General features: G+C 70.1%; 96 protein-coding genes, 1 tRNA gene, 1 pseudogene and 1 riboswitch (2 of these 99 cut by a window edge). Of the genes and pseudogenes, 52 read left to right on the top strand and 46 right to left on the bottom strand.

The window, feature by feature from the left end; genetic code table 11:
• The 3 genes from ACO2RJ_RS14380 to grpE form a co-directional block, all read left to right on the top strand.
• On the top strand, nt 1–1476 hold the final stretch of the coding sequence (locus ACO2RJ_RS14380; protein ID WP_423268684.1) for an alpha-2-macroglobulin family protein. Its footprint begins 3741 nt before the window's first position; 1476 of the gene's 5217 nt are visible here — the last part of the coding sequence; its start codon lies off the left edge, out of view; its stop codon occupies nt 1474–1476.
• Entirely contained in the window at nt 1473–3560 is a 2088-nt protein-coding gene (pbpC, locus tag ACO2RJ_RS14375; RefSeq protein WP_423268683.1) for a penicillin-binding protein 1C, read from the top strand. Before ACO2RJ_RS14380 ends, pbpC begins: the two co-directional genes overlap by 4 nt.
• A gap of 97 nt (nt 3561–3657) precedes the next feature.
• The gene (gene grpE / locus ACO2RJ_RS14370) at nt 3658–4356 is read left to right on the top strand and encodes a nucleotide exchange factor GrpE (RefSeq protein ID WP_423268682.1); all 699 of its coding nucleotides are present in this window, start codon (nt 3658–3660) and stop codon (nt 4354–4356) included.
• 176 nt (nt 4357–4532) lie between these two features.
• Here the strand turns inward: grpE and ACO2RJ_RS14365 are convergent, their stop codons facing one another.
• Genes ACO2RJ_RS14365 through ACO2RJ_RS14355 form a run of 3 tightly spaced genes read right to left on the bottom strand, consistent with a single transcriptional unit; the run spans nt 4533 to nt 7760 of the window.
• A complete protein-coding gene (locus ACO2RJ_RS14365; RefSeq protein WP_423268681.1) occupies nt 4533–5525 on the bottom strand; it encodes a M23 family metallopeptidase in 993 nt (330 codons plus the stop codon).
• 34 nt (nt 5526–5559) lie between these two features.
• Nucleotides 5560–6399 (bottom strand): C40 family peptidase, encoded by an 840-nt coding sequence (locus ACO2RJ_RS14360; RefSeq protein WP_423268680.1) that lies wholly within the window; start codon nt 6397–6399, stop codon nt 5560–5562.
• Nucleotides 6396–7760 (bottom strand): leucyl aminopeptidase family protein, encoded by a 1365-nt coding sequence (locus ACO2RJ_RS14355; protein ID WP_423268679.1) that lies wholly within the window; start codon nt 7758–7760, stop codon nt 6396–6398. Before ACO2RJ_RS14355 ends, ACO2RJ_RS14360 begins: the two co-directional genes overlap by 4 nt.
• 144 nt (nt 7761–7904) lie before the next feature.
• Here ACO2RJ_RS14355 and ACO2RJ_RS14350 point away from each other — a divergent pair, with 144 nt between their 5' ends.
• Both ACO2RJ_RS14350 and ACO2RJ_RS14345 read left to right on the top strand, forming a co-directional pair.
• Nucleotides 7905–8921: an NAD(P)H-quinone oxidoreductase gene (locus ACO2RJ_RS14350; protein WP_423268678.1), complete on the top strand. Its 1017-nt coding sequence runs from the start codon at nt 7905–7907 to the stop codon at nt 8919–8921.
• Between the two features lie 95 nt (nt 8922–9016).
• On the top strand, nt 9017–9481 hold the full coding sequence (locus tag ACO2RJ_RS14345; RefSeq protein WP_423268677.1) for a hypothetical protein: 465 nt from the start codon (nt 9017–9019) through the stop codon (nt 9479–9481).
• A gap of 24 nt (nt 9482–9505) precedes the next feature.
• On the opposite strand, the gene dapF is transcribed toward ACO2RJ_RS14345, so the two are convergent.
• A complete protein-coding gene (dapF, locus tag ACO2RJ_RS14340; protein ID WP_423268676.1) occupies nt 9506–10375 on the bottom strand; it encodes a diaminopimelate epimerase in 870 nt (289 codons plus the stop codon).
• Between the two features lie 253 nt (nt 10376–10628).
• Nucleotides 10629–10923, bottom strand: a pseudogene (locus ACO2RJ_RS14335) (GIY-YIG nuclease family protein).
• A 551-nt stretch (nt 10924–11474) separates the two neighbouring features.
• On the opposite strand from ACO2RJ_RS14335, the gene ffh reads away from it, so the two are divergent.
• The 3 genes from ffh to rimM all read left to right on the top strand — a co-directional run bounded on the left by ffh (nt 11475) and on the right by rimM (nt 14080).
• Entirely contained in the window at nt 11475–13013 is a 1539-nt protein-coding gene (ffh, locus tag ACO2RJ_RS14330) for a signal recognition particle protein (protein ID WP_423268675.1), read from the top strand.
• Nucleotides 13014–13157: 144 nt separating this feature from the next.
• Nucleotides 13158–13523 carry a 30S ribosomal protein S16 gene (gene rpsP / locus ACO2RJ_RS14325; RefSeq protein WP_423268674.1) on the top strand — a complete coding sequence of 122 codons (366 nt, stop codon included), beginning with the start codon at nt 13158–13160 and terminating at the stop codon, nt 13521–13523.
• A gap of 11 nt (nt 13524–13534) precedes the next feature.
• Entirely contained in the window at nt 13535–14080 is a 546-nt protein-coding gene (gene rimM, locus ACO2RJ_RS14320) for a ribosome maturation factor RimM (protein ID WP_423268673.1), read from the top strand.
• A 149-nt stretch (nt 14081–14229) separates the two neighbouring features.
• Here rimM and ACO2RJ_RS14315 read toward each other — a convergent pair whose 3' ends face one another.
• The 4 genes from ACO2RJ_RS14315 to ACO2RJ_RS14300 all read right to left on the bottom strand — a co-directional run bounded on the left by ACO2RJ_RS14315 (nt 14230) and on the right by ACO2RJ_RS14300 (nt 25220).
• On the bottom strand, nt 14230–15375 hold the full coding sequence (locus ACO2RJ_RS14315; protein ID WP_423268672.1) for a hypothetical protein: 1146 nt from the start codon (nt 15373–15375) through the stop codon (nt 14230–14232).
• Nucleotides 15376–15390: 15 nt separating this feature from the next.
• Complete coding sequence (locus tag ACO2RJ_RS14310; RefSeq protein ID WP_423268671.1) at nt 15391–16788, bottom strand: aminotransferase class I/II-fold pyridoxal phosphate-dependent enzyme; 1398 nt, start codon at nt 16786–16788, stop codon at nt 15391–15393.
• Entirely contained in the window at nt 16785–24440 is a 7656-nt protein-coding gene (locus tag ACO2RJ_RS14305) for an SDR family NAD(P)-dependent oxidoreductase (RefSeq protein ID WP_423268670.1), read from the bottom strand. The genes ACO2RJ_RS14310 and ACO2RJ_RS14305 overlap by 4 nt, the downstream gene beginning before the upstream one ends.
• 423 nt (nt 24441–24863) lie before the next feature.
• Nucleotides 24864–25220 (bottom strand): hypothetical protein, encoded by a 357-nt coding sequence (locus ACO2RJ_RS14300; protein WP_423268669.1) that lies wholly within the window; start codon nt 25218–25220, stop codon nt 24864–24866.
• Between the two features lie 232 nt (nt 25221–25452).
• Between ACO2RJ_RS14300 and ACO2RJ_RS14295 the strand changes: the two genes are divergently transcribed.
• Nucleotides 25453–26388 (top strand): DMT family transporter, encoded by a 936-nt coding sequence (locus ACO2RJ_RS14295; protein ID WP_423268668.1) that lies wholly within the window; start codon nt 25453–25455, stop codon nt 26386–26388.
• Nucleotides 26389–26406: 18 nt separating this feature from the next.
• Here ACO2RJ_RS14295 and ACO2RJ_RS14290 read toward each other — a convergent pair whose 3' ends face one another.
• From ACO2RJ_RS14290 to ACO2RJ_RS14280, 3 genes are all read right to left on the bottom strand, one after another.
• Nucleotides 26407–28080: a formate--tetrahydrofolate ligase gene (locus ACO2RJ_RS14290; RefSeq protein ID WP_423268667.1), complete on the bottom strand. Its 1674-nt coding sequence runs from the start codon at nt 28078–28080 to the stop codon at nt 26407–26409.
• Between the two features lie 184 nt (nt 28081–28264).
• Complete coding sequence (locus ACO2RJ_RS14285) at nt 28265–28435, bottom strand: hypothetical protein (protein WP_423268666.1); 171 nt, start codon at nt 28433–28435, stop codon at nt 28265–28267.
• A gap of 102 nt (nt 28436–28537) precedes the next feature.
• On the bottom strand, nt 28538–28996 hold the full coding sequence (locus ACO2RJ_RS14280) for a pilus assembly protein N-terminal domain-containing protein (protein WP_423268989.1): 459 nt from the start codon (nt 28994–28996) through the stop codon (nt 28538–28540).
• Between the two features lie 402 nt (nt 28997–29398).
• On the opposite strand from ACO2RJ_RS14280, the gene ACO2RJ_RS14275 reads away from it, so the two are divergent.
• From ACO2RJ_RS14275 to ACO2RJ_RS14235, 9 genes are all read left to right on the top strand, one after another.
• Nucleotides 29399–29575 (top strand): Flp family type IVb pilin, encoded by a 177-nt coding sequence (locus tag ACO2RJ_RS14275; RefSeq protein ID WP_423268665.1) that lies wholly within the window; start codon nt 29399–29401, stop codon nt 29573–29575.
• A 189-nt stretch (nt 29576–29764) separates the two neighbouring features.
• Nucleotides 29765–30265 carry an A24 family peptidase gene (locus ACO2RJ_RS14270; RefSeq protein WP_423268664.1) on the top strand — a complete coding sequence of 167 codons (501 nt, stop codon included), beginning with the start codon at nt 29765–29767 and terminating at the stop codon, nt 30263–30265.
• A 184-nt stretch (nt 30266–30449) separates the two neighbouring features.
• On the top strand, nt 30450–31244 hold the full coding sequence (gene cpaB, locus ACO2RJ_RS14265; RefSeq protein WP_423268663.1) for a Flp pilus assembly protein CpaB: 795 nt from the start codon (nt 30450–30452) through the stop codon (nt 31242–31244).
• A gap of 89 nt (nt 31245–31333) precedes the next feature.
• Nucleotides 31334–32776: a type II and III secretion system protein family protein gene (locus tag ACO2RJ_RS14260; RefSeq protein WP_423268662.1), complete on the top strand. Its 1443-nt coding sequence runs from the start codon at nt 31334–31336 to the stop codon at nt 32774–32776.
• 27 nt (nt 32777–32803) lie between these two features.
• Nucleotides 32804–33526: a CpaD family pilus assembly protein gene (locus ACO2RJ_RS14255; RefSeq protein WP_423268661.1), complete on the top strand. Its 723-nt coding sequence runs from the start codon at nt 32804–32806 to the stop codon at nt 33524–33526.
• Entirely contained in the window at nt 33526–34812 is a 1287-nt protein-coding gene (locus tag ACO2RJ_RS14250) for an AAA family ATPase (RefSeq protein ID WP_423268988.1), read from the top strand. The genes ACO2RJ_RS14255 and ACO2RJ_RS14250 overlap by 1 nt, the downstream gene beginning before the upstream one ends.
• A gap of 23 nt (nt 34813–34835) precedes the next feature.
• Nucleotides 34836–36329, top strand: coding sequence for a CpaF family protein (locus ACO2RJ_RS14245; protein ID WP_423268660.1), 1494 nt, complete (start codon nt 34836–34838; stop codon nt 36327–36329).
• A 17-nt stretch (nt 36330–36346) separates the two neighbouring features.
• The gene (locus ACO2RJ_RS14240) at nt 36347–37321 is read left to right on the top strand and encodes a type II secretion system F family protein (RefSeq protein WP_423268659.1); all 975 of its coding nucleotides are present in this window, start codon (nt 36347–36349) and stop codon (nt 37319–37321) included.
• Between the two features lie 43 nt (nt 37322–37364).
• Nucleotides 37365–38339 (top strand): type II secretion system F family protein, encoded by a 975-nt coding sequence (locus ACO2RJ_RS14235; RefSeq protein WP_423268658.1) that lies wholly within the window; start codon nt 37365–37367, stop codon nt 38337–38339.
• Nucleotides 38340–38361: 22 nt separating this feature from the next.
• Here the strand turns inward: ACO2RJ_RS14235 and ACO2RJ_RS14230 are convergent, their stop codons facing one another.
• Entirely contained in the window at nt 38362–39522 is a 1161-nt protein-coding gene (locus ACO2RJ_RS14230) for an osmoprotectant NAGGN system M42 family peptidase (RefSeq protein ID WP_423268657.1), read from the bottom strand.
• Between the two features lie 229 nt (nt 39523–39751).
• Here ACO2RJ_RS14230 and ACO2RJ_RS14225 point away from each other — a divergent pair, with 229 nt between their 5' ends.
• Nucleotides 39752–39895 carry a hypothetical protein gene (locus tag ACO2RJ_RS14225; protein ID WP_423268656.1) on the top strand — a complete coding sequence of 48 codons (144 nt, stop codon included), beginning with the start codon at nt 39752–39754 and terminating at the stop codon, nt 39893–39895.
• 64 nt (nt 39896–39959) lie between these two features.
• Here the strand turns inward: ACO2RJ_RS14225 and ngg are convergent, their stop codons facing one another.
• The 3 genes from ngg to ACO2RJ_RS14210 form a co-directional block, all read right to left on the bottom strand.
• On the bottom strand, nt 39960–41693 hold the full coding sequence (gene ngg / locus ACO2RJ_RS14220) for an N-acetylglutaminylglutamine synthetase (RefSeq protein WP_423268655.1): 1734 nt from the start codon (nt 41691–41693) through the stop codon (nt 39960–39962).
• Between the two features lie 61 nt (nt 41694–41754).
• Complete coding sequence (locus ACO2RJ_RS14215; protein ID WP_423268654.1) at nt 41755–43527, bottom strand: N-acetylglutaminylglutamine amidotransferase; 1773 nt, start codon at nt 43525–43527, stop codon at nt 41755–41757.
• 99 nt (nt 43528–43626) lie between these two features.
• Nucleotides 43627–44886, bottom strand: a complete 1260-nt coding sequence (locus tag ACO2RJ_RS14210; protein WP_423268653.1) for an MFS transporter — start codon at nt 44884–44886, stop codon at nt 43627–43629.
• A 278-nt stretch (nt 44887–45164) separates the two neighbouring features.
• Here ACO2RJ_RS14210 and mtaB point away from each other — a divergent pair, with 278 nt between their 5' ends.
• From mtaB to ACO2RJ_RS14195, 3 genes are all read left to right on the top strand, one after another.
• On the top strand, nt 45165–46412 hold the full coding sequence (gene mtaB / locus ACO2RJ_RS14205) for a tRNA (N(6)-L-threonylcarbamoyladenosine(37)-C(2))-methylthiotransferase MtaB (protein WP_423268652.1): 1248 nt from the start codon (nt 45165–45167) through the stop codon (nt 46410–46412).
• A 40-nt stretch (nt 46413–46452) separates the two neighbouring features.
• A complete protein-coding gene (ftsY, locus tag ACO2RJ_RS14200) occupies nt 46453–47397 on the top strand; it encodes a signal recognition particle-docking protein FtsY (RefSeq protein WP_423268651.1) in 945 nt (314 codons plus the stop codon).
• Between the two features lie 128 nt (nt 47398–47525).
• A complete protein-coding gene (locus ACO2RJ_RS14195; protein ID WP_423268650.1) occupies nt 47526–51392 on the top strand; it encodes a M10 family metallopeptidase C-terminal domain-containing protein in 3867 nt (1288 codons plus the stop codon).
• Nucleotides 51393–51434: 42 nt separating this feature from the next.
• Here ACO2RJ_RS14195 and ACO2RJ_RS14190 read toward each other — a convergent pair whose 3' ends face one another.
• Nucleotides 51435–52670: an MFS transporter gene (locus ACO2RJ_RS14190; protein WP_423268649.1), complete on the bottom strand. Its 1236-nt coding sequence runs from the start codon at nt 52668–52670 to the stop codon at nt 51435–51437.
• Entirely contained in the window at nt 52667–54835 is a 2169-nt protein-coding gene (locus tag ACO2RJ_RS14185; protein ID WP_423268648.1) for a TonB-dependent siderophore receptor, read from the bottom strand. The genes ACO2RJ_RS14190 and ACO2RJ_RS14185 overlap by 4 nt, the downstream gene beginning before the upstream one ends.
• A gap of 436 nt (nt 54836–55271) precedes the next feature.
• Here ACO2RJ_RS14185 and ACO2RJ_RS14180 point away from each other — a divergent pair, with 436 nt between their 5' ends.
• The 6 genes from ACO2RJ_RS14180 to ACO2RJ_RS14155 all read left to right on the top strand — a co-directional run bounded on the left by ACO2RJ_RS14180 (nt 55272) and on the right by ACO2RJ_RS14155 (nt 61024).
• The gene (locus tag ACO2RJ_RS14180; RefSeq protein ID WP_423268647.1) at nt 55272–55769 is read left to right on the top strand and encodes a DUF3016 domain-containing protein; all 498 of its coding nucleotides are present in this window, start codon (nt 55272–55274) and stop codon (nt 55767–55769) included.
• Nucleotides 55770–55891: 122 nt separating this feature from the next.
• Nucleotides 55892–56866 carry a biotin synthase BioB gene (bioB, locus tag ACO2RJ_RS14175; protein ID WP_423268987.1) on the top strand — a complete coding sequence of 325 codons (975 nt, stop codon included), beginning with the start codon at nt 55892–55894 and terminating at the stop codon, nt 56864–56866.
• Complete coding sequence (locus tag ACO2RJ_RS14170; protein WP_423268646.1) at nt 56863–58005, top strand: 8-amino-7-oxononanoate synthase; 1143 nt, start codon at nt 56863–56865, stop codon at nt 58003–58005. Before bioB ends, ACO2RJ_RS14170 begins: the two co-directional genes overlap by 4 nt.
• An 11-nt stretch (nt 58006–58016) precedes the next feature.
• Nucleotides 58017–58634, top strand: a complete 618-nt coding sequence (gene bioD / locus ACO2RJ_RS14165; RefSeq protein ID WP_423268986.1) for a dethiobiotin synthase — start codon at nt 58017–58019, stop codon at nt 58632–58634.
• Nucleotides 58635–58775: 141 nt separating this feature from the next.
• Nucleotides 58776–60041, top strand: coding sequence for an adenosylmethionine--8-amino-7-oxononanoate transaminase (locus ACO2RJ_RS14160; RefSeq protein ID WP_423268645.1), 1266 nt, complete (start codon nt 58776–58778; stop codon nt 60039–60041).
• Nucleotides 60038–61024: a beta-ketoacyl-ACP synthase III gene (locus ACO2RJ_RS14155; protein ID WP_423268644.1), complete on the top strand. Its 987-nt coding sequence runs from the start codon at nt 60038–60040 to the stop codon at nt 61022–61024. The genes ACO2RJ_RS14160 and ACO2RJ_RS14155 overlap by 4 nt, the downstream gene beginning before the upstream one ends.
• 46 nt (nt 61025–61070) lie before the next feature.
• Here ACO2RJ_RS14155 and ACO2RJ_RS14150 read toward each other — a convergent pair whose 3' ends face one another.
• The 3 genes from ACO2RJ_RS14150 to ACO2RJ_RS14140 all read right to left on the bottom strand — a co-directional run bounded on the left by ACO2RJ_RS14150 (nt 61071) and on the right by ACO2RJ_RS14140 (nt 65032).
• Complete coding sequence (locus ACO2RJ_RS14150; RefSeq protein ID WP_423268643.1) at nt 61071–62102, bottom strand: polysaccharide biosynthesis/export family protein; 1032 nt, start codon at nt 62100–62102, stop codon at nt 61071–61073.
• Between the two features lie 264 nt (nt 62103–62366).
• Nucleotides 62367–63830, bottom strand: a complete 1464-nt coding sequence (locus tag ACO2RJ_RS14145; protein WP_423268642.1) for an LTA synthase family protein — start codon at nt 63828–63830, stop codon at nt 62367–62369.
• Nucleotides 63827–65032: a beta-3-deoxy-D-manno-oct-2-ulosonic acid transferase gene (locus ACO2RJ_RS14140; protein WP_423268641.1), complete on the bottom strand. Its 1206-nt coding sequence runs from the start codon at nt 65030–65032 to the stop codon at nt 63827–63829. The genes ACO2RJ_RS14145 and ACO2RJ_RS14140 overlap by 4 nt, the downstream gene beginning before the upstream one ends.
• Before the next feature lie 562 nt (nt 65033–65594).
• Between ACO2RJ_RS14140 and ACO2RJ_RS14135 the strand changes: the two genes are divergently transcribed.
• From ACO2RJ_RS14135 to ACO2RJ_RS14125, 3 genes are read left to right on the top strand one after another with little or no spacing between them, the layout of a single operon-like run.
• Nucleotides 65595–66914, top strand: coding sequence for a capsule biosynthesis protein (locus ACO2RJ_RS14135; protein ID WP_423268640.1), 1320 nt, complete (start codon nt 65595–65597; stop codon nt 66912–66914).
• Nucleotides 66911–67702, top strand: coding sequence for an SDR family NAD(P)-dependent oxidoreductase (locus ACO2RJ_RS14130; protein ID WP_423268639.1), 792 nt, complete (start codon nt 66911–66913; stop codon nt 67700–67702). The genes ACO2RJ_RS14135 and ACO2RJ_RS14130 overlap by 4 nt, the downstream gene beginning before the upstream one ends.
• Before the next feature lie 16 nt (nt 67703–67718).
• Nucleotides 67719–69398, top strand: coding sequence for a thiamine pyrophosphate-binding protein (locus ACO2RJ_RS14125; RefSeq protein ID WP_423268638.1), 1680 nt, complete (start codon nt 67719–67721; stop codon nt 69396–69398).
• Nucleotides 69399–69581: 183 nt separating this feature from the next.
• On the opposite strand, the gene ACO2RJ_RS14120 is transcribed toward ACO2RJ_RS14125, so the two are convergent.
• The 4 genes from ACO2RJ_RS14120 to ACO2RJ_RS14105 all read right to left on the bottom strand — a co-directional run bounded on the left by ACO2RJ_RS14120 (nt 69582) and on the right by ACO2RJ_RS14105 (nt 73967).
• On the bottom strand, nt 69582–70343 hold the full coding sequence (locus tag ACO2RJ_RS14120; RefSeq protein ID WP_423268637.1) for a pyrimidine 5'-nucleotidase: 762 nt from the start codon (nt 70341–70343) through the stop codon (nt 69582–69584).
• 130 nt (nt 70344–70473) lie between these two features.
• Nucleotides 70474–70713 carry a hypothetical protein gene (locus tag ACO2RJ_RS14115; protein ID WP_423268636.1) on the bottom strand — a complete coding sequence of 80 codons (240 nt, stop codon included), beginning with the start codon at nt 70711–70713 and terminating at the stop codon, nt 70474–70476.
• A 104-nt stretch (nt 70714–70817) separates the two neighbouring features.
• Entirely contained in the window at nt 70818–71714 is an 897-nt protein-coding gene (argB, locus tag ACO2RJ_RS14110) for an acetylglutamate kinase (RefSeq protein ID WP_423268635.1), read from the bottom strand.
• Nucleotides 71715–71807: 93 nt separating this feature from the next.
• Entirely contained in the window at nt 71808–73967 is a 2160-nt protein-coding gene (locus tag ACO2RJ_RS14105) for a putative bifunctional diguanylate cyclase/phosphodiesterase (RefSeq protein ID WP_423268634.1), read from the bottom strand.
• Nucleotides 73968–74172: 205 nt separating this feature from the next.
• Between ACO2RJ_RS14105 and galE the strand changes: the two genes are divergently transcribed.
• On the top strand, nt 74173–75186 hold the full coding sequence (gene galE / locus ACO2RJ_RS14100; RefSeq protein ID WP_423268633.1) for a UDP-glucose 4-epimerase GalE: 1014 nt from the start codon (nt 74173–74175) through the stop codon (nt 75184–75186).
• Nucleotides 75187–75219: 33 nt separating this feature from the next.
• Here galE and ACO2RJ_RS14095 read toward each other — a convergent pair whose 3' ends face one another.
• Nucleotides 75220–75384, bottom strand: a complete 165-nt coding sequence (locus ACO2RJ_RS14095; RefSeq protein ID WP_423268632.1) for a Thivi_2564 family membrane protein — start codon at nt 75382–75384, stop codon at nt 75220–75222.
• 176 nt (nt 75385–75560) lie between these two features.
• Nucleotides 75561–76073 carry a DUF2244 domain-containing protein gene (locus tag ACO2RJ_RS14090; RefSeq protein WP_423268631.1) on the bottom strand — a complete coding sequence of 171 codons (513 nt, stop codon included), beginning with the start codon at nt 76071–76073 and terminating at the stop codon, nt 75561–75563.
• Between the two features lie 20 nt (nt 76074–76093).
• On the opposite strand from ACO2RJ_RS14090, the gene nth reads away from it, so the two are divergent.
• The gene (nth, locus tag ACO2RJ_RS14085; protein WP_423268630.1) at nt 76094–76843 is read left to right on the top strand and encodes an endonuclease III; all 750 of its coding nucleotides are present in this window, start codon (nt 76094–76096) and stop codon (nt 76841–76843) included.
• A gap of 37 nt (nt 76844–76880) precedes the next feature.
• On the opposite strand, the gene ACO2RJ_RS14080 is transcribed toward nth, so the two are convergent.
• Nucleotides 76881–77570, bottom strand: a complete 690-nt coding sequence (locus ACO2RJ_RS14080; RefSeq protein WP_423268629.1) for a fumarylacetoacetate hydrolase family protein — start codon at nt 77568–77570, stop codon at nt 76881–76883.
• Nucleotides 77571–77740: 170 nt separating this feature from the next.
• On the opposite strand from ACO2RJ_RS14080, the gene ACO2RJ_RS14075 reads away from it, so the two are divergent.
• The gene (locus tag ACO2RJ_RS14075) at nt 77741–78496 is read left to right on the top strand and encodes a CoxG family protein (RefSeq protein WP_423268628.1); all 756 of its coding nucleotides are present in this window, start codon (nt 77741–77743) and stop codon (nt 78494–78496) included.
• Nucleotides 78497–78506: 10 nt separating this feature from the next.
• Here the strand turns inward: ACO2RJ_RS14075 and ACO2RJ_RS14070 are convergent, their stop codons facing one another.
• A complete protein-coding gene (locus tag ACO2RJ_RS14070) occupies nt 78507–79388 on the bottom strand; it encodes a MurR/RpiR family transcriptional regulator (RefSeq protein WP_423268627.1) in 882 nt (293 codons plus the stop codon).
• A gap of 177 nt (nt 79389–79565) precedes the next feature.
• Between ACO2RJ_RS14070 and ACO2RJ_RS14065 the strand changes: the two genes are divergently transcribed.
• From ACO2RJ_RS14065 to ACO2RJ_RS14045, 5 genes are all read left to right on the top strand, one after another.
• Nucleotides 79566–81068 (top strand): amino acid permease, encoded by a 1503-nt coding sequence (locus ACO2RJ_RS14065; RefSeq protein WP_423268626.1) that lies wholly within the window; start codon nt 79566–79568, stop codon nt 81066–81068.
• Between the two features lie 144 nt (nt 81069–81212).
• Entirely contained in the window at nt 81213–82580 is a 1368-nt protein-coding gene (locus ACO2RJ_RS14060; protein WP_423268625.1) for a glutamine synthetase family protein, read from the top strand.
• Between the two features lie 93 nt (nt 82581–82673).
• Nucleotides 82674–84059 (top strand): aldehyde dehydrogenase family protein, encoded by a 1386-nt coding sequence (locus ACO2RJ_RS14055; RefSeq protein WP_423268624.1) that lies wholly within the window; start codon nt 82674–82676, stop codon nt 84057–84059.
• Nucleotides 84060–84225: 166 nt separating this feature from the next.
• The gene (locus ACO2RJ_RS14050) at nt 84226–85401 is read left to right on the top strand and encodes an iron-containing alcohol dehydrogenase (RefSeq protein WP_423268623.1); all 1176 of its coding nucleotides are present in this window, start codon (nt 84226–84228) and stop codon (nt 85399–85401) included.
• Nucleotides 85402–85403: 2 nt separating this feature from the next.
• Nucleotides 85404–86282: a type 1 glutamine amidotransferase gene (locus tag ACO2RJ_RS14045; RefSeq protein WP_423268622.1), complete on the top strand. Its 879-nt coding sequence runs from the start codon at nt 85404–85406 to the stop codon at nt 86280–86282.
• A 25-nt stretch (nt 86283–86307) separates the two neighbouring features.
• Here ACO2RJ_RS14045 and ACO2RJ_RS14040 read toward each other — a convergent pair whose 3' ends face one another.
• Nucleotides 86308–86496 (bottom strand): hypothetical protein, encoded by a 189-nt coding sequence (locus ACO2RJ_RS14040; RefSeq protein ID WP_423268621.1) that lies wholly within the window; start codon nt 86494–86496, stop codon nt 86308–86310.
• A gap of 130 nt (nt 86497–86626) precedes the next feature.
• Complete coding sequence (locus tag ACO2RJ_RS14035; RefSeq protein ID WP_423268620.1) at nt 86627–87826, bottom strand: O-succinylhomoserine sulfhydrylase; 1200 nt, start codon at nt 87824–87826, stop codon at nt 86627–86629.
• Nucleotides 87827–87876: 50 nt separating this feature from the next.
• Nucleotides 87877–87956, bottom strand: a riboswitch (SAM riboswitch).
• A 106-nt stretch (nt 87957–88062) separates the two neighbouring features.
• Between ACO2RJ_RS14035 and ACO2RJ_RS14030 the strand changes: the two genes are divergently transcribed.
• Nucleotides 88063–89181 (top strand): 2'-deoxycytidine 5'-triphosphate deaminase, encoded by a 1119-nt coding sequence (locus ACO2RJ_RS14030; protein WP_423268985.1) that lies wholly within the window; start codon nt 88063–88065, stop codon nt 89179–89181.
• 51 nt (nt 89182–89232) lie between these two features.
• Here the strand turns inward: ACO2RJ_RS14030 and ACO2RJ_RS14025 are convergent, their stop codons facing one another.
• Together ACO2RJ_RS14025 and ACO2RJ_RS14020 are read right to left on the bottom strand one after the other, a co-directional pair.
• Nucleotides 89233–89736 (bottom strand): invasion associated locus B family protein, encoded by a 504-nt coding sequence (locus tag ACO2RJ_RS14025; RefSeq protein WP_423268619.1) that lies wholly within the window; start codon nt 89734–89736, stop codon nt 89233–89235.
• A 276-nt stretch (nt 89737–90012) separates the two neighbouring features.
• A complete protein-coding gene (locus tag ACO2RJ_RS14020) occupies nt 90013–90807 on the bottom strand; it encodes an ion transporter (protein WP_423268618.1) in 795 nt (264 codons plus the stop codon).
• Nucleotides 90808–91038: 231 nt separating this feature from the next.
• Between ACO2RJ_RS14020 and ACO2RJ_RS14015 the strand changes: the two genes are divergently transcribed.
• Nucleotides 91039–91128: transfer RNA gene (locus ACO2RJ_RS14015), tRNA-Ser, on the top strand.
• 226 nt (nt 91129–91354) lie between these two features.
• On the opposite strand, the gene ACO2RJ_RS14010 is transcribed toward ACO2RJ_RS14015, so the two are convergent.
• Complete coding sequence (locus ACO2RJ_RS14010; protein ID WP_423268617.1) at nt 91355–92437, bottom strand: Acg family FMN-binding oxidoreductase; 1083 nt, start codon at nt 92435–92437, stop codon at nt 91355–91357.
• Between the two features lie 378 nt (nt 92438–92815).
• On the opposite strand from ACO2RJ_RS14010, the gene ACO2RJ_RS14005 reads away from it, so the two are divergent.
• Entirely contained in the window at nt 92816–93568 is a 753-nt protein-coding gene (locus ACO2RJ_RS14005) for a LuxR family transcriptional regulator (RefSeq protein WP_423268616.1), read from the top strand.
• 12 nt (nt 93569–93580) lie between these two features.
• Here ACO2RJ_RS14005 and ACO2RJ_RS14000 read toward each other — a convergent pair whose 3' ends face one another.
• The 5 genes from ACO2RJ_RS14000 to ACO2RJ_RS13980 form a co-directional block, all read right to left on the bottom strand.
• Nucleotides 93581–94288: an ABC transporter ATP-binding protein gene (locus tag ACO2RJ_RS14000; protein ID WP_423268615.1), complete on the bottom strand. Its 708-nt coding sequence runs from the start codon at nt 94286–94288 to the stop codon at nt 93581–93583.
• Nucleotides 94288–95013: an ABC transporter ATP-binding protein gene (locus tag ACO2RJ_RS13995; RefSeq protein ID WP_423268614.1), complete on the bottom strand. Its 726-nt coding sequence runs from the start codon at nt 95011–95013 to the stop codon at nt 94288–94290. The genes ACO2RJ_RS14000 and ACO2RJ_RS13995 overlap by 1 nt, the downstream gene beginning before the upstream one ends.
• Complete coding sequence (locus ACO2RJ_RS13990) at nt 95010–96152, bottom strand: branched-chain amino acid ABC transporter permease (protein ID WP_423268613.1); 1143 nt, start codon at nt 96150–96152, stop codon at nt 95010–95012. The genes ACO2RJ_RS13995 and ACO2RJ_RS13990 overlap by 4 nt, the downstream gene beginning before the upstream one ends.
• Before the next feature lie 5 nt (nt 96153–96157).
• Nucleotides 96158–97048, bottom strand: a complete 891-nt coding sequence (locus ACO2RJ_RS13985; protein ID WP_423268612.1) for an ABC transporter permease subunit — start codon at nt 97046–97048, stop codon at nt 96158–96160.
• Nucleotides 97049–97161: 113 nt separating this feature from the next.
• Complete coding sequence (locus tag ACO2RJ_RS13980) at nt 97162–98448, bottom strand: ABC transporter substrate-binding protein (RefSeq protein WP_423268611.1); 1287 nt, start codon at nt 98446–98448, stop codon at nt 97162–97164.
• Between the two features lie 245 nt (nt 98449–98693).
• Between ACO2RJ_RS13980 and ACO2RJ_RS13975 the strand changes: the two genes are divergently transcribed.
• The 8 genes from ACO2RJ_RS13975 to ACO2RJ_RS13940 all read left to right on the top strand — a co-directional run bounded on the left by ACO2RJ_RS13975 (nt 98694) and on the right by ACO2RJ_RS13940 (nt 104810).
• Nucleotides 98694–99281 (top strand): HupE/UreJ family protein, encoded by a 588-nt coding sequence (locus tag ACO2RJ_RS13975; protein WP_423268610.1) that lies wholly within the window; start codon nt 98694–98696, stop codon nt 99279–99281.
• 144 nt (nt 99282–99425) lie between these two features.
• Entirely contained in the window at nt 99426–99737 is a 312-nt protein-coding gene (locus tag ACO2RJ_RS13970; protein WP_423268609.1) for an urease subunit gamma, read from the top strand.
• Between the two features lie 47 nt (nt 99738–99784).
• Nucleotides 99785–100300 carry an urease subunit beta gene (gene ureB, locus ACO2RJ_RS13965; RefSeq protein WP_423268608.1) on the top strand — a complete coding sequence of 172 codons (516 nt, stop codon included), beginning with the start codon at nt 99785–99787 and terminating at the stop codon, nt 100298–100300.
• Nucleotides 100301–100334: 34 nt separating this feature from the next.
• Nucleotides 100335–102047 carry an urease subunit alpha gene (ureC, locus tag ACO2RJ_RS13960; RefSeq protein WP_423268607.1) on the top strand — a complete coding sequence of 571 codons (1713 nt, stop codon included), beginning with the start codon at nt 100335–100337 and terminating at the stop codon, nt 102045–102047.
• An 8-nt stretch (nt 102048–102055) separates the two neighbouring features.
• On the top strand, nt 102056–102589 hold the full coding sequence (locus ACO2RJ_RS13955) for a hypothetical protein (RefSeq protein WP_423268606.1): 534 nt from the start codon (nt 102056–102058) through the stop codon (nt 102587–102589).
• Nucleotides 102534–103310, top strand: coding sequence for an urease accessory protein UreF (locus ACO2RJ_RS13950; protein ID WP_423268605.1), 777 nt, complete (start codon nt 102534–102536; stop codon nt 103308–103310). Before ACO2RJ_RS13955 ends, ACO2RJ_RS13950 begins: the two co-directional genes overlap by 56 nt.
• Nucleotides 103311–103339: 29 nt before the next feature.
• Entirely contained in the window at nt 103340–103954 is a 615-nt protein-coding gene (gene ureG, locus ACO2RJ_RS13945) for an urease accessory protein UreG (RefSeq protein WP_423268984.1), read from the top strand.
• A 1-nt stretch (nt 103955) separates the two neighbouring features.
• Nucleotides 103956–104810, top strand: a complete 855-nt coding sequence (locus ACO2RJ_RS13940) for an urease accessory protein UreD (RefSeq protein ID WP_423268604.1) — start codon at nt 103956–103958, stop codon at nt 104808–104810.
• A gap of 22 nt (nt 104811–104832) precedes the next feature.
• On the opposite strand, the gene ACO2RJ_RS13935 is transcribed toward ACO2RJ_RS13940, so the two are convergent.
• The 3 genes from ACO2RJ_RS13935 to ACO2RJ_RS13925 form a co-directional block, all read right to left on the bottom strand.
• The gene (locus tag ACO2RJ_RS13935; RefSeq protein ID WP_423268983.1) at nt 104833–105315 is read right to left on the bottom strand and encodes a recombinase family protein; all 483 of its coding nucleotides are present in this window, start codon (nt 105313–105315) and stop codon (nt 104833–104835) included.
• Nucleotides 105316–105413: 98 nt separating this feature from the next.
• A complete protein-coding gene (locus ACO2RJ_RS13930; protein ID WP_423268603.1) occupies nt 105414–105785 on the bottom strand; it encodes an antibiotic biosynthesis monooxygenase family protein in 372 nt (123 codons plus the stop codon).
• A gap of 17 nt (nt 105786–105802) precedes the next feature.
• Nucleotides 105803–106258, bottom strand: coding sequence for a hypothetical protein (locus ACO2RJ_RS13925; protein ID WP_423268602.1), 456 nt, complete (start codon nt 106256–106258; stop codon nt 105803–105805).
• Between the two features lie 81 nt (nt 106259–106339).
• On the opposite strand from ACO2RJ_RS13925, the gene ACO2RJ_RS13920 reads away from it, so the two are divergent.
• Nucleotides 106340–106810 (top strand): MarR family winged helix-turn-helix transcriptional regulator, encoded by a 471-nt coding sequence (locus ACO2RJ_RS13920; RefSeq protein ID WP_423268601.1) that lies wholly within the window; start codon nt 106340–106342, stop codon nt 106808–106810.
• Nucleotides 106811–107002: 192 nt separating this feature from the next.
• Here ACO2RJ_RS13920 and ACO2RJ_RS13915 read toward each other — a convergent pair whose 3' ends face one another.
• From ACO2RJ_RS13915 to ACO2RJ_RS13905, 3 genes are read right to left on the bottom strand one after another with little or no spacing between them, the layout of a single operon-like run.
• Nucleotides 107003–108307: a c-type cytochrome gene (locus ACO2RJ_RS13915; protein ID WP_423268600.1), complete on the bottom strand. Its 1305-nt coding sequence runs from the start codon at nt 108305–108307 to the stop codon at nt 107003–107005.
• 2 nt (nt 108308–108309) lie between these two features.
• Nucleotides 108310–110583 carry a molybdopterin cofactor-binding domain-containing protein gene (locus ACO2RJ_RS13910; protein WP_423268599.1) on the bottom strand — a complete coding sequence of 758 codons (2274 nt, stop codon included), beginning with the start codon at nt 110581–110583 and terminating at the stop codon, nt 108310–108312.
• Nucleotides 110580–111086 carry a (2Fe-2S)-binding protein gene (locus ACO2RJ_RS13905; protein WP_423268598.1) on the bottom strand — a complete coding sequence of 169 codons (507 nt, stop codon included), beginning with the start codon at nt 111084–111086 and terminating at the stop codon, nt 110580–110582. Before ACO2RJ_RS13905 ends, ACO2RJ_RS13910 begins: the two co-directional genes overlap by 4 nt.
• Before the next feature lie 376 nt (nt 111087–111462).
• Here ACO2RJ_RS13905 and ripB point away from each other — a divergent pair, with 376 nt between their 5' ends.
• Nucleotides 111463–111990: a (R)-specific enoyl-CoA hydratase RipB/Ich gene (gene ripB / locus ACO2RJ_RS13900; protein ID WP_423268597.1), complete on the top strand. Its 528-nt coding sequence runs from the start codon at nt 111463–111465 to the stop codon at nt 111988–111990.
• A gap of 9 nt (nt 111991–111999) precedes the next feature.
• Here the strand turns inward: ripB and ACO2RJ_RS13895 are convergent, their stop codons facing one another.
• Nucleotides 112000–112642, bottom strand: partial view of a 2-hydroxyacid dehydrogenase gene (locus tag ACO2RJ_RS13895; RefSeq protein ID WP_423268596.1) — the 3' portion only. 326 nt of this gene lie beyond the right edge of the window; the window shows 643 of its 969 coding nt (coding positions 327–969); the start codon falls outside the window, past its right edge; the stop codon is at nt 112000–112002.

Here is a 112642-nt window from a genome sequence, read left to right as displayed (position 1 = left end):
GCGAGCGTGACCGTCTCGAACGACATGCTGGTCGACCTCGTGCCCGGAACGGGCTCGGTCGCGCTCAGCGTGAACAAGCCCGGCATGCTCGACGCCGCGACCTTCAAGCTCGCGCTCGACGGCTACCCTTACGCCTGCTCCGAGCAGCTCTCGAGCCAGCTGCTCGCGCTCGTGGTCGGACAGGAGCTCGGCCTTGCAGCCGAGACCGCCGGCGTCACGCCGGAGGATCTCAAGGCCCGCGCCGCCTCGATCGTGGCGCGGGTGCTGTCGCGGCAGGATTCCAACGGCTCGTTCGGCCTGTGGTCGGCGGAAGGCGGCGATCTCTGGCTCGACGCCTATGTGGTCGACGTGCTCGGCCGGGCGCGCGCCGCGGGCTATCCGACGCCCGACCAGGCGTTTTCGACCGCGCTCGACAATTTGCGCAACACGATCGGCCTGAGAAACGACTCGACCGAGAGCGACGTCGCCTACGCCCATTACGTGCTGGCCAAGTCCGGGCGACCGCTGATCGGCGACCTGCGCTACCTCGCCGACGTCAAGATCGAGGAGTTCGCAAGCCCGCTCGCCCGCGCCCAGATCGGGGCGGCGCTCGCCCAGGCGGGCGACTTCGCGCGCGCGTCCAAAGCGTTCGCGGCCGCCGAGATCGAGGCGCCGGACGACGCGGCGCGGACCGATTTCGGCTCCGTTCTGCGCGACCAGGCGGCGATCGTGGCGCTCGCCTCGGAAAGCCGCGCGGGCGTCGCGATCGCGCCCGCCGCGCTTCGCCGCGTCGGCGCCGCCCGGCGCGACCGGTCCTCTCTGACGACGCAGGAGAACGCCTGGCTGCTGCTCGCCGCGCGCGGGCTGAAGGCGCAGAGCGCCGATCTCACGCTCACCGTGGACAGTCAGCCCCGCAAAGGCGCGCTCGACGAGACCTTCTCGCCCGCCCGCCTCGCGGCCGGCCCCTCGACGATCGCCAACGCCGGCCAGACGCCGCTTGAGGCGGTGGTGACCGTCCGCGGATCTCCCGTCACCCCGGAGCCACCGGCGGAGAGCGGTTTCCATCTCGGACGGCGCTATTACACGACCGCCGGCGTCGAGGTCGACGCGTCCAAGGTCGCGCAGAACACGCGCCTGGTGGTCGTGCTGACCGTCACCGAGCCGGAGCCCCGTCCGGGCCGGGTGCTCGTCGTCGACCGGCTGCCGGCGGGCTTCGAGATCGACAATCCGGAGCTCGTGACCAGCGCGAAGCTGCCGGCGCTGTCTATGCTGGGAGACGACCCGCAGGCCGCCCATTCCGAGTTCCGCGACGACCGCTTCGTCGCGGCCTTCGACCGCTCCGCCGACGGCCCGGCGGTTTATTCGGCGGCCTATGTCGTGCGCGCCGTGGCCCCCGGCCGCTACGCCCAGCCGGCGGCGACCGTCGAGGACATGTACCGCGCCGACCGCTTCGCCCGCACCGGCGCCGGCGCGATCGAGGTGACGGCGGCGAAATGAGCGAGGCGGGAGAGCGCGCGCGGCCTGTCTTCGCGCGGCTCGCCGCGTGCGCGCTCCTCGTCGCCCTCGTCGGTGGTTCGGGGGCCGCCATTTCGCTGGAGGGCTATTCCGCGCCCGAGGCCGGGCGCGCCAAGTTGCTGTCCACCCTCGTGAACGACCGCGACGGGCGGCTGCTCCGCCCCTTCGCCGCCGCCGACGGCGCGTGGCGGCTGCCGGTGGCGACCGGCGACGTCGATCCGCGCTTCCTGCGGATGTTGACGGCCTATGAGGACAAGCGCTTCGCCTCCCATCCCGGCGTCGACCCGATCGCCGCGGCGCGCGCGGCCTGGCAGGCCGTCCGGCAGGGCGGGATCGTGTCGGGCGGCTCGACGCTCACCATGCAGGTCGTGCGCCTGCTCAGCCCCGACCGCAGCCGCACGCTCGCCCGCAAATGGCGCGAGGCCGGGGCCGCGCTCGCGCTGGAGCGCAGGGTCGGCAAAGCCGGAATCGTCGACCTCTATCTCCGGCTCGCGCCCTATGGCGGCAATCTCGAGGGCGTGCGCGCCGCGAGCCTCGCCTTCTTCGGCAAGGAGCCGGCCCGGCTGTCGATCGCTGAGGCCGCTTTGCTGGTCGCGATCCCGCAATCGCCCGAGACCCGCCGCCCCGACCGCGACCGCAACGCCGCGAAAGCCGCGCGCGACCGCGTGCTCGACCGGCTGGCCTCGGCCGGGGCGATCTCAGCGGCCGAGGCGACCTACGCGCGCGACGAACCCGTCCCGGACGGCCGCCGCGCCTTCCCCAATTTCGCCGCCCACAATGCGGAGGCGGCGGCCCGGCGCGTCGGGGCCGGCGGCGTCGCGCGGCTCACGCTCAGGCGCGACCTCCAGCGCGCGCTGGAGGATCTGGCGCGCGACCGCGCGCGGGCCCTCGGACCCGGCCTCTCGGTCGCGATCGTCGTCGCCGATCACGCGACCGGCGCGATCGAGGCCTCGGTCGGCTCGGCCGACTATTTCGACGCCACGCGCGCCGGCGCGCTCGACCAGACTCGCGCCGTCCGCTCGCCGGGCTCCGCGTTGAAGCCCTTCATCTACGCGCTCGCCTTCGAGAACGGCGTCGCCGCGCCCGAGACGCTGATGGAGGATCGTCCGGCGCAGTTCGGCGACTACGCGCCCCGAAACTTCGACCAGGGATTCCACGGCACGGTGAGCGCGGCTGAGGCGCTGGCGCTGTCCCTCAACATCCCGGCCGTCGCGCTTCTGGAGGCGGTCGGTCCCGCGCGCTTCGTCGCCCGCCTGCGGTCGGCCGGCGGCGGACTCGCGCTCCCGGCGGGCGAAACGCCCGGCCTCGCCGTCGCGCTCGGCGGCGTCGGGATCCGGCTGCTCGACCTCGCGACGCTCTACGCCGGCCTCGCGCGCGGCGGCGCTGCGGTCCCGCTGACCGATGATCCCGCATCCGTCTCCGGCCCCGAGACGCCCGGCCGCCGGCTGGTCGACGGCGTCGCGGCCGTGCAGGTCGCCCAGGCGCTGCTGAAGAGCCCGCCGCCGGAATCCGCCCTCGGCGGGCGGCTCTCCTTCAAGACCGGCACCTCCTACGGCTACCGCGACGCCTGGGCGGTCGGCTTCGACGGCAAGCGCGTCATCGCGGTCTGGGCCGGCCGGCCGGACGGCGCGTCGAGCTCCGGCCTCGTCGGCCGCGAAGCCGCGGCCCCGATCCTGTTCGACGCCTTCGCGCGGCTGGGCGAGCCGCTCGCGCCGCCGCCGCCGGCGCCGCCCGGCGCCGCGGTCGCCTTCGCCGATCTGCCCGCGCCGCTGCAGCGCTTCCGCCCGTTCGGCGCGCCGCCGCCCGTGCTCGGCGTCCGCGACGTCGCGCCGCTTATGGTCGCGTTTCCGCCGGACGGCGCGCGGGTCGAGGTGGGCCCGGGGGCGGCGCTGGCGCTGAAGGCCGCGGGCGGCGCGCCGCCCTTCCGCTGGCTCGTCGACGGCCGCCCGCTGCCGCCGGAGCGCCGCCGGGAGACGCTGTGGCCCGACGTCGGGCCGGGATTTTCGCGCGTGACCGTGACCGACGGCCGGGGCGCGACGGCCTCCGCGCGGGTGCGCATCGACTGAACGCGCAAGCTCGGACGTTGTGTCGGCTTGATTTTCGCGTGGGCGCGTCTGATATCCGGCCCCCCACCAGATTTTGCATGAGGACGAGACGCCCGCGATGCCGGACCCGACTTCGGACCCCAAGAGCGCTGCGGCGCATGGCTCGGCTGCAGGGGCCGCGAGCCCCGAGACCGACGAGCAGCGCGCCGACGGAACCGTCGAACGTGAGGTCACCGACGCGCCCACGACGGCTTCGAGCGACCGCGTCGCCGAGCTCGAGGCCGCGGTGACGGAGCTGCGCGACCGTTTCCTGCGCGCGCACGCCGAGATGGAGAACCTGCGCCGCCGGACCGAGCGCGAGGTGCAGGACGCCAAGCGTTACGCGGTGTCCTCCTTCGCGCGCGACCTGCTCGGCGTCGCCGACAATCTTCGGCGCGCGCTCGAGGCCGCCGGGGCTGGCGGCCTCGACGACGGCGACGCGGCCGACGCCGCAGGCTCCGACGCGACCGATCCGGTCACCGACCCCGCGCTCGCCGCGCTGATCGAAGGCGTCGAGCTGACGGAGCGGGAGCTCCTCAAGGCGCTCGGCAAGAACGGTGTCGTTAAGCTCGAGCCGAAGGGCCAGCTGTTCGACCCCCACCGTCACGAGGCGGTGTTCGAAGCGCCGGACCCGAGCGTCCCGGCCGGCACCGTGGTGCAGGTGATGCAGGAAGGCTATCTGATCGGCGACCGCATCCTGCGGCCGGCGATGGTCGGGGTCGCCCGCGGCGGCCCAAAGCCCGAGACGACCCCCGGCGGCGTCGACCGCAAGGCCTGACGGACGGCGTCGGGAGCGCCTGACGCCGCGACCGGAAGCCGGCCTCCGCCGTCGTTCCGGGCCTGTCCCGGAACCCATTTCCTCAGCGTTGAATGCCTTGGCGCGGTGGCGGGAATGGATCCCGGGACAGGCCCGGGATGACGGGCGCGGGCGCGCTCGTTCAATCTGCTCCGATCTCATCCCCCGAGTTCGATCGTCTCCTCGCGCGCCTTCGCCGGCGCGCCCGGCCGCAGGATCTCGATTCGTCCGCGGTAGGTCCCGGGCGCCCAGCCCTCGGGCGGCCGCTTGCGGCCGGCGAAGGCGGTCCACTGCGCCTTGGCGTTCGGCGCGGGCGGGATCGCGTTGCGGGCAAGCGTCGCCCCGTCCGGCCCGTACAGCGTGACGACCAGGGAGTCGCCGGTCGCGAGCCCGATCGCCCGGCCGTAGACGACGAGCGCCGGCGACTTTCGACCGGGCCGCTTGGCGGCGATCGCGTCGCTCTCGATCTCGTCGCCCTCGACCGGACCGCTGGAGAAGCCGGCGTTCAGCACGAGCGGCGCTTGAGGCGTCATCGCCGCCGCAGCCTCCGGCGCCCAGGCGCTGCGGGTCGGACCGCAGGCCGCGGACGCGCCGTCGAGCGCGTAAGGGTCGACCGGCTTGCCGTCCTTGCGCAGCGCGAAGTGCAGATGCGGAAACTCCGTCATGCCGGACAGGCCGATGCGGCCGAGCGGCTGGCCCCGCTTGACCTCATCGCCCTTCTTCACCGCGATCGAGCCCTGCGCCATGTGGCAGTACTGGGTGTCCCAGCCGTCGCCATGGCGCAGCAGGACGCCGTTGCCGCACTCGACGTCCTTCACCGCTTCGCGGCCGCCGCCCTTGATCCCTGTGTCCGCCATGCCGTCGCGCGTCCCGACGACGACGCCGTCGGCCGCGGCCTTCACCTCGACGCCGGCGCGCTGCGCCGCCATCGACGGCGCGCGGATGTCGGTCCCGTCGTGTCCGTCATAGGACAGGGCGGTGCAGCGATAGTCGCGCACGCCCTTGCCCGGCCAGTGGTCGAACAGGTTCTGCACCGGACAGGTCAGCCCCGGGGGGCAGGCGACAGGCGCGGAAAGCGAGATGTCGGCGGCCTTGGCCGGCGCGCCGAAGGCGCAGAGCAGGGCGGCGGCGAGGGCGCGCTGTGCGTTCATCGTCCGGGCCTTTCCCGTGGGTGCGAGGCCAAGGCTAGCGCAGGCGGCGCAGGCTCGTCACGGGGTCGCCGGCCGCGAGAATGCGGGCGATCGCGGCGTCGAGCGGCTCCAGCGCGACCGCCATGGCGTGCGCGTTGGCGTGAACCAGCGTTTCGGCGTCGCGCACCAGCGCGACATGCCCCTTCCAGAACATGAGGTCGCCGCGCCGGCGCTCCGCCAGGTCGACCGGCCGCCCGAGCCCCGCTTCCTGCATGTCGGAGTCGCGCGGGGCGGGGATCCCGCAGGCGCCGAGCGCGAGCTGGACCAGCGCCGAGCAATCGAGGCCGAGGCTGGTGCGCCCGCCCCACAGATAGGGCGCGCCGACGAAGCGCTCGGCGACCGCGGCCGGGTCGTCCTCATAGGCGTCGATCGGCGCAAGATGGGTCGCGACGGCGTAGGCGCCGGTGTCGAGCACCGCGAAGCGGCCGTCGAGGTCGACGACGGACAGTCTCGCCCCCATCGACAGCGCGTCGACCGGCGGGACCTTGATCGAGGGCGAGGGAAACAGCAGCGTTCTCAGCGCCGCGACGCGGTGCGTCGCGCCCGGTCCGAGCTCCGCCGACAGCGCCGCGGAGGGCATGTAGCCGACATAGCCGTCGGTCGCGAGCTGGACCCAGGACCACCCCTCCAGCTCGTCATAGACCGTGACCTCCTCACCGTAGAGCGCCTCGGTCTCGAGCGCCGCCGTCGCCTGCGGCGCGCGGCGGAGTCCGGCGTGACCGACGGCCACCCGGCGCCGTTCGCCCTCCACGAAGCGCAGCGCCTCGACCTGGCCCTTCAGCCGGGCCGCCGCGACGTCGGGCCGGGCGGGCGTGAGACGTGGGTCGAGCTTCACCGGCCGTAGCGCTCCTGAAGCAGGGCCGCGATGGCACGCGCGCCCTGCACCTCGCCGCCCTCGGGGCGGCCGGGCTTGGCCGACGGGTTCCAGGCGAAGATGTCGAGATGCGCCCACGCTTTCGCCTTTTCGACGAAACGGCGCAGGAACAAAGCGGCGGTGATCGAGCCCGCAAACGGACCGCCCGAAATGTGGTTCACGTCGGCGATCTTCGACGACAGCAGCTCGTCATAGGAGTTCCACAGCGGCAGGCGCCACAGCGGGTCGTGCTCCGCGGCGGCGTGGCGCAGCAGGTCGGCGGCCAGCCGCTCGTCGTCGGTGTAGAGCGGCGGCAGGTCCGGCCCGAGCGCGACGCGCGCGGCCCCCGTCAGCGTCGCGGCGTCGACGACGATCTCGGGCGCCTCCTCGTCGGCGAGCGCCAGCGCGTCGGCGAGCACGAGGCGCCCCTCCGCGTCGGTATTGCCGATCTCGACATGGAGCCCCTTGCGGCTCGGCAGCACGTCGCCGGGACGGAAGGCGTTGCCCGCGATCGAATTCTCCACCGCCCCGACGATCAGGCGGAGCCGCACGTTGAGCTTCGCGCCCATGATCATGGCGGCGAGCGCGATCATCGAGGCCGCGCCGCCCATGTCCTTCTTCATGAGCAGCATCGCGGCGTCGGGCTTGATGTTGAGGCCGCCGGTGTCGAACGCCACGCCCTTGCCGACCAGCGTCACCTTGGGCGCGTCCGTTTCGCCCCAGACGAGGTCGACGATCCGCGGCGCCCGGGTCGAGGCGCGGCCGACGGCGTGGACCATCGGGAAGTTCTCTTTCAGCAGTTCGTCGCCGACGACCGAGGTGACCGTCGCCCCGTGCAGCTTGCCCAGAAGCCGGATCGCGGTCTCGATCTCCTCCGGGCCGAGATCGTTGGCCGGCGTGTTGACGAGATCGCGGCCGAGCGCGACGGCCTCGACGGTCAGCGCCAGCGCGTCGCGCTCGGCGTCGTCCGGCAGGACGAGACGCACCCCTCCCGGTTCGGCCTTCTTGTAGCGCCGGAACTGGTAGCTTCCGAGAGCGACCGCGAGCGCGGCGAGCCGGGCGTTCTCGACGACCCCGCCGAAGCGGTAGGTCCCCGCCGGCAGCGCCTGGGCGAGCTTGCCCGCCAGAAACGGATTCTTGGCGCGGGCGCCGGCGGCTTCGACGCAGAACACGACGCCGAGCAGGGCGCCGTCCGCGTCGGGCACGAGCAGATGCTTGCCGGGCCCGACCGTGAATCCCGTCGCCTTCGCCCAGGCGGAGGCCGGCTCCGGCGGCGCCTCTCCGGACGCGACGAACCAGATCGGCGTCGAAGGCTCGGCGGCGGCGGCGAAGAACGAGGACATCGGCGTCCCTTCAGGCGAGTGAAGCGGCCGCCCTCATCGCATATTTCGGAAGGGCCCGCGACCCGCGCCGCGCGCCGCCGCTTGCCCTCGGCGCGCCGCCGCGCCAAACCCACGGTCCCCGTCCGACGAAGGCTGAGCGCTGCGATGACCGATCTGCCGAACGAGATGACCTTCATCAGGGCCGAAGGCTCCGGCGGCCCCGAGGTGCTGGCGGCCGCCCGCGGCCCGCTGCCGACGCCGGGCGAAGGCGAGGCGCTGATCGAGGTTGCGGCGGCCGGCGTCAACCGCCCGGACGTGATGCAGCGCCAGGGCATGTATCCCCCGCCGCCCGGCGCGCCCGAGACGCTCGGCATGGAGATCTCGGGCCGGATCGTCGCCCTCGGCAAGGACGCCAAGGGCTTCGTCGTCGGCGACGAGGTCTGCGCGCTGATCGCCGGCGGCGCCTACGCCGAATACGCCGTCGCCCCCACGGCGACCTGCCTGCCCGTGCCGAAAGGGCTGTCGCTGATCGAGGCGGCGGGCGTGCCCGAGACCTTCTTCACGGTCTGGACCAACGTCTTCGAGCGGGCGGGCCTTCGCCAAGGCCAGTCCTTCCTGGTTCACGGCGGCACGTCCGGCATCGGCACGACCGCGATCCAGCTCGCCTGCGCCCGCGGCGCGACGGTCTACGCCACCGCCGGGGGGCCCGAGAAGGTCGCCTTCTGCGAGACGCTCGGCGCCGCGCGGGGCATCGACTACCGGTCGGAGGACTTCCAGGCGGTGCTCAAGGAGGCGACCGGCGGAAAAGGCGTCAACGTCATCCTGGACATGATCGGCGGCGAGTACACGGCCAAGAACATCAAGTCGCTCGCGCCGGAAGGCGTGCTGGTGCAGATCGCCTTCATGCAGGGGCCGAAGGTGCAGATCGACCTCACGCCGATCATGCTGAAGCGCCTCACCCTCACGGGCTCCACGTTGCGCTCCCGCCCGGTCGCCGAGAAGGCCCGGATCGCCGAGGCGCTGACCCGCGAGGTCTGGCCGCTGATCGAGGCAGGCAAGGTCAAGCCGATCGTCCACGCCACCTTCCCGCTGGAGAAGGCCGCCGACGCCCACCGGCTGATGGAGGGGAGCTCCCACATGGGCAAGATCATCCTCACGACAGCAAAGGCGCCGCCGCGCTGACAGGTTGTGGGCTACGTAGTTCTCCCGATTATCTTGCGTTTTCGGCGGGTCTATCCTTCGGTTCGAGCGGTCCGGCGAACCACGGGGTCCACCCGATGAAACGGCTTTTATGGGCGTTAGGGGCCGTCTGCCTGTTCGCCGCTCCGGCGGCGGCGCAGACCAAGGAGCAGCGCTACCAGGGCACGTTCTTCGTGACCGCGGCGAGCGACGACTGCGCCACGGACCGGACGGCTTCGGTCGGCGACAACGGCGTTTTCACCTTCCGCACCGAAACGCAGAAGCAGGCGTTTTCGATCTTCGAGCCGCGCAGCGGCGGCAGCGTCGTCCCCTCGACGAACAAGCGGTTCGGCAAGTCCGGAAACTACCGCATGACGTGGATCGGCGGCGGCGCGATCGCCAAGGAATCGACCGGCGCCTATTCGGCCTTCGCGACCAAGCCCGCGGCTTTCGCGCCGGGCACGGAGACGGTCGTCGTCAACGGCCGGTTGACGAACTACCAGGGGACCGCCGGCTGCACGATCTCGTTCGAGGCGTCCGGGCTGCGACGTCCGGGATACTGATCGAGGATCGGCGGGCCGGAGCGCTCACGCGGCGTCCGAAAACATCTCCGCGCCGAGCCGGCCTTCGTTCTCCCAGGCGACCGGGCCCGTCATCAGGATGTGGTCGTCGTCCCGCCAGACGATCCGAAGCGGGCCGCCGGGCAATGTGACGACGACGTCGCGGCCGGTGCGGCGGGTGCGGGCCGCCGAGACCGCCGCGGCGCAGGCGGCGGTGCCGCAAGCGAGCGTGAGGCCGGCGCCGCGCTCCCACACCTTCAGGGTGATCGCCTCCTTCGACGTCACCTTGGCGAGCGAGATGTTGGCGCGCTCCGGGAAGATCGGGTGGTTCTCCAGCATCGGTCCGGCCCGCCGCAGGTCCACGACGGCAAGGTCGTCGACCCAGAAGATCGCGTGCGGGTTGCCGACATTGACGACCGACGGCGAGTGGATCAGCGGCGCGTCGATCGGCCCGAGCTGAAGCTCGATCGCGCGGGTGTCGGCGAACTCCTCCTCGAGCGGGATGTCGGCCCAGCCGAATTTCGGCGTGCCCATGTCAACCGTCACCTGGTCAGGTTCCTCGCCGGCCGAGCAGGCGAGCAGGCCGGCCGCGGTCTCCAGCATGAGCTCGCGCGCGCCGCTCTCGCGCATCAGCCACGCCGCCACGCAGCGCGTGCCGTTGCCGCAGGCCGAGACCTCGGAGCCGTCGGAGTTGAGGATGCGCATGAAGGCCGCCGTCCCCGGCGCCTTCGCATCGTGCACCGCCATCAACTGATCGAAAAACGTCTCGCTCCGCCGCGCCAGCGCCCGCGCGTCGTCCGGCGTCACGCGGGTCTGCGTGCCGCGCAGGTCGACGATCAGGATCTCGTTGCCGAGCCCGTTCATCTTGAGGAAGGGACGGTCGATGAGGGCGGACATGGGTTTCGCCGGGTTGGAGCCAGCCTCTACATAGGCCGAGCTTTGAAGTCGCGCGAGAGCCTCCATGACAGGCGTCACGGTCCGGCCCTCGACATGATCCGTCCTACCGCCAACGAGGAGCGCCATCGTACCGGAGCAACGCTCGTCATGGTCCGGCTTGCCCGGACCATCCATGCCGGGCTGGAGCTCTGCGCCCGAGTTGGGTCCTCCGGTCGAGCCGGAGGACGACGAGTTTTATCCTGACCCTCAAGTTCTACGGCGACGCGACGCTGTCGTAGAGATCGTCCCAATGCGGGTTGGTCGCCTCGATCAGTTCGATCTTCCAGGCGCGCAGCCAGGTCTTGAGGCTTTTCGCGCCTTATGGCGCTCTCGGCCGTGGCGTGCTGCTCGAACCAGACGAGCCGGTGCACGCCGTACGTCCTGGTGAAGCCGCCCACGACGTCTTCGCGATGCTCCCAGACCCGCCGGACGAGATCGCCCGTCATGCCGACATAGAGCGTGCCGTTGCGGCGGCTTGCGAGGATGTAGACGTAGAACGCCCTCGACATGATCCGTCCTGCCGCGAGACGAGGATCGCCATCTTACCAGACCAAAGCTCGTCATGGTCCGGCTCGACCGGACCATCCATGCCGGCGTGGAGCTCGCCGCCCGAGATGGGTCCTTCGGTCGAGCCGGAGGACGACGAGCTTTATTTTGGTCGAATGTAGCCTTACGGCGAAGCCCTGCATTCGCAAGCCGCGACCGCAACTTTCGGGCTCGTCATGGTCCGGCTTGACCGGACCATCCATGCCGATCCAGGGCTCGACGCCCGAGATGGGTCCTCCGGTCGAGCCGGAGGACGACGCCCGGCTCTGAAGCGGCGCGCGAAGGTTCGAAACTCCGGAAAACCGTCGCGACGTTGACCTTTCCGCCTGCGCCCTGTACCTCACCCATCATCTGACACGGTCAGAACCCAAGCGAAGCCGCCCGTTCCAGTGAGTTCGGGGGGTCAACGTCCGCCGACGCGTCGCGTCCGCGGGCGTGTTTTGCGTTGGGGCTGACGGCTCGTTTGTCCACATTCCTGTCCGAGGGCAGCGGACGGAAAGGACCCAAGGCAGGCATGTTCGACGCTCTGCAAGACCGCCTGAGCGGCATTCTCGACCGGCTGACCCGGCGCGGCGCCCTCACCGAGGCCGACGTCGCCGAGGCGATGCGCGAGGTGCGCCGCGCGCTGCTCGAGGCCGACGTCGCGCTCGAGGTCGCCCGCGACTTCATCGACAAGGTGAAGGCCCGCGCGGTCGGGGTCGACGTCGTGAAGTCGGTCACGCCCGGCCAGATGGTCGTCAAGATCGTCCATGACGAGCTGGTCGCGATGCTGGGCTCCGACGCCCAGCCGATCAGTCTGGCGGCCGCCGCCCCGGTGCCGATCCTGATGGTCGGCCTTCAGGGCTCGGGCAAGACGACCTCGACCGCCAAGATCGCGCGGCGGCTGGCGACCCGTGACAAGCGCAAGGTCCTGATGGCCTCGCTCGACACCCGCCGTCCGGCGGCGATGGAGCAGCTCGCGACGCTTGGCGTCCAGACCGGCGTGCCGACGCTGCCGATCGTGCCCGGCCAGTCCGCCCTGCAGATCGCCAAGCGCGCGATGGAGGCGGGACGGCTCGGCGGCTACGACGTCGTCATCCTCGACACCGCCGGCCGCACCACGCTCGACGAAGCCCTGATGGCCGAGGTCGCGGAGGTCAAGCGCGCGACCAATCCGCATGAGGTGCTGCTGGTCGCGGACGCCCTGACCGGCCAGGACGCCGTCGTCACCGCGCGCGCCTTCGACGAAGCGCTCGGCGTCACCGGCATCGTGCTGACCCGCGTCGACGGCGACGGCCGCGGCGGCGCCGCGCTGTCGATGCGCGCGGTCACGGGCAAGCCGATCAAGCTCGTCGGCGTCGGCGAGAAGTTCGACGCGCTCGACGAGTTCGACCCCCACCGCATCGCGAACCGCATTCTCGGCATGGGCGACGTCGTCGCGCTGGTCGAGAAGGCCGCGGCCTCGATCGACGCCGAGCAGGCCGCGCGTTCCGCCGAGCGTATGCGCAAAGGTCAGTTCGACCTGAACGACCTGAAGGACCAGCTCAGCCAGATGCAGAAGCTCGGCGGCATGTCGGGCGTGATGTCGTTGATGCCGGGCGTCGCCAATCTGAAGAAGCAGATGGCCGGCGCCAATCTCGACGAGGGCATGTTCAAGCGCCAGGCCGCGATCATCGACTCGATGACGAAGGCCGAGCGCAAGAACCCCGACCTGCTCAAGGCCAGCCGGAAGAAGCGGGTGGCCGCGGGCTCGGGCGTCAAGGTCGAGGACGTCAACAAGCTGCTCAAGATGCACCGCCAGATGGCGGACATGATGAAGATGATGGGCAAGGCCGGAAAGTCCGGCCGCGGCCCGCTGGCGGGGCTGGGCGCAGCGCTTGGCTTCGGCGGCGGGCAGCCGCAGATCCCGCCGGAAGCGCTCGAAGACCTCAAGAAGGGGAAGATGCCGCAAGGCCTGCCGCCGGGCTTTCCCGGCGCGGGCGGCGGCCTGCCTCCGGGCTTCCCCGGCATGGGCGGGGGTCCAAAACTGCCGGGCCTCGGCGGCGGCTTCCCCGGCCTCGGAAAGAAGAAATGAGCGCTTGAGCCTCCGCCGTCATGGTCCGGCTTGACCGGACCATCCAGCCCGCGCGCCGCGCTCGACGCCGACGATGGGTCCTCCGGTCAAGCCGGAGGACGACGCAGTTTTTGAAACGTAGACGTTGTTGAAGGAAGAAAAGAAATGTCCCTGAAGATCCGTCTCGCCCGCGGCGGCGCCAAGAAGCGTCCGTTCTACCGCATCGTCATCGCCGACTCGCGCTATCCCCGCGACGGCCGCTTCATCGAGCGCGTGGGCTCGTTCGACCCGCTGCTCGCGCGGGACCACGCCGACCGCGTCAAGCTCGATCTCGAGAAGATCAAGGAGTGGCTCGCCAAGGGCGCGACCCCGACCGACCGCGTCCACCGCTTCCTCGACGCCGCCGGCCTGATGAAGCGCGACGCGCGCAACAACCCGAAGAAGGCCGAGCCCGGCAAGAAGGCGCAGGAGCGCGCCGAGGCCGCCAAGGCCGCCGCGGCGAAGGCCGAGGGCGGCGAAGCCGCGGCCTGAGGCACGATCGCGTGCCGAGCCCCCTCGTCCAGATCGGCGTCATCGGCGCCGCGCATGGCGTGAAGGGCGAGGTGCGCGCCAAGGCCTTCACCCAAGACCCGGCGGCGCTCGGCCGCTATGCGCCGCTCAGCGACGCGACCGGCCAGCGCCTGTTCAAGGTCGCGTCGCTGCGGCCGCTGAAGGGCGACATGGTGGTGCTGCGCCTTGCGGGCGTCGACACCCGCGAGGCGGCGGAGGCGCTGAACGGCGTCGGCCTGTTCGCGCCGCGCGCCGCCTTGCCGGCGCCGGCCGACGAGGACGAGTTCTACCACGCCGATCTGATCGGCCTCCGCGCCGAGACGGAGGATGGATCGGCCGTCGGCGAGATCGTCGCGGTGCAGAACTTCGGCGCCGACGATTTGCTTGAAATCCGCCTCGCCGGCGCGCGGCGCACCGTGCTGCTGCCCTTCACGGCCGCGGTCGTTCCGACGGTGGACGTAGCCGGCGGGCGGGTGGTGATCGCCCCGCCGGAGGGCGCGCTCGAGGAGCCGTCCGAGGCGGAGCCGGACGCGGATTGAGCGGGAGATCCTCGACCGTCATCCTGGGCTTGTCCCAGGATCCATTTCCGCCGCCGTCGCCAGTCTTGCAGACGCGGTGGAAATGGGTTCCGGGACGAGCCCGGAACGACGGCGGGGCTGGTGACGTGTCCGCGGATGTAATCTCGCGGCTAAAGCTCTTTCTCGTAGAGGCGCCAGACCTTGGTGCGCTCGGCGGGAAGGCTGCGCACCAGATTGATCACGGCGCGATTCTCTTCGAGCATCCAGCTCACCTCGATCCGCTCGACGCCGACCTTCTTCGCCTTGGTCACAGCGTCCGCGAGCAGGGCGGCGGCGGCCATCGCCCCCACGCGCGTGCCGCGCCAGGCCCTGCGGACCCCTATGACGGGCACGCGGACGCGCTTGACGCCCGTCACCTTGAGCCGCCACAGCAGCTTCACCCAGCCGAAGGGCAGCAGCTTGCCGCCGAGGTCGTGGATCACCTCGTTGAAGTCCGGCACCATCGAGAGCACGGCGATCGGCTCGCCGCGCCAGTCGGCGATCATCGTCCACTCGCGCGGCAGGATCGGCTGCGCGAGCTCGGCGACGAAACGGGCCTCCTCCGGCGTCACGGGCACGGCGCCCCAGTTCGCCGACCAGCCGTCATTGTAGACGTCGTTGATCTCGAGCACCGCGGCGGGGCCTTCGGCGTGGCGCAGCGTAAGCTCCCCGCCCCGGCGCCATTTCGCGCGGGCGGCGGCGACCCGCTCCGGCAGGCGGCTGGTGGCGACCGCGCCTTCATAGCCGACGATGTCCTTCACGCCGCGGAAGCCGAGCCGCTCGAGCTGACGCGCATAGAAGGGCGGGGCGTAGTTGGTGTGGGTCGTCGACGGCGTCTCGTAGCCCTCGACCAGCAGGCCGCACTCGTGATTGACCGACGCGCTGTAGGGGCCGCCGATCCTGGTCAGCCCGCGCTCGCGCAGGAAGCCTGAAGCGGCGTCAAACAGCGCGTCCCACACGGCGTCGTCGTCGATCGCCTCCAGAAAGCCGAAATGGCCCGCGCCGTCGGCGTGGGCCGCGAGATGGGCGTGGTGCTTGACGGCGTAGATGCGCCCGACCGGCCGGCCGTCGCGGAACGCGATCCATGAGCAGCCGTCATTGTCGCGCGCGAACGGCGTGTTCCGCGGCGTCATGACGAGCTTGGTCTCCTTGAGGAGAGACGGCGTGTAGTTCGGCTCGCCCGCCTGCGCGACCAGGCCGACGCTCCAGAACAGCTCGGCGTCGCGCTTTGAGGCGACGGGGCGGACTTCGAGGCCGCCCGCGGCGGCTCTGGGCATCGGGGGCAAAGCCGATCAGGCCGGGCGCGTCGCTTTGGCCAGCGCCGCGGCCATCTTGATGCCGAAGCCCGCCTTGGCGAGACCGGCGTGCTCTTCCGCCGTCGCGGCCACGGCCGCATCGATCTGATCGTGGGTGTGTTCGCTGGTGATGAAGAACCTCAGCCGCGCCGAGCGTTCCGGAACGGCGGGATGCACGATCGGCAGCGCGTTCACCCCGCGCTCCAGCAGGCGGTTGGCGAGATGCACCGCCCGCAGGCTGTCCCCGACCATGACGGGCACGATCGCGGTTCCCGTTGCGTCGCCCACGTCGAGCCCCGCCTCCTTGGCCTTCACGACGAAGCGCTCCCCATTCGAACGGAGCTTCGCCACGCGCTCAGGCTCGCGCTCCAGAAGATCAAAGCACGCGATCGCGGCGGCCGCCACGGGCGCCGGCATGCCGACGCTGTACACGAAGCCAGGCGCGGTGAATTTCAGATATTCGACGAGCGAGGCCGAGCCCGCGATGAAGCCGCCGCAGCCCGACAGCGTCTTCGACAGCGTGCCCATCCAGATGTCGACGTCGCGGGGATCGACGCCGCACTCCTCGGCGAGCCCCTTGCCGGTCTTGCCCAGCACGCCGAGCGAATGCGCCTCGTCGACCATCAGCCAGAAACCGTAGCGGTCGCGCATGGAGACGAGGCGGGCGAGATCGGGGAAGTCCCCGTCCATCGAATACAGGCCTTCGACCGCGACCAGCACCCGCTCGTGGCGGTGGGCGTGCTGGATCAGCAGCTCGTCGAGCGCGTCGAGGTCGTTGTGCGCGAACGGCCGGCGTGTCGCCCCCGACAGATTCGCGCCGACCACGATGGAGTTGTGGGCGAGTGAATCGTAAAGGATCAGGTCGCCCTGCCGGAGCAAATGGCCGATCGTGCCGACATTGGTGGCGTGGCCGCTGACGAAGGCGACCGCGGCGTCGACGCCGTAGAAGCCCGCGACGCGGGCTTCGAGCTCCTGGTGGAACGGCCGTTCGCCCGCGACCAGCCGGCTCGCCGAGACCGACACGCCGTAGCGGTCGATCGCGTCCTTGGCCGCGGCGGCGACCTCCGGATGGCCGTTGAGGCCGAGATAATTGTAGGAGGCGAAGTTCAGGTGCTCGCGCCCGTCGATCACGGTCGTCGCGCCGGCGCAGCCGTCATGGATGCGGAAGAACGGATTGCCGACGCCGAGCAGGTCGGCGACCGCCCGCTGCGTGCGGATGTCCTTGAGCTCCGGGATGTCGGCGAAGCGGTCGCCGCGTTTGCGGACCGGCCTCGGCTTCATGGGCGTCGCGACGTCGTTGCGTAGGCCAGGCTTCGGCTGCTGCTGCCGAAGAGCGCCGAGAATGCCGTCCTTGGCCGTGCGCGAGAGCGCGCCGATGCCCCTGCGCTCGCTCATCCGCCCACTCCCACGATGGTGGCTCGCCGCGCCTCGACCGCCTCGCCGAACTCCGCGAGGTCGTCCGCCGTGACGTCATCGGAGATGTGGCGATGAATGAGATCGGCGTTGGCGACGCCGGCCTCCATCGTGTCTGGCTCGTGGATGCGCGACACGATCGACTGCGCGATCGTGGTCAGGGTCGTCGAGTCGCCGATCGCGACCAGCGGCAGCTCGATGTCGAAGCGCCGCTCCACGCTCATCCGCAGTTCGAGGCCCATCAGCGAATCCATGCCGAGCTCGGCGAGCGGCCGCTGCGGGGAAATCTCCTTCGCCGGCAGCTTGAGGATGCGGGCGACCTCGTGCGACAGGATTTCGGCCACCGCCTCGCGGGCCTCGCGGGCGTCCTTGCCGCGCACCAGCGCCGCGAGATCGATCTGCTCGGCCGTGTCCTGCGGTCCCATTTCGGCGCCGGCCAGAACCTGCGCGAACATCGGCGACGCCAGGAAGGCGAGCTCGCGCCGCGCCGAGCCCCAATCGATCGGCGCGATGGTGATCGTCGCCGTTTCCAGCCGTGCGTCGGGCCGCGCCATCACGCGGCCGAGACCTTCGAGCGCCTCGGCGCCCGAAAGCGTGGCGTGGCCGAGCCGCTTCTGGATCTTCTCCTTCACGTCGCCGGTGCGGGCGAGGTAGCCGACGTCGCCCAGCGCGCCCCAGGCGATCGCGAGGCCCGGCCGGCCCTCGGCGCGGCGGCGGCGCATCAGCGACTCGAGCCAGGCGTTGGCCGCGACGTAGTTGGCCTGGCCGGGATTGCCGATCACGGTGGTCGCCGAGGAGTAGACGACGAACTGCTCGATCGGATCGTTGCGGGTGAGCGCGTCGAGCGCCGCGGCGCCGTCGATCTTGGGGCGCAGCACGGCGTTGAACCGCGCAGCGTCGAGATTGGCGAGCAGCGCGTCCTCCAGCACCATCGCGACGTGCCAGGCGCCGCCGATCGGCCCGAGCGCCGCGCGGGTCTCCTTGAGCGCCGCGTCGAGCGCCGCCTCGTCGGCCGCGTCGCAGGCGAACACCTTGACGGTCGCGCCGGCGGCCTGGAGCCGGGCGACGCCGACCCTCGCGGCCTCGCTCTTCGCGCCCGAGCGGCCGATGAGCGCGAGTTTGGTCGCGCCGTTTGCGACCAGCCATTCCGCGGTCGCGAGGCCGAAGCCGCCGAGGCCGCCGACGAGCACATGCGCGCCCTCCGCCGCCCGGAACGCCGCAGGGGCCACGGTCGGGAGGGCCGCCGGCGCCATCGGGCGCACCACGATCTTGCCGACATGGCCGGACTGCTGCATCAGCCGGAACGCGTCGCGGATTTCAGTCGCCTCGAAAGCCCGGTAGGGCAGCGGCGCGAACACGCCCTTGGCGAACAGCTTCAGCGCGTCGCCGAACAGCTTCTGGCCGAGCGGCCCGCGGTGGACCAGCAGCTGGTCGGCGTCGATGCCGAAATAGGAGATGTTGCGGCGGAACGGCCTGAGCCCGATGCGGCTGTTGGCGTAGTAGTCGCGCTTGCCGAGCTCCAGGAACCGGCCGAACGGGCGCACCACCTGAAGGCTGCGCTCCATCGCCTCGCCGAACAGCGAGTTGAGCACGACGTCGACGCCTTCGCCGCCGGTGAGGCGCTTCACCTCGTCGACGAATTCGAGGCTGCGGCTCGACAGGACATGCTTCGCGCCGAGCGCGCGCAGCAGGTCGCGCTTCTCGTCGGAGCCGGCGGTCGCGATCACCTTGGCGCCGCGCCACAGCGCGATCTGGAGCGCCGCGAGGCCGACGCCGCCGGCCCCGCCATGGATCAGCACCCATTCGCCGCGCTTGATCTGCGCGAGGTGGTGCAGGGCGTAATAGGCGGTGAGGAAGCAGACCGGGATGGTCGCGCCCTCTTCGAAGCCGATGGCCTCGGGCAGCGGGGCGACGGCGGATTCCGACGTCACGACGCGCGAGGCGAAGGCGCCCGACGCGAAGGCGACGACCCGGTCGCCCGCCTTGAAGCGGGTGACGCCGGCGCCGACGGCCGTGACGACGCCGGAGCATTCGATGCCGAGGCCCGGTCCGGCGAAGCCGTCCTCCAGCGCCTCTTCGGGCAGCAGGCCGAGCGCCCACATCACGTCGCGGAAGTTCAGGCCGACGGCCGCGACGTCGATCGCGACTTCGCCGCGCTCCGGCATGCGCTTCGGCGAGGCGCGCCAGACGAGGTCGTCCAGGCCGCCGTCGCGGCCGATCTCGAGCACGGCCACCTCGGCCGTCGGCGCCTCGTCCGAAGCCTGGACCGGCGCCGGAAGGCCCGGCCGCAGCCGCGGGGCCTCGACCCCGCCCGCCGACAGCACGAGCTCGACGTCGGCGCGCGGCGTCGTGACCTCGGCCGCAACCGCGCGGCCTCCCGCCTCGGCGCCGAGCGCCTCGGCGACGTCGATCAGCCGGATGTCCGTTCCCCGGAATTCATTACGCACGACGCGCAGGAACCCGGCCAGAGCGGCCTGGTCGGGCCGGTCGCCGGGCTGGTCGAGCGCGCCGGAAAGACTGCCGGGCGCCACGAGCCACAGCCGGGCGCCCGAAATCTGGGCCGCGCGGGCGAGCGACAGCACGCGCTCGGCGCGGCTGGTCACGGACCTCGATCCGGCGACCTCCGGACCGTCGAACACCGCGACGATGTCGGCGCTGGCCTCGGTCGCGCCCTTTCGCGGCGCGGGCAGGCCGAGCTCGGCGGCGAGACCCCAGGCGGCGTCGATCTCGGCCGGCTTCTTCGCCGCGCCGTTGGCGGCATGTCCATTGGCGTGGCCGTTCGAGCCGTTCGCTGCGCTCTTGGGGGCCGGAGCGGCGGGAGCCGCCGAGGGACGCAGTGTGACGGGGCGTCCGCCGCCCTCGATGGCCCGGGCGATCGCGAGCGCCAGCGGGTCGGGCGCGCCGGCGGCCTCGGTCACGAGCACGACCGGCGTCGCCGCGCCATGCGCCGCCACGTCCATGTCCGCGCCGCGCCGCCTGCGGGCGCCGAGCACCAGGCCGGTCGGCGAACGCGCGCCGGCGAGCGGCGCGACGCTCGCGTCGACGAGGCGCGCGTCATCGAGATCCGCCGTCCAGTCCCCGGCCGAGCGCGCCGATCCGATCGCGAAGTCGGTGGAGGCCGAGCGGTCGAACCATCCGGCTTCGACCCCGAAGACGACGTCGAGGAAGGGCGTCGGCGCGAGCGCCGACAGGACCAGCCTGCCGCCGTCCGCGAGCCGCGCCGCGAGCCGACGCACGGCGTCGGGCGCGGCGACCGCGGATCCCCAGGCGAGCTGGCCGACGACGAGGTCGAACTTCGCGGACTCCGCGCCGTCCGTGGCCATGTCGAAGGCTTCGATCGAGACGTTGGGCAGGCCTGCGAAGGCGAAACGCAGCCGTTCGGCCGCGGTCGCGTCGGGGTCGGTGACCACGAGCGTCACCCGGCGGTCTTCGCCGAGCGGCGCGAGACGGCGCGTCAGCGCGCCGGCGCCCGCGGCGATCTCCAGGATGCGGATCGGGCGATCCACGGGCGCAGACGCGACTTCGGCCGCGACGAGCGCGGCGACGGCCGCCGCTCCGCTCGCGACGAGCGGCGAGGCTCCGGAAGCGTGCGCCAGCGTAGCGGCGCCATAGGCGTGCTCGATCGGGCCCTCCTTGAGGGCCTTCGGCAGCAAAGCGGCCGCGCGCGTCGCGAGCACGCATTCGGCGCCCCGATCGGGATGGTCCGCGAGCACCGTGCGGACGATCTCGGTCGAGGAGGGCAGGCCGGTGTCCGCCGCGATCGTCCAGACGTCGCCGTCGAGCGAGGCGTGTCCGCGTTCCTCCAGCAGTCCGAGCAACCGGCCGGCGAGCGCGGCCGCGCTCTCGGCGAGACCGCCCTTCGCCACCAGGTCCGCGACGCGTCCGCTGCGCTTGCGGCCGAACAGGCGGATCACGCCCTCATGCGCAAGCGCGACGGCGAAGGCCTCGAGCAGCAGGTCGTCGTCCGGGCGATGATCGTCCTCGCCGGCGATGAGGCCGAGCGCGGCCGCGCGGGCCGAGAGCGGCTCGCCCGCCGCCGGAGCGACGGAATCCGCGGCGGCCCCGACGAGCGCGGGCTTGACGTGATAGCTCAGCCGTTCGAGCGGCGTGCGGCGCGCAAGCGTGACGGCGCGGAAGCGCGCGTCGTTGAGCGTCGCGACGATCGCGCCCTCGGCGTCGACGAAGGTGAAGGCGGCGTCGATCGAGCGCGGGCTCAGGCGCCGGATTACGACCTCCGCGCCGGCGATCGTCGCCCCGGGGACGAGCAGCCGCAGCGAACCGAAGCGCATCGGCAGATAGGTGACGTCGGTCCGCTCGCCATGCGCCCCGAACAGCGTCAGCAGCGAATGGAAGCAGGCGTCGAAGTCGCAGGGGTGCAGCCCGTAACGGGCGTCCCGCGCGCCGGGGCGCTGCGCTTCCGGAACGAGCCGGACCGACAGCCTCTCCGACGAGAAGCGGCGGACATGGTCGACGACGCGGAAGGACGGTCCGAAGCCGAGACCGTGCGTCTCCGCCTTGGCGTAGAGCTCGCGGGCCTGGAAGATCTCTCCGCCGGAGGCCGGCGCGGGAAGCTTCGCCTCCACCGTCGGAGGGGCGGACACGCGTCCCGAGGCGTGCACGATCCAGCCGTCGCTTCTGAGGCGGGGCCGGCTGAGAATCTCGACGGTGCGGCTCTCCGACGAGATCCGGGTGCGCACTTCCGTCATCGCTTCGCTGTCGAGGGTCAGCGCGTGCGGAATCTCGAAGTCGGCGAGCTCGACGATCTCCGCGCCGAGCCATGCGCGGCCGGCGGCGAGCGCCATTTCGGCCAGCGCCGCGCCCGGCACGACCACCCGGCCGCCAACCTTGTGGTCGGCGAGCAGCGGCACGACCGCGGGGTCGAGATGGATCGTCCACTCGTCGGCGTCGGCCCGCAGGCGGGAGCCGATCAACGGATGGGAGTCGTAGCCGCGATAGAAGGACTGGGCTTCCGCCGTCACGCCGACCGCGAAGGCCGCGTTCTGCCAGGGGTAGCGCGGCAGGCGTTCGGCGGGGCCGGACAGGCGCCCGAAGGCGGCGTCGCGCTCGACGCGGCCGCCCTTCGCGATCACGCGCGCCAGCGTGCGGCGCACGGGGTCGCGGTCGCCCGCGCCATGATCGTCGCAGGACACCACGCCGCCGGTGATCTCGGCGGCGGCTACGCCGTCCGCGATGTAGGTCTGCAGCACCGGCCGCGGGCCGATCTCGACGAACACGCGCGCGCCGGCGGCGATCGCGGAGGCGACCGCGTCGGAGAAGCGCACCGGCCGGCGCACATTCGCCCACCAGTAGCCGGCGTCGAGCCGGCGGCCCTCGATCTCGCCGCCATAGACGCTCGAAATGAAGGGGAGCGCCGTCGCGCCCGGCTTCAGCCTGGCGAGGTCGGCGAGCAGGGGCGCCTCGACGCCGTCGATCAGCCCGGTGTGGAAGGGATAGTCGATGTCGAGCACGCGCATCGGCACGCGGCGGCCGCGGGCGAAACGGGCGAGCTCGGCGAGTTCGTCCTTCGGGCCGGACACCGTGATCGAGCGCTCGCTGTTGACGGCGGCGATCTCGATATTGGCGAAGCCGCCCGCGCGGATCAGCGCCACGACCTCCTCGGCCGGCAGCAGCACGGCGGCCATGCCGCCAGCGTTCCAGGCGATCTCCTGATGCACGCTGCGCGAATGCACGACGTCGACGGCCTGCGCCAGAGTGAGCGCGCCCGCTTCCGCCGCGGCGGCGACCTCGCCGACCGAATGGCCGAGCACGACGTCCGGCGTCACGCCGGCGGCCGCGAGCGCGGCCGTCGTCGCGTTCTGCACGGCGAACAGAAGCGGCTGCGCGAACTCGGCGCGCTTCAGCCGCTCCGCGACGTCGTCGGCGAACAGCGCGTCGGCGATCGACCAGCCGCCGACCTTGCCGAACAGCGCGTCGATCTCGCCGATGCGCGCCCGGAACGCGGCGTTGCCGCCGTGCAGCTTGCGGCCCATGCCGGCCCATTGCGAGCCGTTGCCGGAAAAGGCGAAGGCGACCGGCGCGTCGCGGGCGACCGCGGCGTCGATCGTGGCGTCCTTGGCGTCGTCGCCGGCGGCGACCGCGGCGAGCGTCGCCGCCCAGCTCGCGGGATCGTCGCTCTCGAGCACGAGGCGCTTGGACAGCAGGTCGCGGGTCGCGGCCACGCTGGTCGCGACGTGGCGCGCGCCCGCGGCGTCACGGCCCTCGAGCGTCTTGGCGTAGGCGCCGGCGAGCGCCGACAGCGCCTCGCGCGACCGCGCCGACAGCGCCAGCACGGGCGTCGCGCCGGCGGTCTCGACGACGCGCGGCGCGGCCCGCCCCGCGCGGTCCTCCGGCGTCGGGTCGCAGGCGACGACATGCGCGTTGGTGCCGCCGAAGCCGAAGGAGTTGACGCCGGCGTAGCGGGGCCGGCCGCCGCGCGGCAGCGGCACGGCCTTGGTCGCGACGGCGAGGTTCAGCTCTTCGAACGGAATGTCGGGGTTCAGCTCCTCGACATGCAGGCTCGCCGGCAGAAGGTCGTGCTCGAGCGCGAGGTCGACCTTGAGCAGGCCGACCATGCCCGAGGCCGGCTCGAGATGGCCGACATTGGTCTTCACCGAGCCGATCGGCACCGGGCCGACCGTGCGCCGCTTCAGAGCCGCGCCGACGGCGCCCGCCTCGGCCGGGTCGCCGACGCGGGTGCCGGTGCCGTGGGCCTCGATGAAGGCGACGTCGTCGAGGTCGATCCCGGCCTCTTCATAGACCCGCTTGAGCAGCGTGATCTGGGCGTCGGAGGAGGGCAGCGACATGCCGACGGTGCGTCCGTCGGAATTGACGCCCGAGGCGGCGATCATGAGCCGCATCGGCCGCCGTGCGGCGCGCGCGACGTCGGCGCGCTCGAGAATCATAGCGACTCCGCCCTCGGCGCGGACATAGCCGTCGGCGCGTGAGTCGAAGGCGCGGCAGAGGCCGTGCGGCGACAGCATCGTCGCCTGCGCGAAGGAGATGAACGGGAACGGGCTCGCCAGGATGTTCACGCCGACGACGACGGCGCGCTCGATGCGGCCGGCCCTCAAGGCCGCGATCGCCTCGTTCATGGCGACCAGCGACGACGAACAGGCGGTGTCGACCGTGAAGCTCGGGCCGTGCAGATCGTAAATATACGAAATACGATTTGACACGATCGACAGCGTGTTGCCGGTCGCGAAATAGGCGTCGGCGGAGCCCGGATCGAAAATCACCCGGTTGCCATAGTCGAGCGCGGACGCGCCGACATAGACGCCGGTGTCGGATCCAGCGATCGAGGACGGCGGTATTCCGGCGTCTTCGAGCGCTTCCCAGACGAGCTGCAGCGACAGGCGCTGCTGGGGGTCCATCTGTTCGGCCTCGCGCGGCGAGATGCCGAACGCGGCGGGGTCGAAGCCCCAGATGTCGTCGAGGACGCCGGCGGCGAAGGTGTAGCTCTTGCCGGGCTCGCCCTTGCGGGGATGCAGGTAGCGGGCGTGGCTCCAGCGATCCTCGCCGATCGAGGTGACGGCGCAGCGTCCCTCGGCGAGCAAGCGCCAGAAGGCATCGACGTCGTTCGCGCCGGGCAGCCTGCAGGCGCGTCCGACAATGGCGAGTGGAACGCTCTTCTTCATTTGCAGAGACGCAACTCCGTCCGTCCGGCGTGGCCGACCGCCCGCCTTGTCCGACCGTCCCGTCGGGCGTGGCGAAGGCTGCTGGACATCGGCGCGACAACGTTCATGAGCCCGGACTCCGGGGCGCGACCCGGCCGGGCCAGGCGATACGAAAGTTCGAGGGGGCGTGTCTCGTCTATCAGAGGTTTGGCTATGGCTGTCAAGCGCGCCCCCGGCGTCTCGCCGGACCCGTCACGAAGCCGCCACACATGGCGAAGGGCGGGATAAGCGCGCGCCCCTTCCGCCGATCCTGCCTGCATGCACCCCTGCATTAAAGCCTCGCGCCGATCGAGCGCCGGTCTCCGCAGGCTCACTCGCGCGTGAATTCTACACGACTTCCGCCGCCTCCGGCCACCGTCGTGGTCCGATCCTTAACGCGAGGGATCAGCCGCGCCGGGACAGGCGGCGGGCGTTGGCGCGGACGGTGCGCGACACCGGCCGCAGCGCGGCCTCGCCGGCCGCGACCATCACGCCGGCGGCCGCGACGGGTCCGGCGGCGGCGTTCAGGCGGGTGAGCACCCGGCCGGCGGCCATCCCGCCCTCGACGCCGGCGGCGAGCTTCTCCGTCACCATCCGCTCGGCCTCGAGCAGTCCGGCGCTGGTCGGAAGCCCGGCCTCCACGGTCATGCGGGACAGGCGCGCGGCGACGACGTAGCCGACCGCCGGACCCATCGCGGCCATGCCGCCGGCGAGCGCGGCCTGCCGCCGCCACAGATCGAACAGCGCGAACATCTCGGTCATGCACTCTCCCAATACGGATTCGAAGCGAGCGGCGGGTCCGCGGAAAGGCGCGGAGACATACCACCGCGCCGGGGCGATCCGCGTGGCGCATTCGCCGCACGGCGATCATAAAACGGCGGAGGCGCGGCCGCCCGTGCGCCGCTGGGGCGGCGGACTTGCGCCCGCGGGAGATTGACCGGGCCCCCCGTCCGCGTTAGCGCGACGCCCCCGCATCGCGCGAGGCCGCGCCTTCATGTCTTCGATTCTGCGACGCCTCGGCGAGAGCGCGTTCGGCCGCCCCTATCTCCTGCTGTCGCTCACCTCGCTGTTCTGGGCGGGCAACATCGTGCTCGGCCGCTTCGCGGCGGGGCGGATTCCGCCGATCGGGCTCGCCTGGGTGCGCTGGACGGGCGCGTTCCTGCTGCTGATCGGCTTCGCCTGGCCGCATGTCCGGCGCGACTGGCCCGCGATCAACCGGAACTGGGGCCGGCTCTCGCTCCTGGCCCTGACCGGCGTCGCCGTCTACAATTCGATGGCCTATTGGGGCCTGCAATACACCGAGGCGCTCAACGCGCTGCTGATCCAGTCCACCGGGCCGTTGCTGATCGCGGTCTGGACGCTTCTGCTGTTCCGCGAAACTCTGACCCTCGTCCAGCTGTTCGGGGTCGTGGTGTCGCTCGCCGGCGTCGTCGTGATCCTGACGCGCGGCGACCTCGCCGCGCTGGCGCATATCCGCTTCAATGTCGGCGACGTCTGGGTGTTCAGCGCGATGGTGATCTACGCGCTCTATTCGGCGCTGCTCCGGCTGAAGCCGGCGCTGCACTGGCTGTCCTTCCTCACGGTCACCGTCGGCCTCGGCGCGATGATGATGACGCCGGCCTTCCTGTGGGAGGCGTCGCAGGGGCGGACGATGACCTTCGACGCGACGACCCTGCTGTCGGTCGCCTATGTCGTGGTGTTCCCCTCGACGCTCGCCTACATCTTCTTCATCCGCGGGGTCGAGCTCATCGGCGCCAACCGCGCCGGCCCGTTCTTCCACCTGATGCCGCTGTTCGGGGCCGCGCTCGCGATCCTGTTCCTCGGCGAACGGCCGCAGCCGTTCCACGCCGTGGGCTTCGCGCTGGTGCTCGCGGGCGTCGCGGTCGCGACACGCAAGCCGTCCCAGCCGGCGGAGCCTCCCGCCGGCTGACGCGCGCCTCGCGAGTGTTTACGCGATGCCGTCGATCGTGCCGTCGTCGAGCAGCTTGATGTTGGCCGAGGCCGGGACCTTGGGCAGGCCCGGCATGGTCATGAGGTCGCCGCAGATCACCACGACGAAGCCGGCGCCCGCAGACAGCCGGACCTCGCGGATCGGCAGAGTGTGGCCGGTCGGCGCGCCATAGGCGGTCGGGTCGGCCGAGAAGGAGTTCTGGGTCTTGGCGATGCAGACCGGGAACCTGCCGTAGCCGGCCTCCTCCCACTCCTTGAGCTGCTTGCGGATCGCGGGCGAGGCCTGCACCTTGTCGGCGCGGTAGATCTCCTTCGCGATGGTCTCGACCTTCTGCAGCAGCGGCATGTCGTCGGGATAAAGCGGGCTGAACTCGGCCTTCTCCCGCCCGACGAGCTCGACCACAGAGCGGGCGAGATCCGCCGCGCCCTCGGCGCCGTCCGCCCAGTGCCGGCAGACCACGGCGTCGACGCCGAAATCGGCCCGGACGGCCGTCTGCAGCGCCTCGATCTCGGCGTCGGTGTCGGCGACGAAATGGTTGATCGCGACCACGACCGGCACGCCGAATTTCTTGAGGTTCTCGATGTGGCGGCCGAGATTGGCGAGGCCGCCCTTCAGCGCCGCGACGTTCTCGGTCTTGAGGTCGGTCTTCGCCATGCCGCCGTGCATCTTCAGCGCGCGGACGGTCGCCACGATCACCACGCAATCCGGCGACAGGCCGGAGAAGCGGCATTTGATGTCCATGAACTTCTCGGCGCCGAGATCGGCGCCGAAGCCGGCCTCCGTGACGGTCCAGTCGGCGAGCTTCATCGCCGTCGTCGTCGCGATCACCGAGTTGCAGCCATGGGCGATGTTGGCGAACGGCCCGCCATGAATGAAGACGGGGGAGCCGTCGATCGACTGGACGAGGTTCGGGCGCATCGCGTCGCGCAGCAGCACGCAGAGCGAGCCTTGCGCGTCGACGTCCTTCGCGGTCACCGGCTTCTTGTCGACGGTGTAGGCGACCACGATGCGCGAGATCCGCTCCTCGAGGTCCTTGAGGTCATTGGCGAGGCAGAAGATCGCCATGATCTCGGACGCGACCGTGATGTCGAAGCCCGCTTCCCGTGTGTAGCCGTTCACCGGCGCGCCGCAGCCCGAGATGATCTGGCGCAGCGTCCGGTCGTTCATGTCGAGCACGCGGCGGAACACGATGCGGCGCGGGTCGATGTTGAGCGGGTTGCCCCAGTACAGCGAATTGTCGACGAGCGCGGCGAGCAGATTGTTTGCGCTGGTGATCGCATGGAAATCGCCGGTGAAGTGCAGGTTGATCTGCTCCATCGGAACGACCTGGGCGCGGCCGCCGCCGGCGGCGCCGCCCTTCACCCCGAACACCGGCCCGAGCGAAGGCTCGCGAAGGCACATCACGGCCTTCTGGCCGATGTGGTTCAGCGCGTCACCGAGGCCCACGGTGGTCGTGGTCTTGCCCTCGCCGGCGGGCGTGGGGCTGATCGCCGTGACGAGCACCAGCTTGGCGCCGTCCTTCTTCGGCAGCTCCGCGATGAAGCGGTCGTCGACCTTGGCGATGTGCCGGCCGTGCAGGTGAAGCGCATCCTCCGGTATGCCCGCCTTCGCGGCGATCTCGACGATGGGCTTGAGCTCCGCCGCGCGGGCGATCTCGATGTCGGTGGGCATACTCGGCCTCTCCGGCGTGCGAGGGAAAAGGACATGCCGGCATGGGCCGGGCGGGCCGGAGTTTTGGCGCGTGGACGAAGGCTCCGCAAGCCGTGAAGCAGCCCAAGCCCTTGAGAACGACGAAGGTATGACGGGAGAGCGGCGCAGGTTCGGCCCGGCGAGAGGCCCCGGCGTCGCGCCGAATTCAGGGAGCGGCTCCGACCGCGGACATGAGTTGTCCGACGGCGAACACGAAGGTGGTCTCGAACATCGCGACGGCGATCGCGATCAGGGGCAGGGCCGCTGCGCCCGCGGCCGCGCGTGACGTCCGGCGGCGCGCATGGCGTGACGGTCGGCGCTCCGCGATCGGGCGCATCGAGGCTCCTCCGTGGAGCGCCGGTCGCGCGCGCTCCATCCGCGGCGAGACTCGGCCGAACCTCCTAACGAGGCGTTAACGTTCGCCGGAGCGCTCCGGCCGTCAGTTCTCGCGCCCGGTCGACATGCCGCCGCGCTGGTTGATCTGTCCGGCCGTCGCCGAAAAGCTGTCCGGGGAGTCGCCGACGGCGAGCACCGGCTCGCAGCGCGGCATGCAGGCGAAGCTCTCGCGCTTCGCCCCGCGCTGGACCACGACCACGTTGTCCTGCGCGCGCCGAACGCTGACCAGCGTCTCGCTCAGCACCGCCCCGGCGCCGTCAAGCAGCATGATGTTGGTGGAGCCGTAGCTCTTGCCGGTGATGACGAGCACGCCGTTCTTCTGCATCGTCGCGTCCGCGATCAGCGGGTTGCCGATGATCACAGTCGACGTCCCGTCCGGGGCGCGCAAGATGCTCGCCCGATCCACGGAGACATCGACCGCGTTCTCAGCCGCCGCCGCGGAACTAAGTAATACTACGGATAGCGCGCCAAGAACGCCCGCTTTCCGAAATTGCGACGACATGAAGGAAGCCATGGCCCCGTTCCCCAACATTCGATCGGGTCACTGAAGCCGAATTGGGTGAACGAATCGCTAAGACCTGAGCTTTGCTTGGCCGAGCGCCGTCATGACAGTTCGTTTCGCCGCCGAAAGCGTCCTCACAGCCTCCGGGCGCCCGTCTGATGCGCCGCTCCCCGGCGAGTCCATTTGGTAAAGTTGTAGATTAAACCATTGTTAAATAAATTAATCCCGGAAATAATACTTTAACCCTGAATACCGTCATTTTGAAACAGATGATAATTGCTTATGAGATTAACCCAATCGCAACATGGCGATGGTTATGTTCACGTCGTTCCCGGCGCACCGAAGACCACAGAGGTCGCGGGACAGGAGCTTTCGCAACCTCCGTGAACCAGGAGAACTGACATGAGCATGTTCAAGCGCTTCGTGAAGGACGAGTCCGGCGCGACCGCCATCGAGTACGGCCTGATCGCCGTCGGCATCGCCATCGCCATCATCACCGCGGTCGGCATCGTCGGCGACAATCTAGAGGGCACGTTCACCACCATCGGCGACTCTCTCCAGAACAACACCCCTCGCTGATACGGATCAGACGAATCGCGTCTCGCCGCCGTATAAAGCGGGGGCGCGCCGAGACGTCGCCCCGAAGCCGCCGCTCCCGGACAGCCGGGCGGCGGTTTCGTCGTTTTCGGACCGTTGACGCGACGTTAGCGCTTCGCGCGTACACAGCGGGCGTGCCCGCGCCCCGCCGCGCGGACTTGGGAGGCCGGCATGCTCGAAACCCTGGTCGTGGTCGTTCTGCCCGCTCTCGTGCTCGTCGCCGCGGCGTCCGACCTGCTCACCATGACGATCCCGAACCGGTTGGTGCTTGCGATCGCGGCCGTCTTTCTGCTGGCCGCGCCGCTCGCAGGCCTCGGATTGAGCCAGATCGGCATGCATCTCTTGGCCGGATTGCTCGTGCTCGCGATCGGGATCGCCCTGTTCGCGCCAGGCTGGATCGGCGGCGGCGACGCCAAGCTTGCGGCCGCGCTGGCGCTCTGGCTCGGTTTCGAGCCGCTGCTGTCCTGGTTCGTGCTGTTCGCGCTGTTCGGCGGCGCCCTGACGCTCGGCATGCTGTTCTACCGTCGGTTTCCGCTGCCGCTGCAGCTGCACCGGGTCGATTTCCTGTCGAAGCTGCACGATCCGAAAACGGGCGTGCCCTACGGCATCGCGCTCGCCGCCGGCACCCTGTTCCTGTGGCCGTCGACCGAGTGGTTCGCCCGTCTCCTCTGATTCCGTCCGAGTAGTTCGCGCGCGCGGCGGGTCCGCAGCTCCGCAAGTTATCGACGGCTTATTTAAGAAGGGCAGGCGGGGCGCATTCGCCAACACTCGTTAACCATGAATTGACCTTTCCCTGTTTCTCTCATCCGGACGCCACATGGCCCGCCAAGCGGGTCGACGCCCGGGGACAGCAGACATGAAGACCGCCCGCATCGTGGTTCTCGGCATCGCGCTTGTGGCGGGCGTCGGCGCGGCGATGCTCGCCGGCGGTTCGAAGAGGCCGGCGCCGACGCAGACCGTGGTGCAGCAGAAGACGATCGACACCGTCGACGTGCTGGTGGCGGCTCACGACATCGAGATGGGCGACGTGGTGCGCGCCGAGGACCTGCGGTGGCAGGCCTGGCCGGAAGCCGCCGCGAACCCCGCCTATCTCAAGCAGACCACCACGCCCGCCGCGGCCCAGGACACCGCCGGCTCGATCGCCCGGTCGCCCTTCGTGGCGGGCGAGCCGATCCGCCCCGACAAGCTGATCAAGGGCGCAGGCTCCGGCTACATGGCCGCGATCCTCCCCGCCGGCATGCGCGCGATGTCGATCGAAATCTCGCCCGAGACCGGCGCCGGCGGCTTCATCCTGCCGAACGACCGCGTGGACGCCATTCTGACGCGCAAGGTGACCGGCCCGACCGGCCGGGACGAGTCGTACTCAGAGACCCTCGCCCAGAACGTCCGCGTGCTCGCGATCGACCAGACGGTCGAGGACAAGGACGGCAAGAAGGTGGTGGTCGGCAAGACCGCGACGCTCGAGCTCACCCCTGGCCAGGCCGAACAGATTTCGCTGAGCCGCCAGCAGGGCGCCGTCGCCCTCTCGCTCCGGGCGCTCGTCGACTCCGGTCCGAACGCCTCGCTCACCGCCGAAGATCCCAACGCCCGTCGCGGCGGCGGCGTCACCGTCGTCCGCTACGGCGTCGCCACTCAGGGTGGGGCGCGGTGACCGGCGCAAGCCGGCGTCCGCTCCTCGCGACTTTCGATCGAACGTCCACGAAGCGCCGCGCTAGCGCGCCTGCCGCAAAGAGCCTCGCCATGACCCAAGACGCAGTGTCCGGCCCGGCCGCCCGCCTCAGGCGCGGGCTCCGCCAGGCGCTGGTCGCGACCAGCGTGATCGCGCTGGCCGCGCCGCAGGCGGCCTTCGCCGCAGATTCGGCCTTCCTCGACGCAGGCTACGCCGCCGCCGACGGCGCGAGCGACCGGATCGATCTCGGCATCGGAAAATCCTACGTCGTCACGCTGCCGAAGGACGCCAAGGAGGTGTTCGTCGCCGATCCCTCGGTCGCCAACGCCGTCGTGCGGTCCGCCCGCAAGGCCTATCTCATCGGCGCGGGGCCGGGGCAGACCGACGTCAAGTTCCTCGACGGCGACGGACGTGAGATCGCCTCCTACGAGGTCTCGGTGTCCCGCGACGTCGGGTCGATCCGCGCCTCGATCTCGCGCTCGATCGACGGCGGCAAGGTCCGCGTCGAAGGCGTCGGCGACGGCGTGGTGGTGACCGGCTCGGTCAAGTCCGCGCAGGAGGCCCAGACGGCGATCGATATCGCGACCGGCTACATGGTCGACCCTAAGAAGGTCGTCAACGCGCTCAAGATCGAAGGGCAGGACCAGGTCCTGCTCAAGGTCAAGGTCGTCGAGATGAAGCGCGAGGTCGTCAAGCAGCTCGGCATCAACTACAACATCAACGGCGTGAAGATCGGCGGCGTCACCTTCAACGGCGGCACCGCGTTCCCGTTCGGCGCCAACAATTCGTCTCCGGCGGGCACGATCATCGGCTCGGTCGCCGCGGGCGGCGGTTCGTTCCAGCCGCGCCTCGACGCCATGGAGCGGGCCGGCGTCATCAAGACGCTCGCGGAGCCGAACCTCACCGCGATCTCCGGCGAGAGCGCCAAGTTCCTGGCCGGCGGCCAGTATCCCTTTCCCGGCGCCTGCACGATCGCGGACGGGGTCTGCACGCGCTCGGTGGAGTTCAAGGATTTCGGCGTCGGGCTGGCCTTCACGCCGGTGGTGCTCTCGGGCGGGCGCATCAGCCTGAAGATCTCGACCGAGGTCAGCGAGCTCGATCCCTCGAACGGCATCACCGACAACGGCCTCGTCATTCCGGGCCTGCAGGTCCGGCGCGCCGACTCCACCGTCGAAATCCCCTCGGGCGGCTCGATCGTGATGGCAGGCCTTATCCAGCAGCAGACCAAGCGGGTCGCGGCCGGCCTGCCCGGGCTGATGAAGATGCCGGTGCTGGGCGCGCTGTTCCGGTCCAACGACTACCTCAAGAACGAGACCGAGCTCGCGATCTTCGTGACGCCCTATCTCGCCAAGCCGACCGCGCCGCAGGCGCTGTCGAGCCCCGACGACGGCTTCGCCGAGCCGAGCGATCCCTCGGCGATCTTCCTCGGGCGTCTGAACCGCATCTACGGCATTCCCGGAAAGATCGACCCGCAGACCGTCGACGCGCGGCGCGGCGGCTTCATCATCGATTGACGCGCGAGCTGAACGGAGCACCCGCAGATGACCCCCCACCGTCCGTCTCAGCACGCCAGGCGCCTCGTCGCCGCGCTGCTTGCGGGATCCGGCCTCGCCCTCGGCGGCTGCCACGCTGACCGGATCGTCAACGAGGCCTACCCGACCACCTACCAGCAGCGGCACCCGATCGTGCTGTCCGAAGGCGCCGCGCGCCTTGATCTTCCGGTAGGAGGCGGGGCAGGCGGCCTCACCGAGCGCCAGAGGCAGGACATCCGCGCCTTCGCCGCCGACTGGCGCAAGAACGGCCGCGGACCGGTCGGGATGATGATCCCGGACGCGGCCGCCGGCGTTCACTCGAGCCCGGCCATCCGCAACACGCTGGCGGCGGCGGGCGTGCCGTCCACCCAGATCGTCAGCCGGCGCTACCCGGTCGACGGCCCGGAGACCGCGGTGGTTAAGCTCGGCTACGTCAAGCTCAAGGCGAACGTGCCCCACCCGTGCGGCCTCTGGCCTGAAGATCTCGGACACGGCGGCGGCGACTACTACGGCGCCAGCCAGAACCGCGAATACTGGAACTTCGGCTGCGCGACGCAGGCGAACCTGGCGGCCCAGGTCGCCGATCCGGAAGACCTCGCCCGGCCTCGCGCCCAGTCGCCGGTCTATGCGGCGCGCCGCCAGACCGTGATCGAGAAGCACCGCGACGGCGAAGACACGACCACGAACTACCGTCAGGAAGACGTCGAAGTGAGTGAGGTCGGGGGAAAATGATGAGGGGCATCCAGGATCAGCTCGGCGCGGCCACGCCCTCCGAGGTCTCCAGCGCGGCGCACGCCGCGGCCGTCATCGCGCCGCTGCCGCGGGTCTCGATCCAGGCGTTCTGCGAGACGCCCGAGATCGCGCGCCTGATCGAGCAGGCGACCGGCGACCGCCGGATGGAGAAGGCGCATGTCAAGGTTCAGATGGGCGGCGGTCTCGCGGCCTCCGAGGCCTATCGCAACGCGCCGACGCCGAACGTCATCGTCATCGAGGGCGACGCCCACCGGGAGCGTCTGATCGAGACGCTCGACCGCCTGTCCGAGGTCTGCGACGCCGACACCAAGGTCGTCGTGATCGGCCAGGTCAACGACGTCCTGCTCTATCGCGAGCTGATGCGGCTCGGGGTCAGCGACTATCTCGTGCCGCCGCTCGGCGTCGTGGACCTCGTGCGCTCGCTGTCGGAGATCTTCCGCGCCCCCGGCGCAGACCCGGTCGGCCGCTCGATCGCCTTCGTCGGCGCCAAGGGCGGCGTGGGCGCCTCGACGATCGCCCACAACACGTCCTGGGCGATGGCGCGCCAGCTCAAGCTCGACAGCGTGGTCATCGATCTCGACCTCGCTTACGGCACCGCCGGCCTCAACTTCAACCAGGATCCTCCCCAGGGCGTCGCCGAAGTGGTGTTCGCGCCGGACCGGCTGGACGCCGCGCTGGTCGACCGGCTGCTGTCGAAATGCACCGAGCAGCTGAGCCTGCTCGCGGCCCCGGCGACGCTCGATCGGGTCTACGACTTCCATGAGGACGTCTTCGACCCGCTGCTCGACATCCTGCGCTCGAACGTGCCCTGCGCGGTGCTCGACGTGCCGCACATCTGGACGGCGTGGTCCAAGCGCGTGCTGATCGGCGCCGACGAGGTCGTCATCGTCGCCGGCCCCGATCTGGCGAATCTGCGCAACGCCAAGAACCTGATCGATCTTCTCAAGTCCGCGCGCGCCAATGACGCGCCGCCGAAGTTGATCCTCAACCAGGTCGGCGTGCCGAAGCGCGCCGAGATCAAGCCGGCCGAATTCGCCAAGGCGCTCGATCTCGAGCCGTCCGCGATCATCCCGTTCGATCCGCAGCTGTTCGGCAACGCGGCGAACAACGGGCAGATGATCGCGGAGACCGCGCCCGCCAACAAGGTCAACGAGATCTTCGTCGATCTCGCCAAGCGGCTGACCGGCAAATCGGAGGCGAAGCGCGCCAAGCGCACGCTCCTCGATCCGCTGATGGCGCGCATCAACTGGAAGAAGGCCGGCTGAGGCCGGCGCGATCGGAGCGAGCCATGTTCGGAAAACGAGGACCGACGATCACGTCGCCGGGCGGCGGCTTCGGCCGCGGCTCGGGAAATGACGAGTTCGGCGCCCCCCTGATCCCGGCCGCGCCCGTCGCCTCGGCGCCCCAGGCCCCGCAGCGGGTCGAGATTCAGCATCCTGCGGCGCCGCCCGCGCCGCCGCCGCCGTCGCCGTCCGACACGAAGCGGAGCGACGACTATTTCCAGACGAAGAGCCGCATCTTCGGCGCGCTGATCGAAGCGATCGACCTCGCGCAGCTCGCGCGCCTCGACACCGAGAGCGCCCGCGAGGAAATCCGCGACATCGTCAACGAGATCATCGCGATCCGGAACGTCGTGATGTCGATCGCCGAGCAGGAGGAGCTGCTCGACGACATCTGCAACGACGTTCTCGGCTACGGCCCGCTCGAGCCGCTGCTCGCCCGCGACGACATCGCCGACATCATGGTCAACGGCTCGGCCAAGACCTACATCGAAGTCTCCGGCAAGGTGCAGAACACCCATGTCCGGTTCCGCGACAACGGCCAGCTGCTGAACATCTGCCAGCGCATCGTCAGCCAGGTGGGCCGCCGCGTCGACGAAAGCTCGCCGATCTGCGACGCGCGCTTGCCCGACGGCTCGCGCGTCAACGTCATCGTCCCGCCGCTCGCGCTCGACGGGCCGACGCTCACGATCCGCAAGTTCAAGAAGGACAAGCTGACGCTCGATCAGCTGGTCCGCTTCGGCTCGATCAGCCCGGAAGGCGCCGAGATCCTGAAGATCATCGGCCGCGTCCGCTGCAACGTGCTGATCTCCGGCGGCACGGGCTCCGGCAAGACGACGCTGCTCAACTGCCTGACGCGCTACATCGACGAGGACGAGCGCATCATCACCTGCGAGGACGCCGCGGAGCTGCAGCTCCAGCAGCCGCATGTGGTGCGCCTCGAGACCCGCCCCCCGAACCTCGAAGGCGAGGGCATGGTCAGCATGCGCGACCTCGTCAAGAACTGCCTGCGCATGCGCCCCGAGCGGATCATCGTGGGCGAGGTGCGCGGCCCGGAGGCCTTCGACCTGCTCCAGGCCATGAACACCGGTCACGACGGCTCGATGGGCACGCTGCACGCGAACTCGCCGCGCGAGGCCCTGTCGCGTCTCGAGAGCATGATCACGATGGGCGGCTTCACGCTCCCGTCGAAGACCATCAAGGAGATGATCTGCACGTCGGTCGACGTCATCGTGCAGGCGTCCCGCCTGCGCGACGGCTCCCGCCGCATCACGCACGTCACCGAAGTGATGGGCATGGAAGGCGACGTGATCATCACGCAGGACATCCTGCTCTACGACATCATGGGCGAAGACCAGAACAAGCGGCTGCTCGGCCGCCATCGCTCGACCGGCATCGGCCGGCCGCGGTTCTGGGAGCGCGCCCGCTATTTCGGCGAGGAGCACCGGCTCGCCGCGGCGATCGACGCGATGGACGTCGACGCCGGTCCCAAGGTCGCCTGACGGAAGGGACGCGCGCCATGGATCTCGGGAACCTGCCGGTCATCCTGCTCGCGGCCGTCGCCGCGGGCGGCGCGGCCTACGCGCTGATCTACCCCTATCTGTCAGGCGAGGCCCGGCTTGAGGAGCGGCAGAAGATGGTTGGCGTCGACCGTCGCAGGGGCGCGACCCCGGCGGCGGTCGAATCCCTCCGGCGCGGTCAGGTCGCGGACAGCCTGAAGGCCCTGGACGACAGGCAGAAGCGCGTCAACCGGCCGAACCTGAAGACGAAGATCGCTCAGGCCGGTCTCGAGTGGTCGATCAGGAAATTCTACGTCGTCAGCGCGATCATGGCCGCGGCGTTTGGGCTTGCGGGGCTGCTGATGACGGCCGACGTCCGGGTCGCGGCCGCCGCCGCCTTCGCCGGCGGCCTCGGGGCGCCGCGCTGGCTCATCAGCTTCCTGAAGAACCGGCGCATCAACAAGTTCCTCACCGAGCTTCCGAACGGCGTCGAAGTGATCCTGCGCGGCCTGAAGGCCGGCCTGCCCCTCGGCGACTGCATCCGCATCGTCGCCAACGAGGCGCAGGAGCCGGTCAAGACCGAGTTCCGCAAGATCGTCGAGGAGCAGTCGGTCGGCGTTCCCCTGTCGGAGGCCGTCGCCAAGCTCTACGAGCGCATGCCCGTGCCGGAAGCGAACTTCTTCGGCATCGTCATCGCGATCCAGTCGAAGGCCGGCGGCAGCCTGTCCGACGCCCTCGGCAACCTTGCGAAGGTGCTGCGCGACCGCAAGCGGATGAAGCAGAAGATCCAGGCCCTCAGCATGGAGGCGAAGGCTTCGGCGTCGATCATCGGCGCGCTGCCGCTGGTGACGATCGCCGGCATCTCGCTCGCCAATCCCAAATACATGGAACTGATGTGGACCACCGATCTCGGCCGGGTGATGCTGGTTGGTTCGGCCTTGTGGATGCTCACCGGCATCCTCGTCATGAAGAAGATGATCAACTTCAACTTCTAAGCGCCGTGCGGGAAGCGCGCGGCGAGCTTGTGGGGAACGGCTCGTGATCGACCAGATCTTCCGGACCGTCAACGATCCGAGCGCGATGGCCGCCGTGCTCGCCGCGATCGCGGCGATGGCGACCGTGATCACCCTCGGCATGCCGCTGCTCGCCGGCGACGGTCTCGAGAAGCGCATGAAGGCGGTGGGCGCCGAGCGCTCCAAGATCCGGGCGCGCGAGCGCGAGCGCATGGCCCGGGGCGAGCGCAAGGGCCTGAAGCGCGAGCCCAAGGCCTACATGCAGAACATCGTCAGCCAGCTCAACCTGACGAAGCATCTCGGCACGCAGGACGCCAAGGAGCGGCTCCAGACGGCGGGCTATCGCGGACAGGGCGCGATGGTCGCGTTCCTGTTCTTCCGCCTCGTCGCTCCGCTCGTCTTCCTGGTCGTCGCCCTGATCTATTTCTTCCTGATCAAGACCTATGGCTGGCCGCCGATCGCCCGGGTGGGCATCGCGGTGTTCGCGGCCTATGCCGGCATGAAGGCGCCCGAGATCTTCCTCAAGAACAAGACCCAGAAGCGCCAGCAGTCGATCCGGCGCGCCTGGCCGGACGCTCTCGACCTGATGCTGATCTGCGTGGAATCCGGCATGTCGGTCGAGGCGGCCTTCCGCAAGGTCGCCGACGAGATCGCGACGCAATCGGTCGAGCTCGCCGAAGAGCTCACGCTGACCATGGCCGAGATGTCCTATCTGCAGGACCGTCGGACGGCCTATGAGAATCTCGGCGCCCGCACCGGGCTGGACACCGTCAAGTCGGTCGGCACGGCGCTGATCCAGGCCGACAAATACGGCACGCCGGTGTCGACCGCCCTGCGCGTGCTCAGCCAGGACAGCCGCGACACACGGATGATGGAGGCGGAGAAGAAGGCGGCCGGCCTGCCGCCGAAGCTCACCGTGCCGATGATCCTGTTCTTCCTGCCGGTGATCTTCATCGTGATCCTCGGCCCGGCCTACATCCAGGTCACCGGCCTGAAATAGGCCCTCGCCCGTCGCCCGTCCGTTACTCGCGGGCGGGCAACTCCTCGCTCGGCTCGATGTCCGGCTCGGCCGGCGCGGTCGGCTGGTGGGGGAAGCCTTCGATCGAGCCGAGCGGCTTGGCGTCGCGCTTGATGTCGATCGGGCTCGTCACATAGGCCGTCATCAGTTCCGCCAGCGACCGCAGAGCGTGCATGTGGATGCGCTCGTAGCCGTGGCTCGCGTCGACGCCGAACGTCGCGAGCGCGGTGCGCACGTCCGCTCCCGCCTCGATCGCGGAGGCGCTGTCGGAGCGGTAGTAGCGGAACACGTCGCGCTGGTGGCGGATGTCGTTCTCGCGCGCGAGCCGGATCAGCTCATGGGTGAGATGGTAGTCGAACGGCCCGGTCTGGTCGGCCATGCCGATCGTGACGCCGAACTCGTCGCTCGCCTGGCCGGGCGCGCTGGTGCCGTTGTCGATGGTGACCATCGCGGCGACGTCGTGCGGCAGGACCGCCGCGGCGCCGACGCCCACCTCTTCGGCGATCGACAGCACGAACCAGGTGTCGACCGGCGGCTTGGTTCCGGATTCCACGACCGCCTTCAGCGTCGACAGCAGGATCGCGACGCCCGCCTTGTCGTCGAGATGGCGCGAGACGATGAAGCCGTTGTCGAGAAACTCGGCCTGGGTGTCGACCGCGACCACGTCGCCGACGTGGAAGCCGAGGCGCTGCAGGTCGGCGACGTCGCGCACCAGCGCGTCGACGCGCACCTCGACGTGCTGCCACCCAGTCGGCTGGCTGTCGACCTCGTCGGCATAAGTGTGGCCGGAGGCCTTGAGCGGCAGGATCGAGCCGCGATAGGCGCCCTGCTCGGTGAAGATCGTGACGCGGGCGCCTTCCGCGAAGCGGGCCGACCAGTTGCCGATCGGCACGATCTCGAGCCGGCCGTTCGGCTTCAGCAGCTTCACCTGCGCGCCGAGCGTGTCGAGATGCGCGATCAGCGCGCGGGACGGATCCTTCACGCGGCCCTTGAGCTTCGCGCGGATCGCGCCGCGGCGCGTGACCTCGGGCTCGACGCCGAGCCGCACCAACTCGTCGACGACTGCGTGCGTGATCGTGTCCGTGAAGCCCGTCGGGCTCGGGATCTTGAGCAGGCCCCGAAGCTGTTCGGAGAGATAGTCGATGTCGACGTCGAGACGCGGCATGGATCACCTGGGGGCTTTGGGCCGGGACCGATTCTGGGCGCGGTCTCTTACCACGGATGAGAGGTCCGGCGCGGCGTCTGCGCCGGCCGGAAGCTGCGGCGAACGCCACGCGATGGACGCATAGCCGGCATGCCGAGCCATCTGTTCTGCGCTGGTCTGTGGCATGCCACATACCTCTCAGCACATGAGCGGCGCGCCCGGCGCGCCCCTGAACACAGGCGACAGACCCATGACCACCGCAGTTCTCAAGGCCGTTTCATCTCCCTTTACGACCGGTTTCTTCGCGCGCTTCTTCGCCGAGTTCGAGGCGTTCTTCGAAGAGCAGGGCCGCGCGCTTCACCGCGCCCATCGCGACTATCCGTTCGGCCTCTGACGCCGGCTTTCAGTCTGGAGAAGCAGGGCCGTCCCGTCGGGGCGGCCCTTTCGTTTGACTCGGCTCACCCGAGCCCCGTCCGGCGGACCGCGGCCGGCATCGAGAGCGGGAACAGCAGGTCGATGAAGCGCTCGGCGGTGGGCTGCGGTTCGTGGTTGGCGAGACCGGGGCGCTCATTGCATTCGATGAAGGCGTAATCGGGCGAGCGCGGCGACTTCACCATGAAGTCGACGCCGCAGACCGGAATGTCGATCGCCCGCGCGCATTTCACCGCGGCGTCCACCAGCACGCCGTGCACTTCCCCGGTGACGTCGTGGATCGTGCCGCCGGTGTGCAGGTTCGCGGTCTTGCGCACCGTGATCGTGGCGTTCTCCGGCGCCACGTCGTCGAGCCCGTAGCCCGCCTTCGCGACGCAGCGCTCGGTCTGCCCGTCGATCGGGATCGAGCTTTCGCCGCCGGTCGCCGCCTGCCGGCGCCGGCTCTGGGCTTCGATCAGTTCGCGGATCGTCTTCCGGCCGTCGCCGATCACCTGGGCCGGGCGGCGCACCGCCGCGGCGACCAGCCTGAAGTCGATCACGATCAGCCGGAGGTCCTCGCCCTCGACCATCTGTTCGACGACGACGCGGTCGCAGAACGTGCGGGCGTGCTCGACCGCCGCCTCGACGTCTTCGATCGTCTCGAGCCCGACCGAAACGCCGCGGCCCTGCTCGCCGCGCGCGGGCTTCACCACCACGGCCCCGTGCGTTTCGAGGAACGCCTTCAGCGCCTCGGCATCACCCGCCTCGATCTGCTCGGGCACGACCACGCCGGCCTTGGCCACGGCGCGTCGTGTCACCGCCTTGTCGTCGCAGATCGACATCGCGACGCCGGTCGTGAGTTCGCTCAAGGATTCGCGGCAGACGATCGAACGGCCGCCATGGGTCAGGCGAAAGAACCCGCCCTCGGCGTCGGTCACGTCCACGCCGATGCCGCGCCGGCGCGCTTCGTCGACGATGATCTTGGCGTAGGGGTTCAGCCCCTCGACGCCCGGCTCGCCGACGAACAGGCGTTCGTTGATGTAGTTGCGCCGCTTCACCGCGAAGGTCGGAATCCGCTCGAAGCCGAGCTTCTCGTAAAGCGCGATGGCGAGGTCGTTGTCGTGCATCACCGACAGGTCCATGAAGCGCGCGTCGCGCGCCTTGAACAGCTCGGCCAGCCGGCGGGTGAGGGTCTCGCCGACGCCGGGGTGCCGCGACTGCGGATCGACCGCGAGACACCACAGCGAGGAGCCGCGAGACGGGTCGCCGAACGCCGCGACATGGTCGACGCCGGTCACCGCGCCGATGATCTCATGGGTGCGGACGTCTTCCGCGACGAGCTGGATCAGGGTCTCGCTGTCGCGCTCCCGCTCGTAGAAGTCCGGCCGCGCGGAGACCATGTGGCGCGCCGCGTAGATCCGTCCCACCGCCTCGATGTCATGGGCGGTCTCGAGCTTGCGGACGTGAAACGCGCGCTGGCCGCGCTTCGAGGGCCGGTAGAGGTCGAGGGGAAGGCGGAACATGTGGCTCGGGTCGAGGAACAGCTCGAGCGGGGCCTGGGCGATCAGCACATGCGGATCGTCGACATAGCAGGCGATGTCGCGCCGGTCGGCCCCTTCCTCGCGCAGCGCGTCGGCGAGCGCCCGCGCGCTCGTGAAGGTTTGGGCGAACAGGAGGCGCCCCCAGCCGCAATCGACGATCGCGTCGTCGCGCCGGACGCCGGGGACGGGCAGGCCGCCCTCCCGGCTGACGGCCTCGGGGGTTGCTGCGGTAGGCGTCATCGGATCGGCAGTCCTTTAGTCTGAATACGTCCGGTTTCGGCGGTTCGTTCGGCCTCGCGCCTCAGATGCCGTGGGTCTGCAGCCAGATCTCCAGCAGCGCGCACTGCCAAAGCTCGGAGCCCTTGAGCGGCGTGATGTGCTGCGACGGGTTCTCGAACAGCGCGTCGAGATATTCCGGCCGGAACAGTCCCCTCGAACGGGCGGCCTCGGAGCCGAGAGCGTCCCGCACCATCTCGAGCGTCTTGCCCTCGAGATATTTCAGCCCCGGCACCGGGAAGTAGCCCTTCGGCCGGTCGACGATCTCCTTGGGCACGATGTGTCGCGCGAGGTCCTTGAGAACGCCCTTGCCGCCGTCCGCGAGCTTGTGCTGCCCGGGGATGCGGGCCGCGAGCTCGACCAGCTCGTGGTCGAGGAACGGCACGCGGGCCTCGAGCGAATGCGCCATCGTCATGTTGTCGACGCGCTTCACGGGGTCGTCGACCAGCATGACGGTCGAATCGAGACGAAGCGCCTTGTCGACCGCGTCGGTCGCGCCCGGCATGTCGAAATGCTCTTCGACGAAGGCGCGGGCGTGGTCGGCGCCGGCGTAATCATGCGAGACGTGGGCGTGGTAGCGGGCGTTGTCGCGGTCGAAGAAGGCCTCGGCGTAGGCCGCCGCGGGATCGTTGGAGTCCGCGACCTTCGGGTACCAGTGGTAGCCGGCGAAGATCTCGTCCGCGCCCTGTCCCGACTGCACGACGGTGACGTATTTCCGCACCTCTTCCGAGAGCAGGTAGAACGCCACGCAGTCGTGGCTCACCATCGGCTCCGACATCGCCTGGACCGCGCCGGGCAGCGCGTCCAGCATGCGCCGCTCCTCGATCATGATCTTGTGGTGCGAGGTCTTAAACCGGTCGGCGATGATGTCGGAATATTTGAACTCGTCGCCCTCTTCCCCGCCGCGCGCCTCGAAACCGATCGAGAAGGTCTCGATCTTCTCATGGCCGAGCTCGGCGAGCAGCGCCACCACGACGCTGGAGTCGACGCCGCCCGACAGCAGCACGCCCACGGGGACGTCCGCGACCATGCGCCGCTTCACGGCGGTGCGGAGGCTGGCGTGCACCTCCTCGCGCCACTCGTCGAAGGACCGGGCGACGTCCGCGGCCGAGCGCTCGTAGGAGACGCTCCAATAGACCTCTTCCTTGGTGCGCCCGTCCGGCTCCCAGATCTTCAGCGTCGCCGGCGGCAGCTTGCGGACGCCGGAGAGGATCGTCCGCGGGGCGGGCACCACCGAATGGAACGTCATGTAGGCGTTGAGGCCGACCGGATCGATCGTCGTGTCGACGCCGCCGGCGGCGAGCAGGGAGGGCAGGGAGGAGGAAAAGCGCAGCCGGCCGTTCCCCTCCGAGACATAGAGCGGCTTGATGCCGAGCCGGTCGCGGATGAGGATGACCCGGCCCGTGTCGCGCTCATGGATCGCGATCGCGAACATGCCGAACAGCTTCTTCGGCAGCTCCGTCCCCCAGGCGCGCCAGCCCTTGGAGATGACCTCGGTGTCGCCGTCGGAGAAGAAGCTGTAGCCCTTGGCTTCGAGCTCGGCCCGGAGCTCCTTGTGATTGTAGATGCAGCCGTTGAAGACGATGGTGAGCCCGAGCGCCGGGTCGACCATCGGCTGCTCGGCCTTCTCGCTGAGGTCGATGATCTTCAGCCGTCGATGTCCGAAGGCGACCCGGCCGCGCGCCACGACGCCGTCGCCGTCCGGCCCGCGCTGGACCATGCAGCCCGACATCGCCGCCACTGCCTCCACCGAGGCCGGCTGGCCGAGGAAGGTCGCTTCACCGCAGATTCCGCACATTTTCGCCTGTCGCCCGCTGTCCTTGCTGCGCTGCAAGCTATGGCGCGCGATCGATAAATCGAGTCCGGGGCGCTGCGCAAAGGGCAGGCGCCCGCGGCGTCAGCCCTCCCGGCGGTCGAGCGAGCGGGCGCTTCGAAGCTGCGGGAACGCCCAGGCCCACAGGCCCGCGACCGCCATCGCGCCGACGCCCCCGAACACGATCGCCGGTCCCACGCCGATCAGCGCCGCCATGCCGCCGGCGCGGAACTCGCCGAGTTCGTTGGACGCGCCGATGAACATCATGTTGACCGCGTTGACGCGGCCGCGGACCTCGTCCGGCGTCCAGAGCTGCAGCAGGGTCTCGCGGATGGTGACGCTCACCATGTCGGCGCCGCCGAGCACGAGGAGGGCCGCGATCGACAGCCCGACATGGGTGGACAGGCCGAAGACGGCGGTCGCGAGCCCGAACAGGCCGACGCAGGCGAACATGACGTGGCCGGCCCGGTCGCGGATCGGACGGACCGAGAGGTAGACGGCGACGGCGATGGCGCCGACGCCCGGCGCGGCCCTGAGCAAGCCGAGCCCCCACGGCCCGACGTCGAGAATATCGCGCGCGACCGCCGGCATCAGCGCGACCGCCCCGCCGAGCAGCACGGCGAACAGGTCGAGCGAGATCGCGCCGAGCACGACCTTCTCGGAGAACACGTAACGGAAGCCGGCGACCACGGTCTCCCAGGTGGCGTCGAGCCGGCGGGCGACCTGGCTCGAGCGGATCATCACCGTCAGCACGCAGGACAGCACGAGCATCGCGACCGCGGTCCCGTAGGCGACCGGCGCGCCGAGGCCGTAGAGCAGGCCGCCCGCCACCGGCCCGACGATGCTGGCGAACTGCCAGGACGAGGCGCCCCAGGAGATCGCGTTCGACAGCGCGACCGGCGGCACCAGCCCCGGCACGATCGACCAGCTCGCCGGCGCGTAGAACGCGCGCGCCACGCCGAGCACGAACAGCGCGGCGAAGATCAGCGCGACGGAGGGCGCCGGCGTGAGCGAGATCGCGACCAGGGCGATCGCGCCGACAGCCTCGAGCGCGACGCAGACCGCCATGATGACGCGCCTCGGGAACCGGTCGGACGTCGGGCCGGTGACGAGAACCAGCGCGATCGCCGGCACGAACTGCACCAGACCGACGAGCCCGAGATCGAGCGGGTCGCGCGTGATGTCGTAGACCTGCCAGCCGACCGAGACCGAGATGATCTGGACCGCGAAGGTCGCGGTCAGCCGCGCGAACCAGAACAGCGCGTAGTTCTTGTGCCGGAACGCGATCGGCGAGTGCGGGACGTCGCTCGCGGGGGTCGGCGCGTCGGGTCCAACGGCTGTCATGCGGAGAGGCCTTGGGCGATGGGCGCTCCGCTTAGATCGCCGGCGCGCGCCTGTCGAGATCGGGGAGACACCACGACCGGGTATCGCCGCCCGACGCAAACGCCCCGTCGTCCTCCGGCTCGACCGGAGGACCCATGTCGGGCGTGGAGCTCAAGACCCGACATGGGTGGTCCGGTCAAGCCGGACCATGACGCGTCGGGGGTCGCGCCGCCTTTCCGGTCGCTGGCCCGCAAGGGGGGCGGTGGCGTTTTCGCCGCCGCTGCGGCATACCGCGGCCCATGATCCCGACCGAGAGCGTCGAAATCCTGACCTTCGGCTGCCGCCTCAACGCGCTGGATGGCGAGACCATCCGCGCGCAGGCGCTCGAAGGCGGGGCGAAAAACCTCGTCGTGGTCAACGCCTGCGCCGTCACCGCGGAGGCGACGCGGCAGGCCCGGCAGGCGGTGCGGCGCGCGGCGCGCGAGCGGCCGGGGGCCGAGATCGTCGTCACCGGCTGCGCGGCCCAGATCGAGCCGGAACGCTTCGCCGCGATGCCCGAGGTGGCGCGGGTCGTCGGAGCGGCCGCGAAGACCCGGCCCGAGACATGGGACGCCGGTCGGGCGCATCCGCGCGTCCAGGTCGGCGACGCGTTCGCGACGTGCGACGCCGGTCCGCCGCCTGCTTCCGCCGAGATCCTGCGGCCGCGCGCCTTCGTGCAGGTCCAGACCGGCTGCGACCATCGCTGCACGTTCTGCGTCATTCCCTTCGGCCGCGGCGCCTCGCGCTCGACCGCGCCCGAGGCCGTCGTCGCCGAAATTCGCCGCGTCGTCGCGCGCGGAGCCGCGGAGGCGGTGCTGACCGGCGTCGACCTGACGTCGTGGGGCGATGACCTCGCCGGCCGGCCGCGGCTCGGCGCGCTGGTGCGGCGCGTGCTGCGCGAGGTCCCCGAGCTTCGCCGGTTGCGCCTGTCCTCGCTCGACGCCGTTGAGGTCGATGACGCCCTGATCGCGGCCTTCGCCGAGGAGGAGCGGCTGGCGCCGCATCTCCATCTCTCGCTGCAGTCCGGCGACGACATGATCCTGAAGCGCATGAAGCGCCGGCATTCGCGCGCCGACGCGCTCCGCTTCTGCGCCCGCATTCGCCGCGTCCGGCCGGACGTCGCCTTCGGCGCCGACGTGATCGCGGGCTTCCCGACCGAGACCGACGCGATGTTCGACAACACGCGCCGGCTTCTCGAGGACTGCGGCGTGGCCTACGCCCACGTCTTTCCCTATTCCGCCCGGCCGGGCACGCCGGCCGCCCGCATGCCGCAGCTTTCCGGCGACGTCGTCAAAGCGCGCGCCGCGGCGCTTCGCGAGACGGGCGCGGCTCTGCTCGGCCGCCACCTCGACGCCCGGGTGGGCGCGCGGCTGACCGTGCTGTCGGAGGGCTCCGGCGTCGCCCGCGCCGCGGATTTCTCGACCGTTCGCATTCCGGACGCGCCCAAGGGCGCGTTCCGCGACGTGGACGTCTCCGGCCATGACGGCCGCGCTTTGATCGCCGCGTGACGCTCGCCATGCCGCTCCCGCTCCGCCGAAAGATCGCCGCATGACCGACGCGCCTCAGTCCTCAGGCTGGTTCGGCCGCCTTCGCCAGGGGCTGTCCAAGACCTCGTCGTCGCTCACCCGCGGGATCACGGAGCTCTTCACCAAGGAGAAGCTCGACGCCGCGACCCTCGACGAGCTCGAGGATCTCCTGATCCAGTCCGATCTCGGCGTCGCGACCGCCGGCCGGATCGCCGAGGCCGTCGGCCGCGCGCGCCACGCCAAGGCGCTCGACGGCGAAGGCGTCCGCAAGATCGTCGCGGAGGAGGTCGCGAAGGTTCTGGCGCCGGTGGCGAAGCCCCTCGACCCGCCGGAAAGCGCGCGGCCGGCGGTGATCCTGGTCGTCGGCGTCAACGGCTCGGGGAAGACCACGACCATCGGCAAGATCGCCGAGACCTACCGCACGGCGGGTCTCAAGATCGTGCTCGCCGCCGGCGACACCTTCCGCGCCGCCGCCGTGGAGCAGCTCGCGGTCTGGGCGAAGCGGGCCGACGCGATCTTCGTGTCGAAGGAGACCGGCGCCGACGCCGCGTCGCTCGTCTACGAGGCCTGGCAGAAGGCCAAGGAGGCCGACGCCGACCTCCTGATCGTCGACACCGCCGGCAGGCTTCAGAACAAGGCCGGCCTGATGGCCGAGCTCGAGAAGATCGTGCGCGTGCTGAAGAAGCTCGATCCCGACGCGCCGCATGACAGCCTGCTGGTGCTCGACGCCACCACCGGCCAGAACGCGCTCGGCCAGGTCGAGGCCTTCGGCAAGGTGGCCGGCGTGACCGGCCTCGTGATGACCAAGCTCGACGGCACCGCGCGCGGCGGCATCCTCGTCGCGGTCGCGGAGAAATACCGGCTGCCGGTGCATTTCATCGGGGTGGGCGAAGGCGTCGACGACCTCGAGCCATTCGACCCGACGGAGTTTTCGCGCGCGTTGGTGGGGCTCGACCGCCGCGGGTGAGGCGCCGTCACGTTGCGGTGAGCCGTCACGGTTCACGCGCCCGCTCCGTAGTTCTACGGATGGTAGCCTGATGATCAATCGCATCTTATCGGACCTACGCGTTCTTTTTGCCGCCGGCCGGCGTCGTCATGACCCGCCGCACCCGGGGATTTGCGATGTGTTTTTTCTGCGCGCCGGGCCGTGGCCTGTCCGTCGACCTTTATGACGACCAAGCCCCCGTCGACGGCGGCGCCGAACCGCCCGCCGTAGCGCCGGCCCTCGCGATCCCGACCGATCTCAGCGCGACCAAGGCGGAAGCGCCGGCGTCGCTCGCGCCGGCGTCGCCCGATTCGGGTGAGGACCCCGGCGCCGGCGCCGACGCGCCCCGGATCGACGCCGCGGTCTTCTACGAGCGATGGGCGGCCGCGCTCCAGAACAACCCCGCGGCCGCCGGCCCCGCCACCCCGACGATGGCGGAGGAGGTCACCTTCCTCAACGGCCTCGACGCCGACGGCACGGTCAGCACGAACTCGTCCTTCTGGAGCTTCAACGACACGACGGCCCGCAAGTGGGGCGACCCGACCGCCGGAACGGGCGCCACGATTACTTACGTGTTCGACGCCGGCGCGAACTGGAACGCGACGGAGAAGGCGACCTTCCTGAAGGGCTTCGCGATGTGGGAGGCCGTCGCGGACGTCACCTTCGTCGAAGTCGCGGCCGGGCAGGCGGCCAACGCGAACTTCAAGATCGTCCGCGGAACGGACGGCGGAGCGTTCCAGAACGGTCCGGTCTCGCCGGGCAGCGGCGCGACCATCGGCAGCTACACCGGCCAGGCGGTGATCTCGATCGACCCCACCGCGCTCAGCTTCGAGCTGTCCGGCTCGCTCGACGTCCATGGCGGCTACGGCATGGCCACCGTGATCCACGAGCTTGGCCACATGCTCGGCCTCGGCCATGGCGGCCTCTACAACGGAACGGTCGACCAGGCGACGCAACAGTTCAGCGCCTTCGACGAGCGCCTCTACACCACGATGTCCTACATCGGCTGGACCAAGACGGGCGCGAAGTTCGAGGAGAGCTATCCCGTCACGGGCACGGACTGGGGGCCGACGCCGGACCCGGACTGGCAGCAGCGCGAGTCGCCGCACACCGTCCAGATGCTCGACATCATCGCGATCCAGCAGCTCTACGGCGCCTCGGAGGACACGCCGTTCGACGGCGGCCAGACTTACGGCTTCAACTGCACCATCGACGGCCTGCTCAAACAGTTCTTCGACTTCACCCTGAACAAGAACCCGGTCGTCACGATCTACAGCCAGGGCGTCGACAACACGATCGATTGCTCCGGTTTCAGTCAGAACGCGACCCTCGACCTCAACGGCGGCTTCTTCTCGAGCGTCGGCGGCCACGCCAACAACCTCGCGGTCGCGATCGGCACCGTGGTGGAGACCGGCAGGACCGGAAGCGGCGACGACAACCTGTTCGCCAGCGGCGCGGACAGCGTCCTCGATTCCGGCGCCGGCCAGGACAACCTGATCGGCAAGGGCGGCGACGACAGCCTGATGGGCGGCGCCGGCAACGACGTCATGATCGGCGGCGCGGGAAACGACCGCCTCTTCGGCGGTTTCGCGCGCGGCGCCACCGGCGGCGGGCCGGGCCTCGAGTTCGGCTCCGGCCAGGTGAGCTTCACGAAGAACCCCGGCAATGTCGACTTTCAGAACGCGGTCGACGTCTCCAAGCAGTTCATCCAGACGGCCGACCCCAACATCGAAGCGGCGACCGTCTTCCCGCATGTGACCATCGACGGGGTCGGCGGCGGCGCCGGCAACGACTTCTACAAATTCACCATCCAGGGCTCGCTGGCCGGGGTCACGATCGACGTCGACACGCTCGGCCTTCAGAACTCCTTCGACACGATCATCGCGCTCTATGACGCCAACGGCTTCCTCATCACCTCGGCCGACGACAGTTTCACGATCGATTCCGGTTCGCCGACGCGGCAGCGCAACGACGGCTTCCTCGACACGACCGACAGCTTCCTCAGCTACGTGCTGGACCGGCCGGGGACCTATTACATCGGCGTCTTCGCCTACAATCCGCAGACGGACAGCCCGGCGTCCTTCCTCGGAGAGGGCCTGCGCTACCGCATGCACCTCTCGATCTCGAACGAGGCCGTGGCGCCCGCCCGGCGTGACGGCGACATCCTCGTAGGCGGAGACGGGATCGACACCGCCGACTACTCCGCCGCCGTCGCCGGCGTCACCATCGACCTCGGCCTCGCCACGGCGCAGACCGCCGCCGGGGGCGCCCAGAACGACTTGCTCAGCGGGATTGAGAAGCTCGTCGGCAGCGCCTTCGCCGACATGCTGACCACGGCCGCCGCCGGCGGCGCGCTCGACGGCGGCGCTGGAGCGGACCGGCTCACCGGCCGCGGCGGCGCCGACACGCTGATCGGCGGCGCCGGCGACACCCTGACGGGCGCCGCGGGCGACGACCGCTACGTCGTCCAGTCGAAGGGCGCGACGATCGTCGAAGCGGCCGGCGGCGGGACCGACACGGTCCAGTCCTCGATCACGATGACGCTCGCGGCCAATCTCGAGACCCTTGTCCTGACAGGCGGCGGCGCGATTAACGGCACGGGCAACGCGGCCGCCAACCGGCTCACCGGCAACGCCCGGGCCAACACGCTGAACGGCGCCGGCGGCGCGGACACCCTGTCCGGCGGCGACGGAAACGACACCTACATCGTCGATTCACGCGGGGACAAGACCGTCGAAGCGGCCGGGCGCGGCGTCGACGTCGTGCGCACCGCGCTGAGCTGGACGCTCGCCGCCAATGTCGAGAATCTCGTGCTGGTCGGAAGCAAGGCGGTCGACGGGACCGGCAACGGCCTCGCCAACACGCTGACGGGCAACGCCCGCGCGAACACGCTCAACGGTATGGCCGGCGCGGACGTCCTGAGGGGCGGCGGCGGCGACGACGTCTATGTCGTCGACAACGCCCGCGACCGCGTGATCGAGGCGGCTCGCGGCGGCGAGGACACGACGCGGGCCGCAGTGACGCATGCGCTCGCCGACCAGGTCGAGAACCTGATCCTGGTCGGCGCGAGGACCATCAACGGCACGGGCAACGCGCTCGCAAACGAGATCGCCGGCAACGCCAAGGCGAACGTGCTGAACGGCCTCGGCGGCGTCGACACGATGGCGGGCGGCGCCGGGAACGACGTCTACATCGTGGACGAGTCCCGCGACCAGGTGGTCGAGGCGGCGCGCGCCGGGGTGGACACGGTCCGCGCCTCGAAGGCCTACACGCTCTCCGACAATGTCGAGAACCTCACTCTGACCGGCGACGGCCGGATCAACGGCGTCGGCAATGCGCTCGAGAACCGGATCACCGGCAACGGGGCGGCGAACCGGCTCGACGGCCGCGGCGGCGCGGACGTGATGGAGGGGCGAGGCGGCGGCGACGTCTATGTCGTCAATCACCGGCAGGACAAGGTGGTCGAGGCCGTCGGCGGCGGGACCGACCGCATCGAATCGAGCGTCACCTTCACTTTGTCGGCGAATGTCGAGAATCTGACGCTGACCGGCGGCGCGAAGATCAACGGCTTCGGCAATGCCGGCAAGAACGCGATCGTCGGCAACACGGCGGGGAACATCCTCGACGGCGGTCTCGGATCGGATCGGCTGACCGGCGGCCGCGGCGCGGACATCTTCGTGTTCGACGACGCGCTCGGCCGGACGAACGTCGACCTGATCACCGATTTCTCGGTCAAGGACGACACCATACGCATCGACAACTCGATCTTCTTCGGACTTAAGACCGGCGCGCTCGCCGGCGGCGCGTTCGCGTTCGGGCTGGAGGCGTCGGACCGCCTCGACCGCATCCTCTACGACAAGGGCAGCGGCGCCCTGCTGTTCGACCGCGACGGCTCCGCGGAGCGCTTCGACGCGATCCGCTTCGCCACGCTCGACGACGGGCTGGCGCTGACGCGGCTGGACTTCTTCGTGGTGTGAGCCGGAAGGCGGGGCCGCGTCGAGGAGGCGAAGCCTCGCGCGTCATCCCACGCTAGGCCGCGGCAGCCTCGACAGCGCGATCACCGTCGCGAAACCGATCGCCGCCGCGATCGCGAAGCACCAGGCGAAGCCGAGCGCGTCGCCGAAGGTCCCCACGAGCTGCCAGCCGATCAGGCTGACGATCGCGTCCATGCTCTGGAACAAAGTGAAGTCGACGCCCGCCTGATCGAGCGACGCGCGGCCCATCAGTTCGGAGTAGAGCGCGACGAAGCCGAGCGCGAGCGTTCCGGCGCTCGCCAGCGCGAGCGCGCCCAGCATGACGGGCTGGCGGACGCCGAGATAGGCGTAGATCGCGAAGCCGAGAATCACGACCGACTGGGCCGCGAGCGAGACCGTCATCACGGGAAAGGACCCGAAGCGGCGGACCAGGTAGCCGCCGCCGAGCGCGCCGGCGAGACCCATCGCCGTGACGCCGATCCCGTTCAGCAGGCCGACGGTGCTGAGGCCGACGCCGGAATCGACGACGAAGGGGGTCAACAGCACCATCGACCATTTCTGGCCGAGCACGTAGAGCGCGACGATGACGAGGCCGGAGCGCACCTCCGGCCGCTTCAGCGCGGCTTTCAGCGATTGCCGCGGCCGATCCGGCCGGGCGGACCAGCCGCTGTCGCGCGTCGCCATGAAGGGCAGCGCGAGCGCGACCAGCACCCCGGACATGACCAGGGTGGCCTGCGTCCAGCCGACATGGTCGATGAGGACGAGGAAGACGCCGGCGCCGATCGCGGAGCCGAGATAGGCCCCGCCGACCTGCGCGGCGTTGCCCCAGCCGCGGTTCTTCTCCGCGAGGCTCTCGACCGCGTGCCCGTCGCAGGCGATGTCCACCGTCGCCGAGGCGAAGGAGGCGATCATGATCGCGACCGTCAGCGGCCCGAGCGCCGTCGGCCCGATCAGGGCGCAGGCCACGACGGCGGCGACCGCAAAGGACCCCACGACGCCGATCACCAGCCGCGAGCGCCTCGCCCCGCGACGAGGCGAGCGGAACCGCTCCACCGCCGGCGCCCAGAGGAATTTGAACGACCAGGGCAGGACCGTGATCAGGATGAAGGCGATGTCGTTCAGCGAGGCGCCGTTCTGGCGCAGCACGGCCGGCAGGCCCGTGAAGATCACCCCGCCGATCACGCTCTGCGCGACATAGAGGCCGCCGACGCCGACCACGACGGAGGCCGGCGCGGGCAGGCGGTCCCCGCTGACCTGCGCTGAAGCCTGATCGACGCTCACCAGCGGTAACGCAGGCTCGCGATCACCTTCCGGCCCTGATTGTAGTAGCAATAGCTCGCGGTGCAGACCTGCTCGACCTTATCCAGCAGGTTCTGTCCGTTGAGCTGGAGCTGCAGGCCCTTCAGCTTGGGATTGACGTTCTCGAACTCGTAGCTGATCTTCCCGTCCACGAAGGCGCGCGGAGAGTTCTTGATCACGGTTCGGTTGTAGTCGTCGCCGAAGCTCGAGCCGGTGTAACGCACGCCGAGGCCGAGACCGAGGCCCTTGAGGGCGCCGGTCTTCACGTCGTAGCCGCCCCACACCGCGAAGGCGTGGTTGGGGACGCTGTTGACCTGGTTGCCCACCGTGTCGGGCGAAAGCTTCAGGATCTTGGTGTCGGTGTAGCTGTAGTTCGCGAGCAGGTTGATCCCGTTCGTGAGCGACGCCGTCGCCTCGACCTCGAAGCCGCGGGAGCGGAAGTCGAGCTGCGTCTGCTGGTTGAAGCCCTCGACCACCGAATAGACGATGCCGTCCTCCTGCTTCAGCCAGAAGACCGAGGCGTTGATGTTGGCGTTGTAGCCGGGCACCGCGTATTTCACGCCGGCCTCGGCCGTCTCTCCCTTGGTCGGCTTGGCCACGCCGCCCAGGAGAGGGCCCCCCTCGCCGTCGGGATCGATCACCGTGCCGGAATTGGCGTTGAACGAGGTGCCGTAGCTCACGAAGGGCGTGAAGCCGGCGGCTGTGACGTAGCTCAGGCCGGCGCGTCCGGTGAACTGGCCTTCGTCCTGCTTCGCCGCCGCCGCGCCGGGCACGGTGTATTTGCTGTCCAGCCAGTCATGGCGCCCGGAGAGCAGAAGCCGCCAGGGGCCGGCCTTCATCTCGTCCTGGACGTAGACGCCGAACATGGTCTGCGTCTGCTTGGTCGGCTGTGGCAGGTCGGGGTCCGGGACCGGCCCGAAGCTGTAGCCGATCCGCGAATCGTATTTGAGGTGGCCGAAATCCACGCCGGTCAGGACCGTGTGCCCGACCGGGCCCGTCTGAAGCTCGGATTTGAGGTAGGTGTCGGCCGAGATCGCGCGGGTCTCTTCCTTCACCTGGCCCGCATAGGCCCCGCCGGCGTCGGCGAACCGCTCATTGGTCGAGAGGCCCGACCAGCGGACGTTCTGATGGATGGAGACCGCCTCGCTGAACCTGTGCTCGAACTCGTAGCCGATGCGGCCCTGCTGCTGGGTGAACTTGTTGTAGTCGGGGTTGAACTCAATGCTCTTGATCGCGCCCGTCGGGGCCCAGATGACCGTGCCGTCCTTCAGCGTGTAAGGCGCGGTGCTGTTCGCGTAGGCCGCTGAGCCGCCCGTCGTGGAGTCCATGAACTCCGACAGCAAGGTGAGCTTGGTGTCGTCGCTCGGCTGGAAGGTGACGGCCGGCGCGATGAACACGCGGTCGTCCGGCACGCCGTCGAGATTCGTGTCGGCGTCGCGCGCGAGGCCCGTGAAGCGATAGAGGACGGTTCCCTCGGCGTTGACGGGGCCGCCGAAGTCGAAGCTCGCCTGCCGCCGGTCGAAGGAGCCGACTTGCGCCTCCACCTCGCCGAATGCGTAGTCCGTCGGGCGCTTGGAGATGAGGTCGATGATGCCGACCGACGCGCTCGCGCCGTAGATCGCGGAGGCCGGTCCCTTCAGGATCGAGATCGACTCCAGCCCGTAGGGCTCCAGCCGGAACAGGCCCGAGGGGCTGTTGTACTGACGCAGGCCGTCGCGGAACACGCCGGTGTAGGTGATGTCCACGCCGCGGAGCGTGAAACTGTCGAAACGCGGATCGAAGCCATAGGCGCCGACCCGGGCGCCGGGCGTATAGGCGAGCGCGTCGTCGAGGCTCTGCGGGCGGCGGTCGTCGAGCTGCCTCTGCGTCACCGTGTTGATGGTCATCGGCGTCTCGTTGACCGGCGTGTCAGTCTTGGTCGCGGTGCGCGTGGTCTTGGCGACGTAGCCGTCATTGGTCACGACGCCCGGCGCGCCCTGGGCGGCGGCCCCCTGGCCCTGCGCCCCGCCCGCGCCACGACCTTCGACGGTGATCTCCTCGAGCCGGGTGGGGCCGTCGCCTGCGGTCTGCGCGCGTGCGGACTGCGGCGCCGCGAGCGCCGCGAGGGAGGCGGCGGACAGAAGGGCCAGAGCCAGGGGACGGGTCACGAAAGCTTCTCCAGGAATAGCGACGCCTTCTGCTCCTAAAAAGCCTTTGATCACCGACATCAAGCGGCGATCGTCCCAATTAGAACGCGTATAAATTTACTTTTGAAATATAATAGCTCAAAAAATAGAGTAACTAATCAGATGAATGTATCGCGGTATGTGCTTATCTCCGACGAGAATAGCTCGTTTGCGCTTCTGCTTTGGACAAGCCGTGCGGCGATTTCAGCGCCTGTTCGTATTCGGGCGGCGGAAATAGATATCGGATGCTTTGACGCGGCCGGTCGGGCTGCAGGTTTGCCCGCCCGTGCTGTGATGCTGCCGATCACGACGGGTCGCGCGCAGACGTCGGGCCGCTTATCCCCGCTGTGGCCGGAACGCCACGCGGCCGCCATGAATCCGCGGGATCGTCGGCGGAGCCGTCCGGAGGAGAGAGCTCATGCGCGCAGCGCTCGTCGTCGCTCTCGCGCTCGCCGCGGCTGCGCCGTCCACCGCGGCGGCCGGCGCCGCTTCGGTGCGCTACGCTGCCGCCAAGACCGTGTCGCCCTGGGCGTTCCGCAGCGTCGCGGAGCGGGACGCGACCTTTCGCGACCTCGCGCGGTTCATCGAGCGGCTCGCGGAGCGAGGCCTGCCGGCCGATCGCACGCTGCGCGTCGAGTTGCTGGAGGTTTCGCCGGCCGGCCGTTTCGAGCCGTGGCGCGTCAACGCGTCGGACGTGCGCATCCTCACCGACACGACGCCGCCGAGCGTGAAGCTCGCTTACGCGCTCGTCGAGCGCGGTCGGACGATTCTCAGCGGCGAGGAGACCGTGACCGACATGAACTATCTCTGGAACGTCGCGGCGCGCGGCTCGAGCGATCGTTTGGCCTATGAGAAGGCCATGCTGAAGGACTGGTTCCGCTCGCGCATCGTGAAGGGCCGCAAGGCGCCCTGGTGACGGGCGCCGCGGCGATCCGCCGGGGCCGGGGCGTTTGCCGCCCGCCGCTTTCCATGTATGCGATGAGCTCTGGCGTGAACGGCGGCGAGCGGATGACGATGGCTCTCAGCGAAACGGTTTCGATGGCGACGCGGGCGCCCTTGCGCGCGCTCTGGACCCGCGCCGAGGCCCGGCGGATCTATGATCTGCCCTTCGCCGACCTGATGTTCGAGGCGCAGACCGTCCACCGCCGCAACTTCGATCCCAACCGCGTGCAGATGAGCCGGCTGCTGTCGATCAAGACCGGCGGCTGCCCCGAGGATTGCGGCTATTGCAGCCAGTCCGCCCGCATGCCCGGCGAGAAGCTCAAGGCCTCCAAGCTGATGGAGGTCGAGCGGGTGATCGACGAGGCGAAGAAGGCCAAGGCGGGCGGCGCGACGCGCTACTGCATGGGCGCCGCCTGGCGCTCGCCCAAGGACCGCGACATGGACATGGTCGTCGCCATGGTCGAGGGCGTGAAGGGCCTGGGGCTCGAGACCTGCATGACGCTCGGCATGCTGTCGCCGGACCAGGCCTTCCGGCTGAAGGAGGCCGGGCTCGACTACTACAACCACAACCTCGACACCTCGGAGCGCTACTATTCCGAGATCATCACGACCCGCAGCTTCGCCGACCGGCTGGAGACGCTGTCGAACGTGCGCGACGCCGGCATGAAGGTCTGCGCCGGCGGCATCCTCGGCATGGGGGAGACGGTCGAGGACCGCGTGGACATGCTGGTGACGCTCGCCAATCTCGACGAGGCGCCGGAGAGCGTGCCGATCAACATGCTGATCCCGATTCCCGGCACGCAGCTCGAAGGCGCCGAGCGGATCGATTCGCTCGACTTCGTGCGCACCATCGCGCTCGCCCGGATCATGATGCCGCAGAGCCATGTGCGCCTCTCGGCCGGCCGCACGGAAATGTCCGACGAGACGCAGGCGCTGTGCTTCCTCGCCGGCGCCAATTCCATCTTCGTGGGCGAAACGCTGCTCACCGCCGACAACCCCGGCGAAGACCACGACGCGTCGCTGTTCCGCCGGCTCGGCGTCGAGCCCGAGGCGCTCGACGGACGGCCGTGACGGGAGCGCGGCTCCGGCGATTCGAAGCGGCGCTCGAGACGCTCGGCGCCAAGGGCCGCCGGCGCGCGCTCGAAGGCCGCTCGGGGCGCGACTTCGCCTCCAACGACTATCTCGGCCTCGCCGCCTCGCCCCGCCTCGCCGGCGCGGTGCGGGAGGCGATCGAGCGAGGGGTCCCGGTCGGCGCCGCGGGCTCCCGGCTGCTGCGCGGCAACCATCCCGAGCACGAGGCGCTGGAGGCGGAAGCGGCCGCCTTCTTCCGATGCGAGCGCGCGCTCTATTTCGGCGCCGGCTTTTCCGCGAACGTCGCGCTGGCCGCGACGCTGCCGCAGCGCGGCGACCTCGTCGTCCATGACGAACTGATCCATGCGAGCGTGCGCGACGGGCTGAGGCTGACCCGCGCCGAGGTCGCGAGCGCGGCCCACAACGACGCCGGCGCGGTCGCGGACGCGATCGCAGGCTGGCGGGCGAGAGGCGGGACGGGAACGCCCTTCATCGCCGTCGAGAGCCTCTATTCCATGGACGGCGACTGCGCGCCGGTCGCCGATCTCGTCGCGCTCGCCGAGCGCCATGACGGCTTCCTGCTGCTCGACGAGGCCCACGCCACCGGCGTGTTCGGGGCGAGCGGCCGCGGCCTGGGCGAGCCCTTCGAAGGCCATGAGGCGGTGATCGCGACCCACACCTGCGGCAAGGCGCTCGGCTGCTCCGGCGCGCTCGTCACGGGGCCGGCCCCGGCGATCGATTTCCTGATCAACCGCGCGCGCCCCTTCATCTACGCGACGGCGCCGTCTCCCCTCATGGCGTCCGCGGTCCGCGAGGCGCTCAGGATCGTCGCGGACGAGCCGGAGCGGCGGGCGGCGCTCGGGGGTCTCGTCGCGCTCGCGAGCGACCGGCTGGAGCGGCTCGGCCTGCCCGACAGCGGCACGCAGATCCAGCCGGTGGTGCTGGGGCCTGCGGCGCACGCGGTCGCGCTCGCCCGGCGCCTCAGGGCCGCGGGCTTCGACTGCCGCGCGATCCGCCCGCCGACGGTGCCGGAAGGCACGTCGCGCCTGCGCATCTCGCTCACGCTCAATGTCGACGCCCCGACGGTCGACGCCCTGATCGGCGCGATCGGGGAGGGGCTGCTCGAGGTCGCGGCGTGAGCGCTCCGCGCATGCTGGTGGTCGGAACCGACACCGGCGTCGGCAAGACGGTGTTCGCCGCCGGCCTGACCGCCTCCCTCGGCGCGAGCTACTGGAAGCCGATCCAGGCCGGACTGGACGGCGAGACCGACAGCGAGACGGTCGCCCGCCTGGCGCGCCTCCCGCCCGAGCGGATCCTGCCCGAGGCGTGGCGGCTGAAGACGCCGGCCTCGCCCCATCTCGCGGCCGAGATCGACGGCGTCGCGATCGATCCGGACGCGCTCCATCTTCCCGACGTCGCCGGCCCGCTGGTCGTCGAGGCCGCCGGCGGCCTGCTCGTGCCGCTGACGCGCGGGGTCCTCGCCATCGACCTGTTCGCGCGCTGGGGCCTGCCGACGATCCTGGTCGCGCGCACCGGCCTCGGCACGATCAACCACACGCTGCTCTCGCTCGAGGCGCTGCGCGCGCGGGAGATGGACGTGGCGGGGGTGGCCTTCGTCGGCGAGCCCCAGGACGACTCGATGCGCACGATCGCGGCCTTCTCGGGCGTCGCCGCGCTCGGCCGCCTGCCGCCGCTCGACCCGCTGACGCCGGAGACGCTCGCCCGGGCCTTCGCCGAGCGCATCCGCCTGCCGTCGCCGCCGGTCTGACCGCGCGGCGCCGTCTCTCGGACGAGCGCGGCGGCGCGGGACAGTTTCCTTCCGGGCGGCCGGCGTTTATGGGTCCGGCACAGGTCGGGCGGGACAGGCAGCGCCGCCTTCGGCCGCGACCAAGGCGCGACGTCCCCCCAGATGACCTCCTCTCCCTTGTGGCGTCCGTTTTTCCAGCACGCGGTCGAGCCGACGCCGCCGACCATCGTCGAGGCCTCCGGCGCCTGGCTGACGACCGATTCGGGGGACCGGATCCTCGACGCGATCTCGTCCTGGTGGGTGATCACCCACGGCCACCGCCATCCCGCGATCATGGAAGCGATCCGGAAGACGAGCGAACGCCTCGACCAACTGATCTTCGCCAGCGTCACCCATGAGCCGGCGGAGCGGCTGGCGCGCGAGCTGGTCGCGCTCGCGCCCGAGGGCTTGGCCCATGTGTTCTTCTCGGATTCCGGCTCCACCGCCGTCGAGGTCGCGCTCAAGATGGCGCTCGGGACCTTCCGGAACCGCGGCGAGGCGCGCACGCGCGTCGCCGTGCTCGAGGGCGGCTATCACGGCGACACGATCGGCGCGATGAGCGTCGGCGAGCGCGGCGTGTTCAACGCCGCCTACGAGCCGCTGCTGTTCGATGTCGTGCGGCTGCCCTTCCCGCATCCCGGACGGGAGCAGGCGACGCTCGACGCGCTGGAGGTGGCGGGGCGCGGCGGCGAGCTGGCCGCAGTCCTGGTCGAGCCGCTGGTGCTCGGCGCCGGGGGCATGCGGATGTACGGGGCCGACACGCTGGCCGAACTGGCGCGCGTGGCGCGCGAGGCCGGCGCGCTGTTCGTGGCGGACGAGGTGATGACGGGCTGGGGACGCACCGGCGCGCTGTTCGCCTGCGAGCATGCGGGCGTAGCCCCCGACATCCTCTGCACGTCGAAGGGCCTGACGGGCGGCGCCCTGCCGCTCGCCGCGACGCTCGCGACGGCGGAGATCTTCGACGCCCATCGGTCGACGGACCGCTCGAAGACCTTCTTCCACTCCTCGTCCTTCACCGCCAATCCGATCGCCTGCGCGGCCGCGCTAGCAAATGTCGGCGTCTGGCGCGACGAGCCGGTGGCCGAGCGCGTCGCGGCGCTTGCGGCCCATCACGCGGCCCGCATGCCCCGCTTCGACGGCGACGAGCGGTTCGCGAACGCCCGGGCGTGCGGCACCATCGCGGCGGTGGATCTGAGGGTCGACGATCCCGGCTACCTCGCCGAGGTCGGGCCGAAGCTGCGCGCGTTCTTCCTCGGCCGGGGCCTTCTGGTGCGGCCGCTCGGGGAGACGATCTATCTGATGCCGCCTTATTGCGTGACCGAACCTGAGCTCGATCGGCTCTACGACGCGATCTTCGAGGCCGCGGGCGTCGTCGGAGCGCCGCGATGAGGGCCGCCGGCACCCGCATCGCCGGGCTCGGCCACGCCGTTCCGCCCCGCCGCGTCGCGAACGCCGAGATCGAGGCGTCGCTCGGGCTCGAGGCCGGCTGGATCGAGCGCCGCACCGGCATCCGCGAACGGCGATGGGCGAGCGCGGACGAAACGCTGTCGGCGCTCGCGGAAGCCGCCGGCGCCATGGCGCTCGACGCCGCCGGGCTCGACCGCGCCGACATCGGGCTGCTGCTGCTCGCAACCTCCACTCCGGACCGGCCGCTGCCGCCGACCGGCCCGCTGGTCGCGCACCGCCTCGGCCTGTCCCGCGCGGGCGCGGTCGATCTCGCGGGCGCCTGCGCCGGGTTCCTCTACGCCCTCGTCCTCGCCGAGGCGCAGGTGCGGGTCACCGGCAAGCCCGCCCTCGTCGTCGCCGCGAATCTGCTCAGCCGCCGCATCAATCCGGCGGAGCGGGCGAGCTCCGTGCTGTTCGCCGACGCCGCCGGCGCGGTCGTGGTCGCAGCCGGCGACGATCCCTCCCGCGGCCTGCTCGGTCAGGCGCTCGCGTCGGACGGCGCGGGCTACGGCCTGGTCGGCATCCCCGCGGGCGGCAGCGAGCGTCCCTTCGCGGAGGACGTCGCGATCGCCGAGACGCGGATGACGATCGCCGACGGCCGCGGCCTGTTCCAGGAGGCGGTCCGGATGATGGCCGAGTGTTCGATCGCGGCGCTGACGGAGGCCGGCGTCGCGGCCGCGACGGTCGACCGCTTCGTGCCGCACCAGGCCAATGCGCGCATCTTCGCGGCCGTGGGACGGAAGGTCGGCGTCCGGGAGGAGGCGACGGTCAGCACCATCGCCGAATACGGCAACTCGTCGGCCGCGACGATCCCGCTGTCGCTCAGCCTGTCGCACGCGGCCAAACCTCTGGCGGCGGGCGAGACGCTGCTGCTGACCGCGGCGGGGGCGGGGCTGACGGGCGGGGCCGTGATCTACCGCGCCTGAGAATGAGGCCGGCGGGCCCGTCCGGGGACGGACCCGCCGCGCGCCTTTAGCGCCTGCCGATGCGGTCGGCGAGGATGACGGGCTGGGCCGCCTGCGAGACGGTGCCGATGATCTGCAGGAACTTCTGCAGTTCGGTCAGCTGGGCGTTCGCGACGTAGAGCACGTCCTTGTCGCGGACCGTGAAGGCCTTGGCGTAGAAATAGGCGTTCGGGTCGCGCAGATTGACGCGGTAGACCGTCGGGACCTTGTCGCCGAACTTGCCGTCATAGTCCGGCTTCATCGAGCGCACCGCCGAGGCGGGCTCGTAGCGGAACACGAAGAACGCGCCCGGATCGGAGCGGGTGTCGATCAGGCCGCCGGCCTTGCCGACCGCCTCGAGCAGCGAAATCTTCTCGGATTCGAAATTGATCGGGCCGGGAGCCGGCACCGCGCCGAAGGCCAGGAACTTCTCGGGATCCTTCGTGACGTAGATCCGATCCTCGGGCTGCACGTAGACGTTGTCGGCCGGGTTGTCGATCAGGTCCTTCATGATCGCCGAGCCCTGCTTGGACCCGCGCTGGAGCGTGATCCGGGTCTCGAAGGGCTGCTGCTTGGAGCCGCCCGCGGTCGCCACCACGTCGAGCACGCGATCGCCCGCGGCGGTGATCGGGAAGCGGCCCGTCTTGCCGACCTCGCCATTGACCACGAAGCTGCGGCTCACCGTCTCGGTGATCTGCACCAGCGCCTGCGGCTGGATCGCGCGGCCCTCGAGGGCGGCGACGATCTTCCTCTCGACCGTCTGCGGCGACTCGCCGGAGGCCTTGATGCGGCCGGCATAGGGAATGCTGATCGAGCCGTCGGTGTCGACCCGCTGGACGAGCGCCACCCGCGCGCCGAGGTCGCTCTGGAACAGGCCGCCCTGGCCGGCCTCAAACAGGGTGATCGACAGCACGTCGCCGACGCCGACGATCTGTCCGGGCGCCGGCCGCGGCGCGGCGAACCGCTGCGCGAAGGGAGCGACGCGGTACTGCGAGAGAATGTCGACGACGCGCTGGTTGAGATCGACGAGCACATAGCCCGGCGTCGCGTCCTTCGACACGCTCGGCGGATCGATCTGCGCGGTCGTCGGGCCTGTCGCGGGGAGCGTTGAGCAACCCGCCAGAACGCTGGCGACGGCGGCCAGCGTCGCGCAGGAAACAAGCCTGGCCCGCATAAAACCTCACACTGAAACTTCGACCCCGGATGGTCCGGTTAGCACCGAACCTATTTCCTGCCAACTAACGCGGGCCCGAACGGCGGCTCGGCCACATTCGCGCCATCGGTTGCGACGGCGGATGAGACGTTTTGGCCACATGCCCCACGTTCACGCGCGCTTCAGCGTCAGCCGCCCCAGGGCGTCGACGTCGAGGTCGCGGCGCGGCGCGCCGCGCCGGTCGCGAGAGTCCCAGAGCGCGTAGTCCGTCGCCATCCGGTCGGGAAGCCCCGGGTGCACCGTGCGCGCCGGCGCGTGATCGCCGTAGACGCACAGCAGCGCGCCGCCCGGCCGGTCGGCGAGACCCGCCGCGACCCGCCCGATCATGCGGTCGGCGTTCTCGAGGTGTAGGGCGTATTGGGCGGTCGGGTCGTCGAGCCCGGGCAGGCGGCCAGGACCCCAGGGCCCATGGTTCTCGATCGTGACCACGAACAGGAAGGTCGGCTCCGTGGCCGCGGCGGCCTCCTTGAGGATCGCGTCGGCGACGGCGGCGTCCGACACATAGGGGCCGAAGCGCTCGGCGTCCGGAAAGCCCTCCAGACCGACGAAGCGCTCGAAGCCGAAGGCCGGCGCCAGCACGTCGCGATCGAAGAAGCGGCGATCGTAGGGGTGAAGGAAGACGGTGCGCCGGCCTGAGGCGCGGAGCTTCCGGGCGAGGCTCGCTTCGGCGTAGGCCGAGCCGGCGAGAAACGGGTCGAGCGCGTCGAGCCCGAGCGCCGCCGCCGGGAGGCCGGTGAGGAAGCCGAACTCGCTGCGCATGGTGTAGGCGCCCTCCGCCGTCACACGGCAGCGGCCCCAGGCGACCGCCTCGCGGCAGAGCGCGCGGTAGGCCGGGAGCTCCGGCCCCGGCGCGCCCCGGGCGGCGACGTCGACGAAGCTCTCGCACTGGATCGCGACGATCAGCGCCGGCCCGTCCGCGGCGGGCCCTGGCTTCGGCGCCGCTCGAGCCGCAGCGCGCGCGGCGGGGGACGGGCGCTCCATCCCTCGCCAGGCGAGCCAGTGCAGAGCAAGGCTCGCCCCGAGTCCGAAGCGGGCGACGGCCGTCTCGCCGTCGACGGCCTCGCCGACGACCGGCCGAGCCCAGGCCGCCGCCGCGCGGCTCCGCAACGCGAGCAGCACGCCGGCCGCGATCAGCGGCGGCAGCGCCAGCGCCGGCCAGCCGCCCGGCGGGAGCACGCTCGGCTCGACCGCGAACCAGCCCGCGGTGGCGAGCGCGAGGGCCGCGAACAGCGCGAGCGCCTTCGGCTCGACCAGCCGCTCGGCGTAATAGAGCCGGGGATGCCGGATCGCGAGCCGCACCAGAGCGAAGTCGTTGAAGGTCAGCGGCTCGCCCAGGATGCCCCGTTTGGTCGCGCTGCCGAGCCCGAACAGGAAGGCGACGACTGTGACGACGAGCGCCGCGTGCCAGGGGCGCCAGGACAGCGCGAAGGCGGCGGCGAACAGTCCGACATGGAGCAGGAGGCGCAGCGCAAGCGCCCGCCACGGCGCCCGCGCCGCCGCGAGCGAGGGCGGGAAGCTCTCGACCGTAAGCGAGGCCGCGAAGGAGACGAGGAAGGCGGCGAGGACGGCGATCACTTGAGCAGGCGCCCGATCGGGCCGAGCAGCCGATGGCGGGACAGGGCGTAAGCGTGCCTGAGCCGCGCCGCGAGGCGGCCGGCGGGCGCGGCGGCGCGGGCGCGCGCCTCGGCGATGCGGTCGAGCGCGGTCTCCGGGCCGCAGGGCAGCCCGCTCACGGGGTCGCGGTAGAGCGGGTAGAGGATGAGGGCGCAAGCCACCAGTTCGTCGAGGCTGCGCGTGCGGCCGCGCCGGGGATGAGGGGCGAGATCTTCGGTGAGGTCCCAGCCGGCGTAGAAGGGCTGGCCATGCGTCGTCACCTCGAGCCCCCTCAGCAACGCCTCGAACCCCGTGAGCGACGTCATGGTCTCGACCGCGCGGCATTGCGGATAGAGCTCCGCGATCGCGCCGTCGACCACCACGGCGTCCGCGAGCCGCTTCAGCTCCGCGTCGTCGACCGCGCCGCGGCGATAGCCGGCGACGACGTCCGGGTGCGGCTTGTAGACGATGAAGGCGTCCGGGCGGCGCGCGCGGATCGCGGCCAGAAGGTCGCGGTTGGTGCGCACGGCGCCCGCGCCGCGCAGGATCGAGGCGTCGTCCTCGACCTGGCCGGGCGCGAGCACGCCGAAGCGCCCTTCAGGCACGACGCGGCCCACGGCGTCGCCGACATTGTATTTCGTGTGGCCCTCCGCGACGAGGCGCTCCCGCAGCCGCGCGGCGCGGGCGATCAGCGCCTCCGGCAGGTCGGCCTCGCGCAGCAGCGTCTCGAGATCGCTCGGGGAGGACGGGTCGTAATAGACGCCGCCCTCGTCGAGCACGAGCGAGAGCGCCGGCGTGAAGGCCGCGCCCAGCCCGACCGAGCGGAGGAATCCGTCTTCGAGCCGCCCGACGGCCACGCCGGCCGCGCGCGCCTCGCGCTCGGCGGCCCGGGTGTCCCGCGAGGCCCAGACGACGACTCGTCCATGAGCCTTCGCCGCCGCCTGAGCCGCCGCCCGGGGGGCGAGGCCGAAGCGAGGCGGGCCGTTCGGCCCGTCGAGAAACGCCGTGACGGCGGCGCGCTTCCAGCGGGTCACGCCGACGGCGAAGGAGCGCCGCGCCGCGCGTTCGCGATGGCGGATTGCGTCGCCCGCGATCTCGAGCGCGCGGTCGATGCTGATCGGCCGCCGGTCATAGGGATCGAGCCAGGCGAGCGCGGGATCGAAAGGGTCGAAACCAGCCTCCAACCGGATTTCGCCGGGGCCGGCGATTGAAACAAGCGCTCGCAACACGTGATCGATCGCGCCTCGATCGATCGCCGTTGGAACGTTCGCCGCGTGTCCCGGCGCGCGGTAGCCCAGCGGACGTCCTGCGCGATCAAACACCCCTAAACCTATAGGAGCGCTGGAGAGTCTTAACAGCTTTGCTTTTTTTGCATCTGCGAAGGCGACGGCCTCGGATTCGCGGGGGTCGCCGCTCGTGGTCGCCACCACGGAGATGATCGTTTGACCGTTCCAACGGCCGGCGACGGCCCCTCCCGTAAGGCGGGCCACGTCAGCCTCCCGGCCGCGCAAGCGACTGGAAACGATTGCCACTTTGCCGGGCGTGTGGTTCAAATGCCCCGTCCGAGGTCTTGAGCTTGCCTGCGTCAGCTAGCGGTCCGCCGCTTGCGATGCAACGTTCCGTCAAGCTTTCTGAGATCATACCGGAGCCGCGATTCACTTCGCAGGCGCCACATCCGGTGGACGGGGGCGACGTAGAGGCGGGGACGACGACCAGTGGGTCGGCGTCTTCGGAGCAGGCGACCGGATGATCCATGGCGGGGAAGACGTTCGGCCGCGGCCGAACCGAACTTTCCTTTTCCTTCAGGGACTCGCGTCGCCGTTCTTCCGGCGTCTCGGGCGTTCGCTCAAGCGCAAGGGCTATGGCGTCGAGCGCATCAATCTGAACTTCGGCGACAGGCTGTTCTGGAACATACCGGGCTCGGTCGCCTATCGCGGCCGGTTCGAGGACTGGCGCGGCTTCCTCTCCAACTTCATGGATGAGCGCGGGGTGACGGACCTCGTGCTGTTCGGCGACGGGCGGCCCTACCACCGCGTCGCGATCGCGACCGCGCAGCTGCGCGGCGTCGGGGTCCACGTGTTCGAGGAGGGCTATTTCCGTCCCAACTGGATCACCATGGAGGCCGGCGGCGTAAACGGCTTCTCGAGCCTGCCGCGCGATCCCGAGACGATCCGCCGCCTCGCCGCCGAGCTCGGCGAACCGGAGAGGCCGCGGCCGATCCACGGCGACATGAAGACGCGTTCGCTCTGGGACATCGTCTACAACAGCGCGAACACCTTCTTCCCCTATCTCTATCCGCACTACCGCCGTTACCGGCCGCACCACCCCTTCGTGGAATACGCGGGCTGGATCGGCCGCATCATCCGCGGCAAGGCGGAGGCGCGGCGGACGGCCGCGGTGGAAAGCGCGCTCAAGGCCGACAAGGCGCCGTATTTCCTGCTGCCGCTGCAGCTCGACAGCGACTATCAGATCCGGCTGCACTCGCCGTTCAGCGCGATGTCCGAGGTGGTCGACTTCGTCGCGCGCTCCTTCGCCGCCCACGCGCCGGCCGACGCCAAGCTGATCGTCAAGCTGCACCCGCTCGACAATGGGCTCGTCAATCGCCGCCGGCAGACCCACGTCACCGCCGAGCGCACCGGCCTGAGGCAGCGCCTGCAATACATCGACGGCGGCCAGGGCCCGGCGCTGATCGACGGCGCCGCCGGCGTGATCGTCGTCAACAGCACCATGGGCACGCTTGCGATCGAGCGCGGCCGGCCGACGATCGCGATCGGCCAGGCGATCTACGACCTGCCCGGCCTCACCCATCAGGGCACGCTAGAGAGCTTCTGGACGGCGCCGACGCCGCCGGACCGATCCTTCGTCGCGGCCTTCCGGCGGGTCGTCGCCCATCGCACCCAGCTCAATGGCGGGTTCTACTCCGCCGAGGCGGTCGACATCGCCGTCGCCAACGCGATGCGGCGGCTGATCGAGATCGCGCCGGTTCGGGCGACGCGCCCGGTCGCGCTCGGCTGGGAAGGCGAACGCGACTTCAGCGACGCCGCTTCGCCCGTCCCGGGCGAGTGACGGAGCGCCGTCCGCGCTCGGTCGTCGTCACCGGCGGCGGCCGCGGCATCGGCGCCGCGCTGGCGCGCGCCTATGCGGCGCCCGGCGTCACGCTTCTGCTGATCGGCCGTGACCGGGACGGCCTGACGGCCGTCGCGACCGACTGCATGGCGCGCGGCGCGACCGCGAAGATCGCGGCCCTCGACGTCACGGATCACGCCTCGCTCGCCGCGACCCTCATAGGCTTCGACGCGGATTTCCCCGTCGACGTGCTGATCGCCAACGCCGGCGTCTCGGGCGGGCTCGAGCCCGGCCGCAGGGCCGAGACCTTCGAGACCGCGCAGAGGCAGCTGCGCGTCAATCTCGAGGGCGCCGTCGCGACCGTCACCCCCCTGATCGAGCCGATGCGCGCCCGGCGCTCCGGCCGCATCGTGCTGATGAGCTCGCTCGCGGCGCTGCAGCCGATCGGCGACACCGCGGCTTACTCCGCCTCGAAGGCGGGCATCCTCGTCTGGGGCCAGGCGCTCGGCGATTTCCTCGCCCCCGACGGCGTCGGCGTCAGCGTGGTGTGCCCCGGCTTCGTCACCAGCGACATGAGCCAGCGCTATGGCGGCCCGAAGCCGTTCGAGATGTCGGCGGACGCCGCCGCCGAGCTGATCCGCCGCAAGGTCGCGCGCGGCAAGGAGCTAATCGCCTTCCCCTGGCCGATGGTCGCCGCGATCCGCCTGGGCCGATTGCTGCCGCGGCCGCTGCTGCGCAAGATCCTGGCGCGCGTGCCCGTCGAGATCGCGCCCGACCGCCACGCCTGAGCCCGGGATCGCCGCCATGGCCGCATCGCGCAGCGGAGCCGAAATCCTCGTCGACGCCCTGGTCACGAACGGGCTCACGACCGCCTTCGGCGTGCCCGGCGAGAGCTATCTCGCCGTGCTGGAGGCGATGCGCGCGAGGGCCTTCGACTTCGTCGTCTGCCGGCAGGAGGGCGGCGCCGCGATGGCGGCGGACGCTTTCGGCAAGCTCACCGGCAAGCCCGGCCTGTGCTTTGCGACCCGCGGCCCCGGCGCGACCAACGCCGCAAGTGGCGTCCATGTCGCGAGCCAGGATTCGACGCCGCTCATCCTGTTCGTCGGCCAGGTGGAGCGCGGCTTTCGCCACCGCGAGGCGTTCCAGGAGATCGATCTCGCCGCGCTGTTCGGGGCGATGGCGAAATGGGTGGTCGAGATCGACGATCCCGCGCGCATCCCCGAGCTCGTCGCGCGCGCGATCCGGGTCGCCTGTCAGGGGCGGCCCGGCCCGGTGGTGATCGGCCTCCCCGAGGACATGCTGGCCGAAAGCGCCGACGTCGCCGACGCCGCTCCCGTGACGCCGGCCGAGACCTGGCCCGGCCTCGCCGACATAGCGCAGCTCCAGAAGCTGCTCTGGGCGGCCGAGCGGCCGGTCGCGCTCGTCGGGGGAGGGCGCTGGTCGGAGGCCGCGACCCTGCGGCTCGCGCGCTTCGCCGAACGCTTTGCGCTTCCGGTCGCCGTGACCTTCCGCCGCCAGATGCTGTTTTCGGCCGACCACCGCTGCTATGCGGGCGATCTGGGCATCGCGCCCAACCCGAAGCTGCTCGAGCGGATCGGGGACGCCGATCTCGTGCTGCTGATCGGCGGCCGGCTGGGCGAGATCCCGAGCCAGTCCTACGGCCTGTTCGGCGTTCCGACGCCGGGGAGGAGGCTGGTCCACGTCCACGCCGACGCCGAGGAGCTCGGCCGGGTCTATCAGCCGGCGCTCGCGATCCACGCCTCGCCGGCGGCCTTCGCCGCCGCGCTGGAAGCCGTCCAGCCGCCGCAGACCCTGACGTGGGAGGCCGGGACCGCGACGGCGCGGGCCGACTATCTCTCCTGGTCGGGCGTGGTCCCCGCGCATCCCGGCGCGGTTCAGATGGGCGAGGTCGTGGCCGCGCTCAACGCGCTGCCTGTGGACGCCATCGTCACCAACGGCGCCGGCAACTATTCCAGCTGGTTCCACCGTTTCCAGCGGGTGCGGACGTATGGATCGCAGCTCGCGCCGATCTCCGGCTCGATGGGCTACGGCCTGCCCGCCGCGATCGCCGCCAAGCGCCGCTTCTCCGACCGCGAGGTCGTGGCCCTCGCCGGCGACGGCTGCTTCCTGATGACCGGCCAGGAGCTCGCCACCGCCGTGCAGTACGACCTGCCGGTGATCGCGCTGGTGTTCGACAACGGCCAATACGGCACGATCCGCATGCACCAGGAGCGCGCCTTTCCCGGCCTGCCTTTCGGCACGGCCCTGCGCAATCCGGACTTCGCGGCCTATGCGCGGGCGTTCGGCGCCGAAGGTTTCTCCGTGACCGAGCGCGGCGCGTTCGCGCCGGCCTTCGCCGCAGCGCGCGCCTGCGGCCGGCCGGCGGTGATCCACGTGACGCTAGACCCCGAAGCGATCACCCCCACGACGACGATCGCGCAGATCAGGGCGGCGGCGAGTAAGAGCAGGGTCTCCTCGTCTTGAAGCGAGATGAACCTCAGCCGTCATCCCGGGCTTGTCCCGGGATCCATTCCCGCGACGGCCTGATGTCATTGAGTGCGCGGAGGAAATGGGTTCCGGGACAAGCCCGGAACGACGATGGAGGCTTGGCGCGGGCCGCATCCCATCGACGTGATCGCTCTGGCCAGGGTTCGGCCCGACGTCCGGCTATTCCGCCGCGACGATCGCGAGCGCGGCGAGGAAGCCCGGGAGGTCGTCGGTGACGTGGTCGATGTGCGGGGCGGGGTCGCCGTCGTCGGGCGAGGTCAGGCGCTCCATGCCGTCGGGCTCGCCGTCCTTCGGCGCGACCAGCACGGTGCGCATGCCGAGCGCGTGCGGCACGACGAGGTTCTTCGACAGATCCTCGAACATCGCGGCGCGGCGCGGCTCGACGCCGTGCGTCTGCAGGAAGAGCGCATACGCCTCCGGCGCGGGCTTCGGGACGAAGCCTGAGGCCGCGATGTCGAACACGTCCTCGAACAGGTCGAGCAGCCCGAGCTTGGCGGCGACGTTCTCCGCGTGGAGGCGGGAGCCGTTGGTCAGCACGAAGCGCCGTCCGGGCAGGCGCGCGATCGCCGCGGCGAGGTCGGGCGCCGGGATCAGCACGGAATGGTCGATGTCGTGCACCACCGCGAGGAAGTCCGCCGGGTCGAGCCCGTCTTCCGCCATCAGGCCGGCGAGCGTCGTGCCGTGCTTGCGGTAGTAGTATTTTTGCAGCGCGCGCGCCGACAGGCCGTCGATGCCGTAGCGGTGCGCGACGAAGGCCGTCATCCGCGCGTCGATCTGGTCGAACAGGCGCGACGACGGCGGATAGAGCGTGTTGTCGAGGTCGAACACCCAGGTGTCGACATGGTCGAAACCCTTCGCCTCGGCGGCCTGCGCGTGCTCCGCGAGGCGTTCGAAGGAATTGGGATCGGGAATTCTGTTCATTGAAGGCGCAACCTCGGGTTCGTCCACGACGTCAGCATGACGCGAACGTGGTGAACGGGGCGTTGTCGCGCGCGGTTCCGGCTTTTCCAAGACGTCAGGGCTTCACCTGTCGGGAGAGCCTCGGGCGGATTCAGCGCAGCGCCGTCCCGAGCGTGGCGTGTCCGAACGACAGCGCATAGGAGACCGGAGAGGGCGCCCCGGTCAACGCCAGCACCACGAGCGTGAGCGCGATCCAGACCAGCGCCAAGACGCGCGGCCCCTGCTGGACATAGACGGCGGCGATCAGCAGATGGATCACCGCGAGCAGGTTGGCCGGCGCGCTCGCCCAGATCGATGGCAGCAGGAAGAACACGAGGCCGGTCATCGCCATGGCCCCGGCGAACTCGCCGAGCGAGCGGCGCCGCCGGCCGGGCGGCGCGGCCTTCTTCGTCTCGGGCGGCCTCTTGAACGGAACGACGGCCAGGGCGGCGCTCCTCAGCGCGTGATGAGGGTGCCGGCGCCGCCCTCGGTGAGCAGCTCGATCAGCACGGCGTGGGGAGTCTTGCCGTCGAGAATGACGACGCCTTCGACGCCGCGCTCGACCGCATAGATGCAGGTCTCGACCTTCGGGATCATGCCGCCGGTGATGACGCCGTCGGCGATCAGGCGGCGCGCCTCCTCGACCGAAAGCTGGTCGATCAGTCGCTTGTCCCTGTCGAGCACGCCGGGGACGTCGGTCAGCAGCAGCAGGCGCTTGGCCTCGACCGCGCCGGCGATCGCGCCGGCGAAGGTGTCGGCGTTGACGTTGTAGGTCTGGGGCCCGTCGGTCGCAGTCGCGACCGGCGCGATCACCGGGATCAGGTCGGACTTGATCACCCAGTCGAGCACGGTGCGGTCGACCCGGTCCGGCTCGCCCACGAAACCGAGATCGACGACCTCCTCGATCCGGCTTTCGGGATCGATGACGGTGCGCGTGACCTTGCGGGCGGCGACCATGCCGCCGTCCTTGCCGCAGAGGCCGATGGCGCGGCCGCCCTCGGCGTTGATCGCCGCCACGATCTGCTTGTTGATGGAGCCCGCCAGGATCATCTCGACGACCTCGACGGTCGCCTGGTCGGTGACGCGCAGGCCCGCCCTGAACTCCGACTTGATCCCGAGCCGGTCGAGCATCTTGCCGATCTGCGGGCCGCCGCCATGCACCACGACGGGGTTGATGCCGACCTCCTTGAGGATCGCGACGTCCTGCGCGAACCAGCGGGACGCCTCGACGTCGCCCATGGCGTGGCCGCCATATTTCACCACGACCGTCGCGGCGTCGTAGCGCTGCATGTAGGGCAGGGCCTCGACGAGGATGCGCGCGGTGTCGTGCGGGTTCGGGGCGGAGACGGTCATCGGCCTCGCTCGGCAGGCGGTGAAGCGGCGGGCCGGGTTCTAGACGGTTCGGGGCGACCGCTCAATGACGGTCGCGCCCCGCGCCGCGTCGCGTCATCCGGCGAGGCTCGGCTCCGGCGCGGCGGCGAGGCTTGGCGCCAGCGCCCCTTCGAGGACGCCGCGCGCCTGCTCGAGAACGCCGCGGGCGCCGAGCGCGCGCAGGTTCGACAGCATGCGGTTCGCGTACCAGGCCTCGAAGGCCGCGGCGGGCATCGGCTTGGCGTAGAGATAGCCCTGCGCGACGTCGCAGCCATGCGCGGTCACGAAGGCCAGCTGCTCCTCGGTCTCGACGCCTTCCGCGACGGTCTCCACGCCGAGCGTCGCGGCCATGCCGATCACGGTGCCCACCACCACGCGGGACGCGGGCGTGACGAGCGCGTCGCGCACGAAGGCCTGGTCGATCTTGAGCACGTCGAAGGGAAGCCGGGTCAGCGTCGACAGGTTCGAGTAGCCGGTGCCGAAATCGTCGATCGCGACGCGGATGCCGGCAGCCTTCAGCCGCCCGAGCTCGCGGGCCGCATGGGTGGGATCGCCCATCGCGGCGCTCTCCGTGATCTCGAGCTCGATCCGGCTGGGATCGGCGCGCGCGGCGCGGATGATGGCGAGCGTCGACTCGGCGAAGGTGGGCGACCGGAACTGAAGCGTCGAGACGTTGACGGCGATGCGCACGTCGATGCCCATCGCCGCCCAGGCGACGCTCGTGCGGCTGGCCTCGGCGAGCACGACCCGGCCGAGCGGCTCGACCAGCCCGCTCTCCTCGGCGACGGGCACGAATTCGCCGGGCGAGACCATGCCGCGGACCGGGTGGCGCCAACGCACCAGCGCCTCGGCGCCGGCGACCGCGCCGGTCCTGAGGTCGATCTGCGGCTGGTAATGGACTTCGAGCTCGTCCTGCTCGATGGCGCGGCGCAGCTCCTCCTCGAGGCGCAGGCGGCCATAGGCCTGCCGGACGAGGTCGACGCCGGCCGAGCGGGCCGATTGCGGACCCGCCTGACGCGCCGCCGACAGCGCGGCGGCCGCGCTCCTGAGCAGCGTGCCGGCCTCGTCGCCGTCCGACGGGGCGATCGCGATTCCGATCGCGAGCCGGAGCGACACCCGCCGTTCGCCGAGGGCGAGCGGTGGATCGAAGGCCGCGATCGCGAGCCGGGCGAGCTCCTCGGCCGCGGCGGCCTCCGCGCCATAGGCGAGCATCGCGAAGCCGGCGTCGGAAATGCGCGCGAGCGTGACGGACAGATCCGCCCCGAGCGGCGCGATCAGGTTCGACCGGCGGGCCCATTCGGCGGCGGCTTCGCGCAGCCGGTCGGCCGCGCCCACGACCGCGAGGTCGCCCTGCTGTTGGCCGAGCGCGGCGGATACGCGCGTGAGTCCCTCGACCTCGATCTCGAGCAGCGCGACCGGCTGTCCGACGAGAAGAGCGGCCGCAAGCCGGCTGGTCATGCTGGCGCGGTTCGGCAGACGCGTGATCGGGTCGTCGAAGGTCAGCCGGTGCAGCGCGTCGGCGCTTTCGGCGAGGCGCTGGGCGGTCGAGAGATGCGCCCGCGCGAGCGCGCCGATCTCGTCGCCGCGAGTTCCGGCGCGCCGGAGCTCGTCCTGGGCGTCGCCGGGCCGGGTGACGGCGCGGGTCAGCGCCCTCAGGGGCGAGGCCAGCGAGTCGAAGGCGAGCGCCGCCGCCGGAAGAGCGAAGAGCAGGGCGGCGAGCGTCGCGAGCAGTCCGCGCGCCGCGGTTTCGCCCGCGGCGACCCTGGCGGGCTCCAGCGAGCCGCCGACGCGCAGCACGGCGTGACGGCCGTCGGCGAGGGTCACCGCCTTCGCGGCATGGGCCGCGCCGCCGGCCCGGGCGAGGGCCGCGACGCCCGCATTTTTCGTGGCCTCGATCGCCGCGGGCGTGAAGGCCGGCGCGGCGGCTCCGCCGCCCGCGAGCAGGGCGCCGTCGGGCGCGACGAGGAAGGCGTAAGAAAGGTTCGAGCCCTGCGCGAGCCGCGAGAGACGGGCGTAAGCGGATCCGTCGTCGGCGATCTCGACGGCGAGCCGTTCGGCTGCGCCCGCGAGCGCCTTCTCGATCGCGCCCGCCGTTGCGTCCTGGACGCCGAGCGCCGAGATCGCGGTGAGCGCGACCCCCAGCGTCGCCAGCATGGCGCCCAAGGCGAGGGTCGAGCGCGCGGCGAGGCCGCGCCACCAGCGGTGGGGCCGCTGAGCGGCGCTAGGCAGAGACATCGTCCGGGACGCCTCCCCTGCGCCGCAACTTCACGCAACTCTCGGTCGACAGAGTGAAAGAAGCGTTAGCGGGCGGTCGGGGGAGTATCGGAAACGGCCCTGAACGCTGTCGGTTTCGTGGGGGTCGTGAAACGAAACGGAAAGAGGCGCAGGCTAGACTTGGGTGGCCGGCGCGCGAGCCCCGGAGTCCCGAGGGAGCAGACACATGGCCGTCCTCATCACCGGCGGCGCCGGCTACATCGGATCGCACATGGCGCTCGCCCTCCGCGACGCGGGCGAGAAGGCGGTCGTGCTCGACGACCTGTCCACCGGCCATCGCGAGGCGGTGCCCGAGGGCGTGCCGCTGGTGGTGGGCGACGTCGGCGACGAGGCGCTGGTCCTGCGGACGATCGCCGCGCACCAGATCGACGCGGTCGCCCATTTCGCCGCGCGCATCGTCGTGCCGGAATCAGTGCGCGATCCGCTCGGCACCTACGCCGCCAACACCGGCAAGACGCGTCTCCTTCTTGGCGCGCTCGTCGCCGCCAAGGTCAAACGGTTCATCTTCTCGTCGACCGCCGCGGTGTACGGCCTGGAGCCGCCGACCCCGACGCCGGAGACCGCGACGCCCGATCCGGGCTCGCCCTACGGCTCCTCGAAGCTGATGTCGGAGTGGATCCTGCGCGACGTCGGCGCGGCGCACGGGCTCAACTTCGTGGTGCTGCGCTATTTCAACGTCGCCGGCGCCGACCCGCAGCTCAGGTCAGGACAGCGCTCGGCGGCCGCCTCGAACCTCATCACGGTCGCCGCGCGGGCGGCGCTCGGCATGAATGACGGGCTCTCGATCTTCGGCACGGACCTGCCGACGCCGGACGGAACGGGCGTGCGCGACTACATCCACGTCAGCGATCTCGCGCAGGCGCATGTCGCGGCGCTCGAGCATCTCCGCCGCGGCGGCGCGAGCATGACACTGAACTGCGGCTACGGCTGGGGCTATTCGGTCCGGGAAGTGATCGACTCGGTGCGCCGCGTGTCCGGACGCGACTTCCCAGTCCGGGAGGCGCCGCGCCGGCCGGGCGATCCGTTCATCTCGATCGCCGACGCGCGCCGCATTCGCGCGGCGCTCGGCTGGCGTCCGTCCCATGAGCAGCTCGACCAGATCGTCGGCGACGCGCTGCGCTGGGAGGCGTTCTGCTGGGGCGCCCGCCGCCCCGGCCAAAGGACGCGGCGCGCCGGCTGAGCCGGCGGCCGCCCCGTCGGAGCTCGCGCCGGCTCAGAACACCTGAAGGTATTTGAGCAGCGAGATGATGCCGATGATGATCACGATGATGCGCACGATCTGCTTGGCGCGCCCGTCGATCGGCAGCATTCCGATCAGCCAGAGCACGAGCACGATCACGAGCACGGTGATCAGAATGCCGATGAGGGGGCCTTCCATGATGCGCCATCCTTCTTGCGCGGGAATCTGAAAGAATTTCGGGGGCGTCGGCCCGCTCCCGTCATTTTACGCGCCGTCGCACTGTGGAAACGCCCGGAGGCCCGGAGCGTTCCGGAATGTCTTCCTGTCCGAAGGGCGTAGGCCCCGGGCCGGGGTCGAAGCGCCGGCGCCGGCGCTTAAGACAGCGTCCGTCCGGCCTTGGCGACCGCCAGCGCTTGGCGGAACGCGCCGGCGAACTCCGACCGCTCGCGGGGCGAAAGGCTCGCCGCAAGATCGAGCGGCGCGGCGTCGCGTTCGGCGACGCAGAGCCTGGTCGTCCCGAACTCGTCGTCGACCTCGGTCATGACCCGCACCCAGCGCGGATTGAAGCGCCACTCGCGAGCGTCGCCGCGATGCGTGGTCTTGCGGATCAGCAGTTCGACATGCGTGAGCAGGACGTTCTCGCAGGCCCGGGCGTGGGCGACGTTGAGGCGCAAGGCGAGCCACAGCGCGAACACGTCGAGCCCGAAGAAGCCGACCACGGGCCAGGCGCCCATCCACACGAAGGGCAGGCTGACGAAGGCGGTCAGCGCGCCGAAGCCGCCGAGCAGCACGGCCCGCCCGCGCGGCGTGAGCGAGCGGTGCGGCCGGATTTCGGCGGCGAAGACCGGCCGGTCGGCCGCATCCTGCGATCTGGCGTCGTCCCTCATGGCCCGAGTATAAAGCCGCGATGCCGCCCCGCCAGTCCCCCGCCGCGAAGACGGCGAGCGCCGTCGTCCCCACGCCCCGGCCCGCCAAGGCCCCGGGCCGCGCCACGAAGCGCAAGGCCGCGCGGCTCCCGGCGGCGACGGTCGAGGAGATTTTTCGGCGCTTCCACGCCCGCGACCCCGAGCCGCGGGGCGAGCTCGAATATGTCGATCCCTACACGCTGCTCGTCGCCGTCGTGCTGTCGGCGCAGGCGACCGACGTCGGCGTCAACAAGGCGACGCGGCGGCTGTTCGCCGAAGCCGCGACCCCCGAGGCGATGGTCGCGCTCGGCGAGGAGCGCGTGCGCGAGCACATCCGCACCATCGGGCTCTACCGCAACAAGGCGAAGAACGTCGTCGCGCTGTCGGAGCGCCTGATCGCCGAGCACGGCGGCGTGGTGCCGCCGTCGCGCACGGCGCTGGAGCTGCTGCCCGGCGTCGGCCGCAAGACCGCGAACGTCGTCCTCAACACCGCCTTCGGCGAACCGACCATCGCCGTCGACACCCATCTGTTCCGCGTCGGCAACCGTACGCGGCTGGCGCCCGGCGCGACGCCGCTCGCCGTCGAGCTCGGGCTGGAGAAGGCCGTGCCGGAGGCCTACCGCCGGCACGCCCATCACTGGCTGATCCTGCACGGCCGCTACGTCTGCAAGGCGCGACGGCCCGAATGCTACCGCTGCCTGATCGCCGACCTCTGCCCGTTCGAGCCGAAGATCAAGGCGGCGGAAGGCTGAACGGCGCCGCCGCGGCGCGCTCCGGCGGGCGCGCCGGTCACGCCACCCTCAGCGTGAGCGTCCCGACGCCCTCGACGCGGCCTTCCAGGCGGTCGCCGCGGACCACGGGGCCGACGCCGGAGGGGGTGCCGGAGAAGATCAGGTCGCCGGGCCGGAGCTCGAACAGGCGGGAGAGGTAGGCGATCATCTCCGGCACGGTCCAGATCAGCTGGTCGAGGTCGCCGGTCTGGCGGCGCTCGCCATTGACGTCGAGGGTGACCGCGCCCTTGGCGGGATGCCCGATCTCCGAGGCGCGGGCGATCGCGCCGCAGGGGGCGGCATGGTCGAACGCCTTGCCCACCTCCCAGGGCCGCGCGAGCCTCTTGGCCTCCGCCTGAAGGTCGCGGCGGGTGAAGTCGATCCCGACGGCGTAGCCGAACACCAGGCCGAGCGCGTCGGCTTCCGCGACGTCGCGGCCGCCGCCGCCGAGCGCGACCACCATCTCGATCTCGTGGTGCACGTCGGCGGTCGCGGGCGGGTAGGGGAAGTCCGCGCCGTCGGGAAGCAGCGCGTCGGGCGTCTTCATGAAGAAGAACGGCGGCTCGCGGTCGGGATCATGCCCCATCTCGACGGCGTGGGCGGCGTAGTTGCGGCCGACGCAGTAGACCCGGCGCGCGGGGAACAGCTCGGACGTTCCGCGCACCGCCACGGCGGGCTGCGGCGCGGGCGGAAAGACGAATGCGGACATCTCGGCTCCGATGGGGGATTCGCCCTCAGCATGCGGATGCGCGGCCGGGACGCAAGCTCCGAGCGGACGCCGGACGTTTGCGCGTCGGCGGCAGTGCGGACCGGCTTTACCCGACACGCTTCGCCGCCCTAGATCAGGGGCCTCCGCTACTCAGGATACGCGCAGCCGTCATGGACATTTCCGGGTCTCACCGCATCCCCGCCCCTCGCGACGCCGTCTGGGCCGGGCTCCATGATCCGGGGACGCTTCAGACGTGCCTGCCCGGCTGCGAACGGGTCGAGCGCGTGTCGGACGGGACCTATGACGGCGTGGCCGCGACCAAGATCGGTCCGCTAAAGGCGCGTTTCTCCGGGCGCGCCGTCGTGACCGAGGTCGAGGCCCCCCGCCGCGCCGCTCTCGCATTGTCGGCTGACGGCGGTCCGGCGGGCGCGGCCACGGGAAGCGCCGAGGTGACGCTCGCGGAGGACGGCGACGCGACGGTCGTGACCTACGCGGCCCATGCCGACGTCGAGGGCAAGATCGCCCAGCTCGGCTCCCGCCTCGTCGCGGGCGTGGCGCGGCAGACGGCCGACGCCTTCTTCGCCCGCTTCGCGGAGCTGGCTGCGGAGGGTCGGCTCGGCGGACTGGCGCTGGCCGAGGCGCCGCCGCTCGCGCATGAGGAGCCGGCGGAGACCGCCGCGCCCCTGGTCGACGCGCCGCCGCTCGCGGCCGGCGTCCGCGTCGTGGAGGCGCCGCGTCCAACGCCGATCGCGCCGACGCGGACGCCGGACGTGCCCGAGACGCTGGCGCCGATCGAGGCGGAGACCGCGCCGCCGCCGACCGGCGGTTCCGGCGGAACCGCGACGCGGGCGCTGCTGATCGTGGGGCTGCTCGTCGTGGTCGCCGCCGCGCTCGCCTATGTCCTGACGCTGTCCCCGCCCGCCTGACCGCGTCCGGTCAGTCTTCGCCGAGCACCTTCGCGCGGATCTGCTCCAGCTGGCCGAGACGCTCGTCGGTGTGCTCGCCGGAGAGTTCCGTCACGCGCGCGACCAGCGCTTCGGTGAGGGCGAGCAGGCTCGCGAAGGAATCCCACGCGCCGACGCTCTCGGTCGCGCCGACCAGGACGGCGTTCGCGTGGGGCGCGGCGTCGGCGTCGGCCGCGTCCGTCATCAGCACCACCGTCGCGCCCCGCTCCGCGGCGAAGGCGCAGAGCCGCACGACGTCGGCCTGGTAGCGGCGGACGTCGTAGGCCACCACCACGGTCCGGCGGCCGACGTCGATCAGCCGGTCGGGCCAGGTCGCCGACAGCGAGCCGATCTCCTCGACGTCGCCCCGGACGATCTCGAGATGGCGCGTGAGCAGCCGGGCGAGCGCCTGGCTGAACCGGCCGCCCACCACCAGCACCCGGCGCCGCGGATCGGCGAGCCGGCGCGCCGCGCTCTCAAACGCCGGCCGGTCCAGATCGCGGAAGGCGTCGGCGACGTTCTGGGCGAGCTTCGCCCCGAAGGCCGCGAGCCGGTCGCCCTCGGGCAGGCCGCCGGCGCGGTGGGCGGTCCAGCGGCCGAGCGGCGAGCCGCGCTCTTCCGCGAGTTCGGCGCGCAGGCGCTCCTGCAGGCTGCGCCAGTTATCGTAGCCGAGCTTGCCGAGCAGCCGCAGGACGGTCTGCGAGCTCGCGCCGGCGCTCCGTGCGAAGCGGGCCATCGGCGCGAAGCCGGCGACGGGATAGTGCGCGCTGAGATGCGCCGCCGCACGGCGCTCCTGCGGGGTCAGCGTGGGCGCGATCTCGGCGATCGCCTTCGCCACCGTGCGTCGGGTCTCGATCGCTCCGTCCCGCGCCATCCTGCGAGTCCTCGTCACGTCGCCCGTTTGCGAGCGTTTCATTCCATATTGACAGAAACCATGGGCGTCTGGAACGATCGTTCCAAGACGGGCGGATCACATTCCGTTTGTCGGACGGGGGTCGAGCCGGCCGCGCGGAAGGGTTGGCGACCTGGCGACCGCAACGGGGGATCGGACATGGCGCAGGACGACGCGGGCGCGACCTATCAGAAGGTCGACGCCGATTATTTCGCCAAACGCGGACTGACGCGGTACGCGGGCGTCGCGAGCCTCTGGGCTCTCGGCGTCGGAGCCGTCATTTCCGGGCACTTCTCGGGCTGGAACTTCGGTTTCGCCACCGGCGGCTGGGGCGGCATGCTGGTGGCCGGCATGATCATCGCGGTCATGTATCTCGGCCTGACCTTCTCGATCGCCGAGATGTCGGCCGCGCTGCCGCACACCGGCGCGGCCTACTCCTTCGCCCGCACGGCGATGGGCCGCTGGGGCGGGTTCTTCACCGGCCTCTGCGAGAACGTGGAGTACGTCATCACGCCGGCGGTCGTGGTGACCTTCATCACCTCCTACGTGAACTCGATCCTGGGGCTCGACCCGGCCTATTCGCCGCTGATCTGGATCGTGTTCTACGTCATCTTCGTGGGCCTCAACGTCTTCGGCCTCGAGCTGTCGTTCAAGGTGACGATGGCCGTCACCGTGATCTCGCTCGGCGTGCTCGTGTTCTTCTGGGCGAGCGCGTTCCCAAACATGGATTTCTCGCGCTGGGCGCTGAACATCGGCGTCGGTCCGGACGGCGCGGCGGTGGAGTTGCCCGAGGGCGGGGGCTCGTTCTTCCCCTTCGGAATCTCGGGCGTGCTCGCCACGCTGCCCTTCGCGGTGTGGCTGTTCCTCGCCATCGAACAGCTGCCGCTCGCGGCCGAGGAGTCGATCGACCCGGCCCGCGACATGCCGAAGGGGATCATCCTCGGCATGCTGACGCTGATGCTCTCCGCCTTCATGATCGTGCTGCTCAACCCCTCCGTGATCGGGGTCGGCTCGTTCAAGCTGTCGACGTCGCTCGAACCGCTGCTCGACGGCCTGCGCGCCATCTACGGCGACACCGGCGTCGTGCTGCTCGGCGTCGTCGCGCTCACCGGCCTGATCGCGAGCTTCCACACCATCATCTACGCGCAAGGCCGCCAGATCTATTCGCTCTCGCGGGCGGGGTATTTCCCGCGCGGGCTGTCGGTCACCCACGCGCAGTACAGGACCCCGCACGTCGCGATGATCGTCGGCGCGCTGGTCGGGCTCGGCGTGATGCTGATCATCTGGTTCGCGCTCGGCGCGGAGCAGGCGGGCGCGTCGATCGGCAGCGTGCTGCTCAACATGGCCGTGTCGGGCGCGATGTTCTCCTACATCGCCCAGGCGGTCTCCTTCATCCTGCTGCGCAAGAACGCGACGCACATCAAGCGGCCGTTCGTCAGCCCGCTCGGCATCCCCGGCGCGGTCGCGACCATCGTGATCGCGGTGGTGACGCTCGGCTACCAGGTGCAGGACCCGAACTTCACCAAGGGCGTGCTGTGGGTGCTGGTGTGGTTCGCGATCGCGACCGTCTACTTCGCGCTCGTCGGCCGGCACAAGCTCGTGCTGTCCCCGGAGGAGGAGTTCGCCCTGTCGAAAGGCGCCGGCGAGTACAGGAGCCACTGACGGCCGTTCCGCCGCCTTCCGCGGACTAAAGTCCGCCTCGGCCGCCGCGTCTTCAGAGGGCGCGGCGGCCCAAAGCACGGGCCGGCGAAAGGTCGGCGCCACGGATCCCGGATCGAACCCGGGGCGATAAGGGAGCGCGACGCCATGAGCACGACCGGGCCGATGAACGCCAAGGATTTGCTCGCCCTCGTCGACGCCCGCGGGCTGACCCACGTCAAGGTCGGCGTCGCCGACGGCGACGGCGTGCTGCGCGGCAAATATATGAGCCGGGACAAGTTCGCCTCCGCGCTCGAGAAGGGCTTCGGCTTCTGCGACGTCGTGCTCGGCTGGGATTCGAACGACCAGCTCTACGACAACGTCAGCTTCACCGGCTGGCGGACCGCTTTTCCCGACGCCGCGCTGCGCCTGCTGCCGGAGACGGCGCGCGATCTCACGCTCGAAGGCGACATGATCTTCGTGCTCGCGGAGTTCACCGGCGACGCCGAGGCGGTCTGCCCGCGCGGGACGCTGCGGCGCGTGCTCGACCGCGCGGCCGGCCTCGGCTTCTCCATCAAGGCCGCCGCGGAGTTCGAGTTCTTCCTGTTCGAGGAGACGCCGCATTCCGTCCGCGACAAGGGCTACCGCAAACTGACGCCGATGACGCCGGGCTTCTTCGGCTATTCCGTCCTGCGCTCGGGCGTGCATGCGGAGCTCTACGCCGACCTCCTGAAGCTCGGGCAGGACATGCGCTTCCCGATCGAGGGGCTGCACACCGAGTCCGGGGCGGGCGTGCTGGAGGCGGCGATCGAGGTCTGCGACGCGCTCGAGGCCGCCGACCGCGCCGTGCTGTTCAAGACCATGACCAAGATCTTCGCCCAGCGCCGCGGGCTGATGGCGAGCTTCATGGCGAAATGGTCCAAGGACTGGCCCGGCCAGTCCGGCCATCTCCACATGTCGCTTCTGGACAAGAAGGGCCGCTCGGCGTTCCACGATCCGGACAGGCCCGGCGGGATGACCGACGTGATGCGCTGGTTCATCGGCGGCCAGCAGGCGCTGATGCCGGAGATCCTCGCCATGGTCGCCCCGACGGTGAACGCCTACACCCGCCTCATTCCGGGCTTCTGGGCGCCGACCGAAGCCACCTGGGGCGTCGAGAACCGCACCTGCGCGCTGCGCGTCATCGAGGGCGGCCCGAAGTCGCAGCGCGTAGAATACCGGGTGTCGGCCGCCGACATTAACCCCTATGTGGCTCTGGCCGCGGCCATCGGCTCCGGCCTCTGGGGCGTCGAGAACAGGATCGAGCCGGATGCGCCGGTCGCCGGAAACGCCTACGCGATGAAGCATCCCGCGAAGCGCGCCTTGCCGCGCAGCCTGGGCGAGGCCGCCGCGCGGCTTTCGCGGTCGAAGCCGGCGAAGGAGGTCTTCGGCGCGGCCTTCGTGGAGCACTGGGCGGCGACGCGCGACTGGGAGCAGCGCGAATTCGACAAGGCGATCACCGACTGGGAGCTGTCACGCTATTTCGAGATCATCTGAGCGCGACCGTGGCGCTCCAGCCTTCGCATGCCTTTCTGAAAAACGATCCCGGCGCGGCGCATCGCCCGCGGCCGGGATGACGAGTGGACCGACATGACCGACCAGATCTGCATCTCTCCCATCGACGGACGCGAGGTCGCACGGCGGCCGGTCGAGACGCCCGAGGCCATCGCCACGGCGGTCGAGGGCGCCAAGCGCGCCCAGGCCGCCTGGGCCCGCGTGCCCATCGCGGAGCGCTCCGCGAAGATGCTGACCTTCCTCGACGCGCTGCTCGGCCTGAACCAGCAGATCATCCCCGAGCTCGCGCTGCAGATGGGCCGGCCCGTGCGCTACGGCGGCGAGATGCGCGGCGTCGAGGAGCGCGTAAAACACTGCGTCGAGACCGCGGAAGCCGCGCTCGCCGACGTGGTCCCGCCCGCGAAGTCCGGCTTCCGGCGCTTCATCCGCCGGACCCCGCTCGGCACGGTGCTGGTGATCGCGCCGTGGAACTACCCCTTCCTGACCGCCGTCAACACGATCGTCCCGGCCCTGATCGCGGGCAACGCCGTGCTGCTCAAGCACGCGGCCCAGACCATTCTCGTCGGGGAGCGCTTTCAGGAGGCGATGGACAAGGCGGGGCTTCCGGACGGCCTGTTCCGGAACCTGGTGCTCGACCACGAGCAGTCGGCGACGCTGATCGGCTCAGGCGCGATCGACCACGTCAACTTCACCGGCTCGGTCGCCGGCGGCAAGGCGGTCGAGCGCGCCGCGGCCGGGACCTTCGCCAGCCTCGGCCTCGAACTCGGCGGCAAGGATCCGGCCTATGTCCGGGAGGACGCCGACCTCGACTTCGCGATCGAGAACCTCGTCGACGGCGCCTTCTACAATTCCGGCCAATGCTGCTGCGGGATCGAGCGTGTGTATGTGCACGAGAAGCACTATGACCGCTTCGTCGAGGGCGCGGTCGCGCTGACGTCGAACTATGTTCTGGGAAACCCGCTGGACGACGCGACCACCCTCGGACCGATGTCCGCCGTCCGCTTCGCCGACACGGTGCGCGCCCAGACCGCGGAGGCGCTCGCGAAGGGCGCGAAGGCGCATCTCGACCCGAAGGCGTTTCCGGCCGACCGGGAAGGCACGGCCTATCTCGCGCCGCAGATCCTCACCAATGTCGACCATTCGATGAGGGTCATGACGGAGGAGAGCTTCGGCCCGGTGGTGGGGATCATGAAGGTCTCGGGCGACGAGGAGGCGCTGACGCTGATGAACGACAGCCCCTACGGCCTCACCGCGTCGATCTGGACCAAGGACGTCGAGGTCGCGGAAGCGCTCGGCGATCGCATCGAGACCGGCACCGTGTTCATGAACCGCTGCGACTATCTCGATCCGGCGCTCGCCTGGACCGGCGTCAAGGACACCGGCCGCGGCGCGTCGCTGTCGGAGATCGGCTTCCACCAGCTGACGCGTCCGAAAAGCTTCCATCTCCGCGAGGCGTCGTGAACGCGATCGAGCTGTCCGAATAGAGCTCGTCGTCCTCCGGCTTGACCGGAGGACCCATCGGCGGCGTAGCGCTCGACGCCGAACATGGATCCTCCGGTCAAGCCGGAGGATGACGGCGGAGTTTCAGAGCGACGTCCGCAAGCAGACCCTCCGCGAGATAGACCCGATGACCGCCTTCACAGCCTCCTGGAACTACCCGACCCGCGTGCTGTTCGGTCCCGGGCGCGTGTCGGAGCTCGGACAGGCCTGCGCGCAGGCCGGGATCAAGCGGCCGCTGCTGGTGACCGATTCCGGGCTCCGGGACGCGGACATCACGCGCCGCGCGCTCGACGTGCTGGACGGCTCGGGGCTGAAGGTCGCGCTGTTCTCCGACGTCAAGGGCAACCCGACCAACGCCAACGTCCAGGCGGGCGTCGCGGCCTACAAGCAGGCCGAGGCCGACGGCGTCGTGGCCTTCGGCGGCGGCTCCGGCCTCGACGTCGGCAAGCTCGTCGCCTTCATGGTCGGGCAGACGCGGCCGGTGTGGGACTTCGAGGACGTCGGCGACTGGCACACCCGGGCGGACGCCTCGAAGATCGCGCCGATCGTCGCCGTCCCGACCACCGCCGGCACCGGCTCGGAGGTCGGCCGCGCCGCCGTCGTGACCAATGAGGAGACCCACGAAAAGAAGATCATCTTCCATCCGAAGATGCAGCCGGCGATCGTGATCTCCGATCCCGAGCTGACCGTCGGCCTGCCGCCGAAGCTCACCGCCTGGACCGGCTTCGACGCGCTCGCGCATTGTCTGGAGGCGTTCTCGGCGCCCGGCTTCCATCCGATGGCGGACGGCATCGCGGTCAACGGCGCGCGGCTGATCAAGATCTACCTGCCGCGGGCGGTGAAGGACGGCTCCGACATCGAGGCGCGCGCCCACATGCTCGCGGCCGCCTCTATGGGGGCGGCGGCCTTCCAGAAGGGGCTCGGCGCGATCCATTCGATGTCGCATCCCGTCGGCGCGCTCTACGACACCCATCACGGCCTCACCAACGGCGTCGTGATGCCTTACGTGCTCGTCGCCAACCGCCCGGCGATCGAGGAGCGTTTCGCGGCGATCGCGCGCTCCTTCGACATCGACGGCGGCTTCGACGGCTTCATCGACTGGGTCCTCGCCTTTCGGGAAAGCCTGTTCGTGCCGCATTCGCTCGGCGATCTCGGCGTCGACGACAGCCGGATCGACGAGCTCGCCGAGAAGGCGGAGCGCGACCCCTCCACCGGCGGCAACCCCCTGCCGTTCAAGGCGGCGGATTTCGCGAGGCTTTTCCGCGCCGCGATCGCCGGCGATCTCGACGCCGCGCGGGTCTGACGATGCGGCCGCTTCGCCTGCTGGTCGCCGAGGGAAACCCGCCCGCCATGCGCGAGCGCCATGCGGCGTCGTCGGGCGCCACGCCGAGCGACTTCTACGCTGCCGTGCTCTCCGAACTCGCCGCGGGCCTGGAGCTGCCGGTGAGAGTCGATGTGTGCTTTCCAGCCGACGAGGGCGCGAACCTGCCCTCCGGCGAGGACCTCGACGGCTATGACGGCGTCGCGATCACCGGCTCCGGCCTCAACCTCTGGAAGGCGGAGACGGAATCGCTCGCCCAGGTCGAGTTCGCCCGCGCGGTCTATGATGCGGGCCTGCCCTTCTTCGGCTCCTGCTGGGGGCTGCAGGTCGCGGCGGTCGCGGCGGGCGGCGAGGTCAAGCTCAACCCGCAGGGCCGCGAGATCGGCGTCGCCCGCTCCATCCGGCTGACCGCGGCCGGCCTCGACCATCCGATGCACCGGGGCCGCACGGAGACTTTCGACGCGCCGGCCATCCACTCCGACGAGGTGGCGGTGATGCCGCCCGGCGGAACGCTGACGGCGACGAACGAGCTCTGCGCCGTGCAGGCCGCCGAGATCCGGCACGGCAAGGGCGTGTTCTGGGGCGTCCAGTTCCACCCGGAATACACTTTCGCCGAGCTCGGGGGCATCCTCGCCCGCTACACGCCGATCATGATCGCGGAAGGCTTCCTGCGCAGCGAGGAGGAAAGCCGGGCCTACGTCGCCGATCTCGTCGCGCTCGACGCCGAGCCCGACCGCAAGGACCTCGCCTGGCGGCTCGGCATCGCGCCCTCCGTGCTCGACCCGAAGATCCGCCGCACCGAACTCATCAACTGGCTGAAGCTGCAGGTTCTGCCGGCGATGAGCGCCCGCGGCCGGGCCTGATCGCGACCGGCGACGATCCCCCGCCTCAGATCGCCTGCGCGATCTGGACCGCAAGCCACGCCGCCCCGGCGGCCAGCGCGACCAGCTCCGCCGCCACGACCGCCCGCGAGCGGCGGGGCCGGGCCCGCACGCCGACGCGGCGTCCGAACGGACGCCTCCGGCCGTCCTCCGCGTCCTGCGCGGGCTCGCGCGTGGGGAAGTTGCGAAACGTCATCCTGCCTCCAGCAAGAACCTCGAGGGCGCCCTGTGACGAACGCACGACCCTCCGCCGCGCGTTCGCCGGAAGCGGGCGTCATGGTTTACGGAAGGTTAAGTTCCGCAGGCGGGGACTTGCGCGGGCTCCGTCACACGGCCTTCAGCGCGGTCTCGACGTCCTCCAGCAGGTCGTCGACATGCTCCAGCCCGACCGACAGCCTGAGCGTCGCGTCGGTGATGCCGAGCTCGGCGCGCGCCTCGGGCGCCAGCCGCTGATGCGTCGTGGTCGCCGGGTGGGTCAGGATCGACTTGGCGTCGCCGAGATTGTTCGAGATCTTCACGACCTGCAGCGCGTTGCCGAAGCGGAAGGCCTCCGGCTTCGCGCCGTCGATCCGGAAGGTGATCAGCGTGCCGCCGCCGGCCATCTGCTTCGCCACCAGCGCCGCCTGCGGATGGTCCGCGCGCCCGCAATAAGCGAGCTTCGTCACCTTCGGGTGGACGGCGAGAACATCGGCGATCTTGGCCGCGCTCGCCTGCATGGCGTGGACCCGCAGCGACAGCGTCTCCAGCCCCTTCGCCAGCGTCCAGGCGTTGAACGGCGACAAGGACGGGCCGGTCTGGCGCAGGAAGTTGTGCAGGTGGTCCATGACGAACTGGTCCGACCCCAGCACCATGCCGCCCAGCGTCCGGCCCTGGCCGTCGATGTGCTTGGTCGCGGAGTAGACGACGACGTCGGCGCCGAGCGTCAGCGGCTTCTGCAGGATCGGCGTCGCGAACACATTGTCGACGACGAGCCTGGCGCCCGCCTCATGCGCGATCCCGGCGATCGCCGCGATGTCGTAGACCTCGAGCGTCGGGTTGGTCGGCGTCTCGATGAAGAACGCCTTGGTCTCAGGCCGCACGGCCGCGCGCCACTGGTCGAGATCGGCGCCGTCGACCAGCGTCGAGGCCACGCCGAAGCGCGGCAGCAGGTCCTCGACGACGTAGCGGCAGGAGCCGAACAGCGCCTTGGCCGCGACCACATGGTCGCCCGCCTTGACCTGGCAGAGCATGGAAGCCGTCACCGCCGCCATGCCGCTCGCGGTGGCGCGGCCGGCCTCGGCGCCTTCGAGCGCGATCATGCGCTTCTCGAAGGTCGCGACCGTCGGGTTGGAGAAGCGCGAATAGATGAAGCCCGGGTCGCGCCCGTCGAAGCGGGCCTCCGCCGCCTCCATCGTGTCATAGGCGAAGCCGGAGGTCAGATACATGGCCTCCGACATCTCGCCGAAGCCCGAGCGCGCCTCCCCTTCGTGGATCAGCCGGGTGGCGTCGCGCAAGGGACGGTCGGTCGGAAGGCTGGGGCGGCTCATGGGATGCGACCTCGGAGCTTCGCCGGGCCGCGGCGGAACGTCGTCGAGAGGCGTTCGCGCGTCCGGCCTTTTAGCGGGTTGTTTTTACGTGGCGGCAAGCCGGCCGGCTCAAAGAACCACGGGAGTAGGGCGAGCGATAAGCCCGCCGCCGCTTGGCGTCAACGGGGCGTTCGCGTAAAGGGCGGATGGGCTGCGACGCCCGGACGATGGCGCGGATGCGAGGGGCGATCCCGAGCATGGCGGGAGCGGGGCCCGGCTTGGCCAAGGACATCATCACAGGCGGCATCCTGCCGAGCCAGGCGATCGAGCGGCTGATCGCGGGCGGCGCGATCGCGCTCGACCGGCCGGCCGCGCCGGACCAGATCCAGCCCGCGAGCCTCGACCTGCGGCTCGGGACGGTCGTCCACCGCGTGCGCGCGAGCTTCCTGCCGGGCCCCGGCCGCACCGTCGCCGAGCGGCTCGAGGAGCTGACGCTCCACAGCATCGACCTCACGCCCGGCGCCGTGCTGGAGACCGGCTGCGTCTACATCGCGCCGCTGATGGAGCGGCTGGCGCTTCCGGACGACGTCGCCGCGGCGACCAATCCGAAAAGCTCGACCGGCCGCCTCGACGTCTTCACCCGCGTGATCGCCGACGGCGTCCGCTCCTTCGACGCCGTGCCCGCGGGCTATCGCGGCCCGCTGTTCGCCGAGATCTCGCCCCGAACCTTTCCGGTGCTGGTCCGCGCCGGCTCCCGCCTCAGCCAGCTGCGCCTGCGCCGCGGCGAGGCGCGCCTCACCGACGCCGAGCTGCTCGACCTGCAGGCGAGCGCCCGCCTCGTCGACGACGACGCGGCGGACGTCAATGGCGGCGTCGCCGTCACCGTCGACCTGACGGGCGACGCCGCGAGCCTCGTCGGCTGGCGCGCGAAGCGCCACACCGGCGTGGTCGACGTCGACCGCCCGGGCGCGCACGACGTCGCCGATTTCTGGGAGCCGATCCGCGCGGGCCGCTCGGGGCTCGTGCTCGATCCCGGCCAGTTCTACATCCTCGCCTCGCGCGAGGCGGTGCAGGTGCCGCCCGACCACGCCGCCGAGATGGTCCCGTTCGACCCGCTGGTGGGCGAGTTCCGCGTGCATTACGCCGGCTTTTTCGATCCCGGCTTCGGCCATGCGGAGGCCCGCGGCGCCGGCGCCCGGGCGGTGCTCGAGGTGCGCAGCCACGAGGTGCCCTTCATCCTCGAGCACGGCCAGACGGTGGGACGCCTCGTCTATGAGCGCATGCTGGAGCGCCCGACGACGCTCTACGGCGAGCTCGCCACCTCGAACTACCAGGGCCAGAAGCTCAAGCTCTCCAAGCATTTCCGCGCGCCCTAGGAGCGGGCGTCGGGCACGACGCCCGGGGCCTTCGCCCGCCTCGGCGCATGATCAGGGACACGCCTGCCTCAGGCGGCCCATGGCGTCTGTGACGCCCGCCAAGGAGAAGGCGTACGTCGTCCGGTTGCCGCGCGCGGAGCGGGCGCTGACCGTCAGTGTCGACCCCTTCCGCAGGGCGTCGAGCAGTTCGCGTTCGCGCTCCGGTTTGACGAGCCACGCTCCTTTGCCGGACGTGGCGAGCCTGAATTTGCCGCCGTCGACGTCGAGAACCGCTTCCGATCCCGGCGCGAGAGGATAGCCGACCTGAAGGCTCGCCTCGCTTGCGACGTCCTTGCGAACCGTGCTCCGCACGAAGAACGATACCAGCCCGTGATCAAGACGTCTTGGTTCGGATCTTGTCGGATTCGAGTATATAAAGCAGCGCTTGCGCGACGTCTGCGTGTATTTCCATACCGTCCAGTCTTTGAAGGTCCCGATCTTCTGTGGATTTGCGGCGCCGGACGCTGGCGTCACGAAGAAAACAAGTGATAGCGCTGCGATGACGTTACGAAACATGTGTGCGCGCACCCCTGCGGCGTGTGGGTTGACTGCACGGGTTTAGCCGGCGAGGCCGGGAACTCAAACGCGACGTGATCACGATCATGCGAGACGCTCTGGGTCGACGCCCGCTTTCCGCGCCGTGATCCCGCCCTCGGCTCGCGAGGCCGTCGTCATCGAGGACGAGGCGCAAGCGGCGGCGCGGCGGGGCCGCCGGGCCTCCCTCCGGGCGGGCAGGCCGGACGGTCGGGGGCGGCGGATCGCCGCCGCCGCGCGTCGACGGGCGGCGCCCGGTCAGGCCGGCGGCCGGCCCGCGCCATCGAGCCGCGCCACCTCGGCCCGGAGCTTCTTCAGCTCCTGCATCAGATCGTCCATCGACACCGGCGGCCGGCCGGTCTTCTCGGTCAGCTCGAGCTCGTGCTCGGCCTGCATGGCGTTGACCACCACGCCGATGAACAGGTTGAACACCGTGAACGAGGTCACGAGGATGAAGATGATGAAGAACACCCAGGCGTAAGGGTGCGTCTCCATCGCGGGCTTGACGATCTCGCCCGACCAGCCGTCGAGCGTGACGAGCTGGAACAGCGTGTAGATCGAGATGCCGAGATTGCCGAACTTGTCGGGCATGTCGGCGCCGTAGAGATGCGTCGCCATCACCGCGAACACATAGAGCACGAGCGCGAGCAGCAGCACGATCGAGCCCATGCCGGGCAGCGCGCCGATCAGCGCGCCGACAACCCGCTTCAGCGACGGGGCGAGCGTGATCAGCCGGAAAACGCGCAGCACCCGGAGCGCCCGCACCACCTGCAGCGGCCCGGTCGCGGGAACCAGCGCGATCGCGACGACGACGAAGTCGAACACCGACCAGGGATCGCGGAAGAAGGCCGCGCGGCGGACGACGAGACGCGCCGCGATCTCCGCCACGAACACGGCGAGGATGGCCTGGTCGAGCGCGTGCAGCAGGCCGCCCCATTGGGCCATCGCGCTCGGGCTGGTCTCGAGCCCAAGCGTGACCGCGTTGACCAGGACGAGGGCCAGGATGACGCGCTCGGCGAGCGGGCTGTCGACGAGGCGGGCGAGAACGGACATGGCGGCTGGGGCGCTCGAACGGGTGGGCCGCGTCCCCGCCGGCGCGGGAGCGACGCGTCGTCCTGTTCCCGATCTCCCGCGCCGCGTCAAGCCGCCGGCGGGGCGTCCGCGCATCGGCCGCCGCGCCCGGCCGTTTGGCCGCGCCGGACGCCCCGCAGGAAACCGGCGCGCGCCGCTTGTGTCGCGCCCGCCCGCCGGTGTATGCCACGCCCATCGACGCGCTCTTTTTTCGGAGAGGTGCCAGAGTGGTCGATTGGGACGGTCTCGAAAACCGTTGTGCGGGCAACCGTACCGTGGGTTCGAATCCCACCCTCTCCGCCATTCCGCTGAGTCAGCGCTAAGCCGCGATATTGTGCGACATAGCAATCGCCGTCGTTAGCCGCAGTGGATTGAAACTGGAACGCTTGCCGGAGCTTCAAGAACCTTTAAGGGCTCCATTTGACAAGCGTGGCTCGACCTTCGCTCCACGTGACGATCGCGCCGCGCCAATGGATTATCTCCCTGCCGCCGATCTCCCCACGCGCCTCCGCCTGCATATGGAATGCGCTCACGTCACGATGACCAAATCGACCGGCCGGCGTGGCGACCACGGCAGCGTCGGACCGTAGCCGAACCGCATCACGATATCCGGCCGCTTGCCGGGCAGACCGATCAGCGCGGCCAGTTCGGGACGCAGTCCAGGAACCTCGACCGGCTGGTTGATGAAGGCGTGCTTCAATCCCAGCGCCGTCGCCTGAAGGGCGAAGCGCTGACAGGCCTGCCCGACCGCCACCCAGTGTGCGGGGGTTTCCCCGGCTCCGACAAACACGGCGATCCCGGACGAAGATCGGATCTGGCGGGCGTACGCGTCATTCTGCGACTTTGCCGTCGATAGCCAGTCGAACGCATGAGGCCCGAGCCAGTCCGGCAGCGCCGGGTTGCCGCTCGCCACGCTGTAGAGGCCATCGCGGGTTCGCAGCGCCTGCCGTGGGTTGAACCGAAGCCAGGATTTCAGTTCCCGCACGAACGCGGCGTCGGCCATCTGCATGCCGTTGCCCGTCAGAACGAGGTCGCGCAGTTGATCGATCCGGCCGCGATCGGTGAGCAGAACGAGATCTACGCCGGGCACGGCCGCCGCCTTGGCGAGCCTGTCGAGATCGGTCGAAAGGACCCTGTGACCGTCATAGTCGGCGCGCGTCGATTGCCGCGTGGCTATGGCGTCGAACATGGGGGACGGGATCGGCTGCGCCTGCTCAAAATCGAACACGACCGAGCCTTGGTCGCGTGAGTCAAATCGGACGGCGCCGGGCGCGCCGCGCGCGGCGGACGCTAGCGCGAGGTTCTCGGCGGCGGCCCCGAGGCTGACGAAAACATGATGGTCGTCAGGATCGACGACCGGCGTCCGCCTCGAAAAGTCGGGCAGGATCTCGATCCTCTGGTCGCCGATGCGAAAGAGCCATGGCTGCGTGTTGTGGCCATTGGGCGCCAGCGTGGCGTAGCGGATAAGGTCTCGCGCGGATGGCGTATCCGCCAAACGCCTTCGCAGAGCGGCGATCCCCGCGACATAGTCCGATGACGACCCCATAGCGGACATCGTGAGAGAGGCCGCTCCTCCGCCCAGCGCGGCGGTCGTCCCCGCGCCGATCAGCACCTGTCGTCGGTTCACGGGCAGTTCCTTCGCCGGAGCTTGAACTGCTCAAACCGCGTCAAGGCCGCATGATACGGCGTGCGGGCGCTATTGCGTAGGCGGAGCGCTCATCATCATCGGGCGTGGCCCGCCATTCCGCACCTCACGTCAAAGTCGACGTTCTGGATTTGGGTTTGGGTTGCTTCTGGCGGACGCCCTACCGGCGAGCTCGAGCCCGGCGCTTCAGATGCGGAGCCGGCGATCCGGCTGTCCAGCGCCGGCGAGGCGTACCGTCGCCCGCCTCGCCCCATCCCGCCATGGCGCCAATCTTGCGTTGTAATCGCCGCGCCCTCGGGCGCCGACGCATTCAACGGAATGATCGATCGCTCCGGGATCAGACTGATGTTCGCCGTCTCGACCTCGTTTCGCCAGGCTTTCGTCGACCGGACGGACCGGATCGAAACCTTCGAGAGCGCGCTCGACGGCCTGATGGAGATCACCGCCGATCTCGGATTCACCCAGGTGCTCTACGGCTACCTGCCGACGCCCGCCCGCCTGCCGAACGGCGACTGGCTGCCGCTCAAGCTCAACGTCCGCAACTTTCCCGACGACTGGGAGGACGAGTGGCGCCAGTTCATGACCGTCGATCCCTATTATCGGGCTTGTTTCGACGGCACCATGCCGCTCGAGTGGACAGAAGTGCAGCGGCGGGCGGGCCTCTCCGACAAGCAGAGGGCGGCCTGCGACTATCTCAACGACTACGGCCTGTCGCGCGGCATCACGGTGCCGGTGCATCTGCCGTTCGGCCGGTTCGCGGTGGTGAGCGCGATCACCGACCGCACCGCCGCGAACTGGACGGAGATCCGCGAGCACGCCCGCGCGCCGCTGCACTGGCTGACGCACGCCTTCACGCAGTTCGTGCTCGACCGCGGACTCGAGGACCAGATCGACACGGTGCATCCGGTGGCGCTCACGCCGCGCGAGATCGAGTGCCTGCGCTGGGCTTCCGCCGGCAAGACCTCGGCCGACACCGCGATCATCATCGGGCGCTCGGTCGAGACGGTGCGGCTGCATCTCAAGAACGCGATCCGCAAGCTCGACGCCTGCAACCGCGCGCAGGCGGTCGCGGCCGCCGTGCAGATGGGGCTGATCTGACGGCGGACCGCCTCAGATCGCGAGGTGACGGGCGGCCGCTTCCGGATCGTCGAGCTCCTGCGGTTCGATCTCGGCGACCACCGCCCCCTTGTCCATGATCAGGCAGCGGTCGGCGACCGCGCGGATCAGCGCGAGATTCTGCTCGACGATCAGCACCGTCAGCCGCTCCTCCGCGCGCAGGCGCCGGATGATGCGGCCGATGTCCTGCACGATGTTGGGCTGGACCCCCTCCGACGGCTCGTCGAGCAGGATGATGTCGGGACGGCCCGCGAGGATGCGGCCGATCGCGAGCTGCTGCTGCTCGCCGCCGCTCATCGAGCCCGCCGGCTGCGACAGCCGCTTCTTGAGGACGGGGAAGAAGCCGAAGACGCGCTCGAGATCGGGCCGCGGCGCGTCGCCGACGCGCACGCCGAGCGCGAGGTTCTCCGCGACCGACATGCGCGCGAACACCTCGCGTCCCTGCGGCACGTAGCCGATCCCGAGCCGCGCGCGCCGCGCGGCGTCGAGCCGGGTGATGTCGGTCCCGCGGAAGCTCACCGCGCCCGACAGCGTGGGCAGCGCGCCGATCACCGTCTTCATCAGCGTCGACTTGCCGACGCCGTTGCGGCCGATCACGGCGACGATCTCGCCGGTCTCGACCCGCATCGAGACGTCGTCGACGACCTTCACCCGTCCGTAGCCGGACCGGACGGAGGCGAGCTCGAGCTGGGGAGCGCCCATCAGGCCGTCCCCAGATAGATGCGGCGGACGTCCTCGTTCGCGGCGATCTCGTCGAACTCGCCTTGCGCGAACAACCTTCCGTAATGCAGCACGCTGGTGCGCGCCTTCAGGCTGCGGATGAAGCCCATGTCGTGCTCGATGACGATGATCGTCATGCCCTGGCTGTTGAGCTCGCGGATCAGGCCCGCGGTCTTCGTGGTCTCCTCCGCCGAGAGGCCGGCGGCCGGCTCGTCGAGCAGCAGCAGGTCGGGCTCGGCGGCGATCGAGAGCCCGATCGACAGCCATTGCTGCTGGCCGTGGGACAGGCGGCGCACCTCGACGTCCTCGACGCCGGGAAGGCCGACCCGCGCGAGGACGGCGGCGGCGCGGGCGGGAATCTCGGCCTTGCGATGGTTGCGCCGGAGCGGCACGAACAGGTTCTGCAGCGCCGTCAGCTCGCCGAAGGCGCTGATGTTCTGGAACTTCACCGAGAGCCCCAGCCGCGCCCGGCGGAAGGCCGGCAGCCTCGTCACGTCCCGGCCCTTGTAGATGACGGCGCCGGAGGTGGGGCGCTCGACGCCGATCAGCGTCTTGAAGAAGGTGCTCTTGCCGGCGCCGTTCGGCCCGACCACGCAATGCACCTCGCCGGCCTGGACCTCGAGCGACAGCCCGTTGAGCGCGTGGACGCCGCCATAGACCTTGTGGACGTCGCGCACCGCGAGGATCGGCTCCGTCGGGCCGCTCATCGCGCGGCCTCCAGCTCAGGCGACAGCGCGGCGCCGGTCTCGCCGCGACGCCGCCGCCCATGGGCGAGGCGGGCGATCCAGGCGCCGAGCGTCGCCGCCACGCCCTCGGGGGCGGCGAGCATCGCGACGACCAGGATGACGCCGAGCGCGAACAGCGAGATCTCGCCCCAGGCCGCGAGCTCGATCGAGATCCAGCTGAGCGCGAGCGTAGAGACCACGACGGACGTCAGGTCCTTGCGGCCGCCGACCGCGACCCAGATCACGACCAGGATGTTCGGCGCGACGCTGAAGCCGTCGGGGTGGATGTAGGTCCCCCACGCCGTGTAGAGCGCGCCGGCGAGGCCCGCGAGGGCCGCCGACAGGCAGAACACGCCGAGCTGCACGAGGCGGACGTCGTAGCCGAAGGTCTCCGTGCGCTGCTGGTCCTCGCGGCAGGCGACCAGCAGATAGCCGAAGCTCGAATTCACCAGCCAGCGCAGGCCGAGATAGACCGCGATCCCGATCCCGAGGATCAGCCAGTAGAACTCCTGGCTGCGGCCGTCGATCTCGATCGCATGGCCAGGCAGGCCGAGCGTCAGGCTGGGCAGGTTGGGGTCCGAGGCGGTGGCGGGGCCGAGCCCGTTCATGCCGCCGAGATAGGCCCCGCCGATCGTGTAGCTGGGGTCGGCGGTCTGGCGCATGAACAGGCCGAGCAGCAGCGACACCACCAGCATCAGGATTGCGACATAGACGCCCTTCAGCCGGCTATAGAACATCAGCCCGCCGATCGCGGCGGCGAACAGCGCCGGCGCGACGACGCCCGCGAGCAGAGCGAGGTTGGTGTCGCCCATGCGCTCGATGAGGTTGATGCCGACGATCCCGTAGGCGTAGCCGCCGATCCCGAAAAACGCCGCCTGGCCGAGGCTGAGGATCCCGCAATAGCCCCAGATCAGCGATAGGCTGAGGGCGAGGATCGCCGAGATCAGGAAGTTGCTCGCCGTCAGCACCTCGTAGCGCGACGCGAACATCGGCAGCAGCGTGAAGCCGATGACCGCGATGAGCCACAGGCTCCAGAACATCCGTGAGTTGCCGAGCGTCTGCGGGCCGTTGAACGCTCCGGCGACGCGGCCGAGCAAAGACGGGGAGGGCGGGGGGGCCATCAGCGTCAGCGCTCCATCGCCCGCGCCCGGCGGCGCTGGACGAAGTCGGAGATCCCCGACGGCATCACCAGCAGCGCGACCAGCGCCGCCGCCATGATCGAGACGTAGCCGACATAGACGTTGAACACGTTGGAGGCGATCGTCTGGACGCCGGCGAGATAGAGCGAGGCGTAGACGAGGCCGAGGATCGCGTTCGCGCTGCCGCCCATCACCACGGTGATGAAGGCGAGCGGCGTGTAGTTCTGGCCGAAGAAGGGCGAGATCGTCGCGGTCTGCGCGAACATCGCGCCCGCGATGCCGCCGAGCGCGGAGCCCAGCGCGAAGGTCAGGGTGTAGACCCGCTTGGTGTCGACGCCGAGCGCCGCCGCCATGCGCGGGTTCTCCATCGCGGCGCGGGCGGCGACCCCGAAGGCTGTGAAGCGGAACAGCGCCCAGACGGCGACGATCAGCCCGATCGCGACCGCGAACAGCACCATCCGGTAGGCGCCGAAGGAGAAGCCGCCGACGGTGAAGCTGCCGAACGGGGTCGGCATGTTCATGATGGAGGGGCCGAGCAGCAGCAGCGCGCCCTGGCTGAGGATGAGGCTGAGGCCCCAGGTCATCACCAGCGAGGAGAGCAGCTGGTTGTAGAAATGCCGGATCACGAGCCGTTCCAGCACGATGCCGGCGATCCCCGCGCCGACGCCGGCCGCGACGATCGCGACGGGGGCCGGGGCGCCGGCGTGGAAGCAGGTCGCGGCGATGTAGGCGCCGATCATCATCAGCTCGCCGTGAGCCATGTTGATCACGCCCATCATCCCGTAGATCAGGATCAGGCCGGACGCGGCGAGCAGCAGGAACGCCATGTTGTCGAAGTACTGGTAGATCCAGCTGAACAGCTGGCCGGAGAATTCCATCGTCGGCTCCTCGCGCGGCTTCGGCGGCTAGGGTGGCCCCCGAACGCAAAGGGCATGCTCTGCGGCACGCAAGTCCTGCGCCGGGGGACCGGCGCAGGACGCGTGGCTGGTGGTCAGTTCGACGGGGTCAGGTAGGTCTTCCAGGCCGGGTTGTCCGGCGGCAGGAACTGCCGGTTCGGGGCCTTCTTGCGCATGTCGACGCCGACCTCGGTCAGGAAGGTCGGTTCGGTCATGCCGAGGTCCGAGATCATCTCGAGCTTGTGGTCCTCGCCGACCTTGAACAGGTAGGTGTGCATGGCCGCGTGGTGCTGCGAGCCGCGCATGATCCACGGGCCGCCCGGCGCGTCGGGGATCGAGATGTCGCTCTCGAGCGCCGCGATCGTCTTTTCGGTGTCGGTGGTGCCGGCCTTCTTCCAGGCCTCGGCCATCGCCTTGACCGCGACGTAGCCGAAGGCCGCGTGCTCGTTGACGTAGACCGTGTCGGGGAACATCGCGCGGATCTTCTTCGCGAAGGCCTGGCTCGCCTCGCCCGGCACGTCCTCGATGTAGCCCGGCGGCACGAAGATGTTGGCGAGCGAGGGCGGCGCGAAGCGCTTGTGCTCATAGCCGTCGGTGATGGTGACGTTCGACCACACCGGGGTCTTCAGGCCGGCGGCCTGGGCCTGCGGGTAGAACTGCACCTGCTCGGCGCCGACGAGGCAGTGGACCTGGAAGTCCGGCTTGATGCCCTTGATCTTGTCGATCGTCGCCTGCCACTGGGAGACGCCGAACGGGAAGTATTCATCCATCTCCACCTTGCCGCCGGCGAGGCCGGCCGCGACGCGCACCCACTGGCCGATCGCGCGGCAGAAATTGTAGTCGGCGCCGATGAAGGTCATGCGCGGGCCGAACTTCTCGACCATCTGCTTGATCGCCGGCAGCACCTGCTGCTCGGGCGTCGGGCCGGAGAAGAACGAATAGTGGTCGGCGATGCCGCCCTCGCCCTGATTGTTGTGCCAGTAGATCGTCTTGTTGCGGACCACCTCGCGGCGGGCGGCCTCGCGCTCGGCGCCGGTGTAGCCGGCCATGACGACGTCGGCCTCCTTGTCGAACACGCAGCGCTGGGCGAGCTCCTGGTAGCGCTTGACGTCGGACTGGCCGTCATACTGGACGTGCTCGATCAGCTTCTTCTTGCCGTCGACCTCGACGCCCCCGGCGTCGTTGATCTCCTTGACGGCGAGCTTGTAGCCGTAGGTCTTCGGCGTCGACATGATCGAGAAGTCGCCGGAGAGATCGTCGATCGTGCAGACGACGATCTTGTCCTTGGATTTCGCCATGGCCGGCGTCGCGATCGCCGCGCCGCCGAGCAGGGCGACGGCGAGGAGCGACGAGGAAAGGCCGCGTCGGGCTGGAGTCTTCATGAGGCTGCCTCTCTGGACGTTCATCTAGACATTTCTGTCCGCAGCCTAGCGGGGCGGGGCGGGGGCTTCATGCTACCCGAAAAGGGAGGATGTAAGCCGCTTCCGATCGGCGTTCACATTCCAGGGTCAGACGTCAGAAGGCGCCCGCGACTTCCGCAGCGTGACGTCTAGCGAATTCGCCTAAGGGTCCCGTCCGACGTTCCGCGTCGCGGCGCTCCCGGGGGCCAAGGACCGGAGACCCTGAGATGAAGAAAGCTCTGCTCGGCGCAGGTTTGGCGATGCTGCCGACGGCCGCGTTCGCCCATGTGGGCGCAGGCCATGTCGACGGCTTCGCGCATGGGTTTGGCCATCCCGTCGGCGGCGCCGACCACGTGCTGGCGATGGTCGCGGTGGGGCTGCTTGGGGCCCAGCTCGGCGGCCGCGCGCTGTGGGCGACGCCGCTCGCCTTCATGGGGATGATGGCGGTCGGCGGCGCGCTCGGCATGGCGCAGATCGGCGTGCCCTTCGTCGAGCTCGGCATCGGGCTTTCCGTTCTGGCGCTCGGTCTCGTGCTCGCTTTCGGGGTCGGGCTCCCGACCGTGGCGGCCGTAGCGCTCGTCGGCTTCTTCGCGGTCTTCCACGGCCATGCGCACGGCGCGGAGATGTCCGACACGACGAGCGGGTTGGCCTACGGCGCCGGCTTCCTCCTCGCCACCGGGCTGCTCCACCTCGTCGGGATCGGCGGCGGGCTCGCGGCGCGGGGCGTCGGCGCCTCGCTGCGGCCGCAGCTGTTCCGCGCGGCGGGCGGCGCCTTCGCCGTCGCGGGCGCCGCGATCCTCGCCGGCGCCCTCTGACGGCCTCTCGGCTTCGGGCGGGCGTGACGATCTCGATCGGCAGGTCGCCCCCCGCCGCTTGAGGCCCGATCGCCGCGCCTGCTCGAAGACATTTTAGCGGTCGCCGCCGGCGGCCTCCTCCGCCGCAACCTGGGATCGGAGACCATGCATCTCACTCTGCGCGAAGAAGAACGCATCCAGCTCTGGGCCGCCGCCGAGATGGCGCGCCGCCGGCTCGAGAAGGGCGTTCCGCTCAACTACCCCGAAGCCATCGCCGTCATCAGCGACGAGATCCTGGAGCGCGCCCGCGAGGGGGTGATCCCGATGCTCACCGACATGATGGAGTACGGCGCGACCATCCTGAAGCGCGAGCACGTGATGACCGGCGTCCCCGAGATGCTGACCATCCTTCAGGTCGAGGCCCTGTTTCCCGACGGCACTAAGCTCGTGACCGTCATGAACCCCATCCGCGACTGAGACGCGGGCCGCCCGGCCCCGTCGCCCGAGACCTCCCGGAGAGCGCCATGCCCGCCAAATGGACCCGCCCGCCGCTGCCGAAATCCGTCGTGCCGTCCGAGGCGTTCGAGGTCGGCGAGCCGGAGAAGTGCGGCGCGATCGACTTCGCCGAGGGCGACATCGAGATCAATGTCGACCGGCGCTCGATCGAATTGGTGCTGGTCAACACCGGCGACCGGCCGATCCAGATCGGCGCGCATTACCATCTCGCCGAGTGCAATCGCGCGATGGCTTTCGACCGCGCGGCCGCCTTCGGCATGCGCCTCGACATCCCGAGCGGCACTGCGGTGCGCTTCGAGCCCGGCCAGAGCCGCAAGGTCCAGCTCACGACCTATGTCGGCCGCGAGGTCGCGTTCGGCATGAACAACATGACCAACGGCACCGTCCGCTCCGAGATCATCAAGGACCTGACGATGCAGAAGCTCAAGGCGCACGGCTACTGCTTCGAGGGCGAGCGCTTCAAGCTGCGCGTGAAGCCCGACGAACGCTTCGCGCCAAGCCCGAAGCCGAAGAAGAAGTCCTGATCGTCAGCCCGCAACGCCAGACCGGACGACACCCATGAGCATGAAGATCTCCCGGCCCGACTACGCGGCGCAATACGGCCCGACCACCGGCGACAAGATCCATCTGGCCGACACGGGCCTCGTCGCCGAGATCGAGCACGACTACACGACCTATGGCGACGAGCTGGTGTTCGGCGGAGGCAAGACCATCCGCGACGGCATGGGCCAGGCGTCCAAATGGAAGGCGAGCGACGGCGCGCTCGATCTCGTCGTCACCAACGCGGTGATCATCGACCCCATCCTCGGCGTCGTGAAGGGCGACATCGGCGTCAAGGACGGCATGATCGTCGGCGTCGGCAAGTCCGGCAATCCGGACACGATGAACATCACGCCGGGCCTGATCGTCTCCCCCAACACCGACATCCTGTCGGTCGAGGGCATGATCGTGACGCCCGGCTTCGTCGACATCCACCCGCATTTCGACAGCGTCCAGCAGCTCTACGAGTACCAGAACGCCGGCTTCACCACGGTGATCGGCGGCGGCTCCGGCCCGAAGACGGTCGGCATCGAATGCCCGGGCGTCTTCAACCTCCACCGCATGCTGGAGGCGATGGCGGACTTCCCGCTGAACTTCGGCAATTTCGGCAAGGGCAACGCCGCCACCAAGGGCGCGCTGATCGAGCAGATCGTGATTGGCGGCGCCACGGGCCTCAAGATCCACGAGGACTGGTCGTCGTCTCCGGCCTCAATCGAGACCTGCATGGACCTCGCCGACGAGCTCGACTTCCAGGTCCAGGTCCACGCCGACACGCTGAACGAGACCGGCTACTACGAGGAGACGATGGCGGCGATCAACGGCCGCGTCATGCACATCTACCACGCGGAAGGCGCCGGCGGCGGCAACGCGCCGGACATCATGCGCTGCGTGATGGAGCCGAACTGCCTGCCGAGCTCGACCAACCCGACCAATCCGTTCTCGATCAACACCTATGACGAAGAAATCGACATGCTGATCACATGTCACAACCTCAACAAGTCGGTGCCGACCGACATGGCCTTCATCCAGGGCCGCGCGCGCGCCGAGACGATGCGCGCCGAGGACGTGCTGCACGACATGGGCGCGATCTCGATGATCGGCTCCGACAGCCAGGGCGTCGGCCGCGCGGCGGAGAGCGCGCAGCGCTCCTTCCAGCTTGCGGCCGTCAACAAGCAGCGCTTCGGCCGCCTGTCCGAGGACGGCTCCGGCAACGACAACTACCGGATCAAGCGCTATCTCTCGAAGGTCACGATCAACCCGGCGATCACCTTCGGCGTCGACTCCTATGTCGGCTCGATCACGCCGGGCAAGCTCGCGGACCTCGTGTTCTGGCGGCCGAAATTCTTCATCGCCAAGCCCGAGGTCACGGTGAAGGGCGGCTTCATCACCCATGGCGCGATGGGCGATCCCGCGGGCTCGCTGATGACCTGCCAGCCGCTGAAGTACCGGCCGCAATACGGCTCGATGGGCGCCAATCCGGGCCGCCTCAGCTACTCCTTCGTCACCCAGGCGGCGCTCGACGCCGGGCTCGAGGGGCGCCTGCGCACCCACCAGACCCTGAAGCCCGTGAAGCGCACCCGCACGATCTCGAAGCGCGACATGATCCACAACAACGCCATGCCGAACATCGAGATCGATCCGGAGACCTACAACGTCTATGTCGACGGCGAGCGCATCACGGTGAAGCCCGCGAAGACGCTGCCGCTGACTCAGCTGTTCTACTTCCGCTGAGCCGGGGCATGGCGGTCATAACGGAGCTCGCGAAGCCTCTCGCCGACGGCCCGGAGCCCGCCGTCGTCGACGCGCTGGAGCTGACGTCGGAGGAGCGCGCCAGCCCGCATTTCTCGGCCCGGACGCTGGGCGGCCGGCAGGTCCGGGTGTCCCTGCCGCGCGGGACCGAGCTGCAGGACGGCGACGTGTTGTTGCGCGAGGGCGCGCTCGCGGTGGTCGTGCGCGCCGCCGCCGAGAAGTTGCTCTGGCTGACGCCGCGCGGGAACGACGTCGAGTGGCGCGCCGCCTGCTACCAGCTCGGAAACCTCCACCGGCCCGCCCGTTTCCTCGCGGAGGGGATTCTCACCCCGCGCGATCCCATGGTGCTCCAGATGCTGCGCGGCCTCGACGTCGCGGTCGAGGAGGTGACGCGGCCCTTCGTCGGCCGTCGCTTCGGGGCGGCGGGGGCGCACCATCATCACGACACCGACCACGGCCATCATCCCCATGATCACGGCGACCATCAGCACGGCCATGGCGAAGCGGCCGACGGCCACGGATAAGTCCGCAGCCTCGGCGTTTCGTCCGCGCGGCAATGGCGGCGACCAGCTGCTCGCGCTGCTGCAGCTGACCAACGCCTCGTTTCCGACCGGCGCCTTCACCCATTCCTGCGGCTTCGAAACCTGGATCTTCTCCGGCGCCGTCGCGGACGCGGCCGAGGCCGAGCGCCGCTGCCGCGACTGGCTGCGCTTCGGGCTCGCGACCTGCGACGCGGTCGCGGTCGCCGGCAGCTACCGCGCCGCCCTCGACGGCGACGTGGAGACGCTGGCCGCGCTCGACGCCGGGCTCGACGCGCTGAAGCTCGCCCGCGAGACGCGCGCGGCCTCCGTCATGACCGGAAAGGCGCTGCTCGCCGCGGGCCGCGACATCTTCGAGCTCGAGGGCATGCGCCGCTATCAGGCGATGATGGAGGACGGACGCTGCGCCGGCCACCACGCCGTCGTCTACGGGATCGCCGGCGCCGGCCTTGCGCTCGGCGAGGCCGAGACGGTGACGAGCTATCTCTGGAGCGGGTTCTCCAATCTCGTGGCGGTCACGCAGCGGCTCGTGCCGCTCGGCCAGGTCGACGCGCAGCGCATGATCGCGGCGGCAGGCCCGCTGATCGACGAATGCGCCGCGATCGCGCGCGCGCGGCCGCCGGAGCGCATGTGCTCGACCTACGCCGCGCTCGACGCCGCCGCGATGCGCCACGAGCGGCTGCCCACCCGTCTGTGCATTTCCTGACGCCTCACCCCAGTAGAAGGAGTTCGATGATGCGAAAGCCCATCCGGATCGGCATCGGCGGCCCCGTAGGCTCGGGGAAGACGGCGCTGCTCGTCCAGCTCTGCCGGGCGATGGGCCCGCGCCTCTCGATCGCGGTCATCACCAACGACATCTTCACCCGCGAGGACGCGGAGTTCGTGGCGAAGAGCGGCGCGATCGATCCGTCGCGCGTCGTCGGCGTCGAGACCGGCGGCTGCCCGCACACGGCGATCCGCGAGGACGTCTCGATGAACATGGTCGCGGTCGACACGCTGACGAAGCGCTTCCCCGACCTCGACGTCATTTTCATCGAGAGCGGCGGCGACAACCTCGCCGCGACCTTCAGCCCCGAGCTCGCCGACAGCCACATCTACGTCATCGACGTCGGCGAGGGCGAGAAGATCCCGCGCAAAGGTGGCCCCGGCATCACGCGCTCGCCGCTGCTGATCATCAACAAGATCGACATCGCGCAATATGTCGGCTCCGACCTCGGCGTGATGGACCGCGACGCCAAGCGCATGCGGCCGGGCAAGCCCTATTTCTTCACCGACATGAAGAGCGGCAAGGGACTCGACGAGGTCGTCGGCTGGATCGAGCGCGACGTGCTGTTCGAGGAGGCCGCCTGACATGGACGTCGTCCTGCCCCAGCCCGACTGGATCGTCGGCAAGCACGCGCTGATGAACCTGCACGCGGTCCGCCGCAACGGCCGCACCGAGGTCGACCCGAAGTCCTGGCGCATCCCCTATCAGTGGCAGGGCTGCCACTATCAGGATCATGACGACCAGCCCTTCCTGCTGCTGATCAACAGCGGCGGCGGCTTCGTCGAGGGCGACGCGGCGGAGCTGCACGCCACGCTCGAGCCGGACACGCGCACGCTGATCACGACCACGGCTGCGAGCAAGTTCTACAAATGTCCGGACGGCGCGACCTCGCGCGAGCTCGTCACCCTCAAGGTCGGCGCCGGCGCGCTGCTGGAGTACTGCCCGGACGAGTCGATCCCCTTCGCCCGCTCGCGCGTCGAGCGCCGCACGCGGATCGAGCTGCAGCCGACGTCGCGGCTGTTCGCGACCGACGTCGTCGCCGCCGGCCGCATCCATTACGGGGCGGGCGAGGCTTTCGCCTTCGACGATCTGTTCTCGGAATTCGAGGTGCTGGTCGCGGGCCGACCGGTCCTGACGGACCGGCTGATCTGCGAGGGCGAGGAGGTCGGCGCGCTGCGCAGGCTGTGGGACGGCGCGACGCATTCGGCGACCGTCATCCTGCACGCGCCCGGCCTTGCGGACGGGCTCGAGGCGGAGATCGAGGAGCGGCTCGGCGGGGACGGCGTCACCGCGAGCGGGGCGACCCGCAACGGCGACGCCATCGTCTGCCGCATCCTCGCCGCGGAGGCCTGGGCGTGCCACGAGGCGATCTTCCGCGCCTGGCAGGTCGCCCGCCCCGCGATCGCCGGCAAGGCGGCGCGCGCAATCCGGAAGTGCTGAGCCCCAGCCGTGATGCCCGCCTTCATGCGGGTGACGGTTTGGGCGACATATCCTCGACCGTCATCCCGGGCCTGTCCCGGGATCCATTCCCGCCGCCGGCGCCAAGCCCTTCGACACGCGGAGGAAATGGGTTCCGGGACAAGCCCGGAACGACGGCTGCGGGAGCGAACGCCGCCCCGCGAGGCGATCCGCGGCTCCCGCGCAGGTGGCTCGAAATATCCTCGCCGTCATCCCGGGCCTGTCCCGGGATCCATTCCCGCCGCCGGCGCCAAGCCCTTCGACATGCGGAGGAAATGGGTTCCAAGACAAGCCCGCAACGACGGCTGCGGCGGGAGTGCGAACGCCTCCCGGGGCGAGGCCCGCGCTCCTTTTCGAGCTGCGCTCTATTGCGACGCGATCCTGGTGCCGTTTCCTGAAAGATGGCTGTACATCCCGCGGCCTCCAGCTGCCCGATCTGGGCGGCGAGGGTCTGGCCTGACGTACTGACGCGGGCATAACCAATCATGCCCACATTTGCACCGGACTTTTGCGCCGCCCAGCCGATTGCAGAGATTGACCTAAAAATGCGGTGCATCAATTTAAGATTGTTGCACCGCTTACTGCTCAGGCAACACAAATACCTTCTACCTCAACCTTGCGGAAAAGATGCGGGGTTGCCGTGGCGCTGTCTGGATAGGCTCCAAGCTGCGCTTGAAACTCGGGATTGCTGAACGCAGCACGAAAGTGCGCGACCGACTGCCAGACGGCGTAATTCAAAAACACTCCGCTCCCAGCAATCCCCCTGTGAAGCTGGGTCGAGATAAAGCCCGCCTGCCGCTTCATTATGGCAGCGTCACTGGTCCATGCCGCAAGCAGCTTGTCGGCATCCTCTGGGGGAACGACAAACGTATTTATCAAGACTACAGGCCCGCCGCCCTCCTCGCCCATTTGAGCTGCGATCGTTACGGCGGGGTCCATTTCTAGGAACTTGGGCATGTATTAGTCCTTTCTGGTTACCGAGTGGAGACAGGCCGACGCTTAAACCGGCCAGTCATTTTGAAGCCGTCCCGCATATTGAGGCCGAGCAGGGTGAGGTTCGCCGCCCCTGCGAACAGTTCGAGCGCCTGCACCCCATAGAACGCTGTGTCGAACTCCCCCGCTTTAGCCTTGAAGGCAAGGAACAGCGCGGACGGGATCAAGACCAACACCCCAATAGCAGCAATAAAAGGCATGCGTTTTAGCTTGGCGCCAATCAGCCCACCTTTACGGCCTTTTGCCAGTGAGAAGCCCGTGCCGCCCGCTGCGGCGAGAGCGGGAACGAGAAGCAGGAATCCCCAAGGAATCGCCGTTTTGACGGTGGCGACCGCCTCATACGAGCCGCTTAATTCGCTGAAAGCGGTCGAGAGCCAGAAGGTGGCAATCGTCAGGATCGCAACCGCGCCCGCAATGGGATGGATCAGCTTTTTCATGGCCGGGCCGCCTTGGCTGGAGTAGTGTCACCAAGAACCATAAATGACATCATGATGTCAATATGGGTGTAGGATGACAATATGGCAAGACCGACCGGGAGGCCGAAAGCCGAAGCGTTGACGGAACTGCTCCTGACCATGTTTCGAGCGAACAATCTGACGCTCGCATGGGGCGACCGCCTTGTGTCGCCGCTTGGCCTCACCAGTGCCCGTTGGCAGATTTTAGGGGCGATCGTTCAGGCCGACCGGCCGCAGCCTGTGGCATGGCTGGCGCGTGATCTGGGTGCAAACCGCCAGAACGTGCAGCGCATCGTCAATGACCTGATGGGCGACGGGCTCGTGGCCTTCGAGCCGAATCCGCACCATAAGCGGGCGCAACTTGTCGTTCTGACTTCCAAAGGGCAGCAAACTTACGAGGCCGCCATTGAGCTCTATAATCCGCTTGTAGAGCTTTTGGCGGAAGGCTTGCCCGCCGACGAGATTGAGGCCGCGCAGCGCGTCCTGTCCGCTCTACGGACTAAGCTCGAAACAATCGCCGCAGACGACGAGTAGTTTCATAATGGAGATTATCCGCTTGATAGTCGCGGACGTGAGTCAGCCGCGCCTGCCAAACCCTCGCCGAGGACGGTAGAAAAGATGTATTCATGGTGGCGGGCGAAGTGCCCTTACGCAATCAACGATTACTGCGCGCCCGTGTGAATTTCTCTTACAAATCCACACGGAATCGTCGATGTCGGCCCCGCTCTAGCCGCCGGCCTCGCGGCGCTTCGCGACCTTCTCCGGCGTCACCTGGCCCGGCTTGCCGCCGAAATGCTGGATGACGTAGTTCGCGACCGCGGCGAGCTCGGCGTCGGTGTAGGCCGCGCCGAATTTCGGCATCCAGGCCGCCTGATGCACGGCGCGGAGGTCCGAGCCCTCCAGCATGACCTGCACGAGGTTCACGCCCTCCGGATCGTTCACCGCCCGTGTGCCGGCGAGCGCGGCGTAAGGGGTCTGCTGGCCCTTGCCGTTCCACTGGTGGCAGCTCGCGCAGGCGCCCTGGAAGATGCGGGCGCCGAGGCCGCCTTCCGCTCCGCTGGGCGCCGCCGCCCATGCGCTCGAGCTCAGCATCGAGTCCGGCGCCTTGGCCACCGTCACGCCGTCGTCGCTGACGCGCGGCTCGACCTTGCGGAGATAGGCGACCATCGCCGCGATGTCCTCCTTCGTCAGGAACTTCGTGCTGTTCGCGATGACTTCGGCCATCGGGCCGGACGCCGCGCCGCGGCCCTCGGCGTGGCCGGTCGCGAGGTAGCTCGCGATCTGCTCGTCGCTCCAGTCGCCGATGCCGACCGTCTTGTCGGGCGTGATGTTGTAAGCGCGCCAGCCGCGGATCTCGGTCCCGGCGAACTCCTTGCCCGACAGCGCGAAGGCGGCGTTGCGCGGCGTGTGGCATTCGCCGCAATGGCCGAGCGCGGTCGCGAGATAGGCGCCGCGGTTCTCGGCCTCGTTCAGCTCCGGATCCGGCCGGAAGCGCTTCTGGTCGAGGAAGGCGACGTTCCAGACCTTCATCGCCCAGCGCTGGTTGAACGGGAAGACGAGGTCGTTCTCCTTCGCCGGCGCGTTCTCCGCGGCGAGGCTGAACAGATAGGCCTTGATCGCGACCGCGTCGTCGCGCGTCAGGCCGGTGTAGGAGGTGTAGGGGAAGGCCGGGTAGAGGTTCGAGCCGTCCTTGGCGACGCCCTTGTGCAGCGCGCGGACGAAGTCGTCGTCGGACCAGTCGCCGATGCCGGTCGCCTTGTCCGGGGTGATGTTCGTCGAATAGAGCACGCCGAAGGGCAGTTTGAACGCCACGCCGCCGGCGAACGGCTTGCCGCCGGGCGTGGTGTGGCAGGCCGCGCAGTCCGCGGCGGCTGTCAGATATTTGCCGCGTTCGACGAGTTCGGGCGTCGGCGTGACGTCGGCGGCCCTGACCTCGCCGTCGCTCGTGACGAAGCGCCAGCCCGCGAAGCCGGCCGCGCCGACGATCACGATGGCGCCGAGCGCCGCGACCAGCTTGAGAAGCGCCTTCATGATCACGCGCCCCCGGCGGGAGCGGCGGCCGAAGCGACGTCACGCGGCGTCGGCGGCGAGGGCTCCCGCTCGGTCAGCGTCTTCTTCTCCGCGTCCTTGTTTTCGATCAGCAGCTTGCGGTCGATCGGGAGCGTGCGGATCCGCACGCCGGTCGCGGCGAAGATCGCGTTCGTCAGCGCCGGCGCCGCGATCGCGGTGCCGACCTCGCCGATGCCGCCAGGCGACTCCGCGGACTTGATCAGCGCGACCTCGATGTGCGGGACCTCGTTGATCCGCATCATGCGGTAGTCGTTGAAGTTGCTCTGCTCGGCCGCGCCGTTGGCGTAAGTGAGGTCGCCGTAGAGCGCCATGGTCCAGCCGAACACCAGGCCGCCCTGGATCTGCGCCTCGACGGTGTTCGGGTTCATCACCAGCCCGCAGTCGACGGCGGCCGAGGCCTTGGTGATCTTCACCTCGCCCTGCGGCGACACCTCGACCTCGACGATCGCGGTCACGAAAGAGCCGAACGGCGCGCCGGTCGCGACGCCGCGGCCCTTGCGGGGGCCGAGCTTTTCGCCCCAGCCGATCGCCTTGGCGGCCGCCTCCAGCGTGCCGAGGGCGCGCGGGTTCTTCGCGAGCAGCTTGCGGCGATAGTCGGCCGGGTCCTGCTTCGCCTCATGGGCGAGCTCGTCGAAGAAGCTCTCGACGGTGAACAGGTTGTGCGTCGGCCCGACGCCGCGCCACCAGCCGATCGGCAGCGCCTCCGGCATCTGGAAGGGCGCCCATTCCACCTTGGTGTTCGGCACGTGATAGACGAGCTCGGCCGCGCATTCCGTGGTGTCGGAGTCGAAGCCGTCCTTGCGCAGGATGACCGGCGCCCAGCGCGCCGCGACGGAAGCCCCCGTCACCTTGTCGGTGAAGACGATCGGCAGGCCGTCGTCGCCGAGCGTCGCCGACATCCGGTCGAGATAGGCCGGCCGCGGCACGTCGTGCTGCATGTCCTCCTCGCGCGTCCAGACCAGCTTGAGCGGGTAGGGGACCTGCTTTGCGAACTTCACGGCCGTCTCGATCGAATCCGTCTCGAGCCTGCGGCCGAAGCCGCCGCCGAGATAGTGGTTGTGGAGGATGACCTGGTCCTCGCGCAGGCCCGTGATCTTGGCCGCGACCGCCACCGCGCGGGTCGGCACCTGCGTGCCGACCCAGATCTCGCAGGCGTCGGGACGGACATGGACGATCGCGTTGAGCGGCTCCATGGCGGCGTGCGCCAGCATGGGCATCCTGTAGATCGCCTCGACCTTCTTCCCCGGCTTGCCGACGTCGCCCTCGGCCGAGGCGACCAGCGTCTTGCCGGTGAGCGAGGTCTCGTCCATCGCCTTGAACAGGCTTTCGGTCGAGAAGTCGGCGTGGGGGCCTGCGTCCCACTCCACGGCGAGCGCCTCGAGCCCCGTCTTGGCGGCCCAGAAATGCGCGCCCGACACCGCGACGCCGCCGTCGATCCGGATGACGTCCCTGACGCCGGCGACCTTCTTCGCCGCGGCCTCGTCGAGCGTCTTCACCGCGCCGCCGACATGCGGGCAGAGCGCGAGCGTCGCCACTTGCATGCCCGGCACGGAGACGTCGATGCCGAAGGGCATGCGGCCGTCGACCTTCTCGGCGGTGTCGACGCGCCGGAACGGCGTGCCGAGCAGCTTGAAGTCCTTCGGGTCCTTGAGCGCGACCTTGCCCGGCGGCGTCTGCTTCGCGGCGGCTTCGGCGAGCTCGTTGTAGGTGGCGGAGCGGCCGCTTTCCGCGTGCGTGACGACGCCCTTCTCCGCTTTGCAGCTCGCGGGATCGACGCCCCATTGCTCGGCGGCGGCGCCGACGAGCATGGTCCGGGCGGCCGCGCCGACCTCGCGCAGGCCCGTGTAGAAGGCGCGCACGCTGGTCGAGCCGCCGGTGATCTGCGACTTGAAGATCGGCGTCTGGTAGAGCTCCTCCACCGGCGGCGCGTGCTCGACGACGACCTGGCCCAGCCCGACCTCGAGCTCTTCGGCGATCAGCGCGGCCTCGGTCGAATAGATGCCCTGACCCATCTCGACGTTCGGGATGACGAGGCGAACCGGGCCCTCCTTGTCGATGCGAATGAAGGCGTTCGGCGCGAAAGCGGGGTTTCCGTCCTTCGCCGCGGCCGCGGCCTCGAGCTTGGCGAGGGGGGAGGCGTCCTGCGCCTTCGCGGCGCCGGCGCCGAACAGGAAGGCGAGGGTGAAGCCGCCGCCGGTCTGCAGCACGGCGCGGCGGGAGGGAGCGAAGGCGCTCATCGCACGACCTCCCCGGCGGGCGCGTTCGGGATGGTCTGCATCGCGACCTTCTCGCCGGTCGCGGCCTGCTTGATCGCCTGCCGGATGCGGACATAGGTGCCGCAGCGGCAGATGTTGCCCGCCATCGCCTCGTCGATCTGCGTGTCGGTCGGGTTCGGCGTGTGCGCGAGCAGCGCCGCCGCGCTCATGATCTGGCCGGACTGGCAGTAGCCGCACTGCACGACCTCGATGTCGAGCCAGGCGCCCTGCACCTTCCGGCCGACCTCCGTCTGGCCGAGCGCCTCGATGGTGACGACCTTCGCGCCGTCCAGCGATCCGACGGGGAGCACGCAGGAGCGCACCGCCTGGCCGTCGACATGCACCGTGCAGGCCCCGCATTGCGCGATCCCGCAGCCGAATTTGGTGCCGTTCATGCCGAGCAGGTCGCGCAGCGCCCACAGCAGCGGCATGTCCTCGGGCGCGTCGACCTGCCGGTCCTCGCCATTGACGTTGATGGAGATCATGGTCCGAAGCGCTCCCGCTTTCGGGGCGCCCGCCGGACGCGCCCAAATCGAAGACGCGCCGCTTGCCGGGCTCGCGACGGCCAGACTTTCTCAAAGCCCGGCCGGTCCGGCCCCTGCGCCGCGACGCGCCCCGCGCGGCCCCTCAACGGGGCCGACAGGCCGGCGACGCGCGTCGCCACGCCTTACGCGGTGTCATGCGCCACCTTAGAACCAGACAAACTCGAAGCGCATCATGCAATTCTGCAAGGCAGCCGGCTGCCCGGCGGCCTCTTGACCGCGCTTCCGCGGCCCGCCGCCGCGTCCGGGCATTTGATGCGCCCGGCGTCCGGGTGCATGACCCTTCCCGCTCAGGACGACCCGTTGGGGAGAGACCGCCATGACCGAACCCTTGCCCGCCTACAAATCGGTCGGGGAGCGCCGCTTCCGCGAGATCTCCGGTCTCTATTGGGAGGATTTCGAGCCCGGCGACGTCTATGAGCACCGGCCGGGGCGCACGTTGCTCGACGTCGACAATGTCTGGTTCACGCTGCTCACGATGAACACGCAGCCGGTCCATTTCGACGCCGCCTACGCCGACAAGACGGAGTGGCGGAAGCTCCTGGTCGACTCGACCTTCACGCTCGCGCTGCTGACGGGGATGAGCGTGCGCACCGTCTCCGCCAAGGTCGTCGCCAATCTCGGCTGGGACAAGGTCCGAGCGACCGCGCCGGTGTTCGCCGGCGACACGCTCTATGCGGAGAGCACGGTGCTCTCGAAACGGGAATCGAAGAGCCGCCCGACGCAGGGGATCGTGACGGTCTCGACGCGCGGGGTGAACCAGGACGGCGTCGAGGTCATGAGCTTCGAGCGCACCATGCTGGTCTACCGCCGCGGCCACTCTCCCGAAGACGCCGCGGGATATTGAGGCGAGCGTTCAGTCCCGCGGCCACGGCGTCTCCGGCACGGGGGTGACGGGGCCCCGGCCGTCGAACCACGATTCCACGTTCCGCATCGCGAGGTCGGCCATCGCTGCGCGGGTGACATGGGTGCCGGAGCCGACATGGGGCAGCAGCACGACGTTCCCCATCTGGATCAGCTCCGCCGGGACGTCCGGCTCCTGCGCGAACACGTCGAGGCCGGCAGCCGCGATCGTCCCGGTCTTGAGCGCCGCGATCAGCGCCGGTTCGTCGACCACCGAGCCGCGCGCGACGTTGATCAGCACGCCTCGCGGACCGAGCGCCTGCAACACTCCGGCGTCGATCACGCCGCGCGTCGCCGGTCCTCCGGGAAGGATCACGATCAGCACGTCGACCGCCGCCGCGAGCGCGGTCAGATCGGGAAAATGCTCGTAGTCGAGGCCCTTCACCTTGCGGCGCGCGTGATAGGCGATCGGCCGTCCGAACGGCTTCAGCCGGGCGGCGATCGCCTGCCCGATGCGGCCCATGCCGACGATCCCGATCGACCGGTCGCGCAGCGAGGCGGTCAGCGGATAGGCTCCCTTTGGCCAGGCCCCGGCGCGCAGAAAGCGGTCGGCCTGCGGCAGTTCGCGGATGGTGGCGAGGGTGAGCCCGACGGTC

The organism is Hansschlegelia sp. KR7-227, assembly GCF_049446035.1.
Classification (GTDB): Bacteria; Pseudomonadota; Alphaproteobacteria; order Rhizobiales; family Methylopilaceae; genus Methylopila.
The sequence above is the reverse complement of the archived record's forward strand: the minus strand, read 5'-3'. Positions and strand labels throughout refer to the sequence as shown.

Excerpts from the sequence above, each read along its gene's own strand:
- pbpC (WP_423268683.1), top strand. The coding sequence starts at position 1,473 with ATGAGCGAGGCGGGAGAGCGCGCGCGGCCTGTCTTCGCGCGGCTCGCC.
- grpE (WP_423268682.1), top strand. The coding sequence starts at position 3,658 with ATGCCGGACCCGACTTCGGACCCCAAGAGCGCTGCGGCGCATGGCTCG.
- ACO2RJ_RS14365 (WP_423268681.1), bottom strand. The coding sequence starts at position 5,525 with ATGAACGCACAGCGCGCCCTCGCCGCCGCCCTGCTCTGCGCCTTCGGC.
- ACO2RJ_RS14355 (WP_423268679.1), bottom strand. The coding sequence starts at position 7,760 with ATGTCCTCGTTCTTCGCCGCCGCCGCCGAGCCTTCGACGCCGATCTGG.
- ACO2RJ_RS14350 (WP_423268678.1), top strand. The coding sequence starts at position 7,905 with ATGACCGATCTGCCGAACGAGATGACCTTCATCAGGGCCGAAGGCTCC.
- ACO2RJ_RS14345 (WP_423268677.1), top strand. The coding sequence starts at position 9,017 with ATGAAACGGCTTTTATGGGCGTTAGGGGCCGTCTGCCTGTTCGCCGCT.
- dapF (WP_423268676.1), bottom strand. The coding sequence starts at position 10,375 with ATGTCCGCCCTCATCGACCGTCCCTTCCTCAAGATGAACGGGCTCGGC.
- ffh (WP_423268675.1), top strand. The coding sequence starts at position 11,475 with ATGTTCGACGCTCTGCAAGACCGCCTGAGCGGCATTCTCGACCGGCTG.
- rpsP (WP_423268674.1), top strand. The coding sequence starts at position 13,158 with ATGTCCCTGAAGATCCGTCTCGCCCGCGGCGGCGCCAAGAAGCGTCCG.
- ACO2RJ_RS14315 (WP_423268672.1), bottom strand. The coding sequence starts at position 15,375 with ATGCCCAGAGCCGCCGCGGGCGGCCTCGAAGTCCGCCCCGTCGCCTCA.
- ACO2RJ_RS14310 (WP_423268671.1), bottom strand. The coding sequence starts at position 16,788 with ATGAGCGAGCGCAGGGGCATCGGCGCGCTCTCGCGCACGGCCAAGGAC.
- ACO2RJ_RS14305 (WP_423268670.1), bottom strand. The coding sequence starts at position 24,440 with ATGAAGAAGAGCGTTCCACTCGCCATTGTCGGACGCGCCTGCAGGCTG.
- ACO2RJ_RS14300 (WP_423268669.1), bottom strand. The coding sequence starts at position 25,220 with ATGACCGAGATGTTCGCGCTGTTCGATCTGTGGCGGCGGCAGGCCGCG.
- ACO2RJ_RS14295 (WP_423268668.1), top strand. The coding sequence starts at position 25,453 with ATGTCTTCGATTCTGCGACGCCTCGGCGAGAGCGCGTTCGGCCGCCCC.
- ACO2RJ_RS14290 (WP_423268667.1), bottom strand. The coding sequence starts at position 28,080 with ATGCCCACCGACATCGAGATCGCCCGCGCGGCGGAGCTCAAGCCCATC.
- ACO2RJ_RS14285 (WP_423268666.1), bottom strand. The coding sequence starts at position 28,435 with ATGCGCCCGATCGCGGAGCGCCGACCGTCACGCCATGCGCGCCGCCGG.
- ACO2RJ_RS14280 (WP_423268989.1), bottom strand. The coding sequence starts at position 28,996 with ATGTCGTCGCAATTTCGGAAAGCGGGCGTTCTTGGCGCGCTATCCGTA.
- ACO2RJ_RS14275 (WP_423268665.1), top strand. The coding sequence starts at position 29,399 with ATGAGCATGTTCAAGCGCTTCGTGAAGGACGAGTCCGGCGCGACCGCC.
- ACO2RJ_RS14270 (WP_423268664.1), top strand. The coding sequence starts at position 29,765 with ATGCTCGAAACCCTGGTCGTGGTCGTTCTGCCCGCTCTCGTGCTCGTC.
- cpaB (WP_423268663.1), top strand. The coding sequence starts at position 30,450 with ATGAAGACCGCCCGCATCGTGGTTCTCGGCATCGCGCTTGTGGCGGGC.
- ACO2RJ_RS14260 (WP_423268662.1), top strand. The coding sequence starts at position 31,334 with ATGACCCAAGACGCAGTGTCCGGCCCGGCCGCCCGCCTCAGGCGCGGG.
- ACO2RJ_RS14255 (WP_423268661.1), top strand. The coding sequence starts at position 32,804 with ATGACCCCCCACCGTCCGTCTCAGCACGCCAGGCGCCTCGTCGCCGCG.
- ACO2RJ_RS14250 (WP_423268988.1), top strand. The coding sequence starts at position 33,526 with ATGAGGGGCATCCAGGATCAGCTCGGCGCGGCCACGCCCTCCGAGGTC.
- ACO2RJ_RS14245 (WP_423268660.1), top strand. The coding sequence starts at position 34,836 with ATGTTCGGAAAACGAGGACCGACGATCACGTCGCCGGGCGGCGGCTTC.
- ACO2RJ_RS14240 (WP_423268659.1), top strand. The coding sequence starts at position 36,347 with ATGGATCTCGGGAACCTGCCGGTCATCCTGCTCGCGGCCGTCGCCGCG.
- ACO2RJ_RS14230 (WP_423268657.1), bottom strand. The coding sequence starts at position 39,522 with ATGCCGCGTCTCGACGTCGACATCGACTATCTCTCCGAACAGCTTCGG.
- ACO2RJ_RS14225 (WP_423268656.1), top strand. The coding sequence starts at position 39,752 with ATGACCACCGCAGTTCTCAAGGCCGTTTCATCTCCCTTTACGACCGGT.
- ngg (WP_423268655.1), bottom strand. The coding sequence starts at position 41,693 with ATGACGCCTACCGCAGCAACCCCCGAGGCCGTCAGCCGGGAGGGCGGC.
- ACO2RJ_RS14215 (WP_423268654.1), bottom strand. The coding sequence starts at position 43,527 with ATGTGCGGAATCTGCGGTGAAGCGACCTTCCTCGGCCAGCCGGCCTCG.
- ACO2RJ_RS14210 (WP_423268653.1), bottom strand. The coding sequence starts at position 44,886 with ATGACAGCCGTTGGACCCGACGCGCCGACCCCCGCGAGCGACGTCCCG.
- mtaB (WP_423268652.1), top strand. The coding sequence starts at position 45,165 with ATGATCCCGACCGAGAGCGTCGAAATCCTGACCTTCGGCTGCCGCCTC.
- ftsY (WP_423268651.1), top strand. The coding sequence starts at position 46,453 with ATGACCGACGCGCCTCAGTCCTCAGGCTGGTTCGGCCGCCTTCGCCAG.
- ACO2RJ_RS14195 (WP_423268650.1), top strand. The coding sequence starts at position 47,526 with ATGACCCGCCGCACCCGGGGATTTGCGATGTGTTTTTTCTGCGCGCCG.
- ACO2RJ_RS14180 (WP_423268647.1), top strand. The coding sequence starts at position 55,272 with ATGCGCGCAGCGCTCGTCGTCGCTCTCGCGCTCGCCGCGGCTGCGCCG.
- bioB (WP_423268987.1), top strand. The coding sequence starts at position 55,892 with ATGGCGACGCGGGCGCCCTTGCGCGCGCTCTGGACCCGCGCCGAGGCC.
- bioD (WP_423268986.1), top strand. The coding sequence starts at position 58,017 with ATGCTGGTGGTCGGAACCGACACCGGCGTCGGCAAGACGGTGTTCGCC.
- ACO2RJ_RS14160 (WP_423268645.1), top strand. The coding sequence starts at position 58,776 with ATGACCTCCTCTCCCTTGTGGCGTCCGTTTTTCCAGCACGCGGTCGAG.
- ACO2RJ_RS14155 (WP_423268644.1), top strand. The coding sequence starts at position 60,038 with ATGAGGGCCGCCGGCACCCGCATCGCCGGGCTCGGCCACGCCGTTCCG.
- ACO2RJ_RS14135 (WP_423268640.1), top strand. The coding sequence starts at position 65,595 with ATGATCCATGGCGGGGAAGACGTTCGGCCGCGGCCGAACCGAACTTTC.
- ACO2RJ_RS14125 (WP_423268638.1), top strand. The coding sequence starts at position 67,719 with ATGGCCGCATCGCGCAGCGGAGCCGAAATCCTCGTCGACGCCCTGGTC.
- ACO2RJ_RS14120 (WP_423268637.1), bottom strand. The coding sequence starts at position 70,343 with ATGAACAGAATTCCCGATCCCAATTCCTTCGAACGCCTCGCGGAGCAC.
- ACO2RJ_RS14115 (WP_423268636.1), bottom strand. The coding sequence starts at position 70,713 with ATGGCGATGACCGGCCTCGTGTTCTTCCTGCTGCCATCGATCTGGGCG.
- argB (WP_423268635.1), bottom strand. The coding sequence starts at position 71,714 with ATGACCGTCTCCGCCCCGAACCCGCACGACACCGCGCGCATCCTCGTC.
- ACO2RJ_RS14105 (WP_423268634.1), bottom strand. The coding sequence starts at position 73,967 with ATGTCTCTGCCTAGCGCCGCTCAGCGGCCCCACCGCTGGTGGCGCGGC.
- galE (WP_423268633.1), top strand. The coding sequence starts at position 74,173 with ATGGCCGTCCTCATCACCGGCGGCGCCGGCTACATCGGATCGCACATG.
- ACO2RJ_RS14095 (WP_423268632.1), bottom strand. The coding sequence starts at position 75,384 with ATGGAAGGCCCCCTCATCGGCATTCTGATCACCGTGCTCGTGATCGTG.
- ACO2RJ_RS14090 (WP_423268631.1), bottom strand. The coding sequence starts at position 76,073 with ATGAGGGACGACGCCAGATCGCAGGATGCGGCCGACCGGCCGGTCTTC.
- nth (WP_423268630.1), top strand. The coding sequence starts at position 76,094 with ATGCCGCCCCGCCAGTCCCCCGCCGCGAAGACGGCGAGCGCCGTCGTC.
- ACO2RJ_RS14080 (WP_423268629.1), bottom strand. The coding sequence starts at position 77,570 with ATGTCCGCATTCGTCTTTCCGCCCGCGCCGCAGCCCGCCGTGGCGGTG.
- ACO2RJ_RS14075 (WP_423268628.1), top strand. The coding sequence starts at position 77,741 with ATGGACATTTCCGGGTCTCACCGCATCCCCGCCCCTCGCGACGCCGTC.
- ACO2RJ_RS14070 (WP_423268627.1), bottom strand. The coding sequence starts at position 79,388 with ATGGCGCGGGACGGAGCGATCGAGACCCGACGCACGGTGGCGAAGGCG.
- ACO2RJ_RS14065 (WP_423268626.1), top strand. The coding sequence starts at position 79,566 with ATGGCGCAGGACGACGCGGGCGCGACCTATCAGAAGGTCGACGCCGAT.
- ACO2RJ_RS14060 (WP_423268625.1), top strand. The coding sequence starts at position 81,213 with ATGAGCACGACCGGGCCGATGAACGCCAAGGATTTGCTCGCCCTCGTC.
- ACO2RJ_RS14055 (WP_423268624.1), top strand. The coding sequence starts at position 82,674 with ATGACCGACCAGATCTGCATCTCTCCCATCGACGGACGCGAGGTCGCA.
- ACO2RJ_RS14050 (WP_423268623.1), top strand. The coding sequence starts at position 84,226 with ATGACCGCCTTCACAGCCTCCTGGAACTACCCGACCCGCGTGCTGTTC.
- ACO2RJ_RS14045 (WP_423268622.1), top strand. The coding sequence starts at position 85,404 with ATGCGGCCGCTTCGCCTGCTGGTCGCCGAGGGAAACCCGCCCGCCATG.
- ACO2RJ_RS14040 (WP_423268621.1), bottom strand. The coding sequence starts at position 86,496 with ATGACGTTTCGCAACTTCCCCACGCGCGAGCCCGCGCAGGACGCGGAG.
- ACO2RJ_RS14035 (WP_423268620.1), bottom strand. The coding sequence starts at position 87,826 with ATGAGCCGCCCCAGCCTTCCGACCGACCGTCCCTTGCGCGACGCCACC.
- ACO2RJ_RS14030 (WP_423268985.1), top strand. The coding sequence starts at position 88,063 with ATGGCGGGAGCGGGGCCCGGCTTGGCCAAGGACATCATCACAGGCGGC.
- ACO2RJ_RS14025 (WP_423268619.1), bottom strand. The coding sequence starts at position 89,736 with ATGTTTCGTAACGTCATCGCAGCGCTATCACTTGTTTTCTTCGTGACG.
- ACO2RJ_RS14020 (WP_423268618.1), bottom strand. The coding sequence starts at position 90,807 with ATGTCCGTTCTCGCCCGCCTCGTCGACAGCCCGCTCGCCGAGCGCGTC.
- ACO2RJ_RS14005 (WP_423268616.1), top strand. The coding sequence starts at position 92,816 with ATGTTCGCCGTCTCGACCTCGTTTCGCCAGGCTTTCGTCGACCGGACG.
- ACO2RJ_RS14000 (WP_423268615.1), bottom strand. The coding sequence starts at position 94,288 with ATGGGCGCTCCCCAGCTCGAGCTCGCCTCCGTCCGGTCCGGCTACGGA.
- ACO2RJ_RS13995 (WP_423268614.1), bottom strand. The coding sequence starts at position 95,013 with ATGAGCGGCCCGACGGAGCCGATCCTCGCGGTGCGCGACGTCCACAAG.
- ACO2RJ_RS13990 (WP_423268613.1), bottom strand. The coding sequence starts at position 96,152 with ATGGCCCCCCCGCCCTCCCCGTCTTTGCTCGGCCGCGTCGCCGGAGCG.
- ACO2RJ_RS13985 (WP_423268612.1), bottom strand. The coding sequence starts at position 97,048 with ATGGAATTCTCCGGCCAGCTGTTCAGCTGGATCTACCAGTACTTCGAC.
- ACO2RJ_RS13980 (WP_423268611.1), bottom strand. The coding sequence starts at position 98,448 with ATGAAGACTCCAGCCCGACGCGGCCTTTCCTCGTCGCTCCTCGCCGTC.
- ACO2RJ_RS13975 (WP_423268610.1), top strand. The coding sequence starts at position 98,694 with ATGAAGAAAGCTCTGCTCGGCGCAGGTTTGGCGATGCTGCCGACGGCC.
- ACO2RJ_RS13970 (WP_423268609.1), top strand. The coding sequence starts at position 99,426 with ATGCATCTCACTCTGCGCGAAGAAGAACGCATCCAGCTCTGGGCCGCC.
- ureB (WP_423268608.1), top strand. The coding sequence starts at position 99,785 with ATGCCCGCCAAATGGACCCGCCCGCCGCTGCCGAAATCCGTCGTGCCG.
- ureC (WP_423268607.1), top strand. The coding sequence starts at position 100,335 with ATGAGCATGAAGATCTCCCGGCCCGACTACGCGGCGCAATACGGCCCG.
- ACO2RJ_RS13955 (WP_423268606.1), top strand. The coding sequence starts at position 102,056 with ATGGCGGTCATAACGGAGCTCGCGAAGCCTCTCGCCGACGGCCCGGAG.
- ACO2RJ_RS13950 (WP_423268605.1), top strand. The coding sequence starts at position 102,534 with ATGATCACGGCGACCATCAGCACGGCCATGGCGAAGCGGCCGACGGCC.
- ureG (WP_423268984.1), top strand. The coding sequence starts at position 103,340 with ATGCGAAAGCCCATCCGGATCGGCATCGGCGGCCCCGTAGGCTCGGGG.
- ACO2RJ_RS13940 (WP_423268604.1), top strand. The coding sequence starts at position 103,956 with ATGGACGTCGTCCTGCCCCAGCCCGACTGGATCGTCGGCAAGCACGCG.
- ACO2RJ_RS13935 (WP_423268983.1), bottom strand. The coding sequence starts at position 105,315 with ATGATTGGTTATGCCCGCGTCAGTACGTCAGGCCAGACCCTCGCCGCC.
- ACO2RJ_RS13930 (WP_423268603.1), bottom strand. The coding sequence starts at position 105,785 with ATGCCCAAGTTCCTAGAAATGGACCCCGCCGTAACGATCGCAGCTCAA.
- ACO2RJ_RS13925 (WP_423268602.1), bottom strand. The coding sequence starts at position 106,258 with ATGAAAAAGCTGATCCATCCCATTGCGGGCGCGGTTGCGATCCTGACG.
- ACO2RJ_RS13920 (WP_423268601.1), top strand. The coding sequence starts at position 106,340 with ATGGCAAGACCGACCGGGAGGCCGAAAGCCGAAGCGTTGACGGAACTG.
- ACO2RJ_RS13915 (WP_423268600.1), bottom strand. The coding sequence starts at position 108,307 with ATGAAGGCGCTTCTCAAGCTGGTCGCGGCGCTCGGCGCCATCGTGATC.
- ACO2RJ_RS13910 (WP_423268599.1), bottom strand. The coding sequence starts at position 110,583 with ATGAGCGCCTTCGCTCCCTCCCGCCGCGCCGTGCTGCAGACCGGCGGC.
- ACO2RJ_RS13905 (WP_423268598.1), bottom strand. The coding sequence starts at position 111,086 with ATGATCTCCATCAACGTCAATGGCGAGGACCGGCAGGTCGACGCGCCC.
- ripB (WP_423268597.1), top strand. The coding sequence starts at position 111,463 with ATGACCGAACCCTTGCCCGCCTACAAATCGGTCGGGGAGCGCCGCTTC.